Here is a 115,343-nt window from a genome sequence, read left to right on the forward strand (position 1 = left end):
TGGTATACGATTTCCCACTGACCGAAGTAATTATTCACTTTTCCATTTATATCCGACTTTATAGACCGTTTCTAGGTAATCTTCAATCGGAAATCCTTTTTTGCGTAGTTTATCACGGATATTACGAATGTGTGAGTCAATTGTTCTATATTCGATATCTGTTTCATAGCCCCAAATTTTTTCGATTAAATCATCTCGGCTATAAGCACGGTTTGTATTTTGTAAAAATAGTCCGAGTAACGAAAATTCGATAGGAGTTAATGAGATTTTTTCATCATAAACTGTGACAGTATGTTTCGTTTTATCCCACTCAATACCATTGAAACTAACAAAGCCATCTTTTTTTGTACGGCGTAATATAGCCTCGATTCGTGCGACTAATACATGCTCATCAAATGGTTTTGTAATATAATCATCTGCGCCCATCGTGAGGCCTTTCACCATATCGTAGTTTTGGTTGCGAGCTGTTAACATAATGATAGGAACGTTGGAAATTTGACGAATTTGATAGCAAGTATCCCATCCATCCATACTTGGCATCATAACATCTAATAAAATAATATCGAATTCTTTTTGTTCGATTAATTTTAGTGCTTCAAGGCCAGAGGTAGCTTTCATACAAAAATAGCCGCGAGGGCTTAAGAACAGATCTAATAATCGTAACATACGTTCTTCATCGTCTACTAATAAAATTTTTACCATAATCTTGTGCACCCCAAACTGTTCATTCTACTTGTATAGTTTACATGAAAATAATAAAAAACTCTTTTTATGTGATTGAATGGAGGGCTGATTTTTTCGCTCAGAGTAATTGACATAAAAAATGCACTAGTTTTGCACAACTATTTTTTATAATAGAAAACGTAGCGACACAAAATACCCTATGTTGCGACATAACGTCATGTCATTTTATTTATAAAATGACAATTCCATTCTATTGTGTATGTGAGATAGAGAGGGTTTTCGTATTCACCTCGCATCGGATAAGAAAAATTTCCTATCTCACACTTTTTTTAAAAGGAGATCATACACATGAATTCAAAAGAAGAAATTTCAAAAAAAGAAAAGCAAGATCGTAATACGGTTGTCATGTGCGTTGCCGTATCTATGGTTATTATTATAAGTTGCGTAAATAAAATTTTGGGGATTTTATAATATAAAAAAAGCTGATTGCTTCTTAAGAAGCAATCAGCTTTTTTCATTGTTAGGGGGAGTGTTCATATAATAAACCAAGGTAAAATTGCTAATCCAGAAGTTACAATTGCTGTAGTAAATATTAAAAGCATAGCTCGTTTGTTTTGTTTCATGTCACATTCTCCTCTACATATCAAGTACATGCGATCAGCGTGGGATGTAGTTCCCCACTGAGTAAAGTTTCACTTTATATTTTTAGTATAATGAATGGAAAGGTTTGGTACGATCGATAAAGGTGACATGAAGATTACATTGTTGTAATGAAAAAAGCATCTTTCTTAATAAAAAGATGCTTTTGGAAAACTATATTGAAGTATTAATCATTTAAGAACAGAACCATATGTTCCTCGTCCCAATATTGACCGTTATGTTTTAATGAACGCTCTTGTACGCCGTAAGTTTGGAAACCTAATGACTCATATAATTTTTTTGCTGCATCGTTACCAACTACAACATCGAGCATAAGTTGTTCTACATGTAATTTATCGGCATTTTCAATAATTGCTTTAATAAGAGCTCGTCCTGCTCCAAGGCCACGCGCTTTTGGGGAAACGAAAACGGAACCGATTTTTGCTTTATGTTCTTGTTTAATAAAAGGCTTTGTTTCTAAAGTAGCAATGCCGATTAAATCATCATCTTTGAAGACCCCTAGAGTATACTTATCCGGATTGCTTAATCGTTTTGCCATAGCAGCTACAGGATCCTCATGTTTCAAAACATCTTCATAGGAAGAGCTAAAAGCTTCCGGGTTCTTCGTTAAACCTTCCATACAAACTTTTAAATATATTTCTGCGTCCTCTGTCGTTAATAAGCGAATTTCCATAGTTGTAACCTCCTTGGTCGATTTCAAATAAAATAAATCCATTACTTTTATAAGAGTGTGTATGTGTTTTGTTAGCAGTCTCTTTTAATTTGTAAAAGAATGAAAAGATATATGCTACAATGTTTTGTTTTTTAATATGTAATGAAATTATATATTAACTTTATTAACTATTCAAGTCTTTAATATATTACATTTTCATAACTAAAATAACTCCTCAATTGAGGAGTTATTTTAGTTATTCGATTGATAACCATCAATTCGATGTGGATGTGTGTAAATATTGCAGGATTCATTTCTGATAAATCCTACGACTGTAATGCCTAAATCGTGAGCGAGTTGCAATGCTAGTTTTGTTGGGGCAGATTTAGATAGAACAATTTCACATCCGATTTTTGAAACTTTGAGTAAAATTTCAGATGAAATACGTCCGCTAAATGCGATAATTTTTCCTTTAACAGATATATCGTTGCGCAAACAATGACCATATATTTTATCTAATGCATTATGTCTGCCAATATCCATTCTTGATAGGAGGATTTTGTTTCGATCACAGAGCGCGGTATTGTGAACACCGCCGGTTTGGCGAAAGGTAGTGGAAGATTGTTGTAACGTATTCATTAAGTAAAAGCATTCTTCAGGAGTAATTTTTACATGTATATCATGTAAGTCTTTTGCTTTTGCCGCATCGTTTACGAAAATAAAACCTTGTCTACCTTTTCCGCAGCAAGAAGTGATGTATCGTTTATTATATAAAGTTTGATAGAGCGGATTCACTTTTGATGATTTTACATGGACAATTCCGTTATCTTTTTGAACCCATATTTCTTCAACATCGTTATAGGAAGAAATAATCCCCTCAGAAATTAAAAAACCAATTACCATATCTTCAATATAATTTGGTGTGCATACGACTGTTACATATTCCTCACCATTCAATTTAATAGTAATAGGAGATTCTGTAACAATCTCGTCAAGTTGTTTTGAAAATGTACCAGATTGATAACGTACAATTGTATAAGTCTCTTGCGTAGGCCCCATATTTAATTCCCCTTTTATATGTATTTCTCTCCCACATTTATCATAAAACAATGGGAAAAATAAAAACACCTATTAACAAGAAGATCACAGATTATTTTGGTTATTATTGTATATGTACGATATAATAGAACTGTAGAATAGTGATATTTTCAAGCTTTCGTAGTTATACCTTATAACATCTAGAATCGACTTCATAAGAAAGTATTTGGTAGAGCGTTTCAAAAATATGTACAGTAATGCGGTTTTGAAAACGGATTCATAATTGTGTTGTACAGTTGGTTGTAAGGAGAGGGGAAACTATGGCAGAACAGACAGTCCGTGTAACCGTCGATGGTAAAGAATTTTCTGCATCAGGTGAAAAGACGATACTACAATTATTTAACGAGAGTAATTTGGAACATCCTCAAATTTGTCATGTACCAGAAGTAGATCCAATTCAAACTTGTGATACGTGTATTGTAGAAGTAAATGGAAAGTTATTGCGTGCTTGTTCAACGAAATTAGAGAACGGTATGCATATCGAAAGACAGTCCCAGCGTGCAAAAGAGGCACAGACTGAGGCAATGGATCGAATATTAGAGAATCATCTACTGTATTGTACCGTTTGTGATAACAATAATGGTAACTGTAAAGTCCACAATACAGTACATATGATGGGAATTGAGGAACAGAAATATCCGTATGAGCCAAAAGTAAGTGCGTGTGAAGTGGATATGTCACATCCGTTTTATCGATATGATCCAAATCAATGTATTGCTTGTGGACAGTGTGTAGAAGTATGTCAAAACTTACAGGTTAATGAAACAATATCGATAGACTGGAGCTTAGACCGTCCACGTGTTATATGGGACAATGGTGTAAGTATAAATGACTCATCTTGTGTAAGTTGCGGGCAATGTGTAACAGTATGTCCATGTAATGCGTTGATGGAGAAATCAATGTTAGGTGAAGCTGGATTCATGACTGGATTGAAACCGGATGTGTTAGATCCGATGATTGATTTTGTAAAGGATGTAGAGCCGGGATATAGTAGTATTTTAGCAGTTTCAGAAGTAGAGGCTGCGATGCGTAAGACGAAAGTGAATAAAACAAAAACAGTTTGTACATTTTGTGGTGTAGGTTGTTCATTTGAAGTATGGACGAAAGACCGCCACATTTTGAAAGTGCAGCCTGTTTCAGATGCGCCGGTTAACGGTATTTCCACATGTGTAAAAGGCAAATTTGGATGGGATTTTGTAAACAGTGAAGATCGTATTACAAAGCCATTAATTCGCCAAGGGGATATGTTTGTTGAAGCTTCATGGGAAGAGGCTCTTGAAGTTGTTGCATCCAATATGCAGCATATTAAATCAGAATATGGAAGTGATGCATTTGGGTTTATTTCTTCTTCGAAAGTAACGAATGAAGAAAATTATCTTATGCAAAAACTAGCCCGTCAAATATATGGAACGAATAATGTAGACAACTGTTCCCGTTATTGTCAATCTCCAGCAACAGACGGTTTATTTAAAACTGTCGGTATGGGCGGGGACGCTGGAACAGTGAAAGATATTGCGGAAGCAGGCCTTGTCATTATCGTTGGAGCAAATCCGACAGAAGGACATCCTGTACTTGCAACGCGTGTAAAACGTGCTCATAAATTACATGACCAAAAATTAATTGTGGCGGATCTTCGTAAACATGAAATGGCAGAGCGTGCGGATTTATTTATTCATCCGCGCCAAGGAACTGATTACGTATGGCTCGCTGGTATTACGAAATATATTATTGATCAAGATTGGCACGATAAAAAGTTCATAGCTGAAAATGTGAAGAATTTTGATGAATATAGCAAAATGGTAGAAAAGTATACGCTTGATTATACAGAAGAAATTACGGGGATTTCGAAAGAAAATCTGAAAGAAATGGCACGTATGGTATATGAAGCAGATGGTACTTGTGTACTTTGGGGAATGGGTGTAACTCAAAATACTGGAGGAAGTACAACTTCAGCAGCAATTTCAAATCTATTGCTTGTTACAGGTAACTATCGTCGTCCTGGTGCAGGAGCATACCCATTACGCGGACATAATAACGTACAAGGCGCTTGTGATATGGCAACATTACCAAACTGGCTTCCAGGTTACCAAGCGGTTTCAGATGATGCGCTCCGTGCGAAATTTGAAAAAGCATACGGTACTACAATTCCGAAAGCACCAGGCTTAAATAATATTGCAATGTTACTTGCGGCAGATGAAGGAAAACTGCGTGGTATGTATGTTATGGGTGAAGAAATGGCTTTAGTAGATTCGAATGCCAACCATGTACAACATATTTTAGCGAATTTAGATTTCCTTGTTGTTCAAGATATGTTCTTATCGAAAACAGCTCGTTTTGCTGATGTTATTTTACCGGCAGCACCAAGCTTAGAAAAAGAGGGAACATTTACGAATACAGAGCGCCGTATTCAAAGATTATATGAAGTATTGAAGCCGCTTGGTGATTCAAAGCCAGACTGGTGGATTTTACAAAAAGTAGCTCGTGCGCTTGGCGGGGACTGGAATTATGAAAGTCCAAGTGAAATCATGGATGAAATTGCATCGCTTGCACCTTTATATTCTCAGGCAACATACGATCGTTTAGAAGGATGGAATAGTTTATGTTGGGGTAGCCATGATGGTAGCGATACACCGCTATTATATGTGGACGGATTTAACTTCCCGGATAAACTAGCTCGTCTATCATTAGATGAATGGGTACCACCAGTTGTAGCGCCAGATGAGTATGATTTACTTTTAAATAATGGTCGTATGTTAGAACATTTCCACGAAGGGAATATGACGAATAAATCGGCTGGTATTTTATCTAAAGTATCTGAAGTGTTCGTTGAAATCTCGCCTGAACTTGCCCTAGAGCGCAATGTGAAAGATGGTGGCCTTGTAGAATTAGCATCACCATTTGGGAAAATTAAAGTACAGGCACTTGTTACAGATCGTGTAACGGGGAAAGAGCTATATTTACCGATGCATGCAACGGTAAATGAAGAGGCAATCAATATTTTAACTGGAACGGCGACAGATCTTTATACGTGTACACCAGCGTACAAACAAACGATGGTAAAGATGCGTGTACTACGTGAAAAAGGGAATCGTCCGTTACCATCTTCAAACCCGAGAGATAAAAAGCGTAATCCGCAAAACGGTGTTGAAATCCAGCAAAAATGGCAAAGAAAACAATACGTATCACTTGTGGACTAGGGGGCGGAGATAGTGGCGAAAGAAATTACTGTAATTAAAAAGAAAGTTGTAACAGAGGAAGAACAGAAACAGCAAGTAGCAGATGAACTTCTAAATGAGTTATCTAATAATCGTGAAGCAGTAGAAGAAACGATGCAGCTTTTAGCACAGTTACAGAAGGCTGGTATATTAGATGCGGCAATTAGTTTACTTGCTGCGAAGGAAGATGTTTCAAAAATAGCTGTGGAGCAATTAAATCGTGAACCCGTTAAAAATGCGTTAAATAATATGATGGGGGCAGGCGAAGCGTTATCTTCAGTTGACCCAGAAATAACGAAGCAAATTACGTCAAGTTTAGTTACAGGATTGCAATTTGCAACAGATGAATTAAATAGTGGTAAAAAAACAAAAGTGATGGATTTCTTTAAAGTGTTAAAAGATCCAGATATCAATAGAGCCATTACATTTGGTTTTAGCTTCTTGAAAGCATTTGGACAAGGATTAGAGAAAAAATAGAGTAAGTGAAAAAGTGATGGGGAGTAACCATCACTTTTTTCATTGTATGTATAAGAGTGTTCATGTTAAGCGGAATATATTATTATTAAAAAGATGGGTTAGAACTGGAAATATGGAATCCATCTCAAATATCGTTTTAGAATGTGGAGGAATATATGCAACACCGTAAAAGACTATCTATACCAGGAGTAATAGGACATTCCTTTCAAACAGTTAAATTCGCTTTTTGGAATGTATTAACCTTTCAACTCGCTTATAAATTATTAGCAGCGATTGTATTTGTCCCGCTATTTGGGATTATTTTTAATAAGTTATTGTATTTTGGTGGTTATGCAAATGCGACGAATGATGAATTATTAGCGTTTTTAAAGACACCATACGGCATTTTGGCAATTGTAATTTTATCATTGTTAGCGCTGTTTCTTATCTTTACGGAATTTGCGGTGCTTATTATTATTTCGTACTTTGCTCATAAAAGGCAAAAGGTGAGATTACGTCCAATTTTGTATAAAACAGTAACGTATTTACCTACTCTTTTCACATATTGCTTACCAGGGTTTATTTTATATGCTGTCGTATTGTTACCCCTTTTAAATATGGGATATGAAACAGCATTAATTCCGCAAATTCAAATTCCTAACTTTATTACAGGAGAACTGTTTAAGACAACGATGGGACAAGTTGGTTATTACACGTTCTTTGCTGTAGTCGCGTATTTGAATCTTCGATGGATTTTCGTTCTACCTATTGTTGTTTTAGAGCAAAAGCCATTTCGCGTGGCAGCACGTAAAAGTGCAAAGCTAGTAAAAGAAAGCTTTTTTAAAGTACTACTCTTTTTAGTCGGATTTTTTATTTCAATAGGAATTGTGTATGTCCTATTTTTAGGAATATATTTATTGTGTCTATGGGGTGTTTATGAATTTACAAACCCGAAAGGAACATTTGCATTATTAGCTGAATCAACGATTTCTGTATTTTTAACGAGCACATTGTATTTATTCAGCTTTATCGTGACGCCATTTTATATTATGGCGATTACGCGATTGTATTTACAAAAGGTTCCAGTTGAAGATGTTTTATTAGAAGAAGGATTAGATTATTCGAAAACGAAAGCAGATAAATGTTTTTTCCAAAAACATCGTTGGAAATTCATTGGCGTATACATTGTAGGAATTATTACTGCGGGAATGGTCGTTGCCTTCATTGTAACGTTTATTTCAAATTCGTATAAAGAACCGATTATTATGGCGCACCGCGGGTATATATCAAAAGGCGTAGAAAATACGAAAGAAGCTGTGCAAGGTGCTATTGATGCAAAAGCAGACTACGCTGAAATAGATGTATTACAAACGAAAGACGGTGAACTAGCGGTTATACATGATTTGAAGCTGAAACGTCTCGCAAATGCCAATGTGCATGTGTCAGATTTAACGATGGCTGAGTTAAGGCAACTTACCCTTAGTCAAGATGGACTTTCAGGACAAATAAGTACACTTGATGAAATCATTAAGCTAGCAAATGGCAAAATCAAACTTAATATAGAAGTGAAGCTTCATGGGGGCGAAAAAGATTTTGTAAACAAAGTCTTAAAAACGATTAAAGATAATGAATTTGAGAAGCAATGTGTAATTCAAACGTTACACTATCCACTTATTAAAGAGTTTAAGCGTGCAAATCCAGATATAAAAGTAGGGTATATATTGTATGCAAGTAGAGCTAACTTAAAGAATGTGAAGGCTGACTTTTACGTAGCGGAAGAATATATGTTAAATAAGAAATTAGTAAAAGAAGCAAGGAAGTTAAACAAACCAATTTACGTATGGACAGTAAATGATATGGAAAATTTAAAGGCATATTATAAGTTGAACGTAGATGGTATCATAACCGATTACCCTGAAGATGCACGTGAAACAATTAAGATGTTAAAAGAGCAAGAAGCGGAAGAAAGTGATCTGTTTGATAAAATTACTGAAACGACAGATGATTTATTTTCTAAGTTATTTATAAGTTACCCAGCTGCTGGCTAAATGTTAGCAGCTTTTTTTTGAAAAGAATATATCTCTAAAGTATTGAGTAAAGTAATAACTGTATATGTATACGTTATCGCTTAGGTTTCTTACATTGTTACATTATTGTCAAATAATAAATGAATACTGTTTATTTTGAAGAAGTATAATAAAAATAGATTGAAAGATAATGGGATACCATGAAACCCCTAATAGAATCAATGTTTCATATATTTACACTATTCTAAATATAAAAACTTTAGAAAAATGTTATGTTAGCGTTTTCATAACTTTTAAGTTATGCTAGAATAAGGACATAAGTTATTAATTATTACAAAAAGAAAAAAGAATCTCTTTTTTCTGTTAATTATAAGGGGGCATTTCATTATGCGTATTGGGGTACCAGCAGAAATTAAAAACAACGAAAACCGTGTGGCAATGACACCAGCAGGTGTTGTACATTTAATTCGTAACAATCACGAAGTATTCATTCAAAAGGGTGCAGGTTTAGGATCTGGTTTCACAGACGCTCAGTATGTTGAAGCGGGAGCAAAAATTGTTGATACAGCTGAAGAAGCTTGGAACATGGAAATGGTTATGAAAGTTAAGGAACCAATTGAAAGCGAATACAAACACTTCAGTGAAGGCTTAATCTTGTTCACATACTTACACTTAGCTCCAGAGCCAGAATTAACAAAAGCTTTAATCGAGAAAAAAGTTGTTTCTATCGCATATGAAACAGTACAATTAGAAAACCGTTCATTACCATTACTTGCACCTATGAGTGAAGTAGCTGGTCGTATGGCTGCACAAATTGGTGCACAATTCCTTGAGAAAAACAAAGGCGGTAAAGGTATCTTACTTGCAGGTGTTCCAGGGGTTAAACGTGGTAAAGTAACAATCATCGGTGGTGGACAAGCTGGTACAAATGCTGCTAAAATTGCAGTTGGACTAGGTGCGGATGTAACAATCATCGACTTAAGCGCAGAACGTCTTCGTCAATTAGATGACATTTTCGGAAACCAAGTAAAAACTTTAATGTCTAATCCTTACAATATTGCAGAAGCTGTTAAAGAGTCTGATCTTGTAATCGGTGCAGTATTAATCCCAGGTGCAAAAGCTCCAAAACTTGTAACAGAAGAAATGATTAAATCAATGGAACCAGGTTCTGTTGTTGTAGATATCGCGATTGACCAAGGTGGTATTTTCGAAACAACTGACCGTATTACAACTCATGATAACCCAACTTACGAAAAACACGGCGTTGTTCATTATGCAGTTGCAAACATGCCAGGTGCGGTTCCACGTACATCAACTCTTGCATTAACAAACGTAACAGTACCATATGCAGTACAAATTGCTAACAAAGGCTACAAAGAAGCTTGCCTAGGTAACTCTGCATTACTAAAAGGTATTAACACATTAGATGGCTATGTAACATTCGAAGCAGTTGCAGAAGCTCACGGTGTAGAGTACAAAGGTGCTAAAGAATTATTAGAAGCAGAAACAGTATCTTGCTAATAGAAGCATTATACAAAACAAAATCGAACAATATATAAAACAACATGATAAGAGCTAAGAGTGAAGATCTCTTAGCTCTTCTTGGCAAAAGGGGGCATACATCGTGGCCAACCTATTTAAAAAGAAATCCGTTACGCAATTGTTAGGGGAAAGTAAAAGTAAAACTTTGACGAAAACGCTAGGGGCATTTGACCTAACAATGCTAGGGATTGGTGCGATAATTGGTACAGGAGTTCTAGTATTAACTGGATTAGTAGCAGCAAGAGATGCTGGTCCAGCAGTTATTTTTTCATTCATGATTGCAGCCATCGTTTGTGGATTTGCAGCATTATGTTACGCAGAGGTTGCTTCTACACTTCCTGTTTCAGGTAGTGTGTACACATACTCATATGCAACAATTGGTGAGTTTGTAGCTCATTTAATGGGATGGACATTACTATCCGTATATGTTGTAACGACTGCCGCAGTAGCTGGCGGATGGACTGGTTACTTCCATAACTTAGTGAGTGGATTAGGGCTTGAAATTCCAAAAGCACTGCTAACGATTCCGTCTCAAGGTGGTATGGTGAATTTACCAGCAGTTATCGTTACATTAGTTATAACTTGGTTATTATCAAGAGGTACGAAAGAAAGTAAACGCGTGAATAACATAATGGTATTAATTAAAATTGGTATCGTTGTTTTATTCATTGCAGTTGGTGTATTCTACGTGAAACCAGAAAACTGGATACCATTTGCACCGTACGGTTTAAGTGGAGTTTTCGCGGGGGGAGCAGCAGTATTCTTTGCTTTCTTAGGATTTGATGCATTAGCAACTTCTGCTGAAGAGGTAAAAAATCCGCAACGTGATCTACCGATTGGTATTATCGCTTCGTTAGTCATTTGTACAATCATTTATGTTGTAGTTTGTCTCGTTATGACGGGTATGGTTTCTTATAAAGAGCTAGATGTACCGGAAGCGATGGCGTATGTGTTAGAAGTTGTAGGACAAGATAAAGTAGCTGGTATAATCGCAATTGGAGCTGTAATTGGTATTATGGCAGTAATCTTTGCTTACATTTATGCAACGACACGTGTATTCTTCGCTATGAGCCGTGACGGTTTATTGCCAGAATCTTTCGCGAAAATTAATAAAAAGACAGAAGCGCCAACATTTACAGTTTGGTTAACAGGAATTGGTAGTGCTTTAATTGCTGGATTTATCGATTTAAAAGAATTGTCGAATTTAGCGAATATTGGAGCGTTGTTAACATTTGCGATGGTTGGTGTGTCAGTTATTATTCTTCGTAAAACACATCCAAAATTACAACGTGGATTTATGGTACCACTTGTACCGATCTTGCCGATTATTTCAATTGCATGTTGTCTATTCTTAATGGTAAACCTACCATTAAAAACATGGATGTACTTCGGTGCTTGGTTAGCAATCGGAGTAGTTGTATACTTTGTTTATTCGAAAAAACATAGTCATTTAAAAGACGATGGAAGTTCGCAGGATAATTTAGAACAAGCTAATTAAAAGCTTAATTAAAAGGGATATAAGTATAGTAAGCCTTGTGCGTCTAGGGAGCGCGCAAGGCTTTTTCTTTTGTTGAAATAAAGGGAATGTATATTACTTTGTTGAATTTTTATGTCGGAATATGAAAAAGGGTGTGCGAATTGTGCATCCTTTTTTGTATGAGAATATAGAGGGTGCGGAAAATATGTATACGACTTATTAAAATGTGAACGGAAAGTTCATAAAAAAAATCAGATTTCATTGACACATATGAGTAGGCGCTCATATAATAAGAGTATAAGATATATGAATGATTGTTCATATGTTCAATTAAAGAGGTGAGCTATAATGGCTGGAAATAAAGTAGAAACACCACAAGAGACATGTTCTCAAACGATAATTCATGAAGAAGTTGTAGAGCAAGTAAAACAAACAATTCCAACTGATGAAAGTTTAAGTAAAGTAGCAGAACTATTTAAAGTGTTAGGTGACCGTACACGTACGAGAATATTACATGCGCTATTTGAAGCTGAAATGTGCGTTTGTGATTTAGCTTATTTATTAGGAATGACACAATCATCTATTTCGCATCAGCTTCGTGTGTTAAAGCAAGCGAAACTTGTGAAGAATCGTAAAGAAGGAAAGGTTGTTTATTATTCGTTAGCTGACCAGCACGTAATTCATATCTTCGAGCAAGCGTTTGAACACGTAAACGAAGAAGAATAAAAAGAACGCGAGGAGGGAGAACGATGGCTGAAGCATTAGTGAAAAAGAAACTGATGTTAGAAGGTTTAGATTGTGCGAACTGTGCAATGAAAATTGAAAAAGGTGTTGGGAATATAGAAGGAGTAAATTCTTGCTCTGTAAACTTCGCAACAAAGACAATGATTTTAGAAACGGCACAAAATAAAGAAAACGAAGTTGTTACGGAAGCAAAACAACTCGTTACAAAATTAGAACCGCATATTAAAGTGCAAGAAGAACAAAAAAATAAAATTGCTAAAGAAGTATTTATATTAGAAGGTTTAGATTGCGCGAACTGTGCAATGAAAATTGAAAATAAAGTTAAGGAAATGCCAGCTGTCTCAGAAGCAACTGTTGATTTCGTATCGAAGAAACTACGAGTAGAAGTTGCGAATAAAAGAGAACTAGAAGCGACTGTAGCAAATATAACAAATGTCGTTCAAAAGTTAGAGCCAGACGTGAAAGTTGTTCGTGAAGAGAAGAACGGTCATGACCACGGGCATAGTCATGATCATGGTGAAGCAAATGTGAAAAAGATGGTAGGGAGATTAGTGGTCGGCGGAATTTTGACAGCAATTGCTGCATTAGCGGGCTTACCACAAATGGTAACAATTCCGTTATTCGTCCTTGCTTATTTATTAATAGGTGGAGATATCGTTTGGAGAGCGGTAAGAAACATAACTCGTGGCCAAGTATTTGATGAAAACTTCTTAATGGCAATTGCAACTGTAGGAGCTTTTGCAATTCAACAATACTCAGAAGCTGTAGCAGTAATGCTATTTTATCAAGTAGGAGAACTATTCCAAAGCATTGCGGTAAACCGCTCTCGAAAATCAATTACTTCATTAATGGATATTCGTCCTGATTATGCGAATGTAAAGGTTGGAAATGAAACGAAACAAGTATCACCAGAAGATGTACAAATTGGCGATTATATTATCGTTAAGCCAGGTGAGAAAGTGCCGTTAGACGGAAAAGTAATTGAAGGAACATCAATGGTAGATACTTCAGCATTAACAGGTGAATCTGTACCACGTGAAGTTGAAGTTGGAAATGATGTATTAAGTGGCTTTGTGAACCAAAACGGTGTGTTGACAATTGAAGTTACAAAAGAATTCGGTGAATCAACTGTATCGAAAATTTTAGATTTAGTTCAAAATGCAAGCAGTAAAAAAGCACCAACGGAAAACTTTATTACGAAGTTTGCGCGTTACTACACTCCAGTTGTAGTTATTACTGCGGCGATCATGGCGTTTATTCCACCACTTATTTTAGAAGGAGCTACATTCTCTGAGTGGATTTATAGAGCTTTAGTGTTCTTAGTAATCTCTTGTCCATGTGCGTTAGTTGTATCCATTCCTCTTGGATTCTTTGGAGGTATCGGTGGTGCATCTAAAAGTGGTGTGTTAGTAAAAGGTAGTAACTATTTAGAAGCTTTAAATGATGTAAAATATATTGTTTTTGACAAAACAGGAACATTAACAAAAGGTGTTTTCAAAGTTACAAAAATGGAACCGAGCGAAGGTACTACAAGTGAAGAGTTATTAGAGTATGCGGCATTTGCTGAAGTGTATTCTAACCATCCGATTGCCCAATCTATTCGAAAGGCATATGGAAAATCAATTGATGAAAAAATAATCGATGATTATAACGAAATTTCTGGTCACGGTACAGTCGTAAAAGTACAAGGAAAAGAAATTTTTGCAGGTAATGCAAAATTAATGAGAAAAGAAAATATTGAATTTAAGCAACCAGAAACAGTAGGTACATTAGTTCACGTTGCTGTAGATGGAAAATATGCAGGTTATATTGTTATCTCTGATGAGGTAAAAGAGGATTCGAAACAAGCGATTCAAAAGTTAAAAGAACTAGGTATTAAAAAGACAGTAATGTTAACTGGTGATGCAAAACCAGTTGGTGAAGCTGTCGGTAAAGAATTAGGCTTAGATGAAGTTCATGCGGAATTACTACCACAACAAAAAGTAGAAGAAATTGAAAAAATTGATGCAGCGAAGCACGGAAAAGAAAAAATTGCCTTCGTTGGTGACGGTATTAACGATACACCAGTATTAGCCCGTGCAGACGTTGGTATTGCGATGGGTGGTTTAGGGTCAGATGCAGCAATTGAAGCGGCAGACATCGTTATTATGACTGATGAGCCTTCAAAAATTGCGACAGCTGTAAAAATTGCAAAACGCACAAGAAGTATAGTGTGGCAAAATATCATCTTTGCTCTAGGTGTAAAAGGGATCGTTTTATTACTTGGTGCCTTTGGTATTGCAACAATGTGGGAAGCTGTTTTCTCAGATGTTGGTGTGACACTACTTGCAGTGTTAAATGCAATGCGTGTATTAAGAGTGAAAGATTTATAAAAAAGAGGACGCGAACCGCGTCCTCTTTTTTATTGGTGATTTTGTTGAAATTGACTCAATAAAATAATACCAAATATTATTTTACTTTAAAATAGTGTTATATTAAAATTTACAAATAAAATACATCCGTCTTATTATTTTAATATATTTTTTACAAATATCCATATAGTATTGAAAAAACAGAGAAGGGGAAACTTCTCTGTTTACTTTTGTATATTTTTTTCAACTTGTTCTCGAACTGTTTGAATGTAATTCATTTTATGATCCCAGCACTCTTGGCTTAAATCGACAGGGTATTCTTCAGGGTTTAAAGTTCGCATATATTCTTCCCAAAATAGAGAGAGGCTCTGTTCATTATATTTTTGAATATCTAATATACTTGGTAGTTCATATGTTCTTTCACCGTTAACGAAAATGTCTTTATGCAGTTCACGGGCTTCAAAGTTTGTTACGAATTTACTTATATATGTGTGAACTGGATGGAACATTTTTAAGCGCTCTTCTTTTCCTGGTTCTTCAGAATCTAACGCAATATAATCGCCTTCTGCATGATCGTTAACCCGATTGATAATACGATAAATTCGTTTCAGTCCTGGAGTGGTAATTTTTTCAGGGTTAGATGAAATTTTAATTGTATCATTTAATTTTCCGTCAGTATCTTCAATCGCAACTAGTTTGTAAACAGCCCCTAATGCAGGTTGCTCAAAGGACGTAATTAATTTCGTTCCAACGCCCCATACGTCAATTTTTGCTCCTTGAGATTTAAGGTGCATAATTGTGTATTCATCTAAATCGCTAGAAGCGATAATTTTTGTATTTGTAAACCCTGCTTCATCTAGTAGTTTTCGTGCCTTTTTCGATAAATAAGCCATATCACCACTATCAAGACGTATGCCATAGAAATCAATACGATCCCCAAATTCTTTTGCAACACGAATCGCATTTGGAACACCAGATTTCAATGTGTCATATGTATCAACGAGAAAGACGCACTTTTTATGAGTTTCAGCGTATTTTTTAAACGCGACGTATTCATCGCGATATGCTTGAACGAAAGAGTGAGCGTGTGTGCCAGCTACAGGAATCCCAAAGCGTTTCCCAGCACGAACGTTGCTTGTAGAGGAGAAACCACCAATAAAGGCAGCACGCGTCCCCCAAAGGGCAGCATCGAACTCATGGGCACGTCTTGTGCCGAACTCTAAAAGCTCATCATTACTTGCAGCATGTTTCATACGTGCTGCTTTTGTGGCAATTAATGTTTGGTAATTCACAATATTTAAGAGGGCAGTCTCAATAATTTGTGCTTCACCAAGTGGTGCATCAACACGTAATAAAGGCTCGTTATTAAATACAACTTCACCTTCTTGCATACTGCGAATCGTCCCAGTGAATTTCATATTTTGTAAATAATGAAGGAATTCTTCTTCGAATTGTAATTCTGCTAAGTAAGCGATATCGCTTTCAGTAAAACTGAAATTTTCTATGTACTCTACAATTTTCTCAAGGCCAGCAAAAACAGCGTAGCCGTTCTCAAATGGAAGCTTTCGAAAATATAAATCAAAAACAGAACGGCGATTATGAATACCATCTTTCCAATATGTATAAGCCATGTTGATTTGATATAGGTCTGTATGTAAGGCATAACTATCGTCTTTATAATGAGTCATCGCGAGAACACCTCCATAATTTGGTTATAGTATACCAATTTTTCACCATTCGTAGCAAAGAAGAGATATTGATGTGAAGTCAAGAGAGAAAAAAATGAAATTATGCATATTTTTTAGAAAATTTATATTTATCAATTTATATTTCTCCAAATTTTATGTATTATTAGAGTAATGGGGGTAATGAGAATGGAGGAGGACAATGCAACAAACATTAGAAAAAATAGGCAAACAAGTCTTTTATAAACGGCTCCAGCAAAAAATGACACAAGAAGAATTATGTCAGGGCATTTGTTCTGTCTCATACTTAAGTAAGATCGAAAATGGAAAGATCGAAGCATCAGAAGAAATTCTACAATTGCTCTGCACAAGACTAGAAATTGCTGTGACGGATTTGAGAGATGTAGAAGAAGATGTGAAGGGGAAGCTGGATGAATGGTTAAATGCACTAGTTCATTTAGACAAGCAACAAGTAGAACGTATATATGAAGAGTTGCAAGGTGAAATGAAGCATGTGTTGGATTTTGAAATTATAAATTATTATAAGTTACTTTATACGCGGTATTTAATGATGAAGCGAGATTTACCTGCTGTAGAGGAAGAATTGAATAAGTTGAAAAAGGTATATAAGAAATACTCACCTTTTCAGAAGATGTTATATACGTATAATAAGGCATTGTTATATTCTGTGCAGTACAAATATACACAGGCATTAGAATACTTGTTAAAGACAGAAGCGATGGCGAAAGAGTTAGGTTATTATGAAACAGGAATATATTATAATTTAGCGCTAACTTATAGTCAGATGGAAATAGACCACATGACATTATACTTTGCTAACGTGGCATTAGAAGGCTTTAAAAGTGAATATAAATTTAGAAATATAATTAATTGCAAGTTTTTAATTGCTTTTAGTTACACTAGAAAAAAACAATATAACGAAGCTATGGAAATTTATAATCATATCATAAGGGAAGCGACTTCTTTTGCTGATAAAGATAATATTCTATCTATTGCTTTGAATAATATTGGTTACCTGTATTATCGTCAAAAAAATTATACCAAGGCAAAAGAGTATTATATAGAATGTTTAAAGTATAAAAAAGAAGAGGATATGAACTATATTGATGCTATGTATGAACTTTCGTTACAGTGTATTCAATTAGGAGAAATCGAGGAAGCGGCTAAATGGATTGAAAAAGGCATCATTGCCGCAAGGAAAGATGATAGATATAAAGGGATGCTATATTTATTATTAAGTTTACGATATAAGTATTTTGAAGAAAGAGATGTTTATAAAAAATTTCTAGAAATAGAAGTAGTTCCTTTCTTTAAAGCAGAGGAAAATATAAAAGATTTAAAGAAAATATACTTAGAACTAGCTGAATACTTAGAAGAATGTTCAGATTTTAAAGAAAGTAATCGCTACTATAAGTTAGCGATAAACTTATTAGAAGAATAAGGAGGAGAAATAGTATGAAAAAGTTAATTGCAGGAACATTTGTAGTTATGGCGATTGCGGCGGTGGTATTGGATATTCAGTATGCGTGGAAGCCAGATACTCTTGGTCAAGAAGCTAAAACAGTTCAACAAATTAATTCATAATTGAAACCTCTTTCCGACAGGAAAGGGGTTTTTCAATATTTGTTCCTCAAAATTCTACAAAACTTGAGAAATAAATTAATTGAATTTTTAGTATATTAATAGTGGAAACATAATGCTAATATGAAACTACTCTTTTTCAAAAAATAATTTATTAGGGGGAAGATTCATGAAAAAGAAAAGTTTAGCGTTAGTATTAGCGACAGGAATGGCAGTTACAACGTTTGGAGGGACAGGCTCTGCATTTGCGGATTCTAAAAATGTACTCTCTACGAAGAAGTACAATGAGACAGTACAGTCACCTGAGTTTATTTCTGGTGATCTAACTGGAGCGACTGGTAAGAAAGCAGAATCAGTTGTGTTTGATTACTTAAACGCAGCAAAAGGTGATTACAAGCTAGGGGAAAAGAGTGCGCAAGATTCTTTCAAAGTGAAACAAGTGAAGAAAGATGCTGTAACTGATTCAACAGTAGTACGTATGCAACAAGTTTACGAAGGAGTGCCTGTATGGGGTTCTACTCAAGTGGCTCACGTAAGTAAAGACGGTTCTTTAAAAGTATTGTCTGGAACAGTTGCACCTGATTTAGACAAAAAGGAAAAGTTGAAAAATAAAAATAAGATTGAAGGCGCAAAAGCAATTGAAATCGCGCAGCAAGATTTAGGGGTAACACCGAAATATGAGGTAGAACCAAAAGCGGACTTATATGTATATCAAAATGGTGAAGAAACAACATATGCATACGTTGTAAATCTAAACTTCTTAGATCCAAGTCCAGGAAACTACTACTATTTCATTGAAGCAGACAGCGGTAAAGTATTAAATAAATATAATAAATTGGATCATGTAACAAATGAAGATAAATCACCAGTTAAGCAAGAGGCTCCTAAACAGGATGCAAAAGCAGTAGTAAAACCTGTAACAGGAACAAATAAAGTAGGAACTGGTAAAGGTGTATTAGGAGATACGAAATCACTTAATACAACGTTATCTGGTTCATCTTACTACTTACAAGATAATACGCGCGGAGCAACGATTTTCACATATGATGCGAAAAATCGTACTACATTACCAGGAACTCTATGGGTAGATGCAGATAATGTTTTCAATGCAGCGTATGATGCAGCGGCAGTAGATGCTCATTACTATGCAGGTAAAACATATGACTATTATAAAGCTACATTTAATAGAAACTCTATTAATGATGCAGGAGCACCATTGAAATCAACAGTTCATTACGGAAGTAAGTATAATAATGCATTCTGGAACGGCTCACAAATGGTATACGGAGATGGTGATGGTGTAACGTTCACTTCATTATCTGGTGGAATTGATGTAATTGGCCACGAATTAACGCATGCTGTTACAGAGTATAGCTCAGATTTAATTTATCAAAATGAATCAGGGGCATTAAATGAAGCTATTTCAGATGTTTTTGGTACATTAGTAGAGTATTATGATAACCGTAACCCAGATTGGGAAATTGGTGAAGATATTTATACTCCTGGTAAAGCTGGAGATGCACTTCGCTCTATGAGTGATCCAACGAAATATGGTGATCCAGACCACTACTCTAAGCGTTATACTGGTACTAGTGACAATGGTGGCGTTCATACAAACAGCGGTATTATTAACAAAGCAGCTTATTTATTAGCGAATGGTGGTACGCATTACGGTGTTACTGTGAATGGAATTGGTAAAGATAAAGTAGGAGCGATCTATTACCGTGCAAATACGCAATATTTCACTCAATCTACTACTTTTAGTCAAGCACGTGCTGGATTAGTACAAGCTGCAGCGGATTTATATGGTGCTAGCTCTGCAGAAGTAGCAGCAGTTAAGCAATCATATAGTGCTGTTGGTGTAAACTAAGACTTTAAGAGATTATTATTAGTAAAATACCTCAAAAATAAAGAAGGAGCCTATGCTCCTTCTTTATTTTTTTCTCCATTTTTTCCACAAGTAAAACAATCCAATAGCGCCTGCGATTGTTACAATCCACTTTGCTTCATTTGTTCCATTTATAACGTGATATGCAGAATATACTTCAATCAATAAGGCCGGTATTTTCCCTATTGTGCTGGCAATACTGAAGGAGAGTAATGACATCTTACCTAGAGCCGCAAATAAAGTCACGATACTTGATGGGATGAAAGGTATCAATCGAAACGATAGAACGAGTAGAAAGGCCTCTCTACCTTCTACATAAAGAAGACGCTCTACCTTTGGATACTTATTTACTTTATCGTGAGTGAACTTTTGAAGGCCCATGCGGTAAATATAAAACGAGATAATAGCCCCTAATGCTTCGCCTAGGATCGAAATAACAGTACCATTTGTTATGCCAAAAAGCTGTATATTAATGGCGGTTAAAAAAATACTAGGGATAAAACCTAAAAGACTAATGATGATGTTAATTAAGATACTAAGTGGAATTGCGATTGAATAGTATTCTGTTAAGAAATTTTGAATCGTTTCAGCCATTGTTTAAAATCCTTTATCTTTTTTTTGCATTACACCATATTTCGATTGTATAGGCAAGGATAAATTTACATAATGTAGAAAAACGTTGATAAGAAGGTATCTTTATACCTTATATGGGTATTGGGTATATGAAAATAGGGGTATTTTAAAATATTTTTAAAAATACTATAAAAACCTTTGTATAAAAGAGTTTTATAGTTATGTTATCTGTGATTTTATCTGGGAAATAATCGAAAAATATAGGGGGTATATATTATAAAAGGCAAAAATAGAGGGTTGATGAAATTGCTGGGGTAAATATGGAAAAATAGATAAAAAAAATGAAAACTGATAGATTTTTTCGTTGTGAAATTGACTTTTAGTGAAGTTGCGATAATAATCATGGAAGAGGTGATATGATGAAACGAATAAGTAGTCTTTTCTTCAGTAGTTTATTGGCATTAATGCTGATCTTAAGCGGATGTGCAGGAAAAGAACAAAAAACAGAGAAACAGACAGGGAATCAAGCTACATCGGTAGAAAAAATTAGTGATAATATTTTAGATGAAATGGAAGGACCACCTAAAAATGGTCATACGATTGAAAGACATGTAGGCAAGTCAGAAGAGGATTTGAAGAATCGCTTGAAGACAGATAAAGTGTCAGCCGCAAGTACATACTATGATAAAGAAACAGCGACGAAAGCTGTAAAAGATAGCTTGAAGCAACATGACAAGGAAATTCAAGATTGGTTAAAAAATTCTAAAGAGGCTCGTCTCGTATTAAATACAACTCATTCATTTCCTGTTGGAAAAACGGTAATAAAGAAAAATATGAGTGTAAAAGACAAGTTAGTAAAAACTGTTACTGTTTTAGCAAGAGATAAGTCAGGAGAATTAGGGTTTAAGATTATTACTTCTTATCCATCTGATAAATAAGAAGGGGGAGTACATTATGTATACGACATTACAATACTTTCTTAAATCGTACTGTACGTTAAGTATTCATGAGGATGAAATAGTAAGCGTGATGGAAGAGTTTATTGAACAAGAAGACGAAGAAATTGTTTTGAAATTACGTGATGAATTAATAAATATGAAGAAAAAGAACGCGTGGGAAGAGGCGTGTGTATTAGCTGCGAAGCAAGGAAATCGTATGTGGTCTTTAGAAGAAACGAAAGACCATCTTGAAACTTTTTTACTATTACTGCAAAAGAAAAAGGCGTGATTAAATCACGCCTTTTTCTTTATGCTATTCGGTTGATATTATCTATTCTTTTGGAGCGCTTTTATATACGCTTTTTGAAATTTGTCCATTTGATATTACTTCCCCGTTTTGTGTTACTTTTTTATACGTAACCGCGGTGATTTTATCACTAGTTCTACTAATTACTTGAGAAGAAACTTCAACATTTTTACCAGTATTTGTACCGAAAATGCGTGTAGTAATACTACCTCCATTTGAAAATGCTTGAATATAAATATGATTGCCTGTATTATTTTTAAATTTTAAATCTGGACCATAATCTGCTACTGCTGCATCTTGCCCAAGTGGTAAATAATTTACTGGCATAGAATGATTGCTTCGAGAAACAATGCCTAAATCTGCCCTTAAAGCTGCACTGTATAATGTACTACTGACTTGGCAAACTCCTCCGCCTGCACTTTGTATTACTTTACCTTGTGAATATACTGCTGCAGATTTATAACCATGTGCAGCATCAGTTACGCCAACGCGACCGTTAAAACTAAATGTTTCATCAGGTGCGACAATAACCCCACTTAAAGTATTAGCTGACTTATTTACGTTAAATGATTGATTTCCGTTACGGCCAGCCATTGGAGTAGAATATTCAGCAATGACTTCTTTAATACCCATTTTCTGTATGTCTTCTGTAGAACGTTCTGGTTTTATGAATGTAACTGGTAATGTAACATCTGATTTACCAGTAGTAATAGCTTCATTTGTTAAACCGCTTAGTTTCCCTTTATCTATTTTTTCTCCGTTTTGGCTTTGACTAACATTTACTGTTGAGCCTTCAATACTTAATTCTGCGTTAACAGGATTTTTTAATGTTTCATTATATTTATCTTTTATAAAGGTTTCATAAGCTGTTGCATTTAATTGTGGTGTTAATTTATAGTCACGTTTTAATTCACCGTTTTCAGCTTGCTTACGCATTTTATAACGATTCATTACGTTTCCTTCTTGTTCTTTGAAGATTTTGTCAATAATATCTTTCTCTTTATAATTTATCCCTAAATCTTTCCATGTGTAAGTTTGTTTATCGTTTTGGAATATGTAGGTAAGGGATTTTTGATCTAACTCAGTTACCTTTTGATTAATAATTGCTTGAATATCCTTCTTATTTTTTCCGTCGAGAGAAATACCTTCAAATGTAGTATTTGGTAATGCAGTAGTATCTAATTGATTATTTAATTTGGATACATATTGATATCCCCCAACACCGCCTACACAAAGTAATATGCCCCCAGCAATTGCAGAACCAATCAGTATTTTACTTAGCTTCATTTATTTCCCCCCAGAAATTTATGTATAAATATATGTATTACATTTTTTGTATAAAAATGATGAAAATAACATTATGTACGTACTAGTATACTATTATTTTCACTGTGTGTGTAATGTTTTCATAAAAAATGTTACACTGATGTAATAATTGTCACTTCTTGTCACAATGTGTATGAAAAATATGTTGAAAAATATAATAAAAAGGCTGTCTAGAAAGATCTAGCAGCCTTTTTATTATAATTTTTTATGTTCATTTTTATTCGTAACACCGAGATGTTTTTGAAGGGTAGTTGAAATAGTATCGACGCTTTTTTCATTTGGAACGTAATAATAAATACCACCTATATATTTATCTGTACCCTCTACTTGCATTTTTTCCATTTTTAAATTTGAATCCATTGAATTTTTTGTAATTGTCATCATATCATCAAAAGTTAAATTAGTTTTTAAATCTTTATCGACAGCGTCTAGTAGGCCACCGATTTTATTAATGGAATTAAGAGATAGTGCCTTTTCAGCAATGGCCTCTAATACAAGCTGTTGACGTTGACCACGCATATAATCACTATCGATATGACGAGTTCTAGCTAGTGCCAGTGCCTCTTCTCCATTTAAATGTTGACGTCCTTTTTTTAGATGAATGGCATCTGCTTCATCTTTACTATTTTGCTCTGTGAACTCAACTGGAACGTCTACAGTAATACCACCAAGAGAATCAACAATTTTAATAAAGGATTTAAAATTGAATTTTACATAGTAGTCAACTGGAACATCTAAAAAGTTCTCTACCGTATCAATTGTGCTGTCTACACCACCGAATACGTGCGCATGTGTGATTTTATCGTATTTATCACGTGATTTAATGTAGACGCGTGAGTCACGTGGAATGCTTACAAGTTTAACGGATTTATCGTTTTTATTAATTGTTGCAAGTAATAATGCATCTGTTCGAGTTGCTTTTCCATAACCTTTTTCCCTAATATCACTTTCATCAACACCCATAATTAGTACGGAAATATTGTCGGTCATAGGTTTAACAGCTTTTTCACGTTTACTGGACTTATCTCCTCGACCTAGTTCAGCATAAGCATTATTTAAGACGGACTTTGCTTTACTGTATATATGGAAGGAGTAGCCTCCTGCTCCAAGTGCTACAATTAGTAATGGAATAAGAAGGAACCAAAGTAGGCGTTTTTTCTTTGAGCGTCCCTTTTTGGCTCGCGTATTGTTGTTCGTGTCGGATTTCATCATTTTTTCTCCTTTAAAACTATCAAAGTGTATACATTTAGAAGTGTATTCAAACACATAAAAAATATTTTACGCTAAATAAAAGCGATTGTACATGTATAAAAAATAGATGTCTTGATTATTTATAAGACACCTATTCGTTATTGTATACAAAAGATAGGGATAAGAAAATGATAAAATTTTACCTAATTACAACATAATGCTTACGATAATTGCAGATAAAATACTAACGAGAGTAGCTCCATATAGTAATTTAAGGCCAAACCTCGCAACAACGTTTCCTTGTTCTTCATTTAGTCCTTTTACCGCACCTGAAATAATACCAATGGAAGAAAAATTGGCAAAAGATACAAGGAAAACAGAAATAATACCAACTGTACGGGGAGAAAGGCTATTAGAAATTTTACTAAGGTCCATCATTGCGACAAATTCATTCGTTACAAGCTTCGTTGCCATAATGCTGCCAGCCGCGACAATTTCAGAACTGGGTACACCGATAAGGAATGCGATAGGTGCAAATACATAGCCGATTAATTGTTGGAACGTAATACCGAATATAATGAGGAACAGGTCATTAATACAACTAATTAATGCGACGAATCCGATGAGCATAGCGCCGACAACAATGGCTACACGAAAACCATCAAGAATGTATTCTCCAAGCATTTCAAAAAAGCTTTGTTTTTCACCTTTGATTTCTAAAATATCTTCGTCATCTTTAACGTCGTAAGGGTTAATGATGAGTATGATAATAAAACCGCTAAATAAATTGAGAACGAGTGCAGTTACTACATATTTAGGTTCAATCATTGTCATATAGGCACCTACGATAGACATAGATACGGTTGACATAGCAGAGGCACAAAGTGTATAAAGACGGTGTTTTGGAATTTGAGCTAATTGTTTTTTCACTGTAATAAAAACTTCTGATTGGCCGACAATGGCAGAGGCGATAGCGTTGTAAGATTCTAATTTACCAAGACCATTTATTTTACTAAGAAAGTACCCGATCCAACGAATAAAAAATGGTAGTATTTTGAAATGTTGTAATATACCAATTAAAACAGAAATAAAGACGATTGGTAATAATACAGTAAGGAAAAATGGCATTTCACCTTTATTTGCAAGACCACCAAATACGAAATTTATTCCATCAGCAGCATACTCGAGTAGCTTGGTAAACAAACTGGAAATGATTCTAATAAGTATGAGGCCGATTTCTGTATTTAATAGTAAATAGGTTAAAATTAACTGTATAATAAGCATGATAAAAATTGGTTTAAATTTAATATGCTTCTTATTATTGCTAGCAATATAAGCGAGCAAGAAAACAACAATTAGTCCGACGAAAAAAGTAATGAATTTCATGGTAAGCCCCCTAAAAGAGATATTCTGCTATATATGTTTTTCATTTCAAGGGAGAATATGCATCTTTGGTAAAGAAAGGAATAGAGAGAGCATGAATATATGTAGAGTGCATCACGTTGCAATTATTTGTTCGAATTATGAGATGTCAAAGGATTTTTATACTAGGATATTAGGGTTTAAAGAGATAAATGAAGTATATAGAAAGGAACGAGATTCTTATAAATTAGATTTATGTGTAGGAGAAGAGTATCAAATCGAATTATTTTCATTTCCAAATCCGCCTGAGCGCAAAAGTTTTCCAGAAGCAGCCGGTCTTAGACATTTAGCATTTGCTGTTACAAATATAGAAGAAGCTGTGAAGCATTTAAACCAATGTGGTGTTGAGACGGAACCGATCCGTATTGATGAAATAACGGGGAAGAAATTCGTCTTTTTCCAAGACCCTGATGCTTTACCTTTAGAATTGTATGAGGTTTGAAAATTGGTGGATTTTATATAGAGTTGCTGTCCAATAATTGAAGAAACTAAAGTGAAACTTCTTTTTAAAAGGAGGTGTAACTTTAGCTAAGAAAGCTAAAGAGCATATGTGGATATTTTAAAATTATTGATGGTAGTCATTCTTATTGGGTTAACAGCATTTTTTGTGGCTGTTGAATTTGCAATTATTAAGGTACGTAGCAGTCGTATTGATCAACTCGTTAGCGAAAAAAGACGAGGTGCACTGGCAGCTAAAAAGGTAACTTCAAATTTAGATGAATATTTATCGGCCTGTCAGCTAGGTATTACAATTACTGCTTTAGGGCTTGGGTGGTTAGGGGAACCAACCATTAAACATTTACTCGAGCCGTTGTTTTTAAAATTAAAATTCTCACCTGCAATTTCCAGTACAGTTTCATTTATTATTGCCTTTGCAGTAATTACATTTTTACATGTTGTCATTGGGGAACTTGCTCCAAAGACATTTGCTATACAAAAAGCAGAACAAGTTAGCTTATTGTTATCGAAACCACTTATTTATTTTTACCGAGTTATGTATCCGTTTATTTGGGCTTTGAATGGTTCAGCGAGGGTTGTAACTGGTTTATTCGGATTACATCCAGCTTCTGAACATGAAGTAGCTCATTCAGAAGAAGAATTAAGGTTAATTTTATCTGAGAGCTATGAGAGCGGAGAGATTAACCAAAGGGAATTTAAATATGTAAATAATATTTTTGAATTTGATAATAGAGTAGCAAAAGAAATTATGGTACCTCGTACGGAAGTTGTAGGCTTATATGAGGACGAACCATTTGAAACACATATTAAAATAATCGCGCAAGAAAAGTATACGAGATATCCTGTATTTGGTGAAGATAAAGATGAAATTATTGGGATGGTTAATGTAAAAGATTTATTTATTCGTTATATGGATGGTAATCGGGATGAGGAGTGCTCGATTATGCCATATACAAGACCAGTTATTGAAGTGCTAGAAAATATTCCAATTCATGATTTACTATTACAAATGCAAAGAAAACACATTCCATTAGCTGTATTGTATGATGAATATGGTGGTACAGCTGGGATTGTTACACTAGAAGATATTTTAGAAGAAATTGTTGGAGAAATTCGAGATGAATACGATGAAGATGAGAATCCTCCTATAGAGCATGTAAGTGAAGGTTATAAAATCGTAGAGGGAAAAGTGCTTATTAGTGAAGTAAATGATTTGCTTGGCATACATTTAATTGCTGATGATGTAGATACAATTGGTGGCTGGATTATGGTACAAAAACAAATCGTTGCTGAAGGAGATATTATTGAGAAACACGGTTTTTATTTTAAAGTCCTTGAAAAGGATATGCATCAAATTAAACGAGTGGAAATAAGGAAAGTAGAAGAATGATTTTCTATAAACTTTAATAAAAAGGATATACAGAAAAATAAATGTTTGCGCTTTCAAAAAAGGTGCTATATAGTGAAGGTGGATACTGAAAAATTCTTCTGAATGATACTCGTGTTTTTAGAGGGCGGATTTTTTGGATAAGGATTTAGAATGAAAAAGTATAGGTGATAAAAATGATAGCAACGAAGGATATACGTATAGAAAAAGATTTTTTAGGTGAAAAAGAAGTACCAAGTGTAGCTTATTATGGTGTACAAACATTACGTGCCGTAGAAAACTTCCCAATTACAGGATATCGCATTCATCCATCACTCATTACAGCAATGGCAATTGTGAAAAAAGCGGCGGCGCTTGCGAATATAGATACTGGTTACTTAGCTAAAGACATTGGACATGAAATTGCAGAAGCAGCGCAAGAAATTGTTGATGGAAAGTTTCATGATCAATTTATCGTGGACCCTATTCAAGGTGGAGCCGGAACTTCTATTAATATGAATACAAATGAAGTAATTGCGAATAGAGCGTTAGAACGTATGGGATATGAAAAAGGGGCGTATGCGAAAATTAGCCCAAACACTCATGTGAACATGGCCCAATCAACGAACGATGCGTTTCCAACAGGGATTCATATTGCAACTCTTATGATGTTAGAAAAGCTTCTTATTACAATGGAAGAACTTCATTCTGCTTTTCGTAAAAAAGCAAAAGAGTTTGATCACGTTATTAAAATGGGACGCACACATTTACAAGATGCAGTTCCAATTCGCCTTGGACAAGAATTTGAAGCGTATAGCCGAGTGCTTGCGCGTGATATAAAAAGAATTAAACAGTCTCGTCAACATTTATATGAAGTGAATATGGGCGCGACAGCTGTTGGTACAGGATTAAATGCAAATCCTACGTATATTGAACAAGTGGTAAAACATTTAAGAACGTTTAGTGGATTCCCACTTGTTGGTGCAGAGCATTTAGTTGATGCAACGCAAAATACAGATGCATACACAGAAGTATCTGCAGCACTTAAAGTATGTATGATGAACATGTCTAAAATTGCAAACGATCTTCGTATTATGGCGTCTGGTCCACGTGTTGGGTTAGCTGAAATTCAATTGCCAGCACGTCAGCCAGGTTCATCGATTATGCCAGGAAAAGTAAATCCAGTTATGGCAGAAGTGATTAACCAAGTCGCATTCCAAGTAATCGGAAACGATCATACAATTTGCTTAGCATCAGAAGCAGGACAATTAGAGTTAAACGTAATGGAGCCTGTGCTTGTATTTAATTTAATTCAATCTATTAGTATTATGAATAATGGATTCCGTGTATTCCGTGAATATTGTATTGAAGGAATTACGGCAAATGAAGAATTGCTGAAGCAATATGTTGAGAAAAGTGTTGGAATTATTACAGCAGTTAATCCTCATATTGGTTATGAAGTAGCATCTCGTATTGCACGTGAAGCAATTGAAACAGGGAAATCTGTTAGGGAGTTATGTTTAGAACATGGTGTACTGACGGAAGAGGAATTGGATATTATTTTAGATCCATTCGAAATGACTCACCCAGAAATTGCTGGAGCTTCTTTATTAAAAAATAAAAAAATGTAATGTGAAAAACACCGATCCACTTGGATCGGTGTTTTATTTTTAAAAGATATTAAATACAGCGTTTAATTGAAGTAAGCTAATAACAGCTAAGAAGATTAAACTGTATTTCATTGCTGTTTTAAATAGAGCAGATTCTTTACCAACTAGTCCAACTGCGGCACAAGCAACTGCTACAGATTGTGGTGAAACCATTTTTGCCATTGTACCACCTACTACGTTTAAGGCAACAAGTGTAGAAGGAACGATGTTTAACTGGTCTGCTGTTACTGCTTGAAGTGGTGCGAATAAAGAACCACTTGAAACTACTGAACCTGTAATGAATACGCCAATCCATCCTAAGATTGGAGAAAGAACTGGGAATGCATTACCAGTAGAAGAAAATGCAAGTCCAAGTGTAGATGACATACCAGAGTAGTTTTCTACGTAAGCTAAAGCGATAACGCTACAAATTGTATATACTGGAGCTTTTAATTCTTTCATTGTTTCAATCATTAATTCTTTAACCATTTTACCTTTTACGCGGTAAACGATAAGTGAAACGATAATTGCTAGTACAATCGCAGTAGTTGTAGAAGAGAATACATCAAATTTGAAAACAGCTGCGAAAGGTGTATCAGCTTTTGTAATTGGTGTAGTTTTCATAACAGCATTATGAAGACCAGGGAACTGAATGTTAAATACTAAGTTTGCTAACGCACCATCTGGAGCAAATAAAGCTTTAATCGGTTTTAAGTTAAAGATTGTTACAAATGCAGTTAAGAATACGAATGGAGACCAAGCGTATAAAATTTGATTGAATGTATGTGATGCTTTAGTTTCTTGTTTTTCTTCTTTAGCAGAAGATTTTGGTTGCCAAACACGTAAGAATAATGCAAGAGCAATCATACTTACAACTGCTGCGAAAATATTAGTAAGTTCTGCACCTAAGAAGTAAGTCACAGCGAATTGAGTAATAGCGAAAGAAACACCACTTACAAGAATACCTTGCCAAGTTTCTTTAATACCTTTAATTCCATCGACCATTGAAACGAGTAAGAAAGGTAAAATAATACTAATGAAAGGTAAAATAAGAACAGTTTGACGACCAATAGTTAATGCGTCAAGTTGAGTTAATTGTGCTGGCACTGTAACTGGAATACCCATAGCACCCATAGCACCACCAGCAATATTAGCTACTAAACAAATACCTGCTGCTTTTAATGGATTAAAGCCCATACCTACAAGTAGTGCGGCTGTAATAGCAACTGGAACCCCTAGACCAGCTGCACCTTCTAAGAAAGCACCGAAAGAATAAGCGATTAATAATACTTGTAAACGTTGATCATTTGTAATGCTTGAAATACTATCGCGAATAATATTGAATTGCTCTGTTTTAACAGTTAATTTGTAAAGGAAAATTGCGGCGATAACGATAGTACAAATTGGATAAAATCCAGATAAAACACCGAATCCAGCAGATGCTACAGCTACTGTTGCTGGCATTTTATAAACAAATATTGCAAGGATAATAGCGACAATCACACTATAAAGACCAGCCATGTAACTTTTCATTTTGAATCCCATTAAACAAATGATGAAACAAAAGATTGGAAGTGCTGCGATTAGTGCAGATAACCAAATATTGTTTAATGGGTCATAAATTTGTGTCCAAGTACTCATAATAATGACAACTCCTATCTATTATATGTGAAGAAATTCACATTATTTGTGAAACTATTCACAATCAACTTACATGCTTAGTATATTCTCCTTCAACACTATTGTCAACGTAAAAAAGTATAATTATTCCATAATAGTGTTAAAAGAAAAGCTTTGTTCATAAAGTAGACAAAAAACACACTCAAATGAATTTAAGTGTGCTGTATAAACTATTTGCATATTATTTTGCTTATTCAGCTGACATGTTTCCTATAAGTGTATATTAGATGTCATCTTTTATATCGAGTATAAAGTTTGATATATGAACTCATCTGTCCTATTTGATCTAGTGTGAGGGAGGATTGGTGAGTGGATTTAAATAGGAAGTTTTGCACAACAGTCCAACCGCTTGCAATACGAATAAAAAATTAGAAACAAATTTTTAATATCACATCATCTCTTTTTACTGAAAATTCCTTTTAGCGTAACAAAGAGGTTAATTATAGTTCAACTACATTACGATAGGTTATCAATTATAGACGGTATTTTACAATACCGTTACTGTGCGTTTCAATGAGGTGAAAATATAACAAAAAGCTTGATAAAACAACGTTTGCAAGCAAAGTATTCGTAGGCCATTATTTTGCTTTTTCGTTATATCATATAGTATAATATTCAAAATCAGCAAGGATTTTTTCCTGAATTTTTGCTGATAAAGATGGAAAAATTTTTCGGCTTTATAGGTTGATAAAGTTATGTCGTAACAGGAAATATAAGAACAGATATATAAATAAATAAAAAGAACATAAAAACGCAAATAAAAACGAAAATGAGGGGAACTTTATGAGCCAAAATCAATTCGAATGTCGTATTTCAGAAGAAGATGTACAAATGTTAAGAGCGTTAGCTCACCCACTTCGTCTACGTCTAGTAATGGAACTTATGCAAAGAGGAACATGTAATGTAACACAACTACAGGAAGTATTAGAAATTCCGCAATCAACGGTTTCACAACATTTAACGAAGTTAAAGCAAAATAAAGTAGTGCGCTTTGAAAGACGAGGATTAGAAGTGTATTATCAAATCCATAATGATAAAGTAAGTGCGGTAGTAAAAACATTATTTTCTTAAAATTTGAATATTATGGAAAAAGACGTGTGGGATATACGTCTTTTTTTATTTGTCAGAAAGGTGATATGAGAGAAAATATTAGCATGTGAGGAAGAAATGACTATCAATCAACATGCTGCCTTACGGAATATATTCTAAAAGGAAAAGAAAAAATAGAAAGGAGTCTAGTAAGCAAAAGGAGGGATAGTAGTATGGATGTGAAACGTGTGAAACAAATCTTATCTTCTTCAAGTAGAATTGACGTTACATATGAGGGCGTACCAGTATGGATTGAGAGCTGTGATGAGCAGAAGGGGAGTGCTCAAGTGTATGATGTATCTAATCCTGGTGAGAGCGTTCATGTGGACGTGACAGCTTTAGAGGAGAAATAATAAAAAAGACGCTTCTAATTTTAGAAGCGTCTTTTTGTTATTCCATCATACTTGCAACTTTTTTAGAGCATAGAAGAAGTACAAATCCTAAGACGATAACGATAATCCCGATACTTGCAAATACTTCAAGGTATCCTAATGATTGTGTAAAGGAAGCAAGTTTACCAGCTAACCAGTTAGCCATACCTGAACCAGCTAACCATACACCCATTAATAATGATGCTAATTTAACAGGTGCAATGGCACTTACCATAGATAATCCGATTGGTGATAAGAATAGTTCTCCAATTGTATGGAACATATAAGTGATAACGATGAATAATAAGTTTGCTTTAACAGTTATATCAGCTTCACTACTTCCGGTTTTTAGAACCGCTAATGTTAAAACCAGGTAACCTATACCTAGTAAAATCATACCAAATGCCATTTTTGTTGGTATTTTTAAATCGCCACGCTTTGATTTAGAAAGTTTTAACCATAGCATAGATACGAATGGTGCAAGGAGTACGATGAACGCTGGATTAACGGATTGGAACCAAGATGTTGGCACTTCCCATCCGAAAATTGTACGATCAACAAATTTATCTGTATAAAGTGTTAAAGAACTACCAGCTTGTTCAAAGCCTGCCCAGAAGAATACTACGAAACAAGTTAAAATTACAATTGCCCAAGTGCGATTTTTTTCTTGTTTTGTTAAAGGTTTCTTTTCAATTGTAGGTTGATTTTTTGATTTTTTACCGACAACTGTTGTTCCAGCTTTACCAAGGTAGCGAGGAGCTAATAAGTTGAAAACAATTTGCCCAACAATCATACCGATACAAGCTGCTAAGAATCCGTATTTATATCCCATAACCATAACGCCATCAACGCTTGTTTTAAAGAAGTCTTCTGCTAAAAATCCACAAATAAGTGGAGCAAAGAAAGCACCTACGTTAATACCCATATAGAAGATAGTAAATGCACTGTCACGACGTGAATCATTTTCATCATACAATTCACCTAACAGTGTAGAAATATTTGGTTTAAAGAATCCATTACCAATAACTAATAATATTAATCCAAGGAAAAGTCCTGTTTTTGTGTTCATTGAGAATAGTACAAAGTTACCGATTGCCATAATAATTCCGCCGAGAGTAATGGCATGACGTCTTGTAATGTAATGATCAGTTAGCCATCCGCCAAGAATTGGCATGAAATATACTGCTGCTGTAAAATAACCGTATAATTGCACTGCAAATGCCTTATCAAATCCTAACCCGCCACTAACCGCAGCAGTTGTTAAATAAAGAACTAAAAGGCCACGCATTCCATAATAACTAAATCTTTCCCACATTTCTGTTAAGAACAACAAGTACAACCCTGGTGGATGTTTTTTTGGTGATTGTTGCTCTCCAGCTTTGTCTAATTTTAAAGCTGCATCCATTTTTGTTTCCCCCTAATCCTGTATAACGGATATTTATGTAATCATTTTAATTTACAAAATATTTAGAAGTCAATAGAATTATATGGAAATAGAAAGAAAATTTCTAAAAAAGTTCTATTTTTCTTCGACCGTTACTGTATTTTGCCCTGAAAACGAGATGATAAGCGTTTTCAAATGTAATAATTGAATTCTAAAAGAAAATAAAATAGTGATTAATCAGAAAATTCAGATTAAAACATTTATTCTGATATAAAGAAAATATATTCTATTTACTTTCTCAATATAACATATTGGGAATAAAAATACAAAACGAAATAATGTGACATTTAAGTGAATTGAAAAATAACCAGCTCCACAGAAGGGAGCTGGTTAAGGAAATATTATTTAACAAAGCGTTTTTCGATGTCATCTAGTAATAGGTTAGCAGCAATTACACCGCCAGCTGTATTCCAAATAACATCGTCGACTTTGTATGCTTTACCATTCTTTACGGCATTTAAATTTTTAAATAGAGGATCGTTTATATATTCTTTTTCTAGTTCAGATCCTTTTTTCTCATTTCCTTTATCGAATGTGAAGTAGAATAATACGTCACCATCCATAGCAGAAATACGCTCTTTAGATACGTTACGCTCTGCAAAATCATCTTTGTTTTGATCTCCAGGACGTTTAAATCCAAGTTCTTTTAAAATAACACCAGAGAATGTATCGCCATGATAAATACGAACATCACCAGGCATGAAACGAACCATAGAGATTTCTTGATTTACTTTATCGCCAAGTTTGCCTTTTAAATCTTTCATACGTGATTCGTAATCAGCTACAACTTTTTGACCTTCTTTTTCTTTATTTAATGCTTTTGCATAAAATTTGAAGTTATCTTTCCATTCACCACGTAATGTTTCTGAGAACACAGTAGGTGCAATTGCTTTTAATTGTTCGTACACTTTTTCGTGACGCATTTTGTTACCGATAATTAAGTCTGGTTTTAAAGAAGCGATTGTTTCAACGTTAACTTGTCCTTCATCACCAACAACTTTTACATCTTTCATTTTATCCTTAATATGTGGATACCATGGGTCACCAGTCCAAGACTTTACAGCACCAACTGGTTTCACACCTAATTCAAGTAAAGCTTCAGTTCCTTCATTTGTTAAGATAACTACACGTTTTGGATTAGCAGGAACTTCTGTTTTACCCATTGCATGTTCTACAGTAACCACTTCTTTTTTATTATCTTCTTTTGTAGATTCTTCTTTGTTATTTGATTTTCCACAAGCGCTTAAAAGCATTGAAAATGCTAGTAAAAATACAAATACTGTAAACGATTTCTTCCGCATGAAATTCATTATGTACCCCCTATATGTTGAGAATATTTTTCAATAGCAAGCATGATATTAAGCCTTTATCTTTTAATTGTCAATACATATGGGTGAAAATAATTCTCATTTTCGTTGACAATGAGAATTAAGTTGAAATACACTAACAACGTATCATTATACATTGAAGGGGAAACGCTGCATGTTATTAAAAACAAATCGAGCAAAATGGATTGGATTATTTGTTGGAATCATTGCAGTCGTTATTTGTGTTTGGGGAAGTATTATTTTCGGATATACAAATACGAGTTGGAAACTAGCAGTGGATGCTTTTTTCCATTTTAACGGTTCCAATGAACATATTATTATTCAGAATGTACGTCTGCCTAGGGCGTTAATTGCAGCTAGTGTTGGTGCTAGTTTAGCCATTGCTGGTTGTCTTATGCAAACTTTAACGAAGAATCCACTTGCTTCTCCAGATTTTATTGGATTAAATTCAGGTGCTGCGTTCTTTATAGTTGTAGCAATTGTAATCTTTTCAGTAACATCATTATTAGCTTTCACATGGATTGCCTTTTTAGGAGCGGCGGTTGCAGCTGTACTTGTATTTGCTTCTAGTTCTTTAGGGAAAGAAGGGACTACTCCTCTTAAGTTAACGTTAGCAGGGGTCGCAATTAGTGCGTTATTTTCATCATTAACACAAGGATTACTTGTGTTAAATGAAAAAGCACTTGAAGAGGTATTATTTTGGCTTGCTGGATCTGTGCAAGGGAGAAAGTTAGAAATTTTACAATCTGTATTCCCGTATTTATTAATAGGATGGATTGCATCTCTTATGATGGCAGGGAAAGTAAATACATTGATGATGGGAGAAGATGTCGCGAAAGGACTTGGACAACGAACAATTTTAATGAAATCGTTCGTGTTACTTATTATTGTACTGTTGTCTGGTGGTTCAGTTGCGGTTGCTGGCCCAATTGGATTTATTGGAATTATTACTCCGCATTTTGCGAGATTTCTTGTTGGAGTTGACCACAGATGGAGAGTGCCTTATAGCGGATTGTTAGGTGCAATACTACTAATATTGGCTGATATAGCAGCAAGATATGTCATTATGCCACAAGAAGTACCAGTAGGAGTTATGACAGCATTTATTGGAGCTCCATTCTTTATTTATATTGCACGTAAGAGAGGGCTTAGCAAATGAAGAAATATATTCCGTTTCGTATAGGAAAAGGCGAGCTCTCGTTTTTAATGTATAAACGAGCTTGTCTCGTCTTGTTAAGTTTACTAGTTGTTTTAATAGGATTATTCTTTGCGAGCGCAGGTATGGGGGACATGAAAATTGCTCCTTATGACGTATGGCAAGCAATTACTGGAAATGGCGATGTGATGTCAAATATGGTTGTAAATAAGTTTCGTATGCCACGTATTTTAATTGCTATCCTCGTAGGAATTGCGCTTGCAGTAGCGGGCTGTATTTTACAAGGGCTCGTTCGAAATCCACTTGCTTCTCCTGATATCATCGGGATTACGGGCGGGGCAAGTGTTGCAGTTGTATTATTTTTAGCGCTATTTAGTGATAAAAATAATGCGCTAACTGTAAGCATTCATTATATGCCGTTAGCAGCTTTTGCAGGAGCAACGATTGTAGCGGTTTTTGTATACTTATTTGCATGGAAAAATGATGGATTATCACCAATTATTCTCGTTTTAATTGGTGTTGGATTTTGGGCATTAACGAAGGCGGCAACAACATTATTTATGTTGTTAGCACCAATTTATCAAGCGAGCCAAGCGAATGTATGGATTACGGGTACCGTTTATGGCTCTTCTTGGCAAAATGTTATGGTACTTGCACCGTGGGTTCTCATTTTAACGGTAATATCATTTATAGCTGCTAGACATTTAAATGCGCAAGAGCTAGGGGATGATATTGCGGTAGGACTTGGTGTTCCTTTAACGAAGTCACGCGTATTCATGTTATTACTTAGTACGGCTTTAATTGGGGGAGCAGTTGCCTTCGCCGGAGGGATTGGATTTGTCGGTTTAATGGCACCTCATATTTCACGAAGGCTAGTTGGTTCTTTATACGGTGCATTGCTCCCAGTTGCAGCTATTGTCGGTGCAATTCTAGTACTTGCTGCAGATTTAATAGGGCGTACAATTTTCACACCACTTGAAATTCCAGCAGGGGTATTTACATCAGCAATTGGTGCACCTTATTTTATTTATTTACTTTATAAAAGTCGGAATTCATAAAGGGAGATGAATATGCAAAAAGCATTGGAGACGAAAGGCTTGACGTTGTCTTATGGTGAAACAATTATTATTGATGAGTTGAATTTAGAAATTCCAAAAGGTGAAATTACAATCTTTATCGGTTCCAACGGTTGCGGGAAATCAACTTTATTACGTTCACTAGCTAGATTATTAAAGCCAACAACTGGTGACATTTTGTTAGATAATCAAGCTATTCAAAGTATGCAAACGAAGCAAATTGCTCGTCAAATGGCAATTTTACCGCAAGGACCGCAAGCACCAGAAGGGCTTACAGTATTGCAACTTGTAAAACAAGGACGCTATCCATATCAAACATGGCTGAAACAGTGGTCAGAAAAAGATGAGGAAATGGTACAGAAGGCACTTGCAGCAACAGGTATGACAGAATTTGCTGAGCGTGATGTGCATGCTCTTTCAGGTGGGCAGCGTCAACGTGCTTGGATCGCAATGACACTTGCACAAGATACAGATATCATTTTACTGGATGAGCCAACTACATACTTAGATATGACTCACCAAATTGAAGTGCTAGATTTATTATTCGAATTAAATGAAACAGAACAAAGAACAATTGTTATGGTATTACATGATCTGAATTTAGCATGCCGCTATGCAGATAACATTGTAGCAATTCAAGATAAACAAATATATGCACAAGGTAAACCTGAAGAAGTGGTAGATGAGAAACTAGTACGTGATGTATTCCGAATGGAGTGTCAAATTAGTACGGATCCGTTGTTTGGAACACCGCTTTGTATCCCTCACGGAAGAGGAAGACGTGTAGTTAAAGAAGTTGCTCAGGCAATGAGATAAAAAAACGATGAGTGATTCATCGTTTTTTTTTATTTGGTACAAGAAAATAAGAGGAAGAGAGGAATACGTAAGCGACGTTTATACTCTTCTTCATCTTGAAAATAGGTTGGATTTGGTGTAGCTTCTTTTAATGATGTAATGGTAAATCCGGCTTGCTGTAATAATGTGAAATACTCTTCCGTTGTACGATGATATTTAATAACTTCTTGGTCAATCCATGGTTCAACCCGTTTGCCTAGTTTAAAGTAATCATCGACGAGCCAACTCGTTCTTTTACCACTTGTTTGTAAGCTTTCAAATGAAGAAGTAATAACGGGATGTTGAACGCTAAAGGTAAAGGTGCCATTTGTTTTTAAAGTTTGAAATACATTTTGAAAAATAGTATCAAGATGTTCAATATAATGTAAGGCGAGTCTAGATGTTACTAAATCAAAAGTGGAAGAGGGGTAGGTATAATCTTTGAGGTTTAAAAAATGAACAGATCCATTTTTATTTTCTAGTTGTTTTTTAGCTTTTTCATACATAAGTTCGGAGCCTTCAATGCCGGTGTAAGAGTAGCATCCCTTCTCTAATAATTCCGCGCCAAACTTAGCATCACCACAGCCTAAATCGAGAATTTGTTTTCCTTGTACATGACCAATGAGCTGAAAGAATACTGGTTTTTCAATGGATTCATTTGGGCTATTTTCTCGGTATCTTCGTTTCATATATTGTTCGAAAAATGCTGTGTTATTGTATACATCAGATTCTGTAAATGCCATGTTTGAAACCTCCCGAAATATTTTTTTAATTCTATCAAATATGAAAAGTAAATGATAGATTTATTGTAATGAATCATATATAATCTAGAATTGTAAGCGGTTACTTTAAACTATTTTTCTATAATAAATTCTGAAAACGTGTTAAGCTAGTAGAGGGATTATTAGAACTATTAAGACAATAATCCGCTTACATGAACGATGGGAGGCTTCACGATGTCTAGTAAAACACTTGCGAAATTTTTAGAAGAAAATTTAGAGGATTTAAAATCAAAGGGGCTTTATAACGTAATTGATCCGCTTGAGAGTTCAAATGGACCGATCATTACAATTGGCGGAAAAGAATATATTAACTTATCTTCAAACAACTATCTGGGATTAGCAACAGATAGCCGTTTGCAAGAAGCAGCAATTGGTGCTATTCATAAGTACGGTGTTGGAGCAGGGGCTGTTCGTACAATTAACGGTACTTTAGATTTGCATATTAAGTTAGAAGAAACAATTGCAAAGTTTAAACATACAGAAGCAGCAATTGCTTATCAATCAGGATTTAACTGTAATATGGCAGCGATTTCAGCTGTTATGGATAAAAATGATGCGATTCTTTCAGACGAATTAAATCATGCATCTATTATTGACGGTAGTCGTCTATCAAAAGCAAAAATTATTGTTTATAAACATTCTGATATGGAAGATTTACGCCAAAAAGCAATCGCGGCGAAAGAATCAGGTCTTTACAATAAATTAATGGTAATTACAGACGGTGTCTTTTCGATGGATGGAGATGTTGCAAAACTACCAGAAATTGTTGAGATTGCAGAAGAGTTAGATTTAATGACATACGTAGATGATGCACACGGTTCAGGTGTACTTGGAAAAGGTGCAGGAACTGTAAAGCACTTCGGTCTTTCTGATAAAGTTGATTTCCAAATTGGTACATTATCAAAAGCAATTGGGGTAATTGGTGGATATGTAGCAGGGAAACAAAACTTAATTGACTGGTTAAAAGTTCGTTCACGTCCATTCTTATTCTCTACAGCATTAACACCAGCTGATGCAGCAGCTTGCATGAGATCAATTGAAATCTTAATGGAAAGCACAGAGTTACACGATCGCTTATGGGAAAATGGCCGCTACTTGAAACAAGGATTAAAAGAACTTGGCTTTAACATTGGGGAAAGTGAAACGCCAATTACACCTTGTATTATTGGGGACGAAGTATTAACACAAGAATTTAGTAAACGTCTAAATGAAGAAGGTGTATACGCAAAATCTATCGTGTTCCCAACTGTAGCAAAAGGAACAGGGCGCGTTCGTAATATGCCTACAGCAGCTCATACGAAAGAAATGTTAGATGAAGCAATTCATAAGTATGAAAAAGTAGGAAAAGAAATGGGCATCATTTAAGTAACGACATCTTTTGAATAGCTTGCAAATGAGGAGTGGGGAAAATGAAAAAAATTCTAGTAACCGGTTCTTTAGGGCAAATTGGTTCTGAACTAGTAATGAAACTTCGTGATGTATACGGCGCATCAAATGTTATTGCAACAGATATTCGTGAAACAGATAGTGAAGTAGTAACGTCTGGTCCATTTGAAACGTTAGATGTAACAGATGGACAAAAACTACATGATATCGCAAAGCGTAATGAAGTAGATACAATTATTCATTTAGCAGCTTTACTTTCAGCAACAGCAGAAAAAAATCCGTTATTTGCATGGAATTTAAATATGGGTGGACTTGTAAATGCTCTAGAAGCAGCTCGTGAATTAAACTGTAAGTTCTTCACGCCAAGTTCTATCGGTGCATTCGGTCCATCGACGCCGAAAGATAATACACCGCAAGATACAATTCAGCGTCCTACTACGATGTATGGGGTAAACAAAGTAGCAGGAGAATTACTGTGTGATTATTATCATCAAAAATTTGGCGTAGATACGCGCGGTGTCCGTTTCCCAGGTTTAATTTCTTACGTAGCTCCTCCAGGAGGCGGAACGACTGATTATGCAGTTGAAATTTATTATGAGGCGATTAAAAAAGGTGCATACACCTCATACATTGCTGAAGGAACGTACATGGACATGATGTATATGCCTGATGCTTTACAAGCGATCATTTCATTAATGGAAGCTGATCCAAGTAAGCTAGTGCATAGAAATGCATTTAATATTACAGCAATGAGCTTCGAGCCAGAGCAAATTGCAGCGTCAATTCGTAAACACATTCCGACGTTTACAATGGATTATGCAGTAGATCCAGCTCGTCAAACAATCGCTGATAGCTGGCCAAACTCTATTGACGCAACAGCAGCAATGAAAGAGTGGGGCTTTAAAGCAGAATACGATTTAGACAAAATGACAACTGACATGTTGGCTAAATTAAAAAAAAAGCTCACAGCTGAGTTAGTGATGAATTAATAGGAAGAGTCGATTCTTAGGAATCGGCTCTTTTTATTTGTATTTTGGGAATATACAAATAATTACAAATGTGATAGAATGAGTTAATTTGTGTGTAAAGGGGAGACAGAGAATGGAGAAATGGGAATTAGCAAAGGAAATTTACAGTACGTCACGTTTAACGGGAACATTTAAGCTTCGATCAGGGCAAGTATCAAATCAATATTTTGATAAGTACTTATTCGAATCTAATCCAGTACTATTATTAGAAATTGTAAAGCGATTAAAAGAGCAAATTCCTCCTGAAACAGAAGTGTTAGCAGGTTTAGAGATGGGAGGAATTCCAGTAGCAACAGCATTATCTTTACAAACAGGTATACCGGTCGTATTTGTAAGAAAAGAAGCGAAGAAGTACGGCACATGTAAGTTAGCAGAAGGCGTTAATATTGCTGGGAAAAATATTTGTGTTGTTGAGGATGTTATTACGACAGGTGGTCAAATATTATTAAGTACGAAAGATTTAAGAGAGCTAGGTGCGAAAGTACATCATGTTCTAGGTGTGATTGAACGAACGAAAGAGGGAAGAGAAAACTTATTAGCAGATGGTTTACAACTACATTCTTTATTTACAATGGATGAGTTAATTGAAGGAGAAAAGCAACATGCAAAGAGTTGATGTCGTATATGCACTAATACATGACGAAGAAACAGATAAAATATTAATGGTACATAATGTAGAACAAAACGTTTGGTCATTGCCAGGTGGGGCTGTGGAAAAAGGTGAAATATTAGAGGAAGCACTAATAAGAGAAGTGAAAGAAGAGACAGGTTTAACTGCTACGTTAGGTGGACTTGTTGCGATCAATGAAAAATTCTTTGAAGAATCAGGGAATCATGCGCTATTTTTTACATTCCGAGCGAATGTAGAAAAAGGTGAACTTATTGCGGAAGATGAAGGTGAAATTTCTGCAGTAGAGTGGGTGGATCGAACAATTGCGAATGAGCGCTTCCCATACTATGACGGAGGATTTGAATATTTGTTAGAAGTAGCCATTCCATACAAGTTTCAACCAGAAACAAAGTAATTGAACGAAAAAACAGGAGCCACAAGGCTCCTATTTTCTATTCAATCGTCTTCAGTAATAATTTTTTCAGTAATGGTTTAATCTTCAGTCGTAAATCTTCAGCGTGATTTGCAACTAAGAAGTGATGGTTATAAATGTTTTTCATCAATTGATAAGTTGCTTCTTTCGCTTCGCCTTCTTCGATGAAGATACCGATTACTTCCATACCACTTTTACGCGCGAGTTTAACAGCTTCATGCGTATCTAAAATTCCGTCTTGTTGATAGTCTAGCGCAGAAGGCTCACCGTCTGTGAAGACTAGTAAGAATTTATGTTTTTCAGGTCTTTTGGCAAGCTTTTCAGAAACGATACGAATAATATATCCGTCGCGGTTATCTTCTTCTTCACGAAGTTGCATAATTTCTGGACCAACGTTTGGTAACGTTGAGTTTTTATAATTTACAACTTCATGGATAACGTTCGGCTTATCTTCAGGTTTAGCGCTAGAGGCATCTTCCCAAAATCCGCTAATAGCGTGCGGGATTTTTAAAGATTTTAAAGCTTCATGGAATAGTACAACACTCTTCTTCGTTTCTTCCATTTTGTTATACATAGAACCAGAACAGTCAACTAACAGTTGGAATGCAACGTCGAGTTCTTGTGACTCTTGTCCTTTTTTATAAAACATACGCGGTTGTTTTTCGGTATAAATACGAAGGAATTTCTTACGAAGTCTTCCGTAATATTTATCGCTATTCGCATTCGTTTTATTTTCAATTGTTTTTTCGATAATTTTCTTTAATTCTTTTACATCTTTATTAACGACTGATTTGATAGCTTGGTAATCTTTTTTCTCATCTGAGTTTGGTTTGCGAGCTTCTTTAAATGTATGAGAAGCACCTACATTATACTTACCGTATGCACCGTCGTGCTGGCTAGAAGCGTGAGAAGCCCTTGCTTCTTCTGTATCAGCGCCATCAAAGTTGGATTGTGTACTTTTTTGTGAAGTACCTTGTACAGAACCAAGTGCTTGGTCGCCATCTTCTGATTCACGGGCAGTATCACCCATCATATTAGTTTTTGTTCCGCTTTCTAATTCAAAGCGTAAAAAGTTCTCGTTTTCGTTATTTTTATTTTCACGATGCCATGTGGAGAAACTTTCATCCATTTTGTTTTTATTTTCATCGTCATCTATAAGTTGCGTATCATCATTTGCTAAATCTTCAACACGACAGTTCTTTTCGTCTACAAGGACAGATAAGTAAAGTGGGGCATGTCCGAAATAGTTGTTAAGCATATCACTTTCAAGAAGCGCCTCTAAGCGATAGCGAATTTTCTCAACGATATACATAATATCTTCTGTATTACGTGCTTGGAATGTTTCATGTAAAATCGCTTCAATTTGCTCAAAATATTCATTATTAAACATTTCATATTTATCGCTCGTTAATGAAAGATAGCATAGGCAAAATAGACGATCACCGTGATAATTACGAACGCGATTTATTTCATTTTGAGAGCCGAAATAGTTGCGGTACATTTCTTTTCGACGTTTAAAAACATGTTTCGTGCCAGGACGTAAGTTCTTTACGATTTCCTCAACGCGTAAATCTTCTAATAGAACAAATAATTGTGTTAAAAACTTTTTTAGGGGCGATTCTTGCAATTCAATCGCATAAGAACGAATTAAAGTCATGTCCGAGTAATGTTTATTACCAAGTGCTTTCAAGAACACTTCGCTTTTTAATCCGATTACTGTATCTTCTTCTTTTCGATCATCCCAAAAGTGACTAATGACAACTTTCTTTTCAATTTCGTCGTAGTATGCTTTATAGCCATATTCAAGATAGGCATCGTCTTCTTTTAGAAGGGCATACATTAAGTTTTCCATTTGTAGAAACAGCGACGCATCAATTTTTTTGTCACTAAAAATTTGTCTCATAAATTATCCCTCAAAGAAATAACTTTCTGCTAATTCACGGACAGTCATTTGTTCTGTTTCATCATTAAGTTTTGCAATTATGCTTCGTTCAATCGCTCGCATAACAGGAATATATACACCTAAATCACATGCATCGATAATACCACGAATACTTGCTGCTTCTTCACTTACACGTCCATCGCGAGCTAAAGGCATAAGGTCGCTTGCAAATGCAACAAACTTTTCAATTGTTGCAACATCATTTAATTTTGATTCTGCTAATAATAGTTCTTTTAGTGTGTCACCTTGAATGTAAGGAACTTCAATAATAACGAAACGGTTTTTTAATGCTTCATTTAGCTCACTTGTTCCAACGTAACCTTCGTTAATCGCAGCAATTACACGGTATTCGTCATCACCGTATACAACCTCTTGTGTAAATGGGTTTGTGATCATTTTACGGTAATCTAATGCGCCGTGAAGTAGCGGTAAAGTTTCAGGTTTTGCCATATTGATTTCGTCAATATATAGGAAGTGACCGTTCTTCATTGCTTTCATAAGAGGACCGTTAACGAATGAAACTTCAGATGCACCATCTTTCGTTTGTAGTGTGTTGTATCCTAAAATACCCTCTACATCTAAGTCGACAGAGCAGTTAATGCTATGCATTGGTTTTTGGAATAAAGAAGAAAGAGTTTCCGCTAGTACTGTTTTACCACTACCAGTCGGTCCTTTTAATAGAATGTTCTTGCCAAGAAGAAGTGCTGTAATCGCATCTTCAATAATGCTATTATCAGACGCTTTATATATTTTCGTTCCGATTAAATGTGCATTTTCACCAGCTTCTTGTTTATTCTTTTCATGAATCGTAGAAAGCTGTTGTTTTAAATCAGCATGTATATGAAATTGTTCTAACATGTATTTCCCACCTAACATTATTTTCATAAAGTAATACATCTTATGATAACTTGTTTTAATATGGTATGCAAAGAAAAGGAAGGAGGATAAAGGGAAAAGAAAAAGCAATCAAGATGAAGTTGATTGCCTACAGTAAAGGAGAAATGAGCCTCATAAAAGACTCTAATATTCGTTTTTTGATACTTCTCTTTTGGAAAGCGTTCCATTTAATTTCAGTAGAATGCTTAAAGTCATCTTCAAAATCACGTTTAATATCGTGAACTGTTTTTGATTCATAAAGTACGCTAATAATTTCGTAATTCAATTCAAAGCTACGTACATCCATGTTCGCTGTTCCAATAGTTGCAATTGTATCATCAACGAGTACAATTTTTGCATGCATAAAACCATCTTTATAACTGTAAATAGAAGCACCAGCTTTTAAAAGCGGAGTGAAATAGGATTGAGATGCTTGATCACTAATGATGCTATCACTTTTACCTGGATATAAAATCCGTACATCTATTCCGGCAATTGCACTTAAGCGTAATAATGTTAAAGTTTCTTGATCTGGAATAAAGTAGGGTGTAGCGATCCAAATGGATTTTTTTGCAGAGCCCATAACAGCTAATAATGTATTACGAATACTTTTATCATCGGAGCTTGGTCCGCTTGCTACGATTTGAACAGCACCTTCTGCATTTGAAATCTCTTTACCTGGGAAGTATTGTCTATTCATGAATTGATCCCAGGAATAAGTATTTAAACCACTAGAGGCATAGAGCCAGTCTTCTAGAAAGATTGCTTGTAATTTATATAATGCTTTTCCTTCTATTTTTAAATGACTATCACGCCAAACAGGAAATTTCTTGGAACGGCCAAGATATTCATCACCGACATTGAGTCCTCCGGTAAAACCAATTTCTCCATCTACAATAACAATTTTTCGATGGTTACGATAATTGACAGTTTCAAGTAACCAAGCTGAAAAAATAGGGTCAAATTCTACTATTTCAATCCCAGCTTCTTTCATAGGTTGCAAAAATCGTCTTCTTAACGTATTACTTCCAAGACCATCATAAAGGAAGCGTACAATAACACCATCTTTTGCTTTTTGTATTAAAGCATCTCGAACTTTTGTACCAATTTCATCAGATTTATAAATGTAGTATTGAATATGTATATGATGTTTTGCTTGCTCTATAGCTCGCAAAATTTCTGAAAATGTTTGATCTCCGTTTGTTAAAAGTTTTGTAGTTGTTTTATCTGCGGCAGGACCGCCTCCAAATTTTTGTATGACTTCTGTTAAATGTATGGAACGTTCATTTAGTGGGACTGTGAGTAATAACTCTAGTCTTCTTCCTTCTAATATTTCACGGAATAATTTTCTTTGTTCTTCTGAACGATGGAGATGTTTTTTTCTTCTCCAGCGGCTGCGTCCGAAAATAGCGTATAAAAGCACACCTATAATAGGAAGAAGTGCTAATACTAAAAACCATGCTAATGTACTTTGTGGAGATCTATTTTCTATAAAAATAACGAATGAAATTCCTACGATTGTGATGGACCATAGAGCACCGACAAATGTATATAACGAGATATACGATGTATTTAATAGGAACAGAACGATAGATACAATTGTAAATATTAATAGTAATTGAACGATAGGCTTCTTCATTTCTATATAATTCCCCTAATCTTTTTTCAATATAGACTTCTTAAATAGAAGATGTAATATGACATCTTTATTATAAGGTGTTTTGCTTTTTTTACAAAATATAGACATTTCACCTATACTTTCCGCATTTGTCCTACATACAGTGTACTATCCCATTTTTTATCCCACTCTTAACGCATATGAAAATGAAAAAATCGAAAAGGAGCGGAGAAACATGAATTATATAGAAAATAATGAATTGTATTATCGAAATCATCATGGAGGACACAATCATGGTGGGCACAATCATAACGGTGGACATCATCACCATGGAGGACACAATCACTATGATCACCATCATCATCACGGAGGCGGATGGGGCTGGGGTGGTGGTAGTTCATGGGGAGGCGGATTTTTCCCTGGAAGCTTTGCAGGAGGAGTGTTAGGCGGACTAACGGCTGGTGCATTAACAGGTGCAACAAGTGGAGGGTATTATCCGGCTCCATATCCAGTAGCTTATCCGTCGCCATACCCTGTAACGTATCCAATGCCATACCCAGGTTATCAGCAAATACCATATTCGTATTAAACTAAAAAAGAGGCTATCCTCTTTTTTAGTTTAATACGGTATTTATTTATAAAATACTTCCAAAATTAAGGTGAAAATATGTTAATATTTTGTTATTGTAATTCAAAAACATATACATTGATGTAGAGTTTTATATTATTATTCGTGAATAGTTATGTAGTATGTTCTAATTTCTATTTCGTTATTAAAAACAAAGAGATCAGATGTGAGTGGTATTAGTTGGAAACAAGGCTTGCATAGAGCCACTTAAAGGGATTGCAGTATAATAAGGTACGAAATAATTAGGGAGATGAGAAGCTACTATTTATAATTAGAACGGTATAATATTGCTTTTTATTACAAATAATATTATGTTATTTTAATCGGTCTATTCAAAAAGATAATTTATGTAATGGGCTAGTATTAGAAAATGAAATATCTCTATTTCTATGAAGAGAAACAGGTTGTGTTTTAGTCAGATAGAAGCAAGGAGAGATGCGCATGCTAGAACAGAGAGGTCATGCATTATATGACTCTTCATTGCGAGATTTAAAGTTAGCATTAGATGAGTCTTCAATTGTTGCAATTACAGATCGAAAAGGTCTTATTACATATGTAAATGATAAATTTTGTGAAATCTCTAAATACAAAAGAGAAGAATTAATTGGAAAAGATCACCGTATTTTAAATTCAGGACATCACCCAAAAAACTTTTTTCAAGACTTATGGAAGCGTATTTTGAATGGGAAAGTATGGACAGGTGAGATTCGGAATCGAGCAAAAGATGGTACATATTATTGGGTCAAAACAACAATTGTTCCATTTTTAAATGAAAAAGGAGAGCCATACCAGTTTATCGCAATTCGAAATGATATTAGTAGTAGAAAAGAAGCGGAACATAGATTGCGGCTAAGTGAAAGTCGTTATAGGGAACTTGCCTATCATGATGCTTTAACGAGTTTGCCTAACCGTTTACAATTAATAACGACCGTTAACGAATTGATTGCAGATAAAAAAGAATTTGGTATGATTTACTTTGATTTGGACCGTTTTAAATTAGTAAATGATACATTAGGTCATATGATAGGGGATTTACTTTTAAGTGAAGTTGCTTCAAGGTTGCATTATGTACTAGGAGAGAAAGATGTTCTGGCTAGGCTAGGTGGCGACGAATTTGTGCTGTTAACAAAAAATCATAGACAAGATGATATGAGTCAGTTAGCGACATCTGTGTTGTCATGTTTTCAGGCACCATTTATGCTGGAAGGCCATGAAGTATACATTTCAGCTAGTCTAGGACTTTGTTCTTATCCACAAGACGGACAAGATGTGGAAACGTTATTGAAAAACTCTGACTTAGCTATGTATAGTGCAAAAGAACAGGGGAGAAACGCTGCGTGTTTCTTTACAGATGAGCTACGCGCGAAAATAAATCGTAGAATGAAAGTTGAGTTTGCTTTGCAAAAGGCAATTCGTGATGAAGAGTTAGATGTAGCATTGCAGCCTATTATTGATTTGAAAACGAAGAGATATTCTGGTATAGAAGCTCTAGTACGTTGTATGACAGAAGACGGACCTATTTCACCAAGCGAATTTATCCCTGTAGCTGAAGAGTCTGGACTAATTATAAAACTAGGAGACTGGGTATTAGAAAAATCATGTCGCTTGTTTAAAACATTGCCGAATTATCAAGAAGGACTAAAGTTATCTGTGAATTTATCTATACAACAATTAATGCAGAAACGTTTTATTTTATCAGTACGTAGCATTTTAAAGAGAACTGGCTTTCCTCCGAACCGTTTAATATTAGAAATAACGGAAAGCATTGCAGTCCGTCATTTTGATTATATTATTGCTACATTACAAGAATTAAGAAATATGGGTGTTTTAATTGCTTTGGATGATTTCGGGACTGGCTATTCTTCCTTATATTATTTAAAACAACTACCACTGGATATTGTAAAAATTGATCGTAATTTTATTCGGGAATTTCATTATGATCACGCACAACCAGAACGAACGATTGTAAAATCCGTTATTGAAATTGCTCATAGTTTAAATTTAGCAGTAGTTGCTGAAGGAGTAGAAACAGTAGAGCAAGAGAGTTTGTTACAATCAATGAGCTGTGATTATGTACAGGGATTTTATTATGCGAAACCTTTATCTGTAGGAGAGCTAAAAGAAAAGTTAATTACAGATTTTTAATAAAAAAGAGAAGCCAGCAGCTTCTCTTTATTTAATCCGTTTTTTGTGAGTCTTTCATTAGTACTGGATAAAGAATAAGACCTAATACGAACAATCCAATTCCTAAGAAGAACGTTTTTAAATCAGCAGTTCCCGTTTTGATAACCCAAATGGAGTATACCAACGCCAATGTAGTAATGATTCCATCTTTTACTCGAGATCCTGGCAGTATATCATACGTTTCTCCTGTAATAACTAATTTTAATTGGTACAAGGTAGAAACAAGGTATGGAATTAAATAGGCTAATGTTGCTACGACGATAGCGAAACTATACGCTTCTGAAACAGTCCCAGAAATCGTTGAAAATAAGAAAATTTGCGTCATTACATTTGTAATCAATAATGATTTTGAAGGACTACCTTTTTTATTTGTTTTCCCGAAAAACTTAGGGAAAAGTCCATTTTTTGCTGCCTGGTAAGGTACTTCTGAACTAACAACAATCCAGCCAACTGTAGATCCAAATAAAGATATAAGAGCGAGTAAAGCCATTATATATGCACCTTTATTTCCAATTGCTAAATTTAATGCGTCTACTAATGGTTTTTGAGACTCTTTTAAAGCATCTTGCGGAAGAGCTCCCATTGTAAGTAAAGTAATTGACATGTAAATAAGAAGAGCGATAATTAATCCGAAAATCGTAGCTTTTTTTACATCGCGTTGTGATTTTGCACGATTAGAAAGCATAACTGCTGATTCAATACCGATAAATGCCCAGAGTGTTGCAATAGCAGCTGAATTGATTTGTCCACCTAATGAGATTGATTGTCCTGCTTCATTCATAAAGGTTTGACCGTCTCCGAAATTAGAGGCGTTGAAAATGAATAATGTAATTACAATAAACATTGTAAATCCGATAATTTTTGCAATGGTAGCAAGTAGATTCATGTTTCCAGCTCGATCAATATTTTGAGAAAGAATATATTGAATTCCCCACAGCATAAGGCTACATACGAGGAAAGTTAATCCTTTTCCGAGTTCCAGTGAAAATCCATTTATTGAAAAAAGAATTTGCTTACTTTGTAAAACTGGAAAGAATGTTGATAAATATCCAGCAAAGGAAATAATAACAGATGCTGTTGCAGCCCAGTTAGCAGCCCAATATCCCCATGCCATACTATATCCTGCAACTTTACCAGCTTTTTTTGAAGGAAACATCGCTTGAGCATAGCTTTGTGGTCCAGCTTTTAATTCTGGTTTCCGAACCGCTAAATTTCCAAATACAAGTGCAATCATAAATACGCCAAGGCCTGTAATACTCCATGCGAGTGTAGAACCCATTGGCCCTGATACTTGTGCTAAATTTGCTGGAAGCATAAATACGCCACCGCCAACCATATTCCCGATAACAAATGCTGTTAAAACCCATAATCCCCATTTTTTCGTTTCCATTTTTGTTAACTCCTTTGTAGTAAGTTTTGCTTAAACATCATTTTTTACTAGCTTTTTGACAATAAAAAAAGAGCCATGTAGATAAAAAAATACCTACATGGCTCTTTCGCCAAAGCGTAGGTACAACGGGAATAACCCTTGTACCTACGCGTAATTTTTCCGCTAGGTTTCAAGGGTTACGTATGATGATGATGTTTTTGTGCAAATGTAACTACAGTTGTTGTATAAGTAAGCATAGTTCTTTGCTCCCTTTCTCCTCTGATTTTGAAGTTAGTATACTACATGTTTTTTTGAATGAAAAGAAAAATATAAAAATTTTTATAAAAATACGTTTTAAAGATTAAATATTTACCTATATTTTTCTTGTACTGGAAAATAAGTGAGAGATTGGCAGAAGAGTGAAGCATGTTATAATACATATAGAATTAGAAGGTGACAAGGGGCTATTGTAGATGATGAGTAAGTATGAACAAATTTATACAGAAATCAGTAAATCTATTGATAATAAACAATTAAAAGAGGGATGCAAAATCCCATCAGAAACAGAATTAATGAAGCAGTATGAGGCAAGCCGAGGCACGGTAAGAAAAGCTGTAGATTTACTGCAAGAGCGTGGATATGTGCAAAAAATTCATGGAAAAGGTGTTTTTGTTTTAAAGCGAAAAAATATTGAATTTAATTTTGGCGGTATTGTAAGTTTCCAAGAAGAAAATGAACGTTTAGGACGTCATTGTATTACGGAAGTTGTGGAAATGGACAAAGAAAAAGCCACAAAAGACATTGCGAAATTATTAAATGTAAAAGAAAAAACAGAGATTGACCATATTAAACGTGTACGAAATATTGATGGAGAAAAAGTAATTTTAGATATAAATCATTTTGTATCTGAGTTTATTCCAGGATTAACGAAAGAAATTGCAACTGCATCGATTTATAAATACATCGAGAAAGAGCTTGGGCTACATATTAGTTATTCGCAGAGGGTAATAGAAGTACAGCCATGTACAGAGGATGACAGAAAGTATTTAGATTTAAATGGAACAGACTATGTTGTCGTTGTGAAAAACTTTACACATTTGTATGATGGAAGTCAGTTTGAATATACAGAATCACGCCACCGTTTAGATATTTTTCACTTTTCGGATGTGGCACGCAGGAAGTAAAGAGGTGGAACAAAATATTGTTTCATCTCTTTTTTTTTTATAAAAAAACACAAACTCGTATATACGAGTGTTGACTAACTTATATATACGAGTTAATATGTAATTGTAAACGGTATCAAAAAAAGAAAAGAGGGACGGGAATATGGGGAAAGACTATCGTAAAACAGCAGAGGAAGTGTTGCAGTATATTGGTGGGAAAGACAATATTGAACAAGCTGCACATTGTGTGACGAGACTCCGTATCGCTTTAAAAGATGAAAGTAAAATAGATAATGATAAATTACAGTCTGTTTCATTAGTGAAAGGAGCGTTTCATAACGCTGGGATATTTCAAATTGTAATTGGTCCAGGGGATGTAGATCGTGTTTATGCTGAATTGATAACGCTTGCAGGCATGAAAGAATCAACTGTAGCTGACGTAAAAGACTCTGGAAATCAGAAGTTAAATCCAGCTCAAAAGTTTGTGAAAATATTTTCGGATGTATTTATGCCGATATTACCAGCAATCGTAACAGCTGGTTTACTAATGGGTATTAACAATCTATTAGGCGCAAAGGACTTATTTTTTGATGGGAAAAATTTATTAGATGTTTATCCAAACTTAGGCGGGCTTTGGGATTTAATTAATATGATGGCCAATACAGCATTTGTATTCTTACCAGCACTTGTCGGGTGGTCAGCAACGAAGCGTTTTGGTGGTAGTCCAATACTAGGGATTGTTATGGGATTAATGCTTGTGCATCCAGCTCTATTAAACGCGTGGGATTACGGAAAAGCAGCAACTGGTTTAGATGGTCAAAAGATTGAGTACTTCGATATTTTAGGATTATTTCAAATTGAAAAGGTAGGGTATCAAGGACAAATTTTACCTGTTTTAGTAGCAGCATTTGTATTAAGTAAAGTAGAAATCTTTTTAAAGAAACACGTACCAAATGCAATTCAATTATTAGTTGTACCAATTACAACAATCGTTGTGACAGGTGTGTTAGCATTAGGGATTATCGGTCCGTTTACACGTCATATTGGAGACTTATTAACAGTAGGATTAGTAGGTGTATATGAAACAGTACCAGTAGTTGGAGCAGTACTATTTGGAGCGTTATATGCACCGCTTGTAATTACAGGTATGCATCATATGTTTATTGCAATTGATTTACAATTGATTGCACAACATGGTGGTACATTTATTTGGCCGATGATCGCTCTTTCTAACATTGCGCAAGGTAGTGCGGCACTTGCGATGTTCTGGATTTCTAAAAATCAAAATGATAAAAGTATGGCATCAACATCAGCCATTTCAGCATACTTCGGTATTACAGAACCAGCGATGTTTGGTGTGAATTTACGAAATAAGTTCCCGTTCTATGCAGCGATTATAGGGTCTGCTGTGGCAGCGATATTCATTACATTAAATGGTGTATTAGCACCTGCTATCGGAATTGGCGGATTGCCAGCATTTATTTCTATTATTCCGAAATCGATTCCAATATTTATTGTAGGAATGATTATTGCAGTTGTAATCCCATTTACTTTAACTTGGTTATTTGCAAAAAGAGTCAAACAGAAGTAGGAGGAAGTTAAACATGAAGGATTGGCATAAAAGTGTAGTATATCAAATTTATCCGAAGAGCTTTAATAGCTATTACAATAAAGAAACCGGTGATATAAAAGGGGTTACAGAGAAACTAGATTATTTAAAAGAACTCGGAGTAGATTATATTTGGTTAACACCGATATACCAATCACCACAAAATGATAATGGATATGATGTAAGTGATTACTACAGCATTGATCCATCTTACGGAACGATGGAAGAGTTTGAAGAACTTTTAGCAGAAGCGAAAGTACGTAACATTGAGATTATGCTTGATATTGTTGTAAATCATAGTTCGACTGAACATAAGTGGTTTAAAGAAGCGAAGGAAGATAAAAATAGTCCATATCGTAATTACTATATTTGGCGTGATGAAAAAAATAATTGGCAGTCTAAGTTTGGTGGATCTGCTTGGAAATATGATGAGAAGACGGAGCAATATTATTTACACTTATTTGATGAAACACAAGCTGATTTAAATTGGGAAAATGAAAAACTTCGTGAAGAAGTATATGATATGATGCGTTTTTGGCTGGATAAAGGAGTAACAGGATTCCGATTAGATGTCATTAACTTAATTTCAAAAGACCAATGCTTCTTAAACGATGAAGGTAGTACTGGGACAAGTGATGGACGCAAGTATTATACAGATGGTCCGCGTGTTCATGAATATTTACAAGAGATGAACCGAAATGTTTTTGCAGGAAAAGATGTAATTACAGTTGGAGAAATGTCATCTACGACAATTGATAATTGTATTAAATATTCTAATCCTGAGCGTAATGAATTAAGCATGACGTTTAGTTTCCATCATTTAAAAGTAGATTATCCGAATGGTGATAAGTGGACGAAAGCAGAGTTTGATTTTATTAAATTAAAAGAGATTATGTCTAACTGGCAAATTGAAATGCAAAAAGGCGGAGGATGGAATGCGTTATTTTGGTGTAATCATGACCAGCCTCGCATCGTGTCACGCTTTGGTGATGATGGAAAGTACCGAAACGAATCTGCAAAAATGTTAGCGACAGCCATGCACATGCTGCAAGGAACGCCTTATATTTATCAAGGGGAAGAAATCGGTATGATGAATCCTAAATTTGAGTCCATCGAGCAATATCGTGATGTGGAATCGTTAAATATATACGATATAAAGCTAAAAGAAGGGCTATCAAAAGAAGAGATTATCGGGATTTTAAAGCAAAAATCTCGTGACAACTCCCGTACTCCAATGCAGTGGAATGAAGAGATGAACAGTGGCTTTACAACAAGTACACCTTGGATTTCAGTGGCTGAAAACTTTAAAGAAATAAACGTAGAGAAGGCATTAGAAGATAAAGAGTCCGTATTTTATCATTATAAAAAGTTAATAGAACTTAGAAAAACGTATGATGTTCTTACAGAAGGAGAATATGCTATTTTGGATGAAAATCATCCTAAGATTTGGGCATATACACGTACTGTAAATGATGAGGTATTACTTGTTATCAATAACTTCTATGGAGAAGAAATAACGTACTCTGTACAAGCGCACGTTCAATTAGATGGAATGAAACAAGAAGTACTACTGTCGAATTATAAAGATGCCAGCAAGGATATTGCAAAACTTAACTTAAGACCATATGAATCAATTGTGTATCGATATACGAAATAAAAGGTTGTATGCCTATGCGGCATACAACCTTTTATTTTAGTACACCACTATACAAAATGTTTACCTCTACCTCAGGTTTGAATTTTACTTTTGCATAATCTTTATTCCAATTTTTCTTCTTCCATAAGTCAGGGTGGTAGGCGATAAGGTGTCTGCCGATACCGAAAGCATCACAGTTTGCTTTTTGTAACTTTTTCGTTATCTTTTTAGCTTCTTTCGTAAGTTGTTTAGACAATTCTTTATTTAGTTTTTTTCTTTCATCCATTTTGTAAAGATTATCTCTCGGAGCTTCAAGCGCTATAACTTTTAGTTGGAGTTTAATGTGAGCATAAACATTTCCTTTTTTATCTGTTGTTATTTTTAAGTCGCGTTTTAACTTTCGATTGCTAATTTCCATTGTTAAATAATCAGATGTTTTCTCTGATTCATCGCTAGTAAGCTTTTGGGTTATACGGGCACTTGTTCCCATTTTTCCGGTTAATAATACGAATAAAACAGATTGTTTCAAAGGTAAATGCCCAGTTAATTTATCATTATTAAATAAAGCTAGACCGTTTGTAATCACTTCTTTTCCTTTTATTTTTATAGAAGGGAGGATAAAGTCTTTACCGGGATCTAACATTTTTGTAGCAGCTGTTTCTAAAGTTTCTTTTGGAAATACACTCATATCTTCTAAACTTTTCACTTTTTTCTTTAGAAAATCTCCAATTAGTAAATTTCCTACTTTCTTTTTTTCTAGTATCTCGGATGTTTCACCATCTACTGCAATAAGTTTTACTAAAGCAGTTGGGTTTGTTGGGTCCCGAAAGCTGACATCTAAATAAGGTAATATACCTTTTTTTAGAATTTTGGTTCCAAGTAATTGAACACCATATTTAAAATAACGAATATTTCCGGTTACATTTTTTTTTAGGGCATCGCTTGTATCCCTTATGTTATGCCCGGTGGCTGAATGTATTTCATTCTCGAATGAAGATTGTTCGCCGCTTGAACTTTTTACGAGCTCAATTGTTTGCTGGAGTTTATTCTTTTCTGTAATATCAGATCCAATACTATAAGCTAATCTCGCTTCTCTTAATGGTTCTTGATCCCAACAGCCAGAAAGGACGGAACTAGCACATAATATAGAAAGTAATTTAGCTTTTCTTTTGAACATACTGTTCTCCTTTCTTATTTCGTATCACAGAATAAAGTAGAAATAAAAGAGGGAGGACAACTATGAAAATATAGGTGAACTTATCAGTGAAAGTTGCAATTACTTTTAATTCTTCCGGTGTATCGATAAATAAGGCTACACTAAAGGCAATAATACCAACGATTGGAACAGCTTTTTTATGATTAGCAAGATTGAATATATGTCCAATTCCTATAGAAGCAGCGCAATAATAACTAGCGATAGAAGCAACAACAGTTATCATCCAAATTGGTATGAATAGTAAATCAGTTCGGTCTATAATCCCGATATGCAAGGAGCGTAATAAGTAAGCAACTGGTTCTGGAATAAGCTCAATTTGTTTTGGACTAAATACGATAAAGCAAATCCAAACAGTAAAAGTATAAAAAAGTGTTACAAATCCGTTAGCGATAGAAATTGCCTTCAGTTTTGCGACAGAACTGCCATTTACTTTTGGAAAAGCGATAAGAATGATTTCAAAACCATACATGGCTGTAATTGTTTCCTTGGATGCTTGAATTATATTCCACCAGCCGGCTTCTGTAATCGGAAAAATATAAGAAAAATCAGCTCGTGAAAACCCTAGTGCAATTAAAAGAGCCATGGGCAAAATGAGAATAGAAGCCATGACATAAAATCGTACGATGACTTTAAATGTATTATAGGCTATATAGCAGCAAGCTATCGTAAATAGTAAGAGAATTGCGTACCAAGGGGTCGCTTGCAAAACCCACACTTTAATGACATTACAAGCATTTAACATAACTGTCATACCGATAAGAGTAAAATAAAAAACATAAGCAAAGCCTAATAGTTTTCCAAACTTATTACCAAATAGCATACAAACACTTTCATACATATCTGCATCAGGGAATCGTTTTAAGAAAAGCCACATTAGTAAAATAATAAGCTGAATCGCAAGCCCGGCGATGAGCGCGGAAATCCATCCACCACCTTTTGCTATTGGGTGAAGACGGTTAGGCAGGGAAAGTATACCCACTCCAATTTGGCATTGAATAACGAAAAAGGTAAATTGAACTAGCGAAATTTTACTTTGCGTGTTTGTCACCGTCCTCATCCTCTCTCGTTACATGTTGGCGCTGCATTTTTTTCGGTTTTGGATCATGTGGTCGTTCCCAAAATGACCAAATTGGTAGTCTTACAAAAGAATCTTTCATATCTTTAATCCGCATTGGGGCAACAGGAGAAAGATATGGTGTATGAAAAGAATGAAGCTGACATAGGTGAACGAAAGTTATAATTAGACCGAATGATATTCCTACATATCCAAATATGGCAGCAAGGAGCATTAATGGAAAACGAAGAATTCGAACAGCTGAACTCATATCGTTTGATGGAACGAGAAAAGATGAGATTGCAGTTAAAGCTACAACGATAATCATCGTATAAGAAACAAGTCCGGCTTTTACAATTGCATCACCAATTACTAAACCGCCTACAATACCGATTGTTTGTCCAACTCTGCTTGGCAAACGAATACCAGCTTCCCGTAATAACTCGAAAATTAGCTCCATTAAGAGAGCTTCAAAAATAGGAGGAAGTGGTACTTTCTCTAATGAAGCTTTAATTGTATACACAAGTTCAAGCGGCAATACATCAGGATGAAAGGCTACGGTTGCGATATATATAGCTGGTAAGAGAAAAGCGATCAAGAAACTCACTAAGCGAATCATTCGGACGAAAGAACCGACAATCCAGCGGTTATTATAATCGTCTGGTGATTGATAGAAGGCAAATAACGTAACAGGAACGATAAGCGCTGTTGGGTCTCCATCAGATAAAATAGCAACTCGTCCTTCCATTAAATTTGCTGCGACTCTATCTGGACGCTCTGTATTTAATTGCTGCGGAAATGGCGAGAAAGATGTATCTTCTATAAATTCTTGTATGTATCCTGGTGACATAAGTGCATCCGTTTTAATCGTTTCTAATCTTCTTTTCACTTCTGTAACTAAATCGTCATTCGCTATATTTTGCATATAAGCAATTGCCACTTTCGTGTGCATTTCTTCACCGATTGTAAAATACTTAACAACTAAATTTGGACTCTTAATGAGTTTACGAATAGAGGTTAAATTAGTTGCTAGATCCTCTACAAAACCAGTATGTGGTCCACGTACAATGCCTTCATTATCAGGCTCTGCTATATCTCTCTTTAACGATAAAGTTGTTTCAAAAATACAAAAACTGTCGACTTGTTCATGAAAATATAATGATTTTCCTTGTAATAAAAGTTGCACACCGTAATTTAAATTTGTTTCTTTTTTCATATTTAATGTGGCAAAAGCTTTATCTAAAGACAAATCCGATCGAGTTAATAAAGGATCAAGAGCTAATTGATGGATTAAATTGGGGTCTGCTAAAGATTCGATATATAAGATTGCTCCTTTACCGTTTTGAAATGGGACATCTAATTTTTTTATATCATCTGAGTGACATAGCTTATTTTCAATGTAATTAATATTTTCCGGAAGTGATGGAAACATATGCTTTTTGTTATTATCTTGTTGTGAACTTTCCTGTTCGGTCATAATTTCCACCTCTTTTAAAGTGCAATTGTTTCTGTTAATTTTTGTCGTTTGTGAGAAATTTATGCTTGAATTATTTTTTTAAAAAGAGGGTTGAAAGTTACGTTACATTGTCTTTTGTACATTATTCAATTTCATAGCAGTACTTCTCACATTTATGTCGAATTAAGAAGATATATAGGAGGGATACATATGGAAATAGCTGTAGAACGTGTTTTTACGAAAGAGATTTTAAAAAGAGCAGCGAGTTTGTTTCATGTAACAGTGGAAGACAAGCCGCTTGGAGATTTTGAGAATTATATTTTTAAGGCGAAGGGTGATAATGGTGAAGACTATGTATTACGTTTAACGCATTCGTCGCATCGCTCTAAAAAAGAAGTCGAGGCTGAACTAGATTTTTTACGATATGTTGCAGAGAACGGAGCAAAGGTAGCAGGCCCCCTGTACTCAACGTTTCAAAATCTTGTAGAAGAAATCGGAGCAGAGGATGAAACTTTCTTTTTCGTTTCCTTATTTACATATGCAAAAGGTGAGCAAGTAAAAGGAGAGGAATCACCGTATTGGGGAGAGGCTTACTTTGAAGCATGGGGAAAAGCGATTGGACAACTGCATCGTCTAACAATGAACTATCCTAAAACGGATCATCGTGATACGTGGGAAGAAGATGAGAGTAGGATTGTTAATGAATTAGAGGATAATCAAGTGAAAAAGATTGCTGCGGTATTAATGGATGAAATTAAGGCTCTTCCAGTTGAAAGAGAAACGTTCGGTCTTATGCACGGTGATATTCATCCAGGTAATTTTCATTATGATGGTAAAGAGCTAACAATCTTTGATTTTGATGATGCGGCTTATAATTACTTTATACATGATTTAGCGATGGTTCTATACTACTCTGTTCTATTTACACCGTGGACAGTGGAGGAGAAGACGACGTTCGCTCGTAAACAGTTACAAGTGTTAAGAAAGGGATACGAATATGAGCATAGGCTAGCTGATAGTTGGTATGAATCGTTACCACTATTTTTACGTTTACGTGATATAGGTTTATATGGAACACTTCAAAAGAAGTTTAAAGGGAAAGATATGCCTGATAACTTCTTGAAATTATCAGAAGAGCTATACGAAAGAATTATAAAAAGAGAAGCAATTGTGAATATATAATACATTTAGTTCAAAACAAAGTATATAAAACAAATATATACTTTGTTTTTTTATACAAAAATATGTTTACTTTATTAAAATAATATTGTCCTAGATTCAGTATACACTTATAATTTTATATATATTCTGAATATTCTTTATAAATAAGGAGGGGGAATGGTGGAAGCTTTCGTAAATTGGTTAAATAATATTGTTTGGAGTCCAGCACTTGTTTATTTATGTTTAGGAGTAGGTTTATATTTTTCCATTCGAACGAAGTTTTTACAAGTAAGGCACGTAGGAGAAATGGTGAAGCTGACATTTCAAGGAGAAAAATCAGAAGCTGGTGTTTCTTCATTCCAAGCGTTAGCACTTTCGTTATCAGGACGTGTTGGAACAGGAAATATCGCTGGGGTAGCAACCGCGGTTGCATTCGGTGGACCAGGAGCTGTATTTTGGATGTGGGCAGTAGCCTTTTTAGGGGCAGGATCAGCTTATGTAGAATCAACACTCGCGCAAATATATAAGACGAAACATCAAGGGCAGTTTCGTGGTGGACCTGCTTATTACATCGAAAAAGGTCTAGGTGTGAAATGGTATGCTTTAGTATTCGTTGCAGCGACAATTCTTGCAACTGGGCTTTTATTACCGGGCGTGCAAGCAAATAGTATTGCTGTAAGTTTAGAGACAGCTTTTGGAATTAACACTACATTATCAGGGGCTTTATTAGTTGTTGTATTAGCTCTTATCATTTTCGGTGGAGTAAAGCGTATTGTTAACGTAGCGCAAGTTGTCGTACCGTTTATGGCAATAGGCTATATTTTAGTAGCTTGCGTCATTGTTGCTATGAATATTGAAAAATTACCAGAAGCATTTATGTTAATTATAAGAAGTGCATTTGCATTAGAAGCTGCTTTTGGTGGTATTATCGGTTTAGCAATTTCTTGGGGTGTAAAACGTGGTATTTACTCCAATGAAGCAGGACAAGGAACTGGGCCACATGCAGCTGCAGCGGCTGAAGTATCGCATCCAGCTAAGCAAGGGTTAGTGCAAGCATTTTCCGTTTACATTGATACATTATTTGTTTGTTCAGCAACAGCATTTATGATGATTATTACAGGCATGTATAACGTATTTGATGCAAGCGGAAAAAACTTTATCGTAAATAAATTAAATGGTGCACAGCCAGGACCGGGATATACACAGGCAGCAGTAGAATCTGTTTTCCCTGGATTTGGAAACGGTTTCGTTGCAATCTCGTTACTATTCTTTGCATTTACAACAATTATGGCATATTACTACATTGCAGAAACGAATATAGCGTACTTAAATCGTGATAAAGATCGTCCTTGGTTGTCTATGGTATTAAAATTTGTATTCTTAGGAGCTGTATTCTACGGCTGTATAAAAACAGCAGCAACTGCTTGGGCTTTAGGCGATATTGGGGTAGGAATTATGGCATGGGTAAATATCATTGCGATTTTACTATTACAAAAACCTGCATTAGTCGCATTAAAGGATTATGAAAAACAGAAAAAAGAAGGAAAAGATCCAGTATTCGATCCAGGGCCATTAGGAATTAAAAATGCTGATTTTTGGGAGCATGAATACGGGAAAGATAAGAAAGAAGAAGTATCTTAACAGAATAGAAATGAAGAAGCAAAGGGGAAACTCTTTGCTTTTTTTTATGGACAAATTGAAGCTAAAAGTTATTTTTGGGACTATTTTTGAATATAAAAAGAATGTACATGCATTGTTAGGGGAAGGGGGAGTATGTTGATAGAATTTCGTAATGTAAATAAATATTATGGTAACTTTCAAGTTTTGAAAAATATTAATGTGCAAGTGAAAAAAGGTGAAGTGGTGGTAGTTGTCGGGCCTTCAGGATCAGGGAAAAGTACATTGCTTCGATGTATAAATCAATTAGAGGCAATTACAGATGGAGAATTAATTGTACAAAATACAGAGGTACACAATAAAAAAACGGACATGAATGAATTGCGGCGAAATATTGGGATGGTCTTTCAACATTTTTATTTATACCCACATAAAACAGTTCTTCAAAATATTACATTAGCACCGATTAAAGTAAATAAAGTTTCCAAAGAAGAAGCAGAGAAAACAGCAATGCTTTATTTAGAGAAAGTAGGAATCCCAGAGAAGGCTAATGTATATCCACATCAATTATCCGGAGGACAACAGCAACGGGTGGCAATTGCTAGAGGACTTGCAATGCAGCCGGAAATTATGCTATTCGATGAGCCTACGTCTGCTCTTGATCCAGAGATGATTGGAGAGGTACTTGATGTTATGAAAGCACTGGCTAAAGAAGGGATGACAATGGTCGTTGTCACGCATGAAATGGGATTTGCGCGAGAAGTAGCAGATCGGATTTTATTTATGGATGATGGTCAAATTATTGAAGATACAACACCGGCGCACTTTTTTGCAAACCCTGAACAAGAAAGAGCTCGTTTATTTTTAAGTCGGGTGCTAAATCATTAGAGGAGGAATTTCATGCTTAAAATGAAAAAGTTATTTACTTTAATCGTATTTTCATGTTTATTCGTGCTTGTTGTTGCTGGATGCGGAAGTAAGAAAGATGAGGCAAAGGAAACAAATACGAAGCAAGGCGGGGCTGTTGAGCAAATTAAGAAACGAGGGAAATTAGTAGTTGGGGTGAAGAATGATACGAATTTATTTGGATTAAAAAATCCTTCAACAGGGCAGGTAGAAGGATTCGATGTTGATGTCGCGAAGGCACTGGCGAAAAAGATTCTTGGAGATGAAAAGAAGCTAGAGCTGAAAGAAGTAACGTCTAAAACACGTATTCCAATGCTGAAAAATGGTGATATTGATGCAATTATTGCAACAATGACAATTACGGAAGAACGCAAAAAAGAAGTGGATTTTTCAGATGTATATTTTAAAGCAGGACAATCGTTACTTGTGAAAAAAGGAAGCAATATTAAGAGCGTCGATGATATAAAACAAGGCGTTAAAGTATTAGCTGTAAAAGGATCAACATCTACAAATAACATTCGTCAAAAGTCACCAGAAGCGACTGTATTAGAGTTTGAAAATTATAGTGAGGCATTTACAGCGTTAAAGGCAGGTAAAGGTGATGTGTTAACGACAGATAATGCGATCCTTTACGGAATGGCAAAACAAGATTCTAATTATGAAGTAGTAGGAAAAATTTTCACAGATGAACCGTATGGAATTGCAGTGCAAAAAGGGGCAGATGATTTAACGAAAGAGATTAATACTTTAATTAAAGACATGAAAGCAAGTGGGGAGTATGACAAATTATATGAGAAGTGGATTGGACAAAAACCAGAAAAGTAGATAGTAAAAGTGAGAGGATGAGCGTACTCATCCTCTTCTTGTAAAGAAAGAGGGGAGAATATGTGCCTGATTTTTCTATATTAACGAATAACATTGATATGTATTTAGAAGGGTTTAAATATACAGTTATGTCTAGTGTAATTGCATTGATAGGTAGTTTTATTTTAGGAGTAATTTTGGCAGTAATGCGTATTGCACCTATTCGCATTTTAAATTGGATAGGATCAGCTTTTGTGGAGTTTGTAAGAAATATTCCACTTGTATTAATTGCATTTATATTCTATTTTGCTTTACCTGTAATAGGAATTACTTTAAATGGTTTTGTAGCAGGAACAGTTACGCTTACGGTATATACGGCAGCTTTTATTGCAGAAGTAATTCGCGCTGGTATTTTATCAGTTGCGAAAGGGCAGATGGAAGCTGCTCGCTCTTCAGGGCTAACGTATGTGCAGGCGATGTATTATGTTGTCTTACCCCAAGCAGTGAAAATTGTAATTCCCCCTTTAGGAAACCAGTTTCTCAATTTAGTTAAAAACTCTTCAATACTTGGAATTATTGCTGGTGCTGATTTAATGTATCAAGGAGATTTAATTTCAACGAAGACGTTTGTTACGTTTGATGTTTATATATTTGTCGGGATGTTTTATTTAATATTAACAATTCCGCTCAGTATGCTAGTGCGTTATTTAGAAAAACGCTTGGCAAAGGAGGCGGTGTAAATGGATTTCAAGGGAGCAATTACAGGAGATCATATTCTATTTTTATTAAAAGGATTACTTATAACATTAGAGGTAGCGCTCATAGCAATTGTACTTAGTTTTATTATTGGAAGTGTAATCGGTATATTGCGCTACACGAAAATACCTGTCGTCTCACAAGTATTAGGAGTTATAGTTGAAGTGATTCGAAACTTACCACTACTGTTAATTATATTTTTTACGTATTTTGCACTTCCAGAAGCAGGTTTGAAATTAGAAATTATAACAGCTGCAATTGTTGCTTTAACAATATTTGAGGCAGCAATGATATCTGAAATTGTTAGAAGTGGTCTATTGTCTATTGAAAAAGGGCAGGTTGAAGCTGCAAGATCTTCGGGATTAACGTATGTTCAAGCGCTTTGGCATATTATTTTGCCACAAGCATTAAGGAGAATGGTTCCGCCGCTTGTCAGTCAATTTATTTCATTGCTGAAGGATACGTCGCTAGCGGTTGTTATATCACTCCCTGAGCTTATGCATAATGCTCAAATTATTAGCGGGCAAAATGTGAATTACATGATTCCGACGTTTATAGTAGTAGCTTGTATGTACTTTATAGTAAATTATAGTTTATCAATTTTATCGAGAAGATTAGAACTCCGTTGACTCTTACAATATATGTAAGGGTTTTTTTCCTTGTTTCTCCTTATTTTCCTCTAAATAGAATCTGAATCTTGCAATAATTCGATTTTTATATTGTTTTATCAGAAAAGTTTTAATTTTATATAGAAAATGTAATCGCTTTCGTGTATATTTTTATTATCAGAAAATTTTAACAGGATATAGGGGTATGGTAGGGGGAGGATTTAGATGCAGCAACCAACGAATGAGAAATTACATCGTACGATGAAGAGTAGACATTTATTTATGATCGCACTTGGTGGTGTAATCGGGACTGGTTTTTTCTTAGGTTCAGGTTACACCATTAATCAGGCTGGACCAGGGGGAGCCATCCTTTCATATTTAGTAGGCGGATTTATTATGTATTTAACAATGCTTTGTCTTGGAGAGTTAACGGTAGCAATGCCAGTTTCAGGATCTTTCCAAAAGTATGCGACGAAGTTTATTGGACCAGGAACGGGTTTTATGATCGGCTGGCTATATTGGCTTGGCTGGGCAGTAACAGTAGGACTAGAATTAACGTCAATCGGTTTAATGATGAAAAGATGGTTTCCAAATGTTGATGTTTGGGTATGGTGCCTTGTATTCGGCGTTATTTTATATGCTTCAAACGCAATTTCGGCGAAAAGTTATGCTGAATTAGAATTTTGGTTCTCTAGTATTAAAGTAATTACAATTCTTGCATTTGTTGTTCTTGGTGGTAGTGCATTATTAGGGTTTATATCATATGACGGAAAAGAAGCAGCACCTCTTTTCTCTAACTTTGTAAGCGATGGTGGACTTTTCCCGAATGGACTAGCTGCCGTATTACTTACAATGATTACAGTTAACTTCTCGTTCCAAGGAACAGAGTTAATCGGAATTGCAGCGGGAGAAAGTGAAAATCCAGAAAAAACAATTCCACGTGCAATCCGTAATACAGTATGGCGCATTATGTTATTCTTCATTTTAACAATGACGATTTTAGTAGGATTAATTTCTTGGAAAGAAGCAGGCGTAATTGAAAGTCCATTCGTAGTCGTATTTGATAAAATTGGTATTCCATACGCAGCTGATATTATGAACTTCGTTATTATTACTGCGTTATTATCTGTAGCGAACTCTGGATTATATGCAGCGACGCGTATACTATGGTCACTTGCAAATGAGGGAATGGCACCAACTTCCTTCCAGAAAGTAAATAAGCGTGGTATTCCAATTACAGCGCTAGTCGTAACGATTGCGGTAGCTGGATTATCTCTATTCACAAGTTTCCTTGCAGAAGATACAGTATACATGTATTTATTATCGATAGCTGGTTTATCGGCTGTTTCAAGTTGGATCATTATTGCTCTATCGCAACTTCGCTTTAGAAGTCAGTATATAAAAGGCGGAGGAAAGTTAGAGGACTTAAAGTATAGAACACCACTATACCCAATTGTCCCAATTTTAGCCTTAATTACAAATAGCATTGTTGTTATTAGTTTAGCGTTTATTCCTGAACAAAGAATGGCGTTATACTGTGGTATTCCATTTATCATTTTCTGCTATATATATTATTATATTAGTAAGAAACGGCAGAAATCGATGAAAGTGGAGATGGAAAAAACAAATGAAACTAACAATCAAACACGATGATATAGAAGCAGATTTATCGTATGGTCAATTAGCGATTGGAAAAGAAAACGGGTATTCACCTTTACAATTACTCATTTCTTCTATCGCAGGATGTAGTGCAATTGTCTTTCGAACAATTTTAGAAAAGAAACGTATTACATATGATACGTTTACAATCGAAACTGAAATTGGTAGAAGTGAAGCTTTATCGAAGCCAGTTGAAAGTGTTCATTTGCACTATAAAATTAAAGCGGAAAACATTACAGAAGAGCAGCTGGACAAGGCGCTGCAACTTGCAGTGAAAAATTGTACGATTGTTCAATCTGTAAAAGATAGTATAAAGGTTACGGAAACAATTGAACTAATAAAATGAAACATAAAAACGTGAGAATACGGCTCTCACGTTTTTATGTTTTTAATAAAGGGAGAAAGTATGATGGAATGTTTAGGTTGTAAATTAGCAAATGAAGAGGAAAAAATATATGAAATATATGAAGATGACTATGTAACATGTTTTTTAGATCATGAACCTTTCTATACAGGACATACTTTAATTGTGCCAAAGCAACATGTTGTAGAAGTAGACGAATTAAATGATGTTGTAGCAAAATCCATTATGGATGCTTCTAAGCTGATTGCAAAAGCGATTAAGGCATTATATAAACCTGACGGAATTACGATTTGTCAAAATGGTGGAATCTTTAATGAACTTACGCACTATCATATGCATGTTGTACCGAGATATAAAGAGCGTTCATTTACTGAGTTTTATACGGTAAAGCCGGGAGAAAAGAAGAGTTATAACTTTGAAGAGACAAAGAATTTGTTAAAAGAAGCGATAGAACAAATACTGCTTACTGAAAAGGCGTAAGAGAGATGTTCTTAATGAAACAGTCAGGGAAATTCGAATAAACAAAAGCCCGATTTCTTAGTTAAAATAGAGAAATTGGGCTTTTGTTTATTCTATTATTAAATTTTATCTATAAAAAGATTTTGCAGTGTCACAAAGTATAGCGCTCATTCGTTATATAGAGTGAGAGGAGGAATTATATGAAAGTTACAAACAACGATTATGAAAAGATGGAAGAGCTATATGAGTTGTATGAACAAAAGATTTATTATGTAGCGTATTCTATTTTAAATAATATTCAGCAGGCTGAAGATTCGGTTCAAGAGACGTTTATTACTCTTTATAAGAACTTGGAAAAGCTCCATAGCTTGAGTACTGAAGAGCTTAAACGCTACATTTTGAGGGTTGCGAAAAACAAGGCGATTGATAGCTACCGGAAAAATAGACGACATGAAACATTTTTAGAAGAATATGAAAGAGAATCAACAGAAACAGTAGATGAAAATATTGAAGAGTGGGAAAAACGTGTAATGTCCGAGTTTCAAATTGATGCATTGTTAAAAGAGTTAAATGAGTCTAATAGACAGGTGTTTAAGTACAAAGTCTTCTATAACTTAACGTATCAAGAAATTTCAAGTGTCATGGGGATAACGGAGGCCAATGTCCGCAAGCAGTTTGAGCGTGCTCGGAAACGAGTCCAAAATATGATAGGAGGTATACAACATGACGAATTCAAAGAACTCCAAAGAAATATATAAACTTGCTGAAAAAATTGCTTTAGATGATTTTGATAAACTCGAAGAACAACATGAATTTTCACATACATATACGCGCAAAAAGAAATTGTTTATGGAAGAAATGAAGCTGAGAGGCGAGCGACCACAGAAAAAGCGTAAAAGACATCGTATGTTAATCGCTGCTGCCTGTTTATTAATTGGTATGCCAACAACCGTTTTTGGTGCAGTAAAAGTTTATAATATGATTGTTAAAAAACAAAATTATGAAGTAAATGTTTCGGTAACAAACAAGGACTCGAAAAAGAGTAATAAGTGGTATAAGTTGAAGATTGGTAAATTGCCAGAAAATATGGAAGCAATTGATGATAGTGCTATGAAATATTCATTTAAAGATAACTACGCAATGGGAGGATTTTCATTCGCTCTTCGGAGGGTAGGGGAAAATACAGATTTTCAAACTCTGTATTCGAAAAGTTACGAAGAAAAAGAGATAAATGGTAGGAAAGCAGTAATTGTCCATAAAGAAACAGGAAACAACAATGTAATGTTCGATAGAAAGGTATTTCTCTTTTTTGAGAAAGAAGGGATTATGTTAGAAAGTTATATTGGATCCGATGTAAACGAAGAACAAATGATGGATGTGTTAGGGAACATTTCACTTGAGCCTACGTCAAAAGAAAAGGCATCACATATAGTAGATTATGATGAAAATCGTTTTAGCAAAGCAGAGGAACCTAAAAAAACTAAGGTTATTCCTTTGAAAAAAGATAGTAAACGACTATTTCATGTAGGGCAAAAGGTTCCAGTAACGATAACGATGGATGATAGCCAAGTTGAATATGTGATAGAAAAAGTTGAAGTATTTGATTCAATCAAAGATTTTAAACAAGAGAATTTTAATGAACTTGGCCTAGAGATATTAAGCAAGAATAAGGCTTTAGATCAGATGGGAAAATTACTATCGTACAGACGAGATGAATATAAATTAGGGAATGGTAAAGATTCAATTGATACATTAGTAGATTCGAAATTAGTTAATGTTAAATTTGTCTATTTAACAACAACAGTGAAAAATATTGGTAAAAAGTCGACAGAAGAAATCTATATGCATCCATCCATAAAACAGCTTAAATTTGAAGGGAATGCATGGAACTACGCTAAAGAAGAGGGAATGGACGCAACGCGTATTATGACGGGTGAAGTTGATTACTTGGAACCTCACGGAGACGGGAAAAGCTTTTATAATATTGGCAGTATCACACCAGGACAAACGGTGAAGGTTAACTTAGGTTATTTTGTAGATGAGGATAAACTAGATTCAATCTTTTTGGATGCTTTCCATTACAGAGGGAATGGTGGCACTGAAAATATGAATGCGGAATATCGTTGGTGGATTGATATTCGTCAATAGTAACAAAGAGACTAAAAAGCTGCTTACATCTAGCAGCTTTTTTCGTCTTCATACATATGTAAAATTTCTTTCGCACGCATACGTAAACCATCTATCAATTCTGTCGGTTCTAAAACTTTTGCATCTTTTCCGAGTCTATAAAATAAAGGGGTAATAAAATTGATTTCACCTTTATCAATTGTTGAATTTATATATCCTGTCCCATCCTCGTTTACTATAACGAATTCCTCAAGATAAGGAACGCTTTTACATTGGCGTACGCCTTCTGTTGTCAGTAAAACATGTAACTGAGTAGGGATGTGTACTACGTTAGAGTTAGAGGCAAACCACTCTTCTAAATTCATGAATGTATCCTCATTTTCTTCCGTTGATAATATGGAAAGAATACGATCGATGCGATACAGTAATACTTTTTTCCTGCCATAGTCATAGGACGGTAAGTACCATAACCCGTCGTGAGCATATACACCAATCGGATGAACATGTTTTGTTTTTATCCCTGATTTAGATTCGTATTGAAAGTGTAAATTTTTATTTTCAATAGCCGCTGTTAACACTTCGTTTAAAAGTGGGGTCTCAATTGTTCTCTTCGGATTCCAAAAGGCGATATAAGAACGTATTTTATCAACTTTCACTTTCGCATCATGTTGTAGGGAGCTATACAGTTTATGTGTAACGGAATTGATTTCTGTGTTAAAAGGTAAGTCGCGATAGTAACTTAAAGATTGAAAAGCAAAAAAGATAGAGACTGCTTCTTCTTCCGTAAATAAAATAGGCGGAATTACTCTATTCGTTAATACTTTATAGCCGCCGTTACGACCTTGTTCTGCGTAAATGGGCAACCCCATATCACTTAAATCTAAAATGTATCTATGAACCGTACGAACGGAAATATTAAATTCATCAGCTATTTCTTGCGCTGTAAATGTTTTTTTCGCAGAAGCAAATATAAGAATATCTAATAAGCGTTTAGCTTTTGACAAATGTATCACCTTTTCTTTTTAACGTGACATAAATTGTCATGTTTTATTGTTAGTATATTGTTTACATCATATGTTATCAAGATGAGATACAAGGAGGAAAAGATATGTCACGTGAAATAGTTTTATTTATAGCGGCGAGTTTAGATGGATATATTGCGAAAGAAAATGATGATTTAGAGTGGTTAATGGAAACGGAAGGAGAGGGAGATAATGGTTATACAGAAATGTACGAAACGATTGATACAATAATTATGGGAAAGAAAACGTACGATTATGTAGTAGAGCATACGGAAACATTCCCGTACTTAGATAAATCATGTTATGTTTTTTCTCGTTCAGAAAAAGGTTCAGACGGAAACGTAGAGTTTGTAAATGAAGATGTAGTGGAGTTTACAAAAAGGTTAAAAGCAAAAGAAGGATCTAAAATATGGATGGTTGGTGGAGGAGAGCTACTGAGAGAATTCTTTAAGAATAATCTAATTGATGAATATGTTGTTACGATTACACCGCATATATTAGGTTCTGGAGTTCCGTTATTTCAAGACAAGAATCCGCAAATTAATTTAACTTTAACGGATACGAAACGTTTTGGGCAATTTGTAAATTTATATTATAAAGTAAAATGATAAAGTGAAACTTTAATCAGTGGGGGTTTTGTTCATCTCCCACTGATTATTAGTTGAACCAATCGGGCTTTTACGGGCAGTTGATCCCCCACCTAACTTCTTTGCTTCCGCTGAATTTTGATGTAGGGGTCTTACTGCCCGTTAATGCGGGATAAAGAAACACGACTACTGATGGTAGTCGTGTTTCTTTATAGATGGCAATGAAATGATAAAGCAAGACCCGTAATCGACTTCGCTCGTTACAGTAATATTTCCGTCGTGTAGTTCTACAATTTCTTTTACGATAGATAGCCCTAAACCAGTTCCGCCTGTAGATCGTGTTCTTGCTTTATCAACTCGATAAAAGCGTTCGAAAATGTGAGGGAGGTCTTCAAGCGGAATACCTTCGCCTTCATCTTCAATTGCAATGGAAATATGTTTATGTTCTTCTGTAACAGAAATGTTTATATGAGAATGCTCTTTTGAATGTCTATAAGCGTTATTTAAAATATTCACAACAACTTGTTCGAATCGTTGTTCATCTAAGTTTACTAGCAGTGTAGGAGGACAAGAGAAAGAAACTTTAATGTACCTTTCTTTATACATGGCGTTTACTTTTTCACATATACGCGTAAGGAAGGTGTGTAAATGCACTTCCTTTACTTGAATAGAAAAGTTATGTTGTTCCATTTGTGCAAGTGAAAATAAATCTTGAACTAAGTTTGTAATGTAATCAGACTCATCTTTTATAATTGATAAATATCGCAAACGTTGTTCAGAAGGGGTGCTTTCTTTTAAAGCAATGTCAGCATAACCTCTTACGTATGTTAACGGTGTTCGTAATTCGTGAGCAACACTTGCTAGAAATTCACTTCGCTCTGTTTTCATATAATGTAGATCATTTGCGAGCGTCTGAATAGATGATGCTAGTTCACCAATTTCATCATTTCGAGTAGTTGTTAATGAAACAGATAAATCACCTTTACTCATTTTTTCAGTGGCATGTTTCATGTGTAACAATGGTTTTGTTAATAATCGAGATAATAGGAAAATTGTGATGACTGTGAGTAGAAACGTGATGGCACCAGCAATAATGAATTGTTTCGTTAATCCATTAACTAACTTTTCAATTGATTCTGTTCCAAGAAACATGTACACATAGCCTTCATGTTTTCCATCTACTACAATGGGGCTAACTGTACATATATAATTAGATGTTTTCCAATGATTTTCTATAATCGCTCCATTATGGTCTGTTCGAGTTTGCATTTTACTAATATGATCGTTTATAGTCGTGTTTATTTCGTTAGATTTAGCTAGTATTTCTTTATTTGCATTTGTAATAACGACAGTTGTTTCAGCTTCAGATTCCATTAATGCTACGTGAGAGATGGTTTGCTCATTGTAATATTTTTCAAGTACATCTCGATGACTATTTCCTCGCTTTAATAAAGCTGTCATTTCTTCATTTACTCTAGTGTTTACAAGACTATAATAGAGCAAAATAAAGAGAACACTTTCAATTAAAAGTGTAACAATTAAAAAATAAAATCCGAATTGAATTGAAATTCGTTTCATCGTTTTGCCCCTTACTGTTCAGTATTAATCCATCGATAACCTACTCCATACACGGTTTTTAAATGATGATCAATAGGGAAATTTGCTTTTCGCAATTTATCACGTAAATTACGAATATGTGAATCGACTGTGCGATCTTCTGTATTTGTGTTTAACCCCCAAATTCGTTCGATGAGCTGATCACGGTTTAATACGTAGTTCACATGGCGTAAAAATAATCCGAGTAAAGAAAATTCAATTGGTGTGAGAAGGAGTTCTTCATTATGGACAGAAACGAAGTGTTTTGTTTCATCCCATACAATACCGTGATATTGGATTTGTTTATGTTCATTTGTACGTCTTAAAACGGCTTCAATTCTTGCGAAAAGTTCTTCTTCATGGAAAGGTTTCGTTACGTAATCATCGGCTCCAATTTTTAATCCTTGAACGACATCTACTGTTTGATCACGAGCTGTAACCATAATAATAGGAATGTTACTAAAAGATCGGATTTTTTTGCACGTTTCCCATCCGTCCATCTTTGGCATCATAATATCGAGTAAAACAAATTTAAAGTTTCGATTTTCTATATGTAAAATAGCTTCTTCTCCTGAAGTCGCACATACGCAGTTATATCCAATTGGTGTAAGATAAAGCGTTAATAATTCAAGCATTCTCGGTTCATCGTCTACGAGCAGTATATCAATCATAGAGAGCCCTCCATATTTATAATTGTTACTTAAAGTGTAATGCAAAATCATGAAGAAATGGTGCAGATTATGATGTGTCTGCATAATTTCTTCAGAATTGCTTGTTATTGTGGAGTTGAAATTACATTTTAGGTAATCATATTGGCTCAAAAATGATTAATACGGAGGCGGTATAGTGAAAAAAATGACCCGAATTTTTGGGATAACAATAATTACAGCAGTTGGTCTTGCTGCATGTGGACAAACGAATACAGACCATAAAAACCATGAATCTACAAAAGAGAAGAAAACAGAGCAAAAGGAAATGAAAATGAATCAGGAGGTAACGGCGCCAAAAGAAATGAACCAAGGTGCATCTAATGATTTATTAACGACAAGTTTAAAAAATGTAACGAGATTAAACACAAACGACCCTTTGCAAATGGCAGTATTAACTTCACAAACGATATGGCCAGCAACTCATAAGGAGAACCAGCCAGGTGCTCTTATTTTAGTACCAGCAAGCGAGTGGCAATTAGGTATTGCGAGTGCAGACCTTATTCATCATCCGAATAACGGGCCGATTTTATTTATAGAAAAAGAAAAGATACCGGAAATGACGTTAAAAGAAATAAAACGATTAAATCCAATCGGAACGAAAGATGGAACACAAATTATGGTGATGGGGGATGTAGGTACTAGCGCGCTTGAGCAATTAAAAGGTTATAAAGTAAAACAAATAAAAGAAACAGATCCAGCTATATTTGCGAAGGATATTGATAAGGAGTATGCCGATATAACAGGAAGCTACCCAAATAGTGTTATTATCGGTTCGTCTGAAGAAGAAGGACGTTTATATACAACACCAGCTGTAAACTGGATTTCTCATATGCCAGAACCGCTTTTATATACAGAAAAAGATAAGGTGCCAGAAGCGACAATAGAGGCATTAAAAATGAGAAAAGATAAAGCAAATATATATGTATTAGGGCCAGAAAAAATTGTTTCAAAAGAAGTAGAAAAAGAGCTAAGCAAATACGGGAAAGTAACGCGTATTAGTGGAGAGACCCCTACAGAAAACTCGATTGCGTTCGCTAAGTTTAAAGATGAAAAAACAAAATTTGGCTGGGGATTCACAAAACCTGGTCACGGTTTATCATTTGTTTCAAGCAAAACACCAGATTTAGCAGTTGCTGGGGCACCTTTTTCACATATGGGTAAACACGCACCTGTTGTATTGTTAGAAGAAGGTAAAGCTTCACAACCAGTGTATGACTTCCTTGCAAGCATTCAGCCGAAGTTTAAAGATGATCCAACACTTGGACCATATAATCACGGTTTCTTATCAGGAAGTACGAGTGATATTTCATTTGAAACACAAGGAATACTAGATGAGAGGTTAGAAATTGTTCAGGAAAGTGGTCAAGGACACGGTGGACATTAATGAAATGAGAAAAGATGCTACTGATATAGCGTCTTTTTTTATTTTCCTCGACAAAATATGACAAAAAAGTTGTAACTGTTTCTGTTATGATAGTTTCGAAAATCTTACATTTTACATAATCGGAGGAAAAAGAATGTATAAAAAATTGGGTACTATTGCTTTAACAGGTGCACTTACTTTTAGTTTATCTGCTTGTGGTGAAACTGAAGTTAAAGAAGTGAGTAAAAACGATGCTCCTAAACAGGCTGAAAAGAAAGATAAAAAGGAAAAAGCTGAAAGCAAGATTTATAAAATTGGAGATACTGTAGAAGTTAATGGTCTACAACTTACTTTCAGTTCAGCTAAATTCGTTGAGCCTAACGAATACATAAAAGCTGAAAAAGGGAAAGTACTAGAAATCGCTTTTAACGCTAAAAATAATGGCAAAAAAGATATATATTTTGGAACTTCTGAATTAAAAATTGCTGATACTAACGGCAACCAATTTAAAGAGTACTTTGGTGTGGAAAATACGTTTATAAATGAAAATATTGCGCCAGGTAACCAAATTACAAACAAAATGTTATTTGATGTACCAGAAGGCGATAAGTTTGTTGGTACATTTAAACCTACATTTACATTTGACGAGAAATCAGTGAAATTTGAATTTGAAGTTGCTAAATAAGGAGAGATTGAAATGAAAAGAACAGCTGAATTTGTATTAGGTCTTATTGGAGGTATTTTTGGTATTATTTGTGCATTTGTTGCTTTATTGATCGGCGGTATGGGAGCTGCTTTTGAAGCTGATGGAGCAAATACTGTTATTGGTTTAGGTTGGGGAGCTGTGGCTCTATCAATCTTAGGAATTGTTGGATCTGTTATGGTAAGAAGTAAAGCGAAGGTTGGCGGTATTATGATGACTGTGGCTGCTATCGGTGGATTTATTTGTATTTCTATAATTTACTTATTACCAGGCGTATTACTATTAATCGGTGGGTTAATGGGTATATTCCGTAAGGATAAAGCAACTGTATCTGCATAAAATGAGCACTCGAAAGAGTGCTCTTACTATTTTCATTAAATTAGTATAAACTCCTCTAACCCTAAACTATCCAAACTAAACCTCATATATGAAGTGGAAATATCTATAGAACTTTAAATGAATTGCCTTGGTAGCTAATATCTTGATCCGTGGATTATTCAATTAAATGAACTAAATTACATGTGCATTTTTCATCCATCCAAACAAAGTTCTCTTCATTTGACATACTGTAGAATCCGAAATCATTGTACGTTAAATCAACAATAGGTGATAGTATATGTAAAGTTTCCTAAAAAAGAAGCTACGAAGGTAACATCATTTTTAGGAAACTTTTACATAGCACAAAATCTTCTACTCGTTATATAATAACCTTCGTGCAGTCGGCATGATTTTCTTACGGAGAAAATCAAATGATAAAGGAGTAGAGGAGTGGTATTTTGTTTCAAACGATAAAAAATGACTGGTTTTCTAATGTGAGAGGGGACGTGTTATCAGGAATTGTCGTTGCTTTAGCATTAATTCCTGAAGCGATAGCTTTCTCCGTTATTGCAGGCGTGGATCCGACCGTTGGGTTATACGCAGCCTTTTGTATTGCGGTTACCATTTCATTTGTTGGCGGAAGAACTGGGATGATTTCAGCTGCAACAGGTGCAATGGCATTATTAATGGTAACGCTCGTTAAAGGTCACGGTTTGCAATATTTATTTGCTACAACAATATTAACAGGTATTGTCCAAATTATTTTTGGCGTGTTCAAACTGAGTTCATTTATGAAGTTTGTCCCTAAGTCAGTTATGAGTGGTTTTTTAAATGCCCTTGGAATTTTAGTTTTTACAGCGCAATTACCGCATTTTAAAAATGCAAATTGGCAAATGTATGCACTTGTCGCATTAGGTCTTGTAATTATATATGTATTTCCACGTATTACGACGGCTGTTCCGTCTACACTTATTTCCATTATTATTGTGACAAGTATTGCACTTATGAGCGGATTACAGTTGAAAACAGTAGGGGATATGGGAAGCTTGCCGAAAGAATTACCGTTCTTTAGTATTCCTGACGTGCCTTTTACACTTGAGACATTAGGGATTATTTTACCTTATGCAGTTATGCTTGCAATTATCGGTTTACTAGAATCATTATTAACAGCTTCAGTTTTAGATGATATGACGCATACGGAAAGTAATAAGCATAAAGAGGCACGCGGACAAGGGATCGCAAACATTGTTGCTGGTTTCTTCGGAGGAATGGCAGGTTGTGCAATGATTGGTCAATCTGTTATTAATATTAAATCAGGTGGACGAGGTCGCCTATCAACATTTGTAGCGGGCGGATTTTTAATCGTATTACTATTCGTTTTAGGAGATTATGTCGTTCATATTCCGATGGCAGCTTTAGTTGCAGTTATGATTATGGTTTCAATCGGAACGTTTGATTGGAACTCTGTAGCAACGATTCATAAAGTGCCAAAAGGGAACGCATTCGTCATGATCGTAACAGTCGTGGTCGTTCTTATCACTCATAATTTGGGATTAGGTGTAATTATCGGAACAGTAATTAGTGCGGTTTTATTTGCATTCAATATGGCAAAGATTCACGTGAAACATTTATATATTGAAAATAAGAAAATATACGAAATTCACGGTCAACTCTTCTTTGCATCTACAGCAGATTTTATAAATGCTTTTTCATTGGATGAAGATATAAAAGAAATCGAAATGAACTTTACTCATGCGCACGTATGGGATGATTCGGCAGTGGCATCAATTGATAAAGTTATTATGAAATATGAACAAAGTGGCGTGAAAGTAAGTATAACAGGATTAAATGAACGTAGCTCAAAACTTGTTGCAAATTTAGCTACTTATAATAAAAGAATTGCTAGTTAAAAGCCTCCTTTTTAGGGGGCTTTATTATATAATACGAGTAGGATAACGAAAAGGGGATTCAGCATATGTACAAACAAATTATATTAGCATGTGACGGTTCTGAACATGCACTTCGAGCAGCGGAACATGCAACATATATTGCAAAATGTAGCGAAGAAACAAATGTTGAAGTTGTGTACGTAGTAGATAATAGAACGGCAAAATCAGATATTATACAAGGTCAAACAGATTTAGAAACAATATCAGCTAGTCGAAAAGATAAATTAAAAGAGATTGAAGGTTTATTAAAGAAAGAGAACATTTCTTATACAATTACGATATTACATGGTGATCCTGGAGATACAATTGTTCAATATGTGAATACAGGAGATATAGATCTTGTCATTGCTGGAAGTAGAGGGCTCAATACACTGCAAGAAATGGTGCTGGGAAGTGTAAGTCATAAAATAGCAAAGCGTGTGAAATGTCCAGTGATGATTGTAAAATGAAATAGAATGTAACGAAGACCTTAGTATAACTGAGGTCTTTTTTTATGTATAAATGACTCTTATTTGTGGAAATACTAGATATATAAGTTGAAAAGATGTTAACTTACAAATTTGTAAGTTAGTTGTTAGAGAAATCGATGTTATGAAATTTTTCCCATTGGTAAAATAAAAGTATCAAAGGGGAGATAGGGAGGATGGAAGTAATGAAATCATTTCAAAATTTGTCATATAGCCAAGGTGTCAGTCTTATTTGTTTAGGGGGATTTGCTGCATCTGTTACGTTAGCCGTTTTAATAAAGGTGTTTCATCAAATTTTTTAATCTTATAGTAGGGAAGGAATGGGTTGTTATCATTAGTAGGAACAGCAATGAAAATAAAAAATAGCTCTTAGCATGTATGTAAATGCTAAGAGCTATTTTTATGCTTGTTATATATTATTTAAGCTTGTTTTGATTTTACTGACCCTGTATTTAAAGTAAGAGCAAGGAAGAACATTGCAAGTACGCAAGATGCAAGTAATAAGATGAATCCGCCATCCCATCCGAATGCATCTACGATAAAGCCCATAGCTGCACTAGCGAAAGCTGCTCCGCCTAAGTAACCGAAGAATCCAGTTAAGCCTGCTGCAGTTCCAGCAGCTTTCTTTGGTGCTAAATCTAGAGCGTGTAGACCAATTAACATAACCGGTCCGTAAATTAAAAATCCAATTGCGACAAGTGCGATACTATCAACCATTGGATTACCAGGAGGGTTTAACCAGTAAACAAGAACTGCGATAAATACACCAACCATAAATAGAATACCAGCAGGTGCACGACGTCCTTTAAATAGTTTATCACTCATCCATCCGCAAAGAAGTGTACCTGGAATACCGGCCCATTCATATAGAGCGTAAGCAGTACGTGAGCTACTATGAGTAAAGCTTTTTTCTTCTACTAAATAAGTAGGAGCCCAGTCTACAACGCCGTAACGTACGAAATATACGAAAACGTTCGCAATAGCGATGTACCATAAAAACTTATTGTTTAATACGTATTTAAATAAAATTTCCTTTACTGAAAGTTCGCGTTCGCGATCTTTTACTTTTTCATCTGGTGGATATTCCCCAGTATGTTCTTCAATAGAAGGTAGTCCACAAGATTGAGGTGTATCTTTCATCGTAATTAATACATAAATACCAACTAAAATTGAAAGAATACCTGGGAAGTAAAAAATACTTTTCCAGTCATCTGCGAAGAAGTATAAGCCTAATGTTACAAGGGAAGGCATAAGCGCTCCGCCAACATTATGAGCGACGTTCCAAATAGACATTTTTGTACCACGTTCGCTAATAGAGAACCAGTGAACCATCGTACGACCACAAGGAGGCCATCCCATACCTTGTACCCATCCATTTAAAAACTGAAGTACAAACATAAGTATAATGCTCGTTGTAATGAAAGAAAATGAGCCGAAAATAATATTAATGATACCTGATAAAAATAGCCCAGCTGCTAAAAAGTAGCGAGGATTACAACGATCGGATACGATACCCATAAGAAATTTACTTAATCCGTAAGCAATAGAAACTGCTGAAAGGATAACCCCAAGTTCCCCTTTACTAAAGCCTTGCTCGATTAAGTATGGCATTGCTAGTGAAAAGTTTTTTCGAACAAAGTAGTAGCCTGCATAACCGATGAAGATACCTAAGAATACTTGTAAACGTAATTTACGGTATTCGCTATCAACGCGATCAGCTGGTAAGCGTTCCGCGTGGGGCGCAGGTTTAAATAATTGTGTGAAAAACATAAAATGAAAATCCTCCCCTAATTAATTCGAAGCGTTTTAAGACAGAGAATATAAAAAGGCCATGAAATATAAAAAAGTTTCCTTTTTTATGATTCATAGCCGTGTACTCCGTTTCTCCGTGACTGTCAATATTAACTTCGTCGAAAATTATACAACTTTGTGACAAAAATGTAAACGTTTTTATGAATAAAAGTATTGACGGATTTTGTTCGTGGGATTAATATTTAAATACGTTAAATATTTTATTGTTTAAATAAGAGGTGGATAACATGCCAAATGATATGACGCATATCGATAAAATTCAAGCTCTTGCCTTTTCGATTGGAAAGAAAATGCAGACGGAGTTATTAGAACAAATGCAAGCAACAGGACTTACACCACCGCAGTTTTATATTTTAAAGATTTTAGATCATTATGGGGCTTCAAGAGCGACAACATTAGCAAAAAAGATGTATGTGAAGCCTAGCGCGATTACAGTGATGATTGATCGTCTAATCGATCAAGAACTTGTAGAACGCTATCACGACAAAGATGACCGTCGTGTTGTCATCATCGAGTTAACGAAAAAGGGGAAAGCTAGAGTAGAAGAGGCAATGACAGCTCGCAACGAGCATATTGCAAAATACTTTTCACATTTAGAGTTGCAAGAAAGAGAAGATTTATTACGTCTCTTTGAGAAGTTAGAAACCATTATTTGCGGGACACAAGAGAAAAAAGAGAATAACTAAGAGGAATTGAGGAGATTACATGGAGCAACAAGAAAATCAAAATAGAAAGTTGTTGTTAATCGGTTTAGTAATCGCGATGCTATTTGCTGCATTAGATGGAACAATTGTTGGTACAGCAATGCCACGTATCGTCGGTGACCTAGGCGGATTAAGTTTAATGACATGGTTAACAACAGCTTATATGTTAACATCAACGACAGTTGTACCAATTGCAGGTAAATTAGCGGATTTACTTGGTCGTCGTAACGTATATATAACAGGGCTAGTTATTTTCATGATTGGTTCGGCGTTATGTGGTATGGCGAATGGTATGACAGAATTAATTATTTTCCGTGGTATTCAAGGTCTTGGTGGCGGTATTATGATGCCAATGGCTATGATTATTATTGGAGATATGTTCACGGGAAAAGAACGTGCGAAATGGCAAGGTATTTTTGGTGCGTTATACGGTCTTGCTTCTGTAATTGGACCGCAAGTTGGTGGTTGGATTGTAGATGCAGTGAACTGGAGATGGGTATTCTACATTAACTTACCGGTTGGTATTTTAGCAACAATCTTTATTGCAATGGGATTAAAATCACATAAACAAACAGGACCAATTAAAATTGATATCGCTGGAATCTTTACGATGATTCTAGGTGTTGTAAGTTTATTACTTGCGCTAACGTTTGGCGGAAAAGATTATGCATGGGATTCTTGGCAAATTATCGGTTTATTCGCACTAGCTGTAATTGGTATCGTTAGCTTTGTTATTGTTGAAACGAAAGCTGAAGAGCCGATTTTACCAATGCATTTCTTTAAAAATCGCACATTTACAATACTGAATGCGATTGGATTCTTTATGAGTATTGGAATGTTCGGCGCGATTATGTTCGTACCATTCTTCATGCAAGGTATTGTAGGAGTAAGTGCTGCTGAATCAGGAACAATTATGACTCCAATGATGATTACAATGATTGTAATGAGTATTATCGGTGGGCAACTTGTATTAAAAGTTGGTGTAAAACCACAAATTATCGCAGGTATGCTTATTATGGCCGGTGGTTTTTGGTTATTAACAACGATGGATATGCACACAACGAAGCTTACAGCTACTTCTTATATGATGGTTATCGGTTTAGGAATGGGTCTTGTAATGCCGACATTAACATTAGCGTTACAAGAAAGCTTCCCGAAAAAAGATCTTGGTGTCGTAACGTCATCAAGTCAGTTCTTCCGTCAAATTGGTGGAACATTTGGTATTACAATTTTAGGATCAATTATGAATAACACTTCAGGTACAACGTTAACAAATAAATTAGTACCTGTATTAGATACATTCCCGAAAGAAGCGGGACAAATGGTAACGAAATTTAAAGATATGATTCACACAGATCCACAAGGTTTATATTCGATGCTATTTAGCCCAGAGGCATTAAAACAAATGCCAGAAGCGTTTGCTAACAGCATTGTACCTATTTTGAAAAACTCTTTAGTAGACTCGCTTCATACTGTATTCTTAACAGGATTAGTATTTATCGTAGTAGGTGCCATCTTTACGATTTTCTTACAAAAAATTAAACTATCAGATCGTAAAAAAGATGCTGAAGAGCCTGCTGTTGAAGAAAAAGAAAAAACTGTATCATACTCGTAATGAAGAAGCATCGCCTTATGGCGGTGCTTTTTTGAGTATAACCTTAAAAGCTTTTTAGTGAGAAATGATTGACGTATTTTTAGAAATACGTTATATTATTTTCTGTAAACGGTTACATGAAATGAGGAGAAAAGAGAATGAGTACGATCAAAGACGTTGCGAAATTAGCGGGAGTATCTGTTGCGACCGTTTCCAGAGTTTTAAATAAAAATGGATATGTTCATGAAGATACATTAAAGAAGGTAGAACGTGCAATTGAGATGTTAGATTATAAGCCTAGTACAGTAGCGCGTTCACTGTATAATAAAAAGTCTCGTTTAATTGGCTTAGTTGTTCCAAATATCGTGAATCCATTCTTTCCGGAAGTTGCACGTGCCGTAGAAGATGTAGCACATAAACAAGGTTACACAGTTGTCCTTTGTAACTCTGATGAAAGTTTAGAAAAAGAGAAACAATATATTGATGTACTTAGACAAAATAATGTAGATGGATTTATTGTAGCAACGAATCCACAAAATAGTGTTAATTACATGAATTTATCTGTTCCGGTTGTTGCGATTGACCGTATGTTTAATGAGCGTATTCCTACTGTATATGCAGATAACTATGCAGGAAGTCAGGCTGCGACAAAGTTGTTACTAGATAAAGGATGTAAACATATTGCACATATTCGCGGTCCACGTGATGTGAGTACTGCAAATGAACGCTTTGAAGGTTTTGTAGACGTTATTACGCAAAAAAATCTTTCGTATATGATTGCAGAGAGTACGTTTGATCCAGCAAATAGTGAGCGTGTAGCGATGGAATTATTAGAAGAATATCCGCATATTGATGGTATTGTTGCTGGGAATGATTTAATTGCGATTGGTATTGTAAAGGCTGCACTTCAAAAGGGGATTGCCATTCCAGATGATTTACAAATTATCGGATTTGATGGAATTTCTTTAACGGAAATGATGTATCCATCTATTACAACAGTTGCACAACCGATATATGAAATGGGGAAAATTGCAACAGAGTTGTTGTTAGAGCAAATGGAAGGAAATACATTAGAAGAGAAACACTATCGTTTGCCGATTGAAATTATAGAACGAAATACAACGAAGTAAGGAGATGAAACAGATGCCAAATATTGCAGTAGTAGGAAGCATTTCAATGGATTTAGTGGCTGTTTCAAAAAAACGGCCGAAAGCAGGAGAAACAGTAATTGGTGAAGCGTTTCATACAATCCCAGGAGGGAAAGGGGCAAACCAAGCAGTTGCTGCAGCTAGATTAGGAGCAAATGTAGCAATGGTTGGAGCTGTAGGAAATGATGATTATGGAACAGTAGTTAGAAAAAATTTAGAGAACGAACGCATTTTTATCGATTATGTGGTACCGGTTACAGATGGAACGACAGGAATTGCTCATATCGTTTTAGCAGAAGAAGATAACAGTATTGTTGTCGTACAAGGGGCAAATGCTCTTGTAAATAAGTCAGTTGTAGATCGCTCCAAAGACCTTCTTGTAAAAGCGGATATGGTTGTTCTTCAATTAGAAATTCCACTTGAAACAGTAAAATATGTATTGGCTATTTGTGAGGAACATAATATTCCTGTTATGTTAAATCCAGCGCCAGCACAAGTTTTATCAGAAGAAATTTTAGAAAAAGCAACTTATATTACGCCAAATGAACATGAGTGCCGCATCGTATTAGATGATTTCATCTCACCAATTGAAGATTTATTGGCGAAGTATCCAAATAAATTATTGATGACAGAAGGTTCTAACGGTGTTCGTTTCCATAATGGCACGGAGATTGTACATGTTCCTAGCATTGCTGTTGATGTAGTTGATACAACTGGAGCTGGTGATACATTTAATGGTGCGTTAGCAGTTGCACTTTCTGAAGGAGAGACACTTCAAAAAGCAATTCGTTTCGCGAATATTGCCGGTGGTCTTTCTGTAACGAAACTTGGGGCACAGGGCGGTATGCCAACGAGAGATCGAGTACGTGAAGTGCAGGTGATTGTTGGATGAAAAAGTACGGTGTATTAAATAGTGAAATCGCAGCAGTCCTTGCTTCACTTGGGCATACAGATACGGTTGTAATTGCTGATTGCGGGTTACCGATTCCGGATGGAGTAAAACGAATTGATTTAGCTGTTGAGATTGGAAAACCGAGTTTTTTAGAGGTGTTACAAGTTGTAGCTGATGATATGGAAATCGAAAAAGTGACGTTAGCAGAAGAAGTCATTATAAATAATGCGGAAGTAAATAAAGAAATAGGGCAGAAATTAATAGAGCCAGCATTTGAGTATGTATCTCATGAGCAATTTAAAGAGCATACAAAGAAAGCGAAGGCGATTATTCGTACAGGCGAGGCTACGCCTTATGCAAATGTAATTTTACATGCAGGCGTGATTTTTTAATAAAGGGAAGTGATGGGAATGCATATTGAAATGAAAAACATTTCAAAGGCGTTCAATGGAAATCCTGTTTTGAAGAATGCACAGTTTATGATTGAAACAGGAGAAGTTCATGCATTGATGGGGGAAAATGGAGCGGGTAAATCAACACTCATGAAGATTTTAACAGGTGTATACAAAAAAGATGGTGGGACAATCACGATTGATGGGCAAGAGCGCACCTTTAAAAATGCGAAAGAAGCTGAAGAGTACGGCATCGCATTTATACATCAAGAACTAAACATATTGCCGAATTTAACAGTAGCTGAAAATATGTTTCTCGGTAAAGAGTTAATGTATGGGAAAACAGGTATTTTACGCACTCGACAAATGAACGCGATTGCGCAGCAGCAACTAGCAGAACTAGGATTGCATGTAAGAGGTGCTATGTTAGCAGAGGAACTATCGGTTGGACAACAGCAAATTATCGAAATTGCGAAAGCGTTAATGACAAACGCGAGCGTTATTATTATGGATGAACCTACTGCGGCACTGACGGATCGTGAAATCGAAACGCTCTTTACAGTAATCAATAAGTTACGTAAAGAAGGTGTTTCATTCGTGTACATTTCGCATCGTATGGAAGAGATTTTCTCAATATGTGATGCCATTACGATTTTGCGTGATGGAGAATACGTCGGAAAGAGATTAATTCCAGAAACATCATTTGATGAAGTAGTGAGTATGATGGTGGGGCGCAGCATTGGTGAACGTTACCCAGAGCGAAATAGTCAAATTGGTGATGTCATTTTTGAAATGCGTAACGGAACGAAGAAAGGGAAATTTGAAAATGTTTCGTTTCAAGTGAGGAAAGGTGAAATCCTTGGTGTAGCTGGTTTGATGGGGGCTGGTCGCACTGATATTATGAAAGCGATATTTGGTTATGAACCTTTAGACTCTGGACAAATTTTTATAAATGGACAAGAAGTAAAGATTGATAGTCCAATAGATGCAATTAGACAAAGAATTGCTTTCATTACAGAAGATAGAAAGTCTGAAGGATTAGTGTTAGATTTTTCAATTCGAGAAAATTTAGCTTTACCGAATTTAGAAAATCTTTCAAAGGGAAGTGTTCTAAGCAATGAGCTAGAACAACAGTTTACAGAGGATATGATGAAGCTTCTTAATGTGAAAGCATCTAGCGGAGAGCAGGCAGTGAAATCTCTTTCTGGTGGAAACCAGCAAAAGATTGTAATCGCAAAATGGCTAGGCATTCATCCGCAATTACTCATTTTAGATGAGCCAACAAGAGGTGTAGATGTTGGAGCGAAAAAAGAAATTTACTCTATCATGAATAAGCTTACAGAGCAAGGCGATGCCGTTATTATGGTATCATCTGAGCTTCCGGAAGTTTTAGGGATGAGTGATCGAGTTCTTGTTATTCATGAAGGAAAAGTCGGCGGAGTTTTAGGGAAAGATGAGGCATCACAAGAGTCTATTATGGCACTAGCTACAGGGGGAGAGTAAGGATGGCTAAGAAGGGGAATGTATTACAACAACTTGGTTCTTTAATCGGTTTAGTATTAATTATCGTCGTAATTACATCTTTAAATCCAGCGTTTATTGAAATTCCAAATTTATTTAATATACTGCGTCAAGTATCGATTAATGCGCTTATTGCATTCGGAATGACCTTCGTAATTTTAACAGGGGGTATTGACTTATCGGTAGGTTCTATTTTAGCATTATCAAGTGCACTTGTTGCTGGAATGATGGCAAGTGGCATGGATCCGTTCCTTGCAATGGCAGTTGGACTATTAGCAGGTCTTGTAATGGGAATTGTAAACGGTATCATCATTGCGAAAGGAAAAGTAGCTCCATTTATTGCAACTTTAGCAACAATGACTATTTTTCGTGGGTTGACGCTTGTTTATATGGACGGACGTCCGATCACTGGTCTTGGTGATCATTTAATGTTCCAAATGTTTGGCCGTGGTTATTTTCTTGGTATTCCGGTACCCGCTGTTACAATGATGATCGCTTTCGCAGTACTGTACTTCATTTTGAAGAAAACGACATTTGGTCGCCGTACATTTGCAATTGGTGGAAATGAAGAAGCAGCAGCACTATCAGGTATTAATGTTACGAGAATTAAAGTAATGATTTACGGTCTTTCCGGAATTTTGGCAGCGCTTGCAGGTATTGTCTTAACATCACGATTAGATTCTGCACAGCCGACTGCAGGTACTTCTTACGAATTAGATGCAATCGCAGCAGTTGTATTAGGTGGAACAAGTCTTTCTGGGGGAAGAGGATGGATTGTTGGTACATTCATCGGTGTACTTATTATCGGTGTACTAAATAACGGTTTAAATTTATTAGGTGTATCTTCTTTCTTCCAACAAGTTGTAAAAGGACTTGTAATCTTACTAGCTGTATTAATTGATCGCAGAAAAGAAGCGTAATGGAGGGACAGTTCATGAAGAAATGGTTACTTATACTCGTTGCATGTATTATGGTCATTACTGCTGGTTGTTCAATGGAACCGCCAGAATGGGCAAAGGATTCTAGCGATAAAGGTCGAAATAAAACTATTAAAGTTGGATTCTCTGTTTCAACTTTAAATAATCCCTTCTTTGTAACTTTGAAAAAGGGTGCAGAAAAGAAGGCGAAAGAAAGCGGCATTGAATTGATTGCTGTTGATGCACAAAATGATGCAGCAAAGCAAACGAACGATGTTGAAGATTTAATTCAAAAAGGTGTCGATGTAGTTGTTATTAACCCGACCGATTCAGATGCTGTTGCTTCAGCGGTAAGTGCTGCAAATGCAGCGAACGTTCCTGTTATTACAGTAGACCGCGTTGCAAATTCAGGTAAGGTTGTTTCTCACATTGCCTCTAATAATATTGAAGGTGGTCAAATGGCTAGTGATTACATTCGTGAATTAGTCGGCGAAGGAGCAAACGTTGCTGAGTTAGAAGGAATCCCTGGATCCTCTGCCGCTCGTGAACGTGGGAAAGGATTCCATAACGTAGCCGATAAGTCTTTAAAAGTAGTTGCAAAACAAGCGGCTGATTTTGATAGGGCGAAAGGATTATCTGTTATGGAAAACATTTTGCAAGCAAATAGCGATATTAAAGCCGTGTTTGCTCATAACGACGAGATGGCATTAGGTGCACTTGAAGCGTTGAAGTCTGCTGGAAAAACAGATGTAGTAGTTGTTGGATTTGATGCAACAGAAGATGCTGTGAAAGCGGTTAACGATGGGCGTATGGCTGCAACAGTCGCTCAAAAACCAGAATTAATCGGAGAGAAGGCGATGCAAACAGCAAAAGAGATAACACAAGGTAAAAAAGTGGACAAATCTATTCCGATTGAATTAGAGCTTATTAAGAAAAAAAAATAAATATAAAATGAAAATTAGGAAGGAAGAATAACAAATGAAATTCTTTATTGATACAGCAAACATTAACGAAATTAAAGAGGCAAATGAATTAGGCGTATTAGCTGGAGTAACGACAAATCCATCACTTGTAGCAAAAGAAGGCGTAGATTTTCACGAGCGCATTCGTGAAATTTGCAACGTTGTAGAAGGTCCTGTAAGTGCAGAAGTAATTAGCTTAGAAGCTGATAAAATGATCGAAGAAGGAAAAGAATTAGCGAAAATTGCTCCAAACGTTGTTGTAAAAGTTCCAATGACAACAGAAGGTTTAAAAGCAGTAAAAGCATTCTCTGACTTAGGAATTCGTACAAACGTTACATTAGTATTCTCAGCAGTTCAAGCGTTACTTGCAGCTCGTGCTGGTGCAACATACGTTTCACCATTCTTAGGTCGCTTAGACGATATCGGTCATAACGGTATGGACTTAATTCGTCAAATCGCAGAAATCTTTGCGATTCATGGCATCGAAACAGAAATCATTGCAGCATCTGTACGTCACAGTGTTCACGTAACTGACGCAGCATTAAACGGTGCACATATTGCAACAATCCCAGCAAACGTAATTGCTTCATTAGTGAAGCACCCATTAACAGATCAAGGAATTGAGAAATTCTTAGCTGATTGGGAAAAAACACAAGAGAAATAATAGAAAAGCAAGAATCCTAGTTTAATTGACTAGGATTCTTTTTTATTTAAAAGAATTTTCATGCAATTTTGCATATTGTCTTTTAAATTTGTTATATAAGATATTTAATATATATCACATAACTCTTTATTTTTCATATTTCGATATAAAGTGAAACTTTAATCAGTGGGGGCTTTGTTCATCCCCACACTGATTATTAATTGAACCAAGGGATAAAAAGATAGAGGGTCTGACCAGAGAACTGGAGGGCATGATTCTATAACAGAAAGCTTAACGTTTATAGAATTATGTCTTTTTATATAGGGAGGGTAGTAAACAGAGATTTCGACAAAAATGCACCGATTTATCTGAATTTTAAGTTTTATAAAGGGGAGAAATGGAATGAGAAGAAAAGCACCATTTAAAGTGTTGTCATCATTAGCAATTGCGGCAATTATCGGATGTACATCTGTAATGAGTGCTCCGTTAGCATATGCAGAAACGCCAGCAAAAGAGAAAGATAATGTATCTACAACACCAATTGATTACAATTTAATTCAAGAAGATCGTTTAGCGGAAGCACTGAAAGAAAGAGGAACAATTAATCCAGCATCTTCTAAAGAAGAGACGAAAAAAGCTGTTGAGCAATATATTGAAAAGAAACAAGGAGATCAGGCGAATAAAGAAATTCTTCCAGATGCTCACTCACAAGAAACGTCTGATTTCACAAAAAAAGTAAAAGAGAAAAAGATGGAAGAAAAGGAAAATGTAAAAAAGGCTGAAAAAAATGTTAGCCTTGAGCAAAAGCCAGAACCAAATAAAAAGCAATTGAATGGGCAAGTTCCAACTTCAAAAGCAAAGCAAGCTCCATATAAGGGATCTGTTCGATCGGATAAAGTATTAGTGTTACTCGTTGAATTTAGTGATTATAAACATAATAATATTGATCAAACACCAGGTTATATGTATTCGAAAGACTTTAGTAGAGAACATTATCAAAAGATGTTGTTCGGTAATGAGCCGTATACTTTATTTGATGGTTCAAAAGTAAAAACGTTTAAACAATACTATGAAGAGCAGTCTGGTGGTAGTTATACGACAGATGGATATGTAACGGAGTGGCTAACTGTTCCAGGAAAAGCATCTGATTATGGAGCTGATGGTAGCAGTGGTCACGATAATAAAGGTCCAAAGGGTGCACGTGATTTAGTGAAAGAAGCTTTGCATGCAGCTGCTGAGAAAGGACTAGATTTATCCCAGTTTGATCAATTTGATAGATATGATACAAACGGGGACGGGAATCAAAATGAACCTGACGGTGTAATTGATCATTTAATGGTAATCCATGCTGGTGTTGGTCAAGAAGCTGGTGGCGGTAAATTAGGTGATGATGCGATCTGGTCACATCGTTCAAAATTAGCAGTAGATCCAGTAGCGATTGAAGGTACGAAATCAAAGGTAGATTACTTTGGTGGTAAAGTAGCAGCACATGATTACACAATTGAACCAGAAGATGGAGCTGTAGGTGTGTTTGCACATGAATTTGGACATGATCTTGGATTACCAGATGAATATGACACGAAATATACTGGAAATGGTTCACCAGTCGAAGCTTGGTCATTAATGAGTGGAGGTAGTTGGACAGGGAAAATCGCAGGAACAGAGCCGACTAGTTTTTCACCACAAAATAAAGATTTCTTACAAAAGAATATGGGTGGCAACTGGGCAAAAATATTAGAAGTAGATTACGATAAAATTAAGAGTGGTGTGGGAGTTCCTACCTATATTGATCAAAGTGTTACGAAATCAAATCGTCCAGGCGTTGTACGTGTTAACTTACCAGGTAAAAGTGTTGAAACGATTAAACCGGAGTTTGGAAAGCATGCATATTATAGTACAAGAGGCGATGATATGCATACAACGTTAGAGACACCATTCTTTGATTTAACGAAAGGAACAAATGCAAAATTCGATTATAAAGCAAATTATGAGTTAGAAGCAGAGTGCGATTTCGTCGAAGTACATGCAGTAACAGAAGATGGAACGAAAACATTAATTGATAGACTTGGGGAAAAAGTAGTCCAAGGAGATAAAGATACAACAGATGGGAAATGGATTGATAAATCATATGATTTAAGTCAATTTAAAGGCAAAAAAGTGAAACTACAATTCGACTATATTACAGATCCGGCTGTAACATATAAAGGTTTTGCGATGGACAATGTAAATGTAACTGTTGATGGACAAGTTGTATTTTCTGATGATGTAGAAGGACAGTCTAAAATGAATTTAAATGGTTTTGTTGTTTCTGATGGGACAGAGAAGAAAGCTCATTATTACTACTTAGAGTGGAGAAACTATGCGGGATCAGATAATGGTTTAAAAGCAGGAAAAGGTCCAGTGTATAATACAGGCCTTGTCGTTTGGTATGCAGATGATAGTTTCAAAGATAACTGGGTTGGGGTGCATCCAGGTGAAGGATTCCTTGGTGTTGTAGATTCTCATCCAGAAGCGCTAGTTGGTAATTTAAACGGAAAACCAGCATACGGTAATACGGGCATGCAAATTGCAGATGCTGCATTTTCATTTGATAAAACACCAGCATGGAGTGTAAATTCATTAACACGTGGTCAGTTTAACTATTCTGGATTACAAGGTGTTACAACTTTTGATGATTCAAAAGTATATAGTAACAAGCAAATTGCAGACGCAGGAAGAAAAGTTCCAAACCTTGGACTTAAATTCCAAGTTGTTGGACAGGCAGAAGATAAATCGGCAGGCGCTGTTTGGATTAAACGTTAATAACATAAAAGCACATTCTTCATATGAAGAGTGTGCTTTTTGATTTGTACAGTAAGTTATTATTTTAGTTTATCCCGCATTAACGGTCAGTAAGATCCCCACCTCAAAATTCAGCGGAAGTAAAGAAGTTAGGTGGGAGATCAACTGCCCGTAAAAGTCCGATTGGTTCAACTAATAATCAGTGGGGATGAACAAAACCCCCACTGATTAAAGTTTCACTTTATGTAATACAAGTGTTTATTCATGTGTAGTGTATCAAATTATGTGGGGAAAGGAAATATTTCCGAGGAAATTGTCGAAGTATCGTCAGTATTTATAAACTTTCTGTTTAAAAGAAGAGATGTATTATTGCCTTTACGGCTCAATTTATTTACATTGTTATTTGGTTATACACAAAAGTAATATATTGGGCAAAAAGAGTTCTATTCGATAGGGCTCTTTGGTTTTGTATTTGATATACAAATATTAACCTCAATTGTTTGGAAATGTATCTTCTTGTTTAGCGTCATTTGGACTTTAACTGCAGTTTTTGTTTTTCGTTTATATGAAGAGGGAGATGAGCCGTTACCTTTTATATTTAAATTAATTGGCATTATTCCAACGCTTCCATTATATTACGGATTATATCAATATGCATTTAAAAAAGACAACGATGGATTATCCCATCATTGTCTTTTTTACTTTGCTTCTTACATAAATCATCCCAGCAAATGTTAATAAAAATGCTGTCCCGATAATGAAGCTGACGCTAGGTGATGCTCCGATTGCGCCGACTGTAAAGGAGCCAGCAACAACTCCTAATGAGAAGAAGGCATAAAATAATCCGAATGCCTTTCCGCGATTATCGTCTGTAGTATTTTCAACGAGTAAAGCGTTAATAGACGGAAAGAGGATTGCGAATCCAATTCCATAAATCATCATTACGATAAAGAGCATACCTTTTGTAGCAAATAATCCGAGTAAAGATAATGCGAATGCCATAACTGCAATTCCGATTAGCATTAGTTTCGAACGATTAAATCGATCATAAATACGATTTGTTGGAAGCAGGAAGAAGAGGATAGCAGTTATACCAAATACACTTAACATCATGCCTGTTGTGGATGCTTTAAGCGCTAATGCCTCAACTTTTACTGGTAACATGTAAGTGACAATTCCTTGTGAAAACATTAATGTAAAAGCACCAATATATGCTTGTAATAACGGTTCTGATTTTAAAAGTTCAACCATATCTTCTTTGTTCATCATTTGTGTTCTTGATGTATCTTTTCTTGATACGTTATTTGGTAAGAAGAATAGAGATACGATCGTACCAAGAGCCATTAAAATAGAAATAGTAATGAAGACCCATTCTACGCCAGCTGTTGCTTTCATAATACCGCTGAAAGCAGGTCCTACGATTGCCGCTGTTCCAACAGCAGCACCAGATAGAGCCATTGCTTTTCCTTGTCTTTTTGCATTTGTTTGTTTTGATAAAAATGTAAAGGCAGCAGGAATTAAAAAGCCATCACTAAATCCATGCATAAAGCGAACAACTAATAGTTGTTCACCACTTTGAACAACGGTGTATAACAAGACTATGAAACTCGTAATTCCCATGCTTATATAAAGGATTTTTTTTGCACCAAATCTATCGACAGCGGCTCCAGCAATAATATTACCGATCATATTAGCGAATGAGTACATACCGACAACTAGCCCGATAATAAGAGGGGTTCCTCCAAGGCTTTGAGCGAAAGTACTCATAATAGGTAATTGTGAAAATGTATCTAAAAATGCCACGATAACGATAAAGTAAATAAAATATTTCAAGCGATATTCACCTCTCCTATGCTATTATGGCATAATGCTAATTTCACCTGCAATGAAATTGAATTAACAGATGTGGAAAAAAGTACAAAGTGACAAAATATTGAACGTTATTTGTAAAAAATTAGTGGGAATGTGATTGTTTTTTTGAAATATATGGATAGAAGTATTATAATAGAATTGTAAACTTCACCAGGTTAAGTATATACATAGAGAGGGATGTATAAAATGAAAGCACTACTTTGGCATAATCAACGTGATGTACGAGTAGAAGAAGTACCAGAACCAACAGTAAAACCAGGAACAGTGAAAATCAAAGTAAAATGGTGTGGTATTTGTGGAACAGACTTGCATGAATATTTAGCAGGACCTATTTTTATTCCAACAGAAGAACATCCATTAACACATGTGAAAGCACCTGTTATTTTAGGTCATGAGTTTAGTGGTGAGGTAATAGAGATTGGTGAAGGAGTTACATCTCATAAAGTGGGAGACCGCGTTGTTGTAGAACCAATTTATTCTTGTGGTAAATGTGAAGCTTGTAAACATGGACATTACAATGTTTGTGAACAACTTGTTTTCCACGGTCTTGGCGGAGAAGGCGGCGGTTTCTCTGAATATACAGTAGTACCAGAAGATATGGTTCATCACATTCCAGATGAAATGACGTATGAACAAGGTGCGCTTGTAGAACCAGCAGCAGTAGCAGTTCATGCAGTACGTCAAAGTAAATTAAAAGAAGGGGAAGCTGTAGCAGTATTTGGTTGCGGTCCAATTGGACTTCTTGTAATCCAAGCAGCTAAAGCAGCAGGAGCAACTCCTGTTATTGCAGTTGAACTTTCTAAAGAACGTCAAGAGTTAGCGAAATTAGCAGGTGCGGATTATGTATTAAATCCAGCAACTCAAGATGTGTTAGCTGAAATTCGTAACTTAACAAATGGTTTAGGTGTAAATGTTAGCTTTGAAGTAACAGGTGTTGAAGTTGTACTACGTCAAGCGATTGAAAGTACAAGCTTCGAAGGACAAACTGTAATTGTTAGTGTATGGGAAAAAGATGCAACAATTACTCCGAATAACTTAGTATTAAAAGAAAAAGAAGTTATTGGTATTTTAGGATACCGTCACATCTTCCCAGCTGTTATTAAACTAATTAGCTCTGGTCAAATTCAAGCAGAGAAATTAATTACGAAAAAAATTATAGTCGATCAAGTTGTTGAAGAAGGATTTGAAGCACTTGTAAAAGATAAAACACAAGTGAAAATTCTTGTTTCACCTAAATAAGATAGAATCAAATAGAGTAGCCCTTTTCTAGAAATAGAAGAGGGCTACTTTTTTTCTATACTGAAAGGTGATAGACTTTCCTTTGACTAAATGTATTTTTGTTTGGAAGGAGAATCTAATGCTTTCATTTTTGTTAACTTTAAAGCGAATGTTAAGAGCCTGTTTACGAGCGTGGAAAGATAAAGAATTTCAAGTATTATTTGTATTAACAATTTTGACTTTAATATCGGGTACGATTTTTTATAGTACAGTTGAAGGATTACGTCCTATTGACGCTTTATATTTTAGTGTGGTCACGTTGACGACTGTCGGTGATGGGAATTTTAGTCCGCAAACTGATTTCGGAAAGATATTTACAATCTTATACATATTTATTGGGATTGGACTAGTGTTTGGATTTATTCATAAGTTAGCAGTTAATGTACAATTGCCAAGTATATTATCGAATAGAAAAAAAGAGTAAAGCATTCAGATGCTTTACTTTTTTTTTACATTAGTTTAGACAAGCCTTAATAATAGTTTATTAAAATGAAAGTGTATTCATTCATTATATTCACTGTGTATAAAGTTATAATGATATGAACATTTGCATATTTTAATTTAGTGATAGAAATTTCGTGAAAGGTGGGATATTCTAGTCATAGGTTAACCGGACGACATCATAGGATCCTAACAAAATGTTTACAATAATTCAATTATAAAATGGAGGATTTTATATGAAAAAGAAAGTACTTGCTTTAGCAGCAGCTATTACATTAGTTGCTCCATTACAAAGTGTTGCATTTGCTCATGAAAATGATGGGGCACAGAGATTTGGAGTTATTCCGCGCTGGTCTGCTGAAGATAAACATAAAGAAGGCGTGAATTCTCATTTATGGATTGTAAACCGTGCAATTGATATTATGTCTCGTAATACAACACTTGTAAAACAAGATCGAGTTGCACTATTAAATGAATGGCGTACTGAGTTAGAGAACGGTATTTATGCTGCTGACTATGAAAATCCTTATTATGATAATAGCACATTTGCTTCACATTTCTATGACCCTGACAATGGGAAAACTTATATTCCGTATGCAAAGCAAGCAAAGGAAACAGGAGCTAAATATTTTAAATTAGCTGGTGAGTCTTATAAAAATAAAGATATGAAACAAGCGTTCTTCTATTTAGGATTATCTCTTCATTATTTAGGGGATGTAAACCAACCGATGCATGCGGCAAACTTTACGAATCTATCGTATCCACAAGGATTCCATTCTAAATATGAAAACTTTGTAGATACGATAAAAGATAATTATAAAGTAACGGATGGAAATGGATATTGGAACTGGAAAGGTACGAATCCAGAAGATTGGATTCATGGAGCGGCAGTAGTTGCGAAACAAGATTACGCTGGCATTGTAAATGATAATACGAAGGATTGGTTCGTGAGAGCTGCTGTATCACAAGAATATGCAGATAAATGGCGCGCTGAAGTTACACCAATGACAGGTAAGCGTTTAATGGATGCACAACGTGTTACTGCTGGATATATTCAGCTTTGGTTTGATACGTACGGAAATCGTTAAGTATTTAAAAAAGGTCAAATCTCAGAATAGAGTATTTGGCCTTTTTATCACTATACAATACATGGAGGTATGAAACGTGAAAGGTAAATTGCTAAAAGGTGTACTTAGCTTAGGTGTTGTTTTAGGAGCTTTATATAGCGGAACGTCAGCTCAAGCAGAAGCGTCTACAAATCAAAATGATACATTAAAAGTGATGACGCATAATGTATATATGCTATCAACAAACTTATATCCGAACTGGGGACAAACTGAGCGTGCTGATTTAATCGGGGCGGCAGATTATATAAAGAATCAAGATGTAGTTATATTAAATGAAGTGTTTGATAATAGCGCTTCAGATCGTTTATTAGGGAATTTGAAGAAAGAATATCCAAATCAAACAGCAGTATTAGGTCGTAGTAGTGGAAGTGAATGGGATAAAACGTTAGGAAACTATTCATCTTCAACTCCTGAAGATGGTGGCGTTGCGATTGTGAGCAAATGGCCAATCGCTGAAAGGATTCAATATGTATTTGCAAAAGGATGCGGGCCAGATAATTTATCGAATAAAGGATTTGTATACACGAAAATTAAGAAAAATGATCGTTTCATTCACGTGATTGGGACGCATTTGCAGGCTGAAGATAGTATGTGCGGAAAAACTTCACCAGCATCTGTACGTACGAACCAATTAAAAGAAATTCAAGATTTTATTAAAAATAAAAATATACCAAATAATGAGTATGTGTTAATTGGTGGTGATATGAACGTAAATAAAATAAATGCAGAGAACAAGAATGATTCAGAGTATGCATCTATGTTTAAAACATTGAACGCTTCTGTACCATCTTATACTGGACATACAGCGACTTGGGACGCAACGACAAACAGTATTGCAAAATATAATTTCCCTGATAGTCCTGCTGAGTATTTAGATTATATTATTGCAAGTAAAGACCATGCGAACCCATCATATATAGAGAATAAGGTGTTACAGCCGAAATCTCCACAATGGACTGTTACATCATGGTTCCAAAAATATACGTATAATGATTACTCTGATCATTATCCAGTAGAGGCGACTATTTCTATGAAGTAGTTTCAAAAAGTTTCTTCGTAAAGAAGAAACTTTTTTTATTTGCAAACAGGAAAATCACACTTTCTTTCCAATATGTATAAGACATATTGAGAAGAGGAGAGAAAAATGTGGATCGAGGAATTTTTAAAGAAGTTCCATTACCGTGTGCATTTTTGGATGAAATGGCTTTAGATAGAAATATTCAATCGATTATAGAGTTAAGTGGAAATAAAAAGATTCGTATAGCGAGTAAATCGTTACGCTCTGTTCCGATTATGCAAAAGATACTAGCTGCAAATGATCGATTTCAAGGTGTTATGTGCTTTTCACCTAGAGAGATTTTATTTTTAATAGAACAAGGATTTAATGATTTATTGCTTGGATATCCTGCTTATGATGAGAGAGCTTTGTATGAAATTAGTTTGTTAACAAAGAAAGGTTTCATTATAACTTGTATGGTGGATTGTGAAGAGCATATTGTGTATTTAGAAAGCATTGCTGAGAAATCTAAAGGATGTTTTCGTGTTTGTTTGGATATTGATATGAGTAGTCGTTTCTTTCAATTTCATTTTGGTGTACAAAGATCCCCAGTAAAAAATGTGCAGGATGCGTTGAAAGTAGTAGAAAAGGTGAGAAGGTCATCATATTTAATGTTAGATGGTGTAATGGGTTATGAAGCTCAAATTGCTGGGGTGGGAGATCATATACCGAATCAATGGTTGAAAAGTAAAGTAATTTCGTATTTAAAGCAGAAATCAGTGCTAGAAGTGAAAGAAAGAAGAGAACATATTGTAAAAGCAATACAAAACATTGGTATTGAGCTAAGGTTTGTAAATGGAGGCGGAACAGGAAGTATAAAAACAACCGAGAAAGATAATTCAGTTTCAGAGATTACAGTAGGTTCTGCTTTTTATTCTCCGAAGCTGTTTGATTATTATAAAGAGGTGAAATTTTATCCAGCGGTCGGATTTGCCTTACCAGTTGTGCGTAAACCAGTCCAGTTTATTTACACTTGCCTAGGTGGTGGATATATTGCTTCAGGAGCAGTTGGAAAAGATAAAGAGCCTGAAGTTTGGAGACCGAAGGGGGCAAAACTATTAGCTTTAGAAGGTGCTGGCGAGGTACAAACGCCAATTTTTTATAACGGCGAGGAACGAGTGGATATAGGAGAGTCCATTTTGTTTCGTCATAGTAAGGCTGGTGAATTATGTGAACGCTTTCCTTTTTTGTATCGTGTTAAAAAAGGAGAGATTGTTGGGGAGTATTCAACATATCGGGGGGATGGCCAATGCTTTCTATAAAGGGGAAAAAGTGGAGAAATTGGACAGGGAATGTAGAAGGAACGCCGCATTATACGATGTATCCAGAAAGTATACAAGATGTAGTAGAAGTTGTGGGGCTTGCGCGAAAAAAGGGAAAGAAAATTCGTGTTGTCGGTTCAGGACACTCGTTTACCCCCCTTGTGCAAACGGAAGAAGTTTTAGTTTCTTTAGATGAATTGAAGGGTATTGTGAATATTGATGCAGAGAAGATGGTTGCTGAAGTATGGGCAGGAACAAAGTTATATGATTTAGGGAAGTTACTTGAGGAAAAAGGCTATGCGCAAGAAAATTTAGGGGATATTGATTCACAATCTATTGCAGGAGCGATTAGTACGGGGACTCATGGAACGGGTATTACCTTTGGGAGTTTATCAACACAAGTTATAGAGATTACGGCAGTTTTATCTAATGGTGAGAGTATAGTTTGTTCGGAAACTGAGAACGTAGAATATTGGAGAGCGTTTCAGTTGTCACTTGGAATGTTAGGTATCATTGTAAAGATAAAATTAAAGGTTATTCCAGCGTATTCACTCGTTTATGAAAGTGAAAAACAGTCATTATCCACTGTAATGAACAAACTAGAAGAATATAAGAAGCAGCGTCATTTTGAATTTTTCGTTTTTCCTTATTCTGATGAAGTACAAGTAAAACTTACGAACGAAACAACGAATCAAGGCAGTGATTTGAAATGGCATAAATTAAAGGTGGAGTTACTTGAAAATAGGATGTTCTCTTTACTATCTAAAGGGTGTAAATGGTTTCCTTCTATAAGTAAAGGAGTGAGTCGATTATCAGCTAAAGCTGTACCAAATACAAAAATAATTGGCCCGAGCTATGAAGTATTTGCTACATCACGTACGGTACCATTTTATGAAATGGAGTATAGCATTCCTTCAAAGTATATGAGGACGGTGGTAGAAGAAATCTCAAATCTTATTGAAAAGAAAAAGTATAAGGTGCACTTCCCGATCGAATGCCGCTATGTAAAAGGGGATGATATATGGCTTAGTCCAGCCTATGGAAGAGATTCAGCGTATATTGCTGTTCATATGTATAAAGGTATGAAATATGCTGCCTACTTTGGCGAAGTGGAAAAAATTTTTCTGAAGTATGAAGGGCGTCCGCATTGGGGGAAAATGCATACATTATCATATGAGCAATTACAAGATATATATCCAGAGTTTCATTCGTTTTTACAGGTGAGGAAATCTCTAGATGAACTTGGAATGTTTTTTAATCCTTATGCAGAAAAGTTATTTATCCCGCTATTTGTCGGGCAGTAAGACCCCCGCTGATTAAAGTTTCACATTATGTATATGAAAAAGCTGACAAATAATTATTTGTCAGCTTTTTTTAGCGTAATTGCATTTCTTGTATGACTAATATGTTCATAAAATAGTAGTTTATCACGGCTAAATACATGCAGTAAAACATGAATAATGAATAGGCCGTTAATGATAAATAGGAATAACAATGTAACGAGTAATACTAAAGGTTCTGTATGATTTAACATAGAGCTACTAGAAAGAATATAATTGATTCCGCCTAACGCAAAATAAAATATACCGTAGCGAATAAATAGTTCTTTTAATGTAATACGATCTGATTTTCCTTTCAGATGAATGCGAAGCAATGCTTTCCCAATTGTTTTTCCATTTGTAAAGTATGGAATAAGAATAAAATAAATAAGGATTGAACACGTAATGAAAATGAGTTCATACATATTCGTGTAAGATTGCATATTAGAAACGAAGAAAGAATTTCCTTTGTTTTTAACGACAGGTACGACGATAGATAAGAAAATCCAATCAATTTGCATCGCGATAAGGCGACGAATGAATCCGACTGGTTTCGTTTCCAAATCAATATGACTATCTAACTCGTTTGTCTTCGGAAGGAAGTACGTAAATATTGGTGCAATGATAAAACCAATTACGCCACCTAATGTATTTAAAAACAAATCATCGATATCAAATAATCGGTATGCACAATTGTATATACCGTATAATCCAGTCACTTGTGTTAGCTCGAAAAATAGTGAAAGGAAAAAGGAAATGCAAATTGTTTGTAAGAAACTACGTCGGAAATAATAACGTAAGTAAATACCGAATGGAACAGTTAATAGAACATTAAATGCAACTTGTAAAAACGCAGACTCTTTTAATAAGTAGAAATAAGTAGCTGGTTTCGTTAAAACTGCCGATGTATGACTACTAATCTCTTGTATGAAATAAAATGGTGAGAGTTGCATGTGTTGTGTATTAGCTGGTTGTAGGCTACAAGTATCAAACGTTTGTGGTAACGGCAAAATAACAAGAAAATAGGCATTTAATAAGTAAAGTAATAATGAGTATAAAATAAATGAGCGCCATTTATTTAAATAACCGTATTTTCGATAATTAAATATTAAAAAAGGGATTAAAAGAAACATTGCTAAAAAGGGGAATAAAATAAATGCTGTTTTTACTGGAAATAAATATGCAGTCAAAGTAAAACTCCTTTCAATGAAAATTCGTTTATCATTATAGCGCTAAAAATATTTAAATACAAAGTTAAAATCTTTCGAAATAGAAATAATTACTAATTTTATAGGAATTAAGTTATAATAAATTTAATATGAGGATATTATGATTATGTAAGTTGAGAGAGGGTACAAGAGATGCGATATGAACTTTTTTCTGTAAGTGGGGATCATATTACGACTTTTGAAAGTGCATGGCGTTTTCAGGAGGGAGAACAGATTTTTGTTCATGATGATCAAACAAAAAGAAACTTTATTATTATTCGTCTGACGCATGATGTATTTCAACAAAATAAACATGTTATTCGTTTGTATTGTCAAGAGAAGAAAGTGTATGCATAAGAGAAGCCCTCTTACAGTATGAAAAGTAAGAGGGCTCTTTATCCCGCTATTTGTGGGAAGCACAATTGGTGAGGATTAAAGTTTCACTTTATCATTTTGCCCCTCGTAAGGAATAAAAAGAGAAGGGTTAATGCACATAGGTAGCATTTGATTTGGAAGAAAGGATATAGCCTTGTATTTTGTGCTTCAAAGTTACATGGCCTTCTCTTTGAGAAAGCCATGTATGGTAATCTTGTTGTGTTTTCCATAACAGACGAATCATATATTCTGCCTTATCATTTGTACGATGAACATGTGAAAACTCTATGTTAATACAACCGTTCGTTCCAGGGGAAGGATAATATTGTTTAAGCCCATAAAGTAGCTCATTTTCATATTCGTACTTAATGTGAATGAGTTTAGTAACTATAAACATATAAACACCTCTTTTACGATAATAGTAGGAAAGATAGAATTACTGTAATAGTAAACTTAAATAATATTATACTATTCAGAAAATTCTAAGTAAATAATAGATTTTAACTTAATAGAGGTATAAAAAAGCGAGTCATTCTATTACACTAGATGACTCGCTTTCAATTTGTAAGTTTTACTTTATAAGAAAATAAGAGTAAGTACACCTACGATAATACAATAGAAAGAGAAATATTTTAAATTTCCTTTTGCCATAATGTTCATAAACCATTTTAGTGAAATATACGTCATGATAAATGTTGCGATGAATGCAACGACATATGGTACGAATAATGTGTCTAGATTTGGATCATTTGCAATGTCTGTAATGCTTAACAATAAGCCACCTAAGCTAACAGGAATGTATAGTAAGAATGAGAAGCGAAGTGCTGTTTCTTGCTTCATACCAAGTAACATTGCTGCTACGATTGTGGCACCAGATCGGCTTATTCCGGGAATCAGTGCGCAGGCTTGTGCTAATCCGACGATGATTGCATCTTTCATAGAAAGGTCGCCATCATTTTTACGACCGCGTAAATTTCTAATAATCCAAAGGCCGACAGCAGTAATAAGAAGGGAAATTCCAACCATCTTCACACCTTTTAAGTACTGATCGATGTAATCTTTAAATAAAACACCAATAACACCTGCTGGAATGGTTGCAATAACAAGATAAATAATAAAGAAGAAATCTGATTTTGCGTCTTCTGCTCTTGTAAATATATAAGAGAGACCATTCTTTGTTAGACGAATTAAATCATTTCTATAAATAAGTAATACAGCTAATAATGAAGCTGAATTAACAAGTAGTTCGAAGCTAAACCCTTCTATTTTTAGTCCTAGCAAATGTTGTGCTAAAACGAGATGACCACTTGAAGAAATCGGAATTGGTTCTGTTAGTCCTTGGAACAGACCGAGAATTAAATATTTTAAAACGTAGTAAAATTGTTCCATAATAACCTCCTTGTTTATTAGTTGAAAGAAACAACTTTTCCATTATAACAAAGATATGGATGAATATTGAAAAGAAATAAATATTCGAAATAAAATAAAAATCCCTTATAGAAGTATAAGGGATTTTTATTTTTAATTAAGAAGTTACTGTTTCTTGAAGACTTTTAGACAATTGAACATCGACTTTTTCAGCATCATGAATATGATTCATAATAGTAGTATTTAATTTTTGGAACATTTGTTGTGTGTTAGCGAATTCTCGTAATATGTCATCATTACAAGACTTTTGGTTTTCGATAGCCTTAATAACATTTGTAGCACCATTTTGTAACGTTTGAATCATAACTAAAATATTTTCAATTCTAGCATTTGTATCGGCGCTCATTTCTACACCTTCATCGACTAAATGTAAATTATCTTTTGTGTTATCATATGCTTTTTCAATTTCTTCTTGAATTTTTTTCGTTAAGTTGCCGATGTTTTTTGTACTTTCTGCTGTACTTTCCGCTAGTTTTCTTACTTCATTGGCAACGACAGCGAATCCTTTACCGTGCTCTCCAGCACGTGCGGCTTCAATACTCGCATTTAATGCAAGTAAATTTGTTTGTGCTGCAATGTTTTGAATGACTTCTACAATTTGCTCGATTTCCTTTGAGCGTTCGCTTAGATGATTCATACTATTAGACGTGCGTTGAGATTGTTCACCTAATTTATTAATTACAATAAGTAAGCGGTGAACGGATTCTTTTCCTTCATTAGAGCAGTCAATAATTTCTGCAATAGACTGAATTAAGCTTTGTTCCTTTTGTAACATTTCATTATTTAACTCATTGGAATGTGTTGTACGTGTTGAAACATTTTCGAAACATGAACTTAACTGTTGAACTAAATTTTGAAGTGTATTGTGTTGGTTATTTACAAGTTGATGCTCTTGGACAACGCTTTGTACACGATCGTGGATAGTAGAAATAGTCTCTTGTTTTTCAATATCTTTTTGTTTTAATTCTGCTTCTAATTCTTGTATACGCTCTTCTAATTGAGCAATTGTATGTTGGAGTGATTTCTTTTGAGTAAACATGTATTTATTTCAACCGCCTTCGAAAGTTATATTTTCTCTATATTTGGATTTTAGCATCTTTTGTATTTTTTAAATATAGGAATTGTTAAATATTTAAGAATCTATTACATTTTATTCATAATTCTCTTTTTTTTGTCACGAAAAATAAACTGTATTTAATCGTTTTGTAAACAAACTGTAAAATAAATCATGTATAACTGTATAAGAAGGGAGTCGGATTATGAACTATTTTAAGCGAATCAGCTGTCTAGTATTAGCAGGAATTATCGGTCTTTCTAGTACAGTCGCTGTTAAAGCAGAGTCAAACGACGAGAAACTTAACAACATGCAACAGCAATTGCAACAAAACGATGCAGAAATGCAAAAGAAAGAGCAAGAGAAGCAAGTTGTTAGTAAAGAAATTAAAGGTATCGAAAACGAACTACATAATTTAAATAATACAATTGCAAAAAATAAAGAGGATCAAGCTGCTATTCAACGTAAAATCGATGAAACACATAAGCAGATTGAACAAAAAAAGGAAGAAATTGTCGTTTTAGAGGATAAAGTCCTTGCTCGTAAAGATATTATGAGAAAACGTATGGTTTCTGTTCAAAACAGTTCAAATACAAGTTTAGTAGTAGAAGTTGTAGTAGAGTCAAAAAACTTTGCAGACTTCTTACAACGTATGAACGCAGTTTCTACTATTCTAGAAGCTGATAAAGAAATTTTACGTCTACAAGAACAAGATCTTCGTCAAATTGAAGAAGATAAGAAAACAATTGACGAAAAAGAAGCATCTTTAGTAGTAGATAAACAAAAATTAGCAAAAGCGCAAGCTGAACTGCAAGATAACCTGAAAAAACGTCAAGATAACTTGCAAACAGTTCAAGCTAAATATAATGAAGTTGCAAGCCAACTTAATTTAGCAGCGGAAGAGAAAGCTAAAATTGAATCAAATATGAAGGCAGTACAAGAAACGATTGCTCGTGAACAAGAAGCAGCAAGAATCGCAGCGGAAGAGCGTGCAAAAGCAGAAGCGGCTGCAAAAGCAGAGCAAGAAGCTTTAGCGAAAGCACAAGCAGAAATTGCTGAAAAGCAAAAACAAGAAAAAGCTAATAAACCAGCTGAACCAATTGCTAATAATAATTCGAAGGTAGAACCTACAAAACCTGCACAACCTGAACCACCTTCTAAGCCAACTGCTGGTGGGAAAGAAATTTATGTAGAAGCTACAGCTTATACAGCTGATCCAGCGGAAAATGGTTATGCACCAGGTCAACAAGTATTTTCTGCATGGGGACACTATAACTTAACTGCAAACCCAGGAATGAAATTAATTGCTGTAGATCCAAATGTTATTCCATTAGGTAAGACTGTAAATGTTGAAGGTTATGGAGTAGCAATTGCAGCCGATACTGGTGGAGCTATTAAGGGGCATAGAATTGATGTTTTAATGCCAGATAAAGGTTCATCAAGTAGTTGGGGCAGAAGAACAGTTAAAGTTACAATTTTAAACTAAAGCGTAATCCAACTTTACAATATGTAAAGTTGGATTTTTTTATAATAATAATGTTAAGTTGAGTTTACATTTTGTTAAGGATAGCATACAATAATGGTGAGAGGTGGTAAATTTGACCATTTTAAATAGAGTAAAAGAATTAAGAGCTCGTTTTAACTTTACGCAAAGTGTATTAGCAGAAAAGGTTGGAGTAACGAGACAAACAATTGCTGCAATTGAAAAAGGGGATTACGTTCCTTCGTTGTTATTAGCACTTACGATTTGTGATGTGTTTCAGTTAAAGATGGAAGATGTGTTTGTTTTAAATAAGGAGGGGGAAGAGGATGAATAGAATTGTTTTTTCTTATATCATAAACGTGCTTTATACTGCTTTAGCATGCTGGACATTTGTTGAATTTTATAGTGTCATTACAGAGTTAGCAGATATAATTAAAAACGAGAAATTCCCATTTGAAGTATGGTTTAATGGAGTACCATTCATTTTATTATTTATTGGAGCAATTATAGTTACAATTTTTTATAGAATTCAAAAGAAAAAATATAAGAATTTATCTTTTTGGATGTATCCATTATTATTTCCGCTAGAAGATGAACGTGAAAAAGCGATTACGGATAAAGCTTGTCGAACAACATTTGTATCGTTATGGTTTGTGTTACCTTGTGCAGTTGGATTTTTAACTTTTTCGCCTATTATTAATGAATATCTTCCTGGATACCCATTATATATTCTATTTTCTATTTTCTTTATTCAAATGACAGTATTTCACGTATCACTATACAGAAATAAATTAGCTTAAAAAGAAACCTTCTTGCACTGGCAAGAAGGTTTCTTTTTAAGCTAATACTTGTACATATAGCGATATTATTTTATCATTTTATATAGAGTAAGATTTTGTAAGGGAAAGGAACTGTGTATGAATAAGCAAAGAATTTATAGTATAGTAGCAATTCTGCTATTTGTTGTAGGTGGCGTATTAATTGGAAAGCCATTTTATGATGGATATCAGGCTGAAAAGAAACAGACTGAAAATGTGCAGGCTGTTCAAAAGATGGATTATGAAAAGCATGAGACGGAATTTGTAGATGCTTCCAAAATTAATCAACCAGACTTGGCGGAAGTAGCGAATGCATCATTAGATAAGAAACAAGTAATTGGTCGTATTTCGATTCCAAGTGTTTCAGTAGAACTGCCTGTTTTAAAAGCTTCTACTGAAAAAAACTTATTATCAGGTGCAGCGACAGTAAAAGAGAATCAAGTTATGGGAAAAGGAAATTACGCATTAGCAGGACATAATATGTCTAAAAAAGGTGTTTTATTTAGTGATATAGCTTCTTTGAAAAAAGGCGATAAAATTTATTTGTATGACAATGAAAATGAATATGAGTATACGGTTACTGGTGTATCTGAAGTAACTCCTGATAAGTGGGAAGTTGTAGAGGATCATGGGAAAGATGAGATAACGCTTATTACATGTGTATCTGTAAAGGATAATTCTAAGCGTTATGTTGTTGCTGGTGATTTAGTAGGAACGAAGGCGAAGAAGTAAAAAAGAAGGTGAACTCTTTAAAGAGTTCACCTTCTTTTTTACTAATGTTGAGAAATAATAGAATATTTTGGTTTGTATTCAAATATTATTCTATTTATGTATAATAAAGTTAGGATTTTATATTTTGGGAGGAACAAGAGTGAGACAACAGGTGAAGAAACTTCTTTTAACAACGAGTATAGCGTTATTGGTAGCTCCAATTTCAGCTTATGCACATCCAGGGCGTACAGATGCTAATGGCGGACATACGTGTCGTACAAATTGTGAGAAATGGGGATTACAGTACGGAGAATATCATTATCACAATAAACCAGCTTCTAGTAGTGGCGCAACGAGCCCAGCTCCTAGCCAGAATAATAATAGTGCTGTAGAAGCTGAGAGACAAGCAGAAGCACAGCGCAATACCGAGGCGGAAAAACAACGTGCTGCAGAAGTGCAACGCAACGCTGAGGCGGAAAAACAACGTAATGCAGAAGCACAGCGTAAAGCTGAAGAAGAGAGACAACGTGTAGCCGAGGAACAAAGAAAAGCTGAAGAGGCACGTAAGCAAAAGGAAGCGCAGCGCCAAGCTGATATGGAAAAAGGTCAACTTGAAGGTCAAAAGAATGGAGAAACTGATTTTAAAGCAGGAAAAAATGATGCAGAAGTGCATGTAGCTGGAAAATCTGATGCATATAAACAAGCGTTTAAAGCGACTTATGCAGCCGTATGGTCTTTAGAAGAGCAGAAGAAAACGCATTTTGAAAAAGGAAAAGAACAAGGTTTAGCACAAGAGACGATGGACGATAGTCAAGTTGCTTCAGAGTTTAAGGTAAACTTTGCAGACGGATTCAAAGTAGGGAATAAAGAAAGAACAGAAAAAATTGAAAAAGAGCAAGCTGAGTTAGGGGAAAAGACAGGGAAAGAACTAGCTGAAAAGAATCCTGGAAATAGAGAGAAAGAAGTATACGTGAAGGCATATGAAACAGCGTATGAAAAAGGCTATAAGTCTACAAAAAAGGTAGTAGAAAAGGCTGGCTATAAGTATGCATTTGAAAACTATGATTTAAAAGTTCCTGCTAAGTATGAAAGAAATGAATTGTTAAAGAAATGGTTTACTGAAGGATTTAAATCGAATAAAAAAGCAGCGGAAATTCGAGAAGAAGGGTATAAAAAGGGAGACAGCTGGTTCTCATTCTTCTATAAGAGTTTCGTACCAAGTGAATATAAAGAACATAAAGAGCTGTACGAACAAGCAATTGAAAAAGGTAAAACAGCATAAAAAAAGATGAGGAGAAATTCCTCATCTTTTTTAATCCATCCATTTCACTAATTTCTTAGAAATTAATAATAAAACACAACCTAGTACAATTGCCACAGCGCCAATAACTGTGAATACTTCAGCGTATCCAAGTGAAGTTGTGAAGCTTGCAAGTTGTCCGCCTAAAATGTTGGCGATACCTGAACTTGCTAGCCATACACCCATTAGTAAAGATGCTAATTTTACCGGTGCAAGCGCACTAACCATTGATAGTCCGACAGGTGATAAGAATAGCTCACCTAACGTATGGAAAAGATACGTAAAGACGATAAACAGTAAGTTTGCTTTTTCTGTAATGTTATGTTCATCACTACCTGTTTTTAATGTAGCGATAACGAGAATGATATAACCGATACCGAGCAAGATCATACCAAGTCCCATTTTAGTTGGGATTTTTAAATCACCCTGCTTGCGAGTTGCAAGTTTTGCCCATAATGCAGAAATGACTGGAGCAAGCAAAATAATAAATAATGGATTGACCGATTGGAACCAAGATGTTGGAACTTCCCATCCGAACACAGAGCGGTCTACAAATTTGTTTGTATATAATGTTAATGAGCTACCAGCTTGTTCAAAGCCAGCCCAGAAGAAGACAACGAAGCATGTTAAAATGACGATAACAGCGGTACGTTGTTTTTCTTTTTTTGTTAATGGTGTATCTCCTACTGATGGTTGTCCAGCAGCTGTTTGTAAATCGCGAGTTGGTTTTTTACCGATATTACCAAGGAAGCGATTTGATAGTGTTGTAAATAAAATTTGTCCAATGATCATTCCGATTGAAGCGGCTAAGAAACCGTAACGGAATCCGTAATGTACAACGCCATCAACTGTTGTTTTGAATAAATTTTCTGATAAAAATCCGCAAACGAGTGGAGCTAAAAATGACCCGACGTTAATACCCATATAGAAAATGGTAAATGCACTATCACGTTTTGGATCGTTCTCTTCGTATAATTCTCCAACCAGTGTAGAGATGTTCGGTTTGAAGAATCCGTTACCGATAATAATAAGCGCTAATCCGAGGTATAGGCCTAATTGGTTTTGCAAGGCAAATAGTGTAAGGTTACCGATTGCCATTGTTATACCACCAATTGTGATTGCTTTTCGTCTACCTAGAAAACGGTCTGTTAAGTATCCACCAATCATTGGTGTGAAATAACAGGCTCCAGTATAAAATCCGTAAATAGAGAGTGCCCATGCGGGACTAAACCCAAGACCACCGCTTACTAAAGCTGTCGTTAAATATAATGTTAATAATCCTCGTAATCCATAGTAACTAAATCTTTCCCACATTTCTGTAAAGAAGAGTAAGTATAAACCTGGAGGATGTTTCTTTTTTCTTTGTTGTTCTCTTTCTAGTTGTATCGCTGATTCCATGTTATTTTCCTCCTGACACAAACAAAAACAAAGTTAATAATTTTGTACATTTAATATTTTACTTTATTAACTATTATAAGTCAATAAAGGTTGATTTTTCAGAAGAAATTGGAAAAGAGGAATAGCTATAGAATGGGTGTTTCTTTTGTGATAGACTATGGACTATGTTTTCTTTGTAAGGAAGCGGGTTATTGTACTTTTTTATATGTGAAATTGATTTCATAAAAGATGAAATTAAAGAAGGAGAAAGAAATGAAATTGTTACAGAAAAAAGAAATTTTACTTATTAGCCTTATGTTATTCTCTATGTTCTTTGGAGCAGGGAATCTTATATTTCCACCTTTCCTTGGGTATGAAGCAGGAGAACATGTTTGGATTTCATTAGTAGGGTTTATTATATCAGCAACAGGTCTTCCTATATTAGGTGTTATCTCCATTGCAAAAGCAGGAAGTTTTCAAACGTTAGCGGGTAGGGTTCATTCTTCATTTGCAATTATTTTTCCATGTATCGTGTATGTATTTATTGGACCTGGGCTTGGTATACCACGTGCGGGAAGTTTAGCTTTTGAAATGGGGCCAGGTCAGTTATTCCCTGAAGCAGGAAACGGATTATTATTGTTTTACACAGTTATTTTCTTTAGTATTGTTTACTGGTTAAGTTTATCCCCATCTAAATTAATGGGGTTGTTTGGAAAAGTATTGACGCCGTTATTATTATGTATGATTGCACTCATTTTTATAAAGAGTATGTTTACAACAGTAGGAGATATGAAAGAACCAATAGGGAACTATGGCCAAGCTCCTATGTTTCAAGGATTTTTAGATGGATATTTAACAATGGATGCGTTAGCTGCTTTAATCTTTGGAATTGTTATTGCAAATGCATTACGTGCAAAGGGTATTGAAGATGATAAAGGTTTAGCGAAATATATGAGTATTGCTGGAATTGGGGCAGGACTATTATTATCTATTATTTATGTCATCCTTGGATATGTGGGGGCAATTAGTGGCTCATTAGGAACATTTGATAACGGTGCGAAAGTGTTAGCACAAGTTATGATTACATTATTTGGACAGGGCGGAGTCGTTTTATTAGGTCTTATTTTTACTATCGCGTGTTTATGTGTTTCAATTGGACTTGTTACGTCTTGTAGTCAATTTTTTGCGAGTGCATTTCCGAAAGTATCTTATAAATTGTGGGCATTTATCGTAAGCGTTGTTAGTATGATTTTAGCTAATTTAGGGTTAACGCAAATTTTAAAAGTATCAGTACCAATTCTTGGATTTATTTATCCAATTGCGTTAACGCTTATTATTCTAGGGTTATTCCATCAGTGTATTGGAAAGTATGCATACGTATATGCAGTAACTGTTTTGGTTGTAGCGATATTTAGTGCAATTGACATTTTAAATAAAAATGTGATGATGAATCAGTGGACGTCAGCATTAAAATACATCCCGTTTTATACAGAAGGTGTTGGGTGGATTGTTCCAGCTATTGTAGGCATGTGTCTTGGTTTTATCGTTAGCATTTTTCTAAATAAGAATAAATGAGTAAAAAGGTGTTTTCCTATTTTGGGAAGACACCTTTCTTTTTTTGGAAAAAATACTATTGAAAATGAATAGACTAAGAGTATGATAAAGATAATTGGTAATATATAGGTTCAATGAGAGTTACGAATAAGGGGGGAGCGTATGAAGAAGGATTTGGATAAGAAAATAGAAGCACTCGAAACGGCAATTGAAACAATTCAAGAAGCACTTGCTGAATTAAAAGTAAAGCAAAGGGAAATAGAAGTAGAAAACGCTCAGCAACATGTTAGTAAGAACAAGAAAGAATATATTGAAACGGTAATGGAGGAAAAGCCAAAAGAAGAAATAGTTAAGATAAAAGAGCCTTTGCAAGAACCTGAGTTAAAACAAGTAGATATATCGGCTTTTAAACCAGAGCCATTTAATATTATTAAGTTTTGTCAGACGTGGTTACCGCGTGTATTTGTCGGTATTATGTTGCTTGGAGTGATCTGGTTATTTAAAGCAGGGGTAGATGCTGGTTTATTAACACCAGCGATACGAATTGTGTTTGGTATCGCATTATCTATCGGGTTGTATTATATAGGAGATATTCAAATTAAAAGAGAGCGGCAAGCGTTAGGATTAGTATTAGCTGGAGGAAGTATTACCGGGATTGTTCTAACGACGTTTGCAGCACATTATTTATATGGATTTATTCCGGCAAGTGTCGCGTTTCTCTGTAATATTGCATGGGTTATTTTAGGGATTTATTTAGCGAAAAGATATCAATCGGAATATCTCACTATTTTCGTAGCGGTCGGTGCGTTCTTCGTACCATTCTTGTTAAATAGTACGACTCCTAATCCTTATATTTTCTTTGGATATGAGACAGTATTAACACTTAGTTTATTATGGTATGCGTTGAAAAATCGTTATAAATACTTATATATGATTTCTTACGCTGTTGCTGCCATTGTCCTTTTCGTTTTCTTTGCTGTTATGTCAATGTTAGTAGAGAACTTGCAAATACAGTTAACGATTGTATATGGTTTGATTCATTTACTATTATTTTGGCATATGTTTACGGAGAGAAGTTTTATACTAGAACCACGTTTGGCGATATTTAGTGCGAATGCAGTGTTCTTTATACTAGCTATTTCAAAAATACCTGATTTTACAACATGGGGATTGATTATTAGTGCATTCGTACATGCCGCTATGTTCGTATGTGAATATAGGAAAAATAGACATTCTACATTTACAAATCTCTTATTTGGTTTCGCAATGGGAGCATTTAGTTTAGCAATTTTATATGAGTATAGTTTAGTGAATGCAGCGATTGTACTATTGTTACAAGGTTTCCTCGGCATGGTCACTTCTATTAAAGTAAAACAACAGATAAAATTGTATGTTAGTGCGACGGTTTACGCAATTGGAATGATACAGACTATTTTTAGCCCGTTTGATCAATTTATTTCGGCAGGCTTTGTTGCTCATCTTATTTTAATAGGAACGTTCTATTATTGCATGAGAGAAGCGAAAGAAGTATTAGCGAGCTTCGGCAAATATATGTATTCTATAGTGCTCTATTGGTTTATGATAATTGTATTTATTACAATTACGAGAATCGGTGAAGTTTTATCTACAGATGGAAGCGTAATTAGTGTATCAGTATCGTTATTATGGATGGTATATGCATTATTTGCGGTTTGGTTTGGAAGAAATAGAAATATGAATGAAATATTATATGCTGGTTTAGTCGTTTTAGTCGTAACGGTAGGGAAGTTATTCTTACTTGACTTACCAGAGGTATCGATGATGATTAGGGCAGTGTTATTCCTAATCGTCGGTAGTATAGGTATCGTTATTTCAAGAATGTTTTTCTCGAATGAAGAGAAGTGAGAAGAAGGCAATCCATGTATGGATTGCCTTTTTTATTATTTCTTATTAATCGTTACAGTTTCATTATATTTCGTTGTTGTATTTTGGCGTAGACGAAGCGTTGCTTGTCCAGTTGTATTTGAATCAATCTGTACATTTACAACTTTCTCAGCAGAGCCTAAGCTGTTTGTTGTGAAAGAAAATGCACTACTATATCCGAAAGTAGATGGCCAAGTACCGTTTGCATTTTGTACTTTAGCCACTTGTGTTCCACCAGTAGTGAAGATACCTAAAGAATAGTTGTTATACGTTGTATTAGGTAGTAAGTTATTTACTTGAATCTTCATTTGGAAAATTTCATTGTTTGGTAGAATGCTAGGGTGTGTAACGACGTAGTCGCTTGTTGTTACCGCACCGTTATAACCGTATGAACCTGGTTTAAAAGTATTTGTATTAAACCATTGATAACCTGCATTTGGTGCACTCCAAGGTTCAGGTTGTGGTTCTGTTGATAAGCTTGGCTGTTCAAATGTTTGTAGAGCTGTAGGTGAATCAAGTTGTAAACCATTTACTTGATCTAAACTTGTAAATGTCTCTTTATTTGATAACCAATTTACGATGTTTTCTAATAAAATCGCATCGTTTTCTTCTTTATAACCATCGTAAGTTTTCTTTGTTTGGCCAGAATCTTCACGAACGTATTTTGGCGTAGCATCTTCAACAGGAGAAGAGTCACCAATAAAGGCAGCTTTTCCAAGTCCTACTTTTGCGATAGCAGCATATGGGCCTTCTGCAATACCACCGCCATTATAAACGCCAGTATCAACAGCGTTATTCCATTTTGATGGATTTTCTGGAAGGTAAACAAGTCCTTTTGCTAGTTTTGGGTTTGTAATTGCTAGAGTAGAACCAGCATGCATTGCTACAGACGAAACACCTTTTGTAATTCCGAAAGATTGTTCAGGCGATACAATTGTTTTCGCTGAAACATCACCAAGTGCATTGTAGCGGAAGCGAATACCGAAGTTGTCAGAGAGCCAATCAGAGCTTTCTACTCCTTGCATAGCTTGTGAATTTGCTTCTTCATTAGACATTCCTTTTACTGGATTATCCCAAGCACCGCGTCTATATCCATTAAATACTTCAGAAGAGTCCCAGCGATTTTTATTACGATCTGCATTGTAATGATCAGCAATAAAGAAGATACTACCACCATTTTTTACATATTGTAACATAGCGTCCTGCTCAGATTTTTTGTAAGGAATATTAGCTTCTGGAACGATAAATACGTTGTAATCTTTTAAATCTTCGTACGTAATAGGAGTTGATTTACGAAGTTCCTTTACGTGATATCCGTTTTTTGCAATGCCGTTTCCGAAGTCAGAAAAGCCGCCGTCAATAACCCAGTCAGCTGTCCCAGCAGTTTGACCGTGTGTATTATCGAATAATACTTTCTTCCCATTGTTTTGATTTACAACTTTTGCAGCAATTTCAGGAGCTGGGTCTACAGAGCTTTCGGCATAAGTAGACGGTATGAACGAGGTCCCTATACTTAGTGTAATTGCTGTTGCTAAAGAAAATATAATCCATTTTTTATTCTTCATAGAAGAATCCCCCTAATAATAAATATATGTGCTTTAATAATGTAATTTATTTTTCTGTAAAAATAAAGACGGAAAACATAAAAAATATTAAAAAATTGTAAAAATACCGTGAATTTTGTTGAGAAATATTTATATAGATATAAAAACATCCCTTCCAAGTAATAAGGAAGGGATGTTTTGCTTAACTAATTTTTGAGTTAGGTGTTTCATCAATCTTATGAAACCCTTTCATGTAATATACGATTGCTAAGCCGATAAGCCAAATTGGGCCGACAATCAATGCAATTCGTGTATCTTCTGAATACGCCATTATACCTAATACTAATACAAGGAAAACGAGTGAGAAATATGAGCTTAATGGGTATAAAGGCATTTTATACGATAACTTTT

103 protein-coding genes and 1 pseudogene (1 of these 104 only partly in view) are annotated in these 115,343 nt (G+C 35.2%); 73 read left to right on the forward strand and 31 right to left on the reverse strand.

Annotated elements, in window-relative coordinates:
* Positions 1-30 precede the first annotated feature (30 nt).
* Positions 31-702 carry a response regulator transcription factor gene (locus tag ACS2QP_RS12475; protein WP_000238957.1) on the reverse strand — a complete coding sequence of 224 codons (672 nt, stop codon included), beginning with the start codon at positions 700-702 and terminating at the stop codon, positions 31-33.
* Between the two features lie 330 nt (positions 703-1,032).
* Between ACS2QP_RS12475 and ACS2QP_RS12480 the strand changes: the two genes are divergently transcribed.
* Positions 1,033-1,155, forward strand: coding sequence for a hypothetical protein (locus tag ACS2QP_RS12480; RefSeq protein ID WP_001085006.1), 123 nt, complete (start codon positions 1,033-1,035; stop codon positions 1,153-1,155).
* 355 nt (positions 1,156-1,510) lie between these two features.
* On the opposite strand, the gene ACS2QP_RS12485 is transcribed toward ACS2QP_RS12480, so the two are convergent.
* Together ACS2QP_RS12485 and fdhD are read right to left on the reverse strand one after the other, a co-directional pair.
* Positions 1,511-2,017, reverse strand: coding sequence for a GNAT family N-acetyltransferase (locus ACS2QP_RS12485; RefSeq protein ID WP_016125450.1), 507 nt, complete (start codon positions 2,015-2,017; stop codon positions 1,511-1,513).
* Between the two features lie 231 nt (positions 2,018-2,248).
* Positions 2,249-3,055, reverse strand: a complete 807-nt coding sequence (gene fdhD, locus ACS2QP_RS12490) for a formate dehydrogenase accessory sulfurtransferase FdhD (protein ID WP_016125451.1) — start codon at positions 3,053-3,055, stop codon at positions 2,249-2,251.
* 299 nt (positions 3,056-3,354) lie between these two features.
* On the opposite strand from fdhD, the gene fdhF reads away from it, so the two are divergent.
* The 7 genes from fdhF to ACS2QP_RS12525 all read left to right on the forward strand — a co-directional run bounded on the left by fdhF (position 3,355) and on the right by ACS2QP_RS12525 (position 14,927).
* Positions 3,355-6,291, forward strand: coding sequence for a formate dehydrogenase subunit alpha (gene fdhF / locus ACS2QP_RS12495; RefSeq protein ID WP_000840663.1), 2,937 nt, complete (start codon positions 3,355-3,357; stop codon positions 6,289-6,291).
* Positions 6,292-6,303: 12 nt separating this feature from the next.
* Positions 6,304-6,786 (forward strand): DUF1641 domain-containing protein, encoded by a 483-nt coding sequence (locus tag ACS2QP_RS12500; RefSeq protein WP_001040540.1) that lies wholly within the window; start codon positions 6,304-6,306, stop codon positions 6,784-6,786.
* Positions 6,787-6,941: 155 nt separating this feature from the next.
* Positions 6,942-8,813, forward strand: a complete 1,872-nt coding sequence (locus tag ACS2QP_RS12505) for a glycerophosphodiester phosphodiesterase (protein ID WP_153581938.1) — start codon at positions 6,942-6,944, stop codon at positions 8,811-8,813.
* A gap of 366 nt (positions 8,814-9,179) precedes the next feature.
* Complete coding sequence (ald, locus tag ACS2QP_RS12510) at positions 9,180-10,313, forward strand: alanine dehydrogenase (RefSeq protein ID WP_001219742.1); 1,134 nt, start codon at positions 9,180-9,182, stop codon at positions 10,311-10,313.
* Between the two features lie 103 nt (positions 10,314-10,416).
* The gene (locus ACS2QP_RS12515) at positions 10,417-11,832 is read left to right on the forward strand and encodes an amino acid permease (RefSeq protein WP_001284890.1); all 1,416 of its coding nucleotides are present in this window, start codon (positions 10,417-10,419) and stop codon (positions 11,830-11,832) included.
* 327 nt (positions 11,833-12,159) lie between these two features.
* Entirely contained in the window at positions 12,160-12,537 is a 378-nt protein-coding gene (locus ACS2QP_RS12520) for an ArsR/SmtB family transcription factor (protein ID WP_000918378.1), read from the forward strand.
* Positions 12,538-12,560: 23 nt separating this feature from the next.
* Positions 12,561-14,927, forward strand: coding sequence for a heavy metal translocating P-type ATPase (locus tag ACS2QP_RS12525; protein ID WP_063535619.1), 2,367 nt, complete (start codon positions 12,561-12,563; stop codon positions 14,925-14,927).
* Positions 14,928-15,130: 203 nt separating this feature from the next.
* On the opposite strand, the gene ACS2QP_RS12530 is transcribed toward ACS2QP_RS12525, so the two are convergent.
* Complete coding sequence (locus tag ACS2QP_RS12530; RefSeq protein WP_000150184.1) at positions 15,131-16,594, reverse strand: nicotinate phosphoribosyltransferase; 1,464 nt, start codon at positions 16,592-16,594, stop codon at positions 15,131-15,133.
* Between the two features lie 199 nt (positions 16,595-16,793).
* Here ACS2QP_RS12530 and ACS2QP_RS12535 point away from each other — a divergent pair, with 199 nt between their 5' ends.
* The 3 genes from ACS2QP_RS12535 (at position 16,794) to ACS2QP_RS12545 (ending at position 20,063) form a co-directional block, all read left to right on the forward strand.
* Complete coding sequence (locus ACS2QP_RS12535; protein WP_438882470.1) at positions 16,794-18,053, forward strand: tetratricopeptide repeat protein; 1,260 nt, start codon at positions 16,794-16,796, stop codon at positions 18,051-18,053.
* A 14-nt stretch (positions 18,054-18,067) separates the two neighbouring features.
* Positions 18,068-18,196 carry an NprX family peptide pheromone gene (locus ACS2QP_RS12540; RefSeq protein ID WP_000733137.1) on the forward strand — a complete coding sequence of 43 codons (129 nt, stop codon included), beginning with the start codon at positions 18,068-18,070 and terminating at the stop codon, positions 18,194-18,196.
* 166 nt (positions 18,197-18,362) lie between these two features.
* The gene (locus tag ACS2QP_RS12545; protein ID WP_000730382.1) at positions 18,363-20,063 is read left to right on the forward strand and encodes a M4 family metallopeptidase; all 1,701 of its coding nucleotides are present in this window, start codon (positions 18,363-18,365) and stop codon (positions 20,061-20,063) included.
* A 63-nt stretch (positions 20,064-20,126) separates the two neighbouring features.
* Here ACS2QP_RS12545 and ACS2QP_RS12550 read toward each other — a convergent pair whose 3' ends face one another.
* Complete coding sequence (locus tag ACS2QP_RS12550; protein WP_438882471.1) at positions 20,127-20,675, reverse strand: TVP38/TMEM64 family protein; 549 nt, start codon at positions 20,673-20,675, stop codon at positions 20,127-20,129.
* Positions 20,676-21,073: 398 nt separating this feature from the next.
* Between ACS2QP_RS12550 and ACS2QP_RS12555 the strand changes: the two genes are divergently transcribed.
* Entirely contained in the window at positions 21,074-21,592 is a 519-nt protein-coding gene (locus ACS2QP_RS12555; RefSeq protein ID WP_000822694.1) for an RNase A-like domain-containing lipoprotein, read from the forward strand.
* 16 nt (positions 21,593-21,608) lie between these two features.
* Complete coding sequence (locus tag ACS2QP_RS12560; protein WP_000288803.1) at positions 21,609-21,881, forward strand: hypothetical protein; 273 nt, start codon at positions 21,609-21,611, stop codon at positions 21,879-21,881.
* Between the two features lie 42 nt (positions 21,882-21,923).
* Here the strand turns inward: ACS2QP_RS12560 and ACS2QP_RS12565 are convergent, their stop codons facing one another.
* From ACS2QP_RS12565 to ACS2QP_RS12575, 3 genes are all read right to left on the reverse strand, one after another.
* A complete protein-coding gene (locus tag ACS2QP_RS12565) occupies positions 21,924-23,186 on the reverse strand; it encodes a VanW family protein (RefSeq protein WP_000777356.1) in 1,263 nt (420 codons plus the stop codon).
* A gap of 234 nt (positions 23,187-23,420) precedes the next feature.
* A complete protein-coding gene (locus tag ACS2QP_RS12570; protein ID WP_002163841.1) occupies positions 23,421-24,437 on the reverse strand; it encodes an LCP family protein in 1,017 nt (338 codons plus the stop codon).
* 186 nt (positions 24,438-24,623) lie between these two features.
* Positions 24,624-25,802: a NupC/NupG family nucleoside CNT transporter gene (locus ACS2QP_RS12575; protein ID WP_000668866.1), complete on the reverse strand. Its 1,179-nt coding sequence runs from the start codon at positions 25,800-25,802 to the stop codon at positions 24,624-24,626.
* A gap of 91 nt (positions 25,803-25,893) precedes the next feature.
* On the opposite strand from ACS2QP_RS12575, the gene gloA2 reads away from it, so the two are divergent.
* The 3 genes from gloA2 (at position 25,894) to aspA (ending at position 29,294) form a co-directional block, all read left to right on the forward strand.
* Entirely contained in the window at positions 25,894-26,280 is a 387-nt protein-coding gene (gene gloA2, locus ACS2QP_RS12580) for an SMU1112c/YaeR family gloxylase I-like metalloprotein (protein ID WP_001017671.1), read from the forward strand.
* Positions 26,281-26,388: 108 nt separating this feature from the next.
* On the forward strand, positions 26,389-27,687 hold the full coding sequence (locus tag ACS2QP_RS12585) for a hemolysin family protein (RefSeq protein WP_000353311.1): 1,299 nt from the start codon (positions 26,389-26,391) through the stop codon (positions 27,685-27,687).
* A 173-nt stretch (positions 27,688-27,860) separates the two neighbouring features.
* Positions 27,861-29,294 carry an aspartate ammonia-lyase gene (gene aspA / locus ACS2QP_RS12590; RefSeq protein WP_000562158.1) on the forward strand — a complete coding sequence of 478 codons (1,434 nt, stop codon included), beginning with the start codon at positions 27,861-27,863 and terminating at the stop codon, positions 29,292-29,294.
* A gap of 39 nt (positions 29,295-29,333) precedes the next feature.
* Here aspA and ACS2QP_RS12595 read toward each other — a convergent pair whose 3' ends face one another.
* Positions 29,334-30,953: an L-lactate permease gene (locus ACS2QP_RS12595; RefSeq protein WP_078421549.1), complete on the reverse strand. Its 1,620-nt coding sequence runs from the start codon at positions 30,951-30,953 to the stop codon at positions 29,334-29,336.
* Between the two features lie 822 nt (positions 30,954-31,775).
* Here ACS2QP_RS12595 and ACS2QP_RS12600 point away from each other — a divergent pair.
* Both ACS2QP_RS12600 and ACS2QP_RS12605 read left to right on the forward strand, forming a co-directional pair.
* Positions 31,776-32,063 carry an ArsR/SmtB family transcription factor gene (locus tag ACS2QP_RS12600; RefSeq protein WP_000081428.1) on the forward strand — a complete coding sequence of 96 codons (288 nt, stop codon included), beginning with the start codon at positions 31,776-31,778 and terminating at the stop codon, positions 32,061-32,063.
* A 191-nt stretch (positions 32,064-32,254) separates the two neighbouring features.
* Positions 32,255-32,434 carry an acid-soluble spore protein H gene (locus tag ACS2QP_RS12605; protein WP_000382679.1) on the forward strand — a complete coding sequence of 60 codons (180 nt, stop codon included), beginning with the start codon at positions 32,255-32,257 and terminating at the stop codon, positions 32,432-32,434.
* Between the two features lie 37 nt (positions 32,435-32,471).
* Here ACS2QP_RS12605 and ACS2QP_RS12610 read toward each other — a convergent pair whose 3' ends face one another.
* Both ACS2QP_RS12610 and ACS2QP_RS12615 read right to left on the reverse strand, forming a co-directional pair.
* A complete protein-coding gene (locus tag ACS2QP_RS12610; protein ID WP_000338327.1) occupies positions 32,472-33,857 on the reverse strand; it encodes a peptide MFS transporter in 1,386 nt (461 codons plus the stop codon).
* 380 nt (positions 33,858-34,237) lie between these two features.
* Positions 34,238-35,206: an ABC transporter substrate-binding protein gene (locus ACS2QP_RS12615; RefSeq protein ID WP_001010276.1), complete on the reverse strand. Its 969-nt coding sequence runs from the start codon at positions 35,204-35,206 to the stop codon at positions 34,238-34,240.
* Positions 35,207-35,378: 172 nt separating this feature from the next.
* On the opposite strand from ACS2QP_RS12615, the gene ACS2QP_RS12620 reads away from it, so the two are divergent.
* Genes ACS2QP_RS12620 through ACS2QP_RS12630 form a run of 3 tightly spaced genes read left to right on the forward strand, consistent with a single transcriptional unit; the run spans position 35,379 to position 38,272 of the window.
* Complete coding sequence (locus ACS2QP_RS12620; RefSeq protein WP_416809503.1) at positions 35,379-36,383, forward strand: FecCD family ABC transporter permease; 1,005 nt, start codon at positions 35,379-35,381, stop codon at positions 36,381-36,383.
* The gene (locus tag ACS2QP_RS12625; RefSeq protein WP_438882472.1) at positions 36,380-37,438 is read left to right on the forward strand and encodes a FecCD family ABC transporter permease; all 1,059 of its coding nucleotides are present in this window, start codon (positions 36,380-36,382) and stop codon (positions 37,436-37,438) included. Before ACS2QP_RS12620 ends, ACS2QP_RS12625 begins: the two co-directional genes overlap by 4 nt.
* 12 nt (positions 37,439-37,450) lie before the next feature.
* The gene (locus ACS2QP_RS12630; RefSeq protein WP_438882473.1) at positions 37,451-38,272 is read left to right on the forward strand and encodes an ABC transporter ATP-binding protein; all 822 of its coding nucleotides are present in this window, start codon (positions 37,451-37,453) and stop codon (positions 38,270-38,272) included.
* Positions 38,273-38,301: 29 nt separating this feature from the next.
* Here the strand turns inward: ACS2QP_RS12630 and ACS2QP_RS12635 are convergent, their stop codons facing one another.
* Positions 38,302-39,033, reverse strand: a complete 732-nt coding sequence (locus tag ACS2QP_RS12635) for a class I SAM-dependent DNA methyltransferase (RefSeq protein WP_000885972.1) — start codon at positions 39,031-39,033, stop codon at positions 38,302-38,304.
* Positions 39,034-39,246: 213 nt separating this feature from the next.
* Here ACS2QP_RS12635 and ACS2QP_RS12640 point away from each other — a divergent pair, with 213 nt between their 5' ends.
* From ACS2QP_RS12640 to ACS2QP_RS12655, 4 genes are all read left to right on the forward strand, one after another.
* Entirely contained in the window at positions 39,247-40,437 is a 1,191-nt protein-coding gene (locus ACS2QP_RS12640; protein ID WP_017673738.1) for a glycine C-acetyltransferase, read from the forward strand.
* Between the two features lie 44 nt (positions 40,438-40,481).
* A complete protein-coding gene (locus ACS2QP_RS12645) occupies positions 40,482-41,447 on the forward strand; it encodes an L-threonine 3-dehydrogenase (protein ID WP_000723125.1) in 966 nt (321 codons plus the stop codon).
* A 112-nt stretch (positions 41,448-41,559) separates the two neighbouring features.
* Complete coding sequence (gene pyrE / locus ACS2QP_RS12650; RefSeq protein WP_006919541.1) at positions 41,560-42,102, forward strand: orotate phosphoribosyltransferase; 543 nt, start codon at positions 41,560-41,562, stop codon at positions 42,100-42,102.
* Positions 42,089-42,511, forward strand: coding sequence for an NUDIX hydrolase (locus ACS2QP_RS12655; RefSeq protein ID WP_001189941.1), 423 nt, complete (start codon positions 42,089-42,091; stop codon positions 42,509-42,511). The genes pyrE and ACS2QP_RS12655 overlap by 14 nt, the downstream gene beginning before the upstream one ends.
* Before the next feature lie 37 nt (positions 42,512-42,548).
* Here ACS2QP_RS12655 and ACS2QP_RS12660 read toward each other — a convergent pair whose 3' ends face one another.
* From ACS2QP_RS12660 to ACS2QP_RS12670, 3 genes are all read right to left on the reverse strand, one after another.
* Complete coding sequence (locus tag ACS2QP_RS12660; protein WP_153581946.1) at positions 42,549-44,432, reverse strand: VWA domain-containing protein; 1,884 nt, start codon at positions 44,430-44,432, stop codon at positions 42,549-42,551.
* Between the two features lie 3 nt (positions 44,433-44,435).
* Complete coding sequence (locus ACS2QP_RS12665; RefSeq protein WP_000892973.1) at positions 44,436-45,329, reverse strand: ATP-binding protein; 894 nt, start codon at positions 45,327-45,329, stop codon at positions 44,436-44,438.
* 127 nt (positions 45,330-45,456) lie between these two features.
* Positions 45,457-46,986, reverse strand: coding sequence for a cardiolipin synthase (locus ACS2QP_RS12670; protein ID WP_332285118.1), 1,530 nt, complete (start codon positions 46,984-46,986; stop codon positions 45,457-45,459).
* Between the two features lie 214 nt (positions 46,987-47,200).
* Here ACS2QP_RS12670 and ACS2QP_RS12675 point away from each other — a divergent pair, with 214 nt between their 5' ends.
* Together ACS2QP_RS12675 and ACS2QP_RS12680 are read left to right on the forward strand one after the other, a co-directional pair.
* On the forward strand, positions 47,201-47,554 hold the full coding sequence (locus ACS2QP_RS12675) for a cobalt transporter (RefSeq protein ID WP_332285117.1): 354 nt from the start codon (positions 47,201-47,203) through the stop codon (positions 47,552-47,554).
* A gap of 480 nt (positions 47,555-48,034) precedes the next feature.
* Positions 48,035-49,738 carry a putative bifunctional diguanylate cyclase/phosphodiesterase gene (locus tag ACS2QP_RS12680; protein ID WP_063225515.1) on the forward strand — a complete coding sequence of 568 codons (1,704 nt, stop codon included), beginning with the start codon at positions 48,035-48,037 and terminating at the stop codon, positions 49,736-49,738.
* A gap of 31 nt (positions 49,739-49,769) precedes the next feature.
* Here ACS2QP_RS12680 and ACS2QP_RS12685 read toward each other — a convergent pair whose 3' ends face one another.
* The gene (locus tag ACS2QP_RS12685; RefSeq protein ID WP_153581948.1) at positions 49,770-51,167 is read right to left on the reverse strand and encodes an amino acid permease; all 1,398 of its coding nucleotides are present in this window, start codon (positions 51,165-51,167) and stop codon (positions 49,770-49,772) included.
* 452 nt (positions 51,168-51,619) lie between these two features.
* Here ACS2QP_RS12685 and treR point away from each other — a divergent pair, with 452 nt between their 5' ends.
* The 3 genes from treR (at position 51,620) to treC (ending at position 55,575) form a co-directional block, all read left to right on the forward strand.
* On the forward strand, positions 51,620-52,330 hold the full coding sequence (treR, locus tag ACS2QP_RS12690) for a trehalose operon repressor (protein WP_000987240.1): 711 nt from the start codon (positions 51,620-51,622) through the stop codon (positions 52,328-52,330).
* A 142-nt stretch (positions 52,331-52,472) separates the two neighbouring features.
* Entirely contained in the window at positions 52,473-53,900 is a 1,428-nt protein-coding gene (gene treP / locus ACS2QP_RS12695; RefSeq protein WP_153581949.1) for a PTS system trehalose-specific EIIBC component, read from the forward strand.
* A gap of 13 nt (positions 53,901-53,913) precedes the next feature.
* Positions 53,914-55,575 carry an alpha,alpha-phosphotrehalase gene (gene treC / locus ACS2QP_RS12700; protein WP_438882474.1) on the forward strand — a complete coding sequence of 554 codons (1,662 nt, stop codon included), beginning with the start codon at positions 53,914-53,916 and terminating at the stop codon, positions 55,573-55,575.
* A gap of 31 nt (positions 55,576-55,606) precedes the next feature.
* On the opposite strand, the gene gerKC is transcribed toward treC, so the two are convergent.
* From gerKC to gerKA, 3 genes are read right to left on the reverse strand one after another with little or no spacing between them, the layout of a single operon-like run.
* Positions 55,607-56,731 carry a spore germination protein GerKC gene (gene gerKC / locus ACS2QP_RS12705; protein ID WP_438882475.1) on the reverse strand — a complete coding sequence of 375 codons (1,125 nt, stop codon included), beginning with the start codon at positions 56,729-56,731 and terminating at the stop codon, positions 55,607-55,609.
* Positions 56,712-57,818, reverse strand: coding sequence for a GerAB/ArcD/ProY family transporter (locus ACS2QP_RS12710; RefSeq protein WP_000185786.1), 1,107 nt, complete (start codon positions 57,816-57,818; stop codon positions 56,712-56,714). Before ACS2QP_RS12710 ends, gerKC begins: the two co-directional genes overlap by 20 nt.
* Entirely contained in the window at positions 57,799-59,301 is a 1,503-nt protein-coding gene (gene gerKA / locus ACS2QP_RS12715; RefSeq protein ID WP_074564790.1) for a spore germination protein GerKA, read from the reverse strand. Before gerKA ends, ACS2QP_RS12710 begins: the two co-directional genes overlap by 20 nt.
* A gap of 189 nt (positions 59,302-59,490) precedes the next feature.
* Here gerKA and ACS2QP_RS12720 point away from each other — a divergent pair, with 189 nt between their 5' ends.
* The 11 genes from ACS2QP_RS12720 to ACS2QP_RS12770 all read left to right on the forward strand — a co-directional run bounded on the left by ACS2QP_RS12720 (position 59,491) and on the right by ACS2QP_RS12770 (position 69,762).
* Positions 59,491-60,462 carry a phosphotransferase enzyme family protein gene (locus ACS2QP_RS12720; protein ID WP_438882476.1) on the forward strand — a complete coding sequence of 324 codons (972 nt, stop codon included), beginning with the start codon at positions 59,491-59,493 and terminating at the stop codon, positions 60,460-60,462.
* A gap of 159 nt (positions 60,463-60,621) precedes the next feature.
* Positions 60,622-62,082: an alanine/glycine:cation symporter family protein gene (locus tag ACS2QP_RS12725; protein WP_103621734.1), complete on the forward strand. Its 1,461-nt coding sequence runs from the start codon at positions 60,622-60,624 to the stop codon at positions 62,080-62,082.
* A 132-nt stretch (positions 62,083-62,214) separates the two neighbouring features.
* Positions 62,215-62,946, forward strand: coding sequence for an amino acid ABC transporter ATP-binding protein (locus ACS2QP_RS12730; RefSeq protein ID WP_044584131.1), 732 nt, complete (start codon positions 62,215-62,217; stop codon positions 62,944-62,946).
* Between the two features lie 12 nt (positions 62,947-62,958).
* The gene (gene glnH, locus ACS2QP_RS12735) at positions 62,959-63,789 is read left to right on the forward strand and encodes a glutamine ABC transporter substrate-binding protein GlnH (RefSeq protein ID WP_000916491.1); all 831 of its coding nucleotides are present in this window, start codon (positions 62,959-62,961) and stop codon (positions 63,787-63,789) included.
* A 62-nt stretch (positions 63,790-63,851) separates the two neighbouring features.
* The gene (locus tag ACS2QP_RS12740) at positions 63,852-64,508 is read left to right on the forward strand and encodes an amino acid ABC transporter permease (RefSeq protein ID WP_001112667.1); all 657 of its coding nucleotides are present in this window, start codon (positions 63,852-63,854) and stop codon (positions 64,506-64,508) included.
* The gene (locus tag ACS2QP_RS12745) at positions 64,509-65,153 is read left to right on the forward strand and encodes an amino acid ABC transporter permease (protein ID WP_000345960.1); all 645 of its coding nucleotides are present in this window, start codon (positions 64,509-64,511) and stop codon (positions 65,151-65,153) included. It begins immediately after the preceding gene.
* A gap of 204 nt (positions 65,154-65,357) precedes the next feature.
* On the forward strand, positions 65,358-66,785 hold the full coding sequence (locus ACS2QP_RS12750) for an amino acid permease (protein WP_332285113.1): 1,428 nt from the start codon (positions 65,358-65,360) through the stop codon (positions 66,783-66,785).
* The gene (locus tag ACS2QP_RS12755) at positions 66,760-67,137 is read left to right on the forward strand and encodes an OsmC family protein (RefSeq protein ID WP_000778831.1); all 378 of its coding nucleotides are present in this window, start codon (positions 66,760-66,762) and stop codon (positions 67,135-67,137) included. Before ACS2QP_RS12750 ends, ACS2QP_RS12755 begins: the two co-directional genes overlap by 26 nt.
* A 36-nt stretch (positions 67,138-67,173) precedes the next feature.
* A complete protein-coding gene (locus ACS2QP_RS12760; RefSeq protein WP_332285112.1) occupies positions 67,174-67,635 on the forward strand; it encodes an HIT family protein in 462 nt (153 codons plus the stop codon).
* Between the two features lie 179 nt (positions 67,636-67,814).
* The gene (locus ACS2QP_RS12765) at positions 67,815-68,372 is read left to right on the forward strand and encodes an RNA polymerase sigma factor (protein ID WP_017673730.1); all 558 of its coding nucleotides are present in this window, start codon (positions 67,815-67,817) and stop codon (positions 68,370-68,372) included.
* Positions 68,338-69,762 (forward strand): DUF4367 domain-containing protein, encoded by a 1,425-nt coding sequence (locus ACS2QP_RS12770; RefSeq protein WP_438882477.1) that lies wholly within the window; start codon positions 68,338-68,340, stop codon positions 69,760-69,762. The genes ACS2QP_RS12765 and ACS2QP_RS12770 overlap by 35 nt, the downstream gene beginning before the upstream one ends.
* A gap of 29 nt (positions 69,763-69,791) precedes the next feature.
* Here ACS2QP_RS12770 and ACS2QP_RS12775 read toward each other — a convergent pair whose 3' ends face one another.
* Positions 69,792-70,745, reverse strand: coding sequence for a helix-turn-helix transcriptional regulator (locus ACS2QP_RS12775; RefSeq protein WP_438882478.1), 954 nt, complete (start codon positions 70,743-70,745; stop codon positions 69,792-69,794).
* Positions 70,746-70,849: 104 nt separating this feature from the next.
* On the opposite strand from ACS2QP_RS12775, the gene ACS2QP_RS12780 reads away from it, so the two are divergent.
* Positions 70,850-71,371 carry a dihydrofolate reductase family protein gene (locus ACS2QP_RS12780; protein ID WP_103621728.1) on the forward strand — a complete coding sequence of 174 codons (522 nt, stop codon included), beginning with the start codon at positions 70,850-70,852 and terminating at the stop codon, positions 71,369-71,371.
* Positions 71,372-71,536: 165 nt separating this feature from the next.
* Here the strand turns inward: ACS2QP_RS12780 and ACS2QP_RS12785 are convergent, their stop codons facing one another.
* Positions 71,537-72,928 (reverse strand): sensor histidine kinase, encoded by a 1,392-nt coding sequence (locus tag ACS2QP_RS12785; protein ID WP_224201156.1) that lies wholly within the window; start codon positions 72,926-72,928, stop codon positions 71,537-71,539.
* Between the two features lie 11 nt (positions 72,929-72,939).
* Positions 72,940-73,617, reverse strand: a complete 678-nt coding sequence (locus ACS2QP_RS12790; RefSeq protein WP_000565476.1) for a response regulator transcription factor — start codon at positions 73,615-73,617, stop codon at positions 72,940-72,942.
* A gap of 175 nt (positions 73,618-73,792) precedes the next feature.
* Between ACS2QP_RS12790 and ACS2QP_RS12795 the strand changes: the two genes are divergently transcribed.
* From ACS2QP_RS12795 to ACS2QP_RS12820, 6 genes are all read left to right on the forward strand, one after another.
* Positions 73,793-75,040 carry a cell wall-binding repeat-containing protein gene (locus ACS2QP_RS12795; RefSeq protein ID WP_438882479.1) on the forward strand — a complete coding sequence of 416 codons (1,248 nt, stop codon included), beginning with the start codon at positions 73,793-73,795 and terminating at the stop codon, positions 75,038-75,040.
* Positions 75,041-75,173: 133 nt separating this feature from the next.
* Positions 75,174-75,704 carry a DUF4352 domain-containing protein gene (locus ACS2QP_RS12800; RefSeq protein ID WP_438882480.1) on the forward strand — a complete coding sequence of 177 codons (531 nt, stop codon included), beginning with the start codon at positions 75,174-75,176 and terminating at the stop codon, positions 75,702-75,704.
* Between the two features lie 12 nt (positions 75,705-75,716).
* A complete protein-coding gene (locus ACS2QP_RS12805; RefSeq protein WP_000831286.1) occupies positions 75,717-76,061 on the forward strand; it encodes a DUF4064 domain-containing protein in 345 nt (114 codons plus the stop codon).
* 437 nt (positions 76,062-76,498) lie between these two features.
* Complete coding sequence (locus ACS2QP_RS12810) at positions 76,499-77,950, forward strand: SulP family inorganic anion transporter (protein ID WP_438882481.1); 1,452 nt, start codon at positions 76,499-76,501, stop codon at positions 77,948-77,950.
* Positions 77,951-78,015: 65 nt separating this feature from the next.
* Positions 78,016-78,438, forward strand: coding sequence for a universal stress protein (locus tag ACS2QP_RS12815; protein WP_000277999.1), 423 nt, complete (start codon positions 78,016-78,018; stop codon positions 78,436-78,438).
* A 203-nt stretch (positions 78,439-78,641) separates the two neighbouring features.
* Positions 78,642-78,758: a DUF4027 family protein gene (locus tag ACS2QP_RS12820; protein WP_000834733.1), complete on the forward strand. Its 117-nt coding sequence runs from the start codon at positions 78,642-78,644 to the stop codon at positions 78,756-78,758.
* 118 nt (positions 78,759-78,876) lie between these two features.
* Here ACS2QP_RS12820 and glpT read toward each other — a convergent pair whose 3' ends face one another.
* Entirely contained in the window at positions 78,877-80,226 is a 1,350-nt protein-coding gene (gene glpT, locus ACS2QP_RS12825) for a glycerol-3-phosphate transporter (RefSeq protein ID WP_000466385.1), read from the reverse strand.
* A gap of 269 nt (positions 80,227-80,495) precedes the next feature.
* Between glpT and ACS2QP_RS12830 the strand changes: the two genes are divergently transcribed.
* The 11 genes and pseudogenes from ACS2QP_RS12830 to ACS2QP_RS12880 all read left to right on the forward strand — a co-directional run.
* A complete protein-coding gene (locus ACS2QP_RS12830; protein WP_001132365.1) occupies positions 80,496-80,954 on the forward strand; it encodes a MarR family winged helix-turn-helix transcriptional regulator in 459 nt (152 codons plus the stop codon).
* A 19-nt stretch (positions 80,955-80,973) separates the two neighbouring features.
* Positions 80,974-82,587 (forward strand): MDR family MFS transporter, encoded by a 1,614-nt coding sequence (locus tag ACS2QP_RS12835; RefSeq protein ID WP_000437647.1) that lies wholly within the window; start codon positions 80,974-80,976, stop codon positions 82,585-82,587.
* A gap of 137 nt (positions 82,588-82,724) precedes the next feature.
* Complete coding sequence (rbsR, locus tag ACS2QP_RS12840) at positions 82,725-83,696, forward strand: ribose operon transcriptional repressor RbsR (RefSeq protein WP_000104045.1); 972 nt, start codon at positions 82,725-82,727, stop codon at positions 83,694-83,696.
* A 13-nt stretch (positions 83,697-83,709) separates the two neighbouring features.
* On the forward strand, positions 83,710-84,606 hold the full coding sequence (rbsK, locus tag ACS2QP_RS12845) for a ribokinase (RefSeq protein WP_438882482.1): 897 nt from the start codon (positions 83,710-83,712) through the stop codon (positions 84,604-84,606).
* Positions 84,603-84,998 (forward strand): D-ribose pyranase, encoded by a 396-nt coding sequence (rbsD, locus tag ACS2QP_RS12850; protein WP_000759843.1) that lies wholly within the window; start codon positions 84,603-84,605, stop codon positions 84,996-84,998. Before rbsK ends, rbsD begins: the two co-directional genes overlap by 4 nt.
* Before the next feature lie 18 nt (positions 84,999-85,016).
* Complete coding sequence (gene rbsA / locus ACS2QP_RS12855; protein WP_153581970.1) at positions 85,017-86,501, forward strand: ribose ABC transporter ATP-binding protein RbsA; 1,485 nt, start codon at positions 85,017-85,019, stop codon at positions 86,499-86,501.
* Positions 86,502-86,503: 2 nt separating this feature from the next.
* A complete protein-coding gene (locus ACS2QP_RS12860; RefSeq protein WP_153581971.1) occupies positions 86,504-87,439 on the forward strand; it encodes an ABC transporter permease subunit in 936 nt (311 codons plus the stop codon).
* Positions 87,440-87,453: 14 nt separating this feature from the next.
* Positions 87,454-88,380 (forward strand): ribose ABC transporter substrate-binding protein RbsB, encoded by a 927-nt coding sequence (rbsB, locus tag ACS2QP_RS12865; protein WP_332285104.1) that lies wholly within the window; start codon positions 87,454-87,456, stop codon positions 88,378-88,380.
* Positions 88,381-88,414: 34 nt separating this feature from the next.
* Positions 88,415-89,062, forward strand: a complete 648-nt coding sequence (fsa, locus tag ACS2QP_RS12870; protein WP_000667670.1) for a fructose-6-phosphate aldolase — start codon at positions 88,415-88,417, stop codon at positions 89,060-89,062.
* A 381-nt stretch (positions 89,063-89,443) separates the two neighbouring features.
* Complete coding sequence (inhA2, locus tag ACS2QP_RS12875; RefSeq protein ID WP_153581973.1) at positions 89,444-91,843, forward strand: M6 family metalloprotease immune inhibitor InhA2; 2,400 nt, start codon at positions 89,444-89,446, stop codon at positions 91,841-91,843.
* Between the two features lie 429 nt (positions 91,844-92,272).
* Positions 92,273-92,560, forward strand: a pseudogene (locus ACS2QP_RS12880) (hypothetical protein); the annotation flags it as partial.
* Here the strand turns inward: ACS2QP_RS12880 and ACS2QP_RS12885 are convergent.
* Positions 92,501-93,655: an MFS transporter gene (locus ACS2QP_RS12885; protein ID WP_153581975.1), complete on the reverse strand. Its 1,155-nt coding sequence runs from the start codon at positions 93,653-93,655 to the stop codon at positions 92,501-92,503. The pseudogene ACS2QP_RS12880 and the gene ACS2QP_RS12885 overlap by 60 nt on opposite strands.
* A 225-nt stretch (positions 93,656-93,880) precedes the next feature.
* On the opposite strand from ACS2QP_RS12885, the gene bdhA reads away from it, so the two are divergent.
* The 6 genes from bdhA (at position 93,881) to ACS2QP_RS12915 (ending at position 100,163) form a co-directional block, all read left to right on the forward strand.
* Positions 93,881-94,933: a (R,R)-butanediol dehydrogenase gene (bdhA, locus tag ACS2QP_RS12890; protein WP_086412262.1), complete on the forward strand. Its 1,053-nt coding sequence runs from the start codon at positions 93,881-93,883 to the stop codon at positions 94,931-94,933.
* 118 nt (positions 94,934-95,051) lie between these two features.
* A complete protein-coding gene (locus tag ACS2QP_RS12895) occupies positions 95,052-95,396 on the forward strand; it encodes a potassium channel family protein (protein WP_000948210.1) in 345 nt (114 codons plus the stop codon).
* Positions 95,397-95,649: 253 nt separating this feature from the next.
* Positions 95,650-96,501 (forward strand): phospholipase CerA, encoded by an 852-nt coding sequence (gene cerA / locus ACS2QP_RS12900; RefSeq protein WP_000730995.1) that lies wholly within the window; start codon positions 95,650-95,652, stop codon positions 96,499-96,501.
* Between the two features lie 76 nt (positions 96,502-96,577).
* Entirely contained in the window at positions 96,578-97,579 is a 1,002-nt protein-coding gene (sph, locus tag ACS2QP_RS12905; protein ID WP_000676806.1) for a sphingomyelinase C, read from the forward strand.
* Between the two features lie 107 nt (positions 97,580-97,686).
* A complete protein-coding gene (locus ACS2QP_RS12910) occupies positions 97,687-98,859 on the forward strand; it encodes an amino acid deaminase/aldolase (protein ID WP_000373737.1) in 1,173 nt (390 codons plus the stop codon).
* Positions 98,847-100,163 (forward strand): D-arabinono-1,4-lactone oxidase, encoded by a 1,317-nt coding sequence (locus tag ACS2QP_RS12915; RefSeq protein WP_000948913.1) that lies wholly within the window; start codon positions 98,847-98,849, stop codon positions 100,161-100,163. Before ACS2QP_RS12910 ends, ACS2QP_RS12915 begins: the two co-directional genes overlap by 13 nt.
* A gap of 53 nt (positions 100,164-100,216) precedes the next feature.
* Here ACS2QP_RS12915 and ACS2QP_RS12920 read toward each other — a convergent pair whose 3' ends face one another.
* On the reverse strand, positions 100,217-101,368 hold the full coding sequence (locus tag ACS2QP_RS12920) for a VanZ family protein (protein ID WP_000128025.1): 1,152 nt from the start codon (positions 101,366-101,368) through the stop codon (positions 100,217-100,219).
* Between the two features lie 171 nt (positions 101,369-101,539).
* Here ACS2QP_RS12920 and ACS2QP_RS12925 point away from each other — a divergent pair, with 171 nt between their 5' ends.
* Positions 101,540-101,743, forward strand: a complete 204-nt coding sequence (locus tag ACS2QP_RS12925) for a hypothetical protein (protein ID WP_001268332.1) — start codon at positions 101,540-101,542, stop codon at positions 101,741-101,743.
* A gap of 127 nt (positions 101,744-101,870) precedes the next feature.
* Here ACS2QP_RS12925 and ACS2QP_RS12930 read toward each other — a convergent pair whose 3' ends face one another.
* From ACS2QP_RS12930 to ACS2QP_RS12940, 3 genes are all read right to left on the reverse strand, one after another.
* A complete protein-coding gene (locus ACS2QP_RS12930; RefSeq protein ID WP_000471238.1) occupies positions 101,871-102,158 on the reverse strand; it encodes a hypothetical protein in 288 nt (95 codons plus the stop codon).
* A gap of 179 nt (positions 102,159-102,337) precedes the next feature.
* Positions 102,338-103,150 carry an undecaprenyl-diphosphate phosphatase gene (locus tag ACS2QP_RS12935; RefSeq protein WP_000434794.1) on the reverse strand — a complete coding sequence of 271 codons (813 nt, stop codon included), beginning with the start codon at positions 103,148-103,150 and terminating at the stop codon, positions 102,338-102,340.
* A 136-nt stretch (positions 103,151-103,286) separates the two neighbouring features.
* Positions 103,287-104,228, reverse strand: a complete 942-nt coding sequence (locus tag ACS2QP_RS12940) for a methyl-accepting chemotaxis protein (protein WP_000495031.1) — start codon at positions 104,226-104,228, stop codon at positions 103,287-103,289.
* A 220-nt stretch (positions 104,229-104,448) separates the two neighbouring features.
* Here ACS2QP_RS12940 and ACS2QP_RS12945 point away from each other — a divergent pair, with 220 nt between their 5' ends.
* The 5 genes from ACS2QP_RS12945 (at position 104,449) to ACS2QP_RS12965 (ending at position 108,537) form a co-directional block, all read left to right on the forward strand.
* Positions 104,449-105,729, forward strand: coding sequence for a 3D domain-containing protein (locus ACS2QP_RS12945; protein ID WP_438882483.1), 1,281 nt, complete (start codon positions 104,449-104,451; stop codon positions 105,727-105,729).
* A 112-nt stretch (positions 105,730-105,841) separates the two neighbouring features.
* Positions 105,842-106,060 (forward strand): helix-turn-helix transcriptional regulator, encoded by a 219-nt coding sequence (locus ACS2QP_RS12950; RefSeq protein WP_000154019.1) that lies wholly within the window; start codon positions 105,842-105,844, stop codon positions 106,058-106,060.
* A complete protein-coding gene (locus ACS2QP_RS12955) occupies positions 106,053-106,526 on the forward strand; it encodes a hypothetical protein (RefSeq protein ID WP_001080043.1) in 474 nt (157 codons plus the stop codon). The genes ACS2QP_RS12950 and ACS2QP_RS12955 overlap by 8 nt, the downstream gene beginning before the upstream one ends.
* A gap of 117 nt (positions 106,527-106,643) precedes the next feature.
* The gene (locus tag ACS2QP_RS12960) at positions 106,644-107,276 is read left to right on the forward strand and encodes a class A sortase (RefSeq protein ID WP_001041727.1); all 633 of its coding nucleotides are present in this window, start codon (positions 106,644-106,646) and stop codon (positions 107,274-107,276) included.
* 139 nt (positions 107,277-107,415) lie between these two features.
* Positions 107,416-108,537 (forward strand): YHYH domain-containing protein, encoded by a 1,122-nt coding sequence (locus tag ACS2QP_RS12965; RefSeq protein ID WP_438882484.1) that lies wholly within the window; start codon positions 107,416-107,418, stop codon positions 108,535-108,537.
* A 30-nt stretch (positions 108,538-108,567) separates the two neighbouring features.
* Here ACS2QP_RS12965 and ACS2QP_RS12970 read toward each other — a convergent pair whose 3' ends face one another.
* Entirely contained in the window at positions 108,568-109,953 is a 1,386-nt protein-coding gene (locus tag ACS2QP_RS12970) for a peptide MFS transporter (RefSeq protein ID WP_000443143.1), read from the reverse strand.
* A 252-nt stretch (positions 109,954-110,205) separates the two neighbouring features.
* On the opposite strand from ACS2QP_RS12970, the gene brnQ1 reads away from it, so the two are divergent.
* Both brnQ1 and ACS2QP_RS12980 read left to right on the forward strand, forming a co-directional pair.
* Complete coding sequence (gene brnQ1 / locus ACS2QP_RS12975; protein WP_153581980.1) at positions 110,206-111,507, forward strand: branched-chain amino acid transport system II carrier protein BrnQ1; 1,302 nt, start codon at positions 110,206-110,208, stop codon at positions 111,505-111,507.
* Positions 111,508-111,648: 141 nt separating this feature from the next.
* Positions 111,649-113,370 (forward strand): DUF2339 domain-containing protein, encoded by a 1,722-nt coding sequence (locus tag ACS2QP_RS12980; protein WP_438882485.1) that lies wholly within the window; start codon positions 111,649-111,651, stop codon positions 113,368-113,370.
* A gap of 35 nt (positions 113,371-113,405) precedes the next feature.
* Here the strand turns inward: ACS2QP_RS12980 and ACS2QP_RS12985 are convergent, their stop codons facing one another.
* Entirely contained in the window at positions 113,406-114,953 is a 1,548-nt protein-coding gene (locus ACS2QP_RS12985; protein ID WP_438882486.1) for a DNA-binding protein, read from the reverse strand.
* Positions 114,954-115,134: 181 nt separating this feature from the next.
* Positions 115,135-115,343 carry the 3' end of an amino acid permease gene (locus tag ACS2QP_RS12990; protein ID WP_001164897.1) on the reverse strand. The gene runs 1,183 nt beyond the window's last position, so 209 of the gene's 1,392 nt are visible here — the last part of the coding sequence; the start codon falls outside the window, past its right edge — the gene reads right to left on this strand; the stop codon is at positions 115,135-115,137.

The organism is Bacillus cereus group sp. Bce019, assembly GCF_051781745.1.
In the GTDB taxonomy this organism is placed as follows: Bacteria; Bacillota; Bacilli; order Bacillales; family Bacillaceae_G; genus Bacillus_A; species Bacillus_A cereus.

Bases quoted from the DNA above. Each gene is read 5' to 3' on its own strand.
- ACS2QP_RS12835 (WP_000437647.1), top strand. From the start codon at position 80,974: ATGGAGCAACAAGAAAATCAAAATAGAAAGTTGTTGTTAATCGGTTTA.
- ACS2QP_RS12525 (WP_063535619.1), top strand. From the start codon at position 12,561: ATGGCTGAAGCATTAGTGAAAAAGAAACTGATGTTAGAAGGTTTAGAT.
- ACS2QP_RS12770 (WP_438882477.1), top strand. From the start codon at position 68,338: ATGACGAATTCAAAGAACTCCAAAGAAATATATAAACTTGCTGAAAAA.
- ACS2QP_RS12685 (WP_153581948.1), bottom strand. From the start codon at position 51,167: ATGGAAACGAAAAAATGGGGATTATGGGTTTTAACAGCATTTGTTATC.
- ACS2QP_RS12925 (WP_001268332.1), top strand. From the start codon at position 101,540: ATGCGATATGAACTTTTTTCTGTAAGTGGGGATCATATTACGACTTTT.
- ACS2QP_RS12815 (WP_000277999.1), top strand. From the start codon at position 78,016: ATGTACAAACAAATTATATTAGCATGTGACGGTTCTGAACATGCACTT.
- rbsB (WP_332285104.1), top strand. From the start codon at position 87,454: ATGAAGAAATGGTTACTTATACTCGTTGCATGTATTATGGTCATTACT.
- fsa (WP_000667670.1), top strand. From the start codon at position 88,415: ATGAAATTCTTTATTGATACAGCAAACATTAACGAAATTAAAGAGGCA.
- ACS2QP_RS12960 (WP_001041727.1), top strand. From the start codon at position 106,644: ATGAATAAGCAAAGAATTTATAGTATAGTAGCAATTCTGCTATTTGTT.
- rbsK (WP_438882482.1), top strand. From the start codon at position 83,710: ATGCCAAATATTGCAGTAGTAGGAAGCATTTCAATGGATTTAGTGGCT.
- inhA2 (WP_153581973.1), top strand. From the start codon at position 89,444: ATGAGAAGAAAAGCACCATTTAAAGTGTTGTCATCATTAGCAATTGCG.
- bdhA (WP_086412262.1), top strand. From the start codon at position 93,881: ATGAAAGCACTACTTTGGCATAATCAACGTGATGTACGAGTAGAAGAA.
- glnH (WP_000916491.1), top strand. From the start codon at position 62,959: ATGCTTAAAATGAAAAAGTTATTTACTTTAATCGTATTTTCATGTTTA.
- ACS2QP_RS12820 (WP_000834733.1), top strand. From the start codon at position 78,642: ATGAAATCATTTCAAAATTTGTCATATAGCCAAGGTGTCAGTCTTATT.
- rbsR (WP_000104045.1), top strand. From the start codon at position 82,725: ATGAGTACGATCAAAGACGTTGCGAAATTAGCGGGAGTATCTGTTGCG.
- ACS2QP_RS12720 (WP_438882476.1), top strand. From the start codon at position 59,491: ATGGAAATAGCTGTAGAACGTGTTTTTACGAAAGAGATTTTAAAAAGA.
- gloA2 (WP_001017671.1), top strand. From the start codon at position 25,894: ATGAATATATGTAGAGTGCATCACGTTGCAATTATTTGTTCGAATTAT.
- gerKC (WP_438882475.1), bottom strand. From the start codon at position 56,731: ATGTTCAAAAGAAAAGCTAAATTACTTTCTATATTATGTGCTAGTTCC.
- ACS2QP_RS12570 (WP_002163841.1), bottom strand. From the start codon at position 24,437: ATGATGAAATCCGACACGAACAACAATACGCGAGCCAAAAAGGGACGC.
- ACS2QP_RS12945 (WP_438882483.1), top strand. From the start codon at position 104,449: ATGAACTATTTTAAGCGAATCAGCTGTCTAGTATTAGCAGGAATTATC.
- ACS2QP_RS12745 (WP_000345960.1), top strand. From the start codon at position 64,509: ATGGATTTCAAGGGAGCAATTACAGGAGATCATATTCTATTTTTATTA.
- ACS2QP_RS12505 (WP_153581938.1), top strand. From the start codon at position 6,942: ATGCAACACCGTAAAAGACTATCTATACCAGGAGTAATAGGACATTCC.
- treR (WP_000987240.1), top strand. From the start codon at position 51,620: ATGATGAGTAAGTATGAACAAATTTATACAGAAATCAGTAAATCTATT.
- gerKA (WP_074564790.1), bottom strand. From the start codon at position 59,301: ATGACCGAACAGGAAAGTTCACAACAAGATAATAACAAAAAGCATATG.
- fdhF (WP_000840663.1), top strand. From the start codon at position 3,355: ATGGCAGAACAGACAGTCCGTGTAACCGTCGATGGTAAAGAATTTTCT.
- ACS2QP_RS12600 (WP_000081428.1), top strand. From the start codon at position 31,776: ATGAGCCAAAATCAATTCGAATGTCGTATTTCAGAAGAAGATGTACAA.
- ACS2QP_RS12480 (WP_001085006.1), top strand. From the start codon at position 1,033: ATGAATTCAAAAGAAGAAATTTCAAAAAAAGAAAAGCAAGATCGTAAT.
- ACS2QP_RS12555 (WP_000822694.1), top strand. From the start codon at position 21,074: ATGAAACGAATAAGTAGTCTTTTCTTCAGTAGTTTATTGGCATTAATG.
- ACS2QP_RS12605 (WP_000382679.1), top strand. From the start codon at position 32,255: ATGGATGTGAAACGTGTGAAACAAATCTTATCTTCTTCAAGTAGAATT.
- ACS2QP_RS12665 (WP_000892973.1), bottom strand. From the start codon at position 45,329: ATGTTAGAACAATTTCATATACATGCTGATTTAAAACAACAGCTTTCT.
- ACS2QP_RS12800 (WP_438882480.1), top strand. From the start codon at position 75,174: ATGTATAAAAAATTGGGTACTATTGCTTTAACAGGTGCACTTACTTTT.
- ACS2QP_RS12780 (WP_103621728.1), top strand. From the start codon at position 70,850: ATGTCACGTGAAATAGTTTTATTTATAGCGGCGAGTTTAGATGGATAT.
- ACS2QP_RS12645 (WP_000723125.1), top strand. From the start codon at position 40,482: ATGAAAAAAATTCTAGTAACCGGTTCTTTAGGGCAAATTGGTTCTGAA.
- ACS2QP_RS12985 (WP_438882486.1), bottom strand. From the start codon at position 114,953: ATGAAGAATAAAAAATGGATTATATTTTCTTTAGCAACAGCAATTACA.
- glpT (WP_000466385.1), bottom strand. From the start codon at position 80,226: ATGTTTTTCACACAATTATTTAAACCTGCGCCCCACGCGGAACGCTTA.
- ACS2QP_RS12805 (WP_000831286.1), top strand. From the start codon at position 75,717: ATGAAAAGAACAGCTGAATTTGTATTAGGTCTTATTGGAGGTATTTTT.
- ACS2QP_RS12765 (WP_017673730.1), top strand. From the start codon at position 67,815: ATGAAAGTTACAAACAACGATTATGAAAAGATGGAAGAGCTATATGAG.
- ACS2QP_RS12630 (WP_438882473.1), top strand. From the start codon at position 37,451: ATGCAAAAAGCATTGGAGACGAAAGGCTTGACGTTGTCTTATGGTGAA.
- ACS2QP_RS12575 (WP_000668866.1), bottom strand. From the start codon at position 25,802: ATGAAATTCATTACTTTTTTCGTCGGACTAATTGTTGTTTTCTTGCTC.
- ACS2QP_RS12755 (WP_000778831.1), top strand. From the start codon at position 66,760: ATGAAACTAACAATCAAACACGATGATATAGAAGCAGATTTATCGTAT.
- ACS2QP_RS12915 (WP_000948913.1), top strand. From the start codon at position 98,847: ATGCTTTCTATAAAGGGGAAAAAGTGGAGAAATTGGACAGGGAATGTA.
- ACS2QP_RS12595 (WP_078421549.1), bottom strand. From the start codon at position 30,953: ATGAGTACTTGGACACAAATTTATGACCCATTAAACAATATTTGGTTA.
- ACS2QP_RS12475 (WP_000238957.1), bottom strand. From the start codon at position 702: ATGGTAAAAATTTTATTAGTAGACGATGAAGAACGTATGTTACGATTA.
- ACS2QP_RS12930 (WP_000471238.1), bottom strand. From the start codon at position 102,158: ATGTTTATAGTTACTAAACTCATTCACATTAAGTACGAATATGAAAAT.
- ACS2QP_RS12860 (WP_153581971.1), top strand. From the start codon at position 86,504: ATGGCTAAGAAGGGGAATGTATTACAACAACTTGGTTCTTTAATCGGT.
- ACS2QP_RS12675 (WP_332285117.1), top strand. From the start codon at position 47,201: ATGAATTATATAGAAAATAATGAATTGTATTATCGAAATCATCATGGA.
- ACS2QP_RS12970 (WP_000443143.1), bottom strand. From the start codon at position 109,953: ATGGAATCAGCGATACAACTAGAAAGAGAACAACAAAGAAAAAAGAAA.
- ACS2QP_RS12615 (WP_001010276.1), bottom strand. From the start codon at position 35,206: ATGAATTTCATGCGGAAGAAATCGTTTACAGTATTTGTATTTTTACTA.
- ACS2QP_RS12750 (WP_332285113.1), top strand. From the start codon at position 65,358: ATGCAGCAACCAACGAATGAGAAATTACATCGTACGATGAAGAGTAGA.
- brnQ1 (WP_153581980.1), top strand. From the start codon at position 110,206: ATGAAATTGTTACAGAAAAAAGAAATTTTACTTATTAGCCTTATGTTA.
- ACS2QP_RS12895 (WP_000948210.1), top strand. From the start codon at position 95,052: ATGCTTTCATTTTTGTTAACTTTAAAGCGAATGTTAAGAGCCTGTTTA.
- ACS2QP_RS12655 (WP_001189941.1), top strand. From the start codon at position 42,089: ATGCAAAGAGTTGATGTCGTATATGCACTAATACATGACGAAGAAACA.
- ACS2QP_RS12980 (WP_438882485.1), top strand. From the start codon at position 111,649: ATGAAGAAGGATTTGGATAAGAAAATAGAAGCACTCGAAACGGCAATT.
- ACS2QP_RS12550 (WP_438882471.1), bottom strand. From the start codon at position 20,675: ATGGCTGAAACGATTCAAAATTTCTTAACAGAATACTATTCAATCGCA.
- ACS2QP_RS12545 (WP_000730382.1), top strand. From the start codon at position 18,363: ATGAAAAAGAAAAGTTTAGCGTTAGTATTAGCGACAGGAATGGCAGTT.
- ACS2QP_RS12535 (WP_438882470.1), top strand. From the start codon at position 16,794: ATGCAACAAACATTAGAAAAAATAGGCAAACAAGTCTTTTATAAACGG.
- aspA (WP_000562158.1), top strand. From the start codon at position 27,861: ATGATAGCAACGAAGGATATACGTATAGAAAAAGATTTTTTAGGTGAA.
- rbsD (WP_000759843.1), top strand. From the start codon at position 84,603: ATGAAAAAGTACGGTGTATTAAATAGTGAAATCGCAGCAGTCCTTGCT.
- ACS2QP_RS12485 (WP_016125450.1), bottom strand. From the start codon at position 2,017: ATGGAAATTCGCTTATTAACGACAGAGGACGCAGAAATATATTTAAAA.
- ACS2QP_RS12530 (WP_000150184.1), bottom strand. From the start codon at position 16,594: ATGACTCATTATAAAGACGATAGTTATGCCTTACATACAGACCTATAT.
- ACS2QP_RS12935 (WP_000434794.1), bottom strand. From the start codon at position 103,150: ATGGAACAATTTTACTACGTTTTAAAATATTTAATTCTCGGTCTGTTC.
- ACS2QP_RS12620 (WP_416809503.1), top strand. From the start codon at position 35,379: ATGTTATTAAAAACAAATCGAGCAAAATGGATTGGATTATTTGTTGGA.
- treC (WP_438882474.1), top strand. From the start codon at position 53,914: ATGAAGGATTGGCATAAAAGTGTAGTATATCAAATTTATCCGAAGAGC.
- ACS2QP_RS12565 (WP_000777356.1), bottom strand. From the start codon at position 23,186: ATGAAGCTAAGTAAAATACTGATTGGTTCTGCAATTGCTGGGGGCATA.
- ACS2QP_RS12610 (WP_000338327.1), bottom strand. From the start codon at position 33,857: ATGGATGCAGCTTTAAAATTAGACAAAGCTGGAGAGCAACAATCACCA.
- ACS2QP_RS12760 (WP_332285112.1), top strand. From the start codon at position 67,174: ATGTTTTTAATAAAGGGAGAAAGTATGATGGAATGTTTAGGTTGTAAA.
- ACS2QP_RS12670 (WP_332285118.1), bottom strand. From the start codon at position 46,986: ATGAAGAAGCCTATCGTTCAATTACTATTAATATTTACAATTGTATCT.
- ACS2QP_RS12680 (WP_063225515.1), top strand. From the start codon at position 48,035: ATGCTAGAACAGAGAGGTCATGCATTATATGACTCTTCATTGCGAGAT.
- ACS2QP_RS12540 (WP_000733137.1), top strand. From the start codon at position 18,068: ATGAAAAAGTTAATTGCAGGAACATTTGTAGTTATGGCGATTGCGGCG.
- treP (WP_153581949.1), top strand. From the start codon at position 52,473: ATGGGGAAAGACTATCGTAAAACAGCAGAGGAAGTGTTGCAGTATATT.
- ACS2QP_RS12785 (WP_224201156.1), bottom strand. From the start codon at position 72,928: ATGAAACGAATTTCAATTCAATTCGGATTTTATTTTTTAATTGTTACA.
- ACS2QP_RS12790 (WP_000565476.1), bottom strand. From the start codon at position 73,617: ATGATTGATATACTGCTCGTAGACGATGAACCGAGAATGCTTGAATTA.
- ACS2QP_RS12940 (WP_000495031.1), bottom strand. From the start codon at position 104,228: ATGTTTACTCAAAAGAAATCACTCCAACATACAATTGCTCAATTAGAA.
- ald (WP_001219742.1), top strand. From the start codon at position 9,180: ATGCGTATTGGGGTACCAGCAGAAATTAAAAACAACGAAAACCGTGTG.
- ACS2QP_RS12660 (WP_153581946.1), bottom strand. From the start codon at position 44,432: ATGAGACAAATTTTTAGTGACAAAAAAATTGATGCGTCGCTGTTTCTA.
- ACS2QP_RS12730 (WP_044584131.1), top strand. From the start codon at position 62,215: ATGTTGATAGAATTTCGTAATGTAAATAAATATTATGGTAACTTTCAA.
- cerA (WP_000730995.1), top strand. From the start codon at position 95,650: ATGAAAAAGAAAGTACTTGCTTTAGCAGCAGCTATTACATTAGTTGCT.
- ACS2QP_RS12955 (WP_001080043.1), top strand. From the start codon at position 106,053: ATGAATAGAATTGTTTTTTCTTATATCATAAACGTGCTTTATACTGCT.
- ACS2QP_RS12625 (WP_438882472.1), top strand. From the start codon at position 36,380: ATGAAGAAATATATTCCGTTTCGTATAGGAAAAGGCGAGCTCTCGTTT.
- ACS2QP_RS12635 (WP_000885972.1), bottom strand. From the start codon at position 39,033: ATGGCATTTACAGAATCTGATGTATACAATAACACAGCATTTTTCGAA.
- ACS2QP_RS12520 (WP_000918378.1), top strand. From the start codon at position 12,160: ATGGCTGGAAATAAAGTAGAAACACCACAAGAGACATGTTCTCAAACG.
- fdhD (WP_016125451.1), bottom strand. From the start codon at position 3,055: ATGGGGCCTACGCAAGAGACTTATACAATTGTACGTTATCAATCTGGT.
- pyrE (WP_006919541.1), top strand. From the start codon at position 41,560: ATGGAGAAATGGGAATTAGCAAAGGAAATTTACAGTACGTCACGTTTA.
- rbsA (WP_153581970.1), top strand. From the start codon at position 85,017: ATGCATATTGAAATGAAAAACATTTCAAAGGCGTTCAATGGAAATCCT.
- ACS2QP_RS12560 (WP_000288803.1), top strand. From the start codon at position 21,609: ATGTATACGACATTACAATACTTTCTTAAATCGTACTGTACGTTAAGT.
- ACS2QP_RS12640 (WP_017673738.1), top strand. From the start codon at position 39,247: ATGTCTAGTAAAACACTTGCGAAATTTTTAGAAGAAAATTTAGAGGAT.
- ACS2QP_RS12830 (WP_001132365.1), top strand. From the start codon at position 80,496: ATGCCAAATGATATGACGCATATCGATAAAATTCAAGCTCTTGCCTTT.